We start from the raw sequence: 115,343 nt of genomic DNA on the forward strand, positions 1-115,343 counted from the left end.
TGGACATTCCGAAGCGCGTGTAAGCGCAGCGAACAAAAAGCCCGTGCCGTCGACACAACGGCACGGGCTTTCGTTTTGAGCAGCGCTCTAAACCGTCAGACCGGTCACCCGCTTACACACCGCCCAGCGCCGGATCGCTCATGCTCGGCTTGCCCGTCTCGACGTGACCCGCGAAACGGCGCGTGAACGACGCATCGCTATCGACGGTGATCGTCAGATCGTACCAGCCGTACACGTGACGCAAATCGAGATTCACGGTATCGCTATCGCCGCCGCGCACAGTGTGCGTGAGCGCTTTGCCCGAGTCATACGCATTGACGATCTTGAACTGGCAGCGCGTGTTGCCTTCGTTCTTCAGACGCAACTGCAGATTGCCGTTCGCCACGTCGTAGCCCTCCGCGACTTCCGGGTTAGCGCGATCGTGGCTGTTCCAGAAGTGCTGCGCGACCTGCTTGCCGGCAAAGCGGCGCAGGAAGCCATTCGGCCCATGTACCGTGAAATCGTACGAACCATCTGCGTTCACGGGCAACTGATCGACGAGACGCTTGCCTGCTTCGACCGTGTACGTGCGCGGCGCATCGGCGCTCTGCGCTTCGAACACGAGGAAGTTCGCGCCGGCGTCGCCCGTGTTGACGAAACGCATCGAGAGCTTGCCGCTGCTGTTGTCGTTGACACGCACGAACAGTTCGTACGGCACCGCGCGAGCCGGGCGCACGCCAGGCTCCTGTTTCGGCACGGAGCCGACAGCGGGCGGCAACGGCACGTAATCGGGGTGACGGTTCTGATCCTGCGGCTTGTACGCTGCGGTGGACGGCAGCCTCGGGAACGCATCGTTCGGGTTCTTGAAGTTGAACGCCGACGTCAGATCGCCGCACACCGTCCGACGCCACGGTGTGATGTTCGGCTCCGACAGCTTGTGGCCATGACCGAAGCGCGCTTCGATGAACTGGATCACCGACGTGTGATCGAACACCTCCGAGCACACAAAGCCGCCCTTCGACCACGGCGACACGACCAGCATCGGCACACGCGGCCCGAGGCCATACGGACCGGGCGCGTATTTGCCGTTGTTGCCGCCGGGATAGATTTCATTGGTGGTGTCGACGGTCGACAGGCCATTCGCACTCGACGACGGCGCAAACGGCGGCGACACGTGATCGAAGAAACCGTCGTTCTCGTCATAGTTGATCAACAGCGCCGTCTTGCTCCACACCTCGGGATTCGACGTGAGAATCTGCAGCACCTGATCGACGTACCACGCGCCGTAGTTCGCGGGCCAGTTCGGATGCTCGGAGTAGGCTTCCGGCGCGACGATCCACGACACCTGCGGCAACTGGTTATTCTGCACGTCCTTGCGCAGAACGTCGAAGTACGTGTCGCCCGCCGACACGTTCGTGCCCGTGCGTGCCTTGTCGTACAGCGGATTGCCCGGCTGCGCGTTGCGATACTGGTTGAAGTAGAGCAGCGAGTTGTCGCCGTAGTTGCCGATGTACGGATTGTTTGTCCAGCCCCACGATCCATTGGCATCCAGGCCCGTGCCGATGTCCTGATAGATCTTCCACGAAATACCCGCGGTTTCCAGTACCTCGGGATACGTCGACCAGCCGTAACCCAGTTCCGAATTGTCGACGACGGGGCCGCCGCCCGAACCGTCGTTGCCGACCCAGCCCGTCCACATGTAGTAGCGGTTCGGATCGGTCGCGCCCATCAGCGAGCAGTGGTACGCGTCGCAGATCGTGAACGAATCGGCCAGCTGATAGTGGAACGGGATGTCGTCGCGCGTGAGGTACGCCATCGTCGTCGTGCCCTTGTTCGGCACCCACTGGTCGTTGCGACCGCCGTTCCATGCGCCGTGGGTCGTCGGCCAGTCGTGCGGCAAGTCTTGCAGGAATTGCAGACCGAGATTCGGCGCCGTCGGACGGAACGGCAGCACTTCACCGACGCCGCCCGCCAGCGGTTGATGCCACACCGGTTTCCCATTTGGCAGGTTGATCGCGCGCGTGTCGCCGAAGCCGCGCACGCCTCGCAGCGTGCCGAAGTAATGATCGAACGAGCGGTTCTCCTGCATCAGCACGACGATGTGTTCGATATCGCGGATGCTGCCTGTCTTGTTGTTCGCGGGAATCGCGAGCGCATTGCGGATGCCGAGGGGGAGCATCGTCAATGCGGTGGCGGAGCCGGCTGCCTGGGCGGCTGCTCGCAGAAAATCACGGCGGTTTTTTGAGGTCATGTTGCCTTTGATCGTGAGGGAAGAAACGGTAAGGGAGGGCATCCATGCGGGGGCAGGGAGCCTGACTGGGCAGAACTCAATCGACGGTGTGAATGACGGGTGGTGCGAGAACGACGGAATCGGCTGCGCTGGCGCCGCTGGGGGATGCGGTTTGTGCCTGCGCGGAAGGGGACTGCGGTGTTTGCAGCGTGTTGCCGGCTGCTGAAGTGGATTGCGTCGGTGCGGCGTTGAATGTCGTCGCGAGTGCAGGCTGTTGTTCGCGTTGTGCCTGTTGCTGCTGCTGTTTCTGTTACTGCGACGCCTGCATCGAGGTGTCGTCGCTGCATGCCGTGGCGACGATCGATAACGCGACGACGGCGAGCATCCAGTGCAATCGCTTGGGTTGCGGGCTACGTGCAGTTTTATGCAGAGCGGGCATCGTCATCCTCCGGCACCATGCTTGAGAGACGCGTAACGATAGCTATCGTGTGTGTAGCTATTGTGAAGCGTGAGGCGACGAAAGAAATGAGGAACGAGCGCGGAAGAAAATGCAGAAAGATGCGTGTAATGCATCGTGGCGATGCGCATATGCATCGACGTGCAGCAGAGTGCGCTGCATCCGATGCGCTGCGCATTACCTGTGACCGTTCAATGACTTGAGTGTGTTATTGGCGTGTTGTCCACAAGGTTGATCACGGAAAATGTGGACAACCTTGCGACGTGTCCGCGCGAAGAAGATGCGCGCGCGACTGACGCGGGGTGGAGGCAGCGCGTGCAATCTGAATTGCGTCAATGACTTGCGCTGGTCTTGCGCAGGTTACCCACAGGCTTGTGCACGGTTTCTGTGGAGAACTGCAGTGCAATGCATCACTGCGCGCTGGAGCCGGCTTGTTTCGCTTGCCGATTCAGGCCGACGCGCTGCCGTCGTGCTTCTTGATGAAGTCCACGATCACATCGTTGAGCGCTTGCGGCGCGTCGCGATGAGGCGAATGCCCGCAGTTGTCGAGCTTCGCCAGTCGGGTGTGTGAAGCGCGCTGCGCAATCGTGTCGATCTGCGCCATCGTGCCGTAATGATCGTCGTATCCCTGCACCGCGAGCAGCGGGCATCGAATGTATTCGAGTTCGTCGACGATGCTCCATGATCGGAACGCATCGCTTAGCCAGATGTCGTTCCAGCCATAGAAGGCCGAATCGACGTCGTCGTGGTGTCGCGCCAGCTTGCTGCGCAAATCGGATTGCTCGTACGCCGTCTTCGCCTCGGCGATGCTCGCGACGGAAATGTCCTCGACGAAGACATGCGGCGCAATCGCGACGGCGCCGGCGAGTGCATCAGGAAAAGCGGCAGCATAAAGCAGCGTGATCGATCCGCCGTCGCTGTGGCCGATCACCCACATGCGTTTTCTTTCTTCTGCGCTGACATCGAGTGCATCGAGCAAGGCGGGAAGAATGTCACGCGCCTGCACCGACATGAAATCGACGGGCAATTTGACGTGATGCGGACGCGGCGTCGAGCGTCCATAACCCGGGCGCGAATACACCAGGCCGCGCATGCCGAGCCTGTCGCACACGCTCTGCGGCCAGTCCTTCCACATCGCGACGGAGCCGAGTCCCTCGTGCAGGAACACGGCCAGCGGCGCATCGGTCAGATGCGTGTTGAGCCAGCGGTATTCGATATCCAGCGCGCCGCGTTGCGCGGTCGCAGGCAACGCGACGGTCGCACTCCGCGCGTCGTCGCCCAAGGTCGTGACAGGTTCGGCCATTCCGTTCATCAGCTGTTGAGCTGTTCCCGCAGTTTGAAGCGTTGAATCTTACCTGTTGCCGTCTTCGGCAGATCGTCGACGAAGACGATATCGCGCGGATACTTGTGCGGCGCGAGCTTGTCCTTGACGAACGACTTGAGTTCATCCGCCAGTGCATCGCATGCATCTGCATTGTGTTTCAGCACGACGAATGCACGTGTTTTCACGAGGCCGCCATGATCGACGCCAACCACGGCGGCTTCGAGCACGGCAGTATGTTGCACGAGGACCATTTCCACTTCGACGGGCGACACGTACTGGCCGCTTACCTTCAGCATGTCGTCGCTGCGGCCTGCATATTGGTAGCAGCCGTTCGGCAGGCGGCAGTACTTGTCGCCGCTACGGATCCACTCGCCCAGAAAGGTCGCGCGCGATTTCTCGCGGTTGCTCCAGTACATCAGTGCGGCGCTCGGCCCCTTGATGAACAGATCGCCGACTTCACCGTCGGGCACGGAATGACCCGCTTCGTCGCGTAACTCCACTTCATATCCCGGCACGGGACGGCCCGTTGTTCCGTACTCGACTGCACCTGGGCGATTCGACAGAAAGATGTGCAGCATCTCCGTCGAACCGATGCCGTCGAGAATCTCGCAGCCGAAGTGCGCAGTAAACCGCTCGCCGATCTCGCGCGGCAAGGCCTCACCCGCCGATGCGCAGACGCGCATCGCGACCTGCTCGCGCGGCGGCAGATTCGGCGACACGAGCATGCTCGCGTACAGCGTCGGCACGCCGTAGAAAATCGTCGGCCGATGCTCGACGAGTCGCCTGAAGATCGCGTCGGGTGTTGGACGCTCGGCCATCAGCACGGCCGTTGCACCGACCGACAGGGGGAACGTCAGCGCATTGCCGAGGCCATAGGCGAAGAACAGCTTGGCGGCGGAGAACACGACGTCGCGTTCGCCGATGCCGAGAATCGGCTTTGCATAGAGCTCTGCAGTCCAGTACAGGTTTGCGTGCGTGTGCACCGTGCCTTTCGGTTTGCCGGTCGAACCGGATGAATACAACCAGAATGCGATGTCGTCGCCGCTACATGCATTGGGCTTCATCGACGGCTGGGCGCCGTCGATCAACTGGCCAAGCACATAGGTTGGCGGCGGATCGACCTGCACGGGCTGCGACACGATCAACAGACAGCCGTCGTGTTCCGCCTCGCTCATCGCTTTTTCGACATTCAGCAGCAGCGCGCCCGATGCGATCACGGCCCGTGCGTGGCTATGCGTGAGCATGTACAGATAGTCCGCCGACGTCAGCAGCGTGTTCGCGACCACAGGTACGACGCCCGCATAGAGCGCCCCGAGAAACGCGACGGGCAATTCAGCCGTGTCGAGCATCACGAGCAGGATGCGCTCCTCGGAGTGCACACCGAGCGAACGCAACGCGCCAGCGAAGCGGCGCGCGCGGTCTTCGAGCTGCGCGTAGGTGGTGACGCCGGCGTCGTCGATATAGGCAGGCTTGTCGGGCCGCACGTCGTTGAGCCGAAACAGGTGCGACGCGAAGTTGAACTGCGCGGGCGGCGCGGCGACGTTCGGCGCGGGCTCGCCTGGGTGCGATTCCAGCAAGGCTTGCATGTTTCCTCCGGCGAGTTGAGGCGGAGTGTGTGGGAACGGAAAGGGGACGTGAAAGCGCTGAAGGCGTGTGAATGCGCTTCAGGCGACGCTGGCGTCCCGCGTGAATTCGATTGCACCTTGCGGCAGCAGATACAGCACGAGCGCCTGACCGTGCGCGACCGTCGGCCGATGCGCGCTGCCGGGCCCATATGCGCACCACCCGGCCGGATGGCCGTCGAAGGTCGCGCCGTCGGTGAGCGGCATGATCAGATCGATCTCGCCGTGTGGGTGCACATGATGCGGACCGGCAATGTCCTGCATGTCGACGACGTCGACTGAAAAGCCGTGCGTGTCCGGTGTGGGCTTGATGACGCGGCCGTAGCGGATCCCGCCATGTTCGCGATTGCACAGCCAGCCTTCGGTGACGCCTACGCGGCAGGCATCGGCGAGTTCGTCGTAGGTCGCACTGCCAACGGGCCAGGTCGCGTTGAGCCAGTCGGCCAGCGATGCGTCGAGCGGGCGGCCGTCCAGTTGCGCGGTGACGCCTGCAGTCACGCCCTGAAGCAGACGCTGAAATTCCTGAGGGGACATGCTTGCCTCCTGTCGACCGAACTGGCGTATCGAACGCAGCCGACGCTTTCGCGTTTGCTTTGCCTGCCTTGCTCAGGTCTCACGCAAGATGATTTTGCTGCCGTCGACACGCACCTTAATTCATGTGCTGCGTCGCCGATCGTCTCCGATTTCGCCTATGCCATCCGGCGGAGGGCTGTTGGCGTTGTTATTGCATCGATATGCGGCGAAAATTAACCGTTCACCTTGAGCATGTCAAGCACTATAGTACATATACCTAGTCGATGAGGCTCCGCGACATGAACCAAACTTACTCCGACGCTGCGGCGAACGCTCAGTCGAACCCGCGCGCAGACGACGACGCGCCGAAAGCCGAGCGCGAAGAACGCGATCCGTTCCTGACCGCGATGGGCGAGCGCGTGCGCCTGCTGCGCGCGCGCCGCGGCATGACGCGCAAGACACTGGCCTCGGAAACGGGCTTGTCCGAGCGGCACCTCGCGAATCTCGAGTCGGGCGTCGGCAATGCGTCCGTGCTGGTGTTGCGGCAGATCGCGGCCACGCTGAACTGCCCGCTCGCCGAAGTGATCGGCGACGAGACCACCTCGTCCGCCGAATGGCTGCTGATCCGTGAACTGCTGCAGGGGCGAGACCAGGCGGCGCTACAACGCGCACGCGTCGCGTTGTCGGAGATGTTCGCGCAGGCGCCGCGCGATCCGCATCGCAAGGACCGCATCGCGCTGATCGGGCTGCGTGGGGCGGGCAAGTCGACGCTTGGCCGCATGCTCGCGCAGGAGCGCAAAGTGCCGTTCATCGAGATCACCAAGGTGATCCAGCAGATGGCGGGCTGCCCGCCGGCGGAGATCCATTCGCTGTACGGCGCGAGCGCGTATCGCCGTTACGAGCAGCGTGCGCTCGAGGCGGTGATCGGCGAGCACGAGCGCGCCGTGATCGCTTCGCCGGGTGGGCTGGTGTCGGAGCCCGCCACCTTCAATGCGCTGCTCGCGCACTGTTTCACCGTGTGGCTGCAGGCCACGCCGGAGGAGCATATGCGCCGCGTCGTGGCGCAAGGTGACTTACGGCCGATGTCGGGCAACAAGGAGGCGATGGAGGACCTGAAGCGCATCCTCGCCGGCCGCGGCGAACTGTACGGCCGCGCCGACATGACCTTCGATACCAGCGAGCGCACGCTGGCCGACGCCTATCTGCAACTGCGCGACCGCCTTGCCGCACGGCTCGCGGCTGAACTGAGCGACGAAACGTAATGCAGATGCCGCAGTCGTTCCAGGCACGGCTGCGCCAGGGATAACCCGAAAACATGAAGTAAAGTGCTTTACATGGCTGCGATGGTGCACTATTGTTCGTTCAAACAATCTGCATCCGTCTCAGGAGACGCCCCATGTCCGCAGCCATGTTCCCGGCAGAGACCGCCGCCGTGCGAGTCGACTACCGCACCGATCCCTCGCAGTACAAGCACTGGAAGCTCGCGTTCAATGGTCCGGTGGCGACGCTCGGTATCGACATCGCCGAAGACGGCGGCATCCGCGACGGTTACAAGCTGAAGTTGAATTCATACGACCTGGGTGTCGATATCGAACTGCACGATGCACTCCAACGCATCCGCTTCGAGCATCCCGAAGTGCGGACGGTCGTCCTCACGAGCCTGAAGGACCGTGTGTTCTGCTCGGGTGCAAACATCTTCATGCTCGGCCTGTCGTCGCATGCATGGAAGGTCAACTTCTGCAAATTTACGAATGAAACCCGCAACGGCATCGAGGACTCGTCGCGTCACTCGGGCCTGAAGTTTCTTGCTGCCGTCAACGGTGCCTGTGCAGGCGGCGGATATGAACTGGCACTCGCATGCGATGAGATCTATCTGATCGACGACCGTTCGTCGTCGGTGGCGCTGCCGGAAGTGCCGCTGCTCGGCGTGCTGCCGGGAACGGGCGGCCTCACGCGCGTCACCGACAAACGCAAGGTGCGGCACGATCGCGCCGACATTTTCTGCACGGTGGTCGAAGGCATTCGCGGCGCGCGCGCGAAAGAGTGGCGTCTGGTCGACGAAGTCGTGAAGCCGAACCAGTTCGAGCAGGCGATCGCGGCGCGTGCATTGGAACTCGCGCAGCAAAGCGATCGTCCTGCCGACGCACGAGGCGTGGCGTTGACGCGCATCGAACGCACGGATCGCGAAGACGGCCTCACGTATGCGACGCTCGACGTCAGCATCGACCGGGCCAAACGCACGGCCACTTTCACGGCCAAAGCGCCCGCTACCGGGCAGCCTACGGAGATCGATGCCATCGTCGCGAAGGGCGCGAACTGGTGGCCGCTGCAGTTCGCCCGCGAACTCGACGACGCGATCCTGTCGATGCGCACGAACGAACTCGATATCGGCACGTGGATTCTGAAGACGGAAGGCGATGCGCGTGCAGTGCTCGCCGTCGACGCTACGCTGCTGCAACACAAGGACCACTGGTTGGTGCGCGAAACGATCGGCCTGTTGCGCCGCACGCTTGCGCGCATCGACGTGTCGTCGCGTTCGCTGTTTGCTCTGATCGAGCCGGGTTCGTGCTTCGCAGGCACGTTTGCTGAGTTCGCATTCGCTGCCGATCGAACCTACATGGCCGCGCTGCCCGCGAACGAAGATGAAGAGCCCGCGATCACGCTGTCGGAAGCCAACTTCGGCCTGTATCCGATGGTCACGCATCAGTCGCGGCTGGCGCGGCGCTTTTACGAAGAGACGGAACCGCTCGATGCCGTGCGCGCGAAGATCGGCCAGCCCGTGAAAGCGGTGGAAGCCGAACGCCTCGGTCTGGTCACGGCATCGCCGGATGACATCGACTGGGCCGACGAAATCCGCATTGCGCTCGAAGAGCGCGCGGCGATGTCGCCGGATGCGCTGACGGGCATGGAAGCGAATCTGCGTTTCAACGGCCGCGAGACGATGGAGACGCGCATCTTCGGCCGTCTGACGGCGTGGCAGAACTGGATTTTCAACCGGCCGAACGCGGTGGGCGAGAAGGGCGCGCTCAAGGTGTACGGCAAGGGCAGCAAGGCGCAATTCGACGTCTCGCGCGTGTAAGGGCGCGCCACGCTGACATAACGACATCGCGTCGATACGAACCCTCTCGCAGACGAACGCACCGCGCACAAGGAACCGACATGTCCACGATCAATTACACCGACAAGATCCCGAACAACGTCAACCTCGCCGACGACCGCGCGCTGCAACGCGCGCTCGAACAATGGCAGCCGAACTTCCTGTCATGGTGGGGCGACATGGGCCCCGACGGCTCGCATGATTTCGACGTCTATCTGCGCACGGCAACGAGCGTCGATCCGGGCGGTTGGGCACATTTCGATTACGTGAAGATGCCCGACTACCGCTGGGGCATCTTCCTCGCGCCCGGCGATCAGGATCGCAAGATCAACTTCGGCGAGCACAAGGGCGAAGCGGCGTGGCAGGACGTGCCGGGCGAGCATCGCGCGAACCTGCGCCGCATCATCGTCACGCAGGGCGATACGGAGCCGGCGTCTGTCGAGCAACAACGTCACCTCGGCCTCACGGCGCCGTCGATGTACGACCTGCGCAACCTCTTTCAGGTGAACGTCGAAGAAGGCCGCCACCTGTGGGCGATGGTGTATCTGCTGCATCGTCATTTCGGCCGCGACGGGCGCGAAGAAGCGGAGGCGCTGCTCGGCCGCCGTTCGGGCGACGACGACAACCCGCGGATTCTCGGCGCGTTCAACGAGAAAACGCCCGACTGGCTCGCGTTCTACATGTTCACGTACTTCACGGACCGCGATGGCAAGTTTCAGTTGAGCGCGCTCGCCGAATCGGGTTTCGATCCGCTTGCGCGCACCACGAAATTCATGCTGACGGAAGAAGCGCATCACATGTTCGTCGGCGAATCGGGCGTGTCGCGTGTCGTGCAGCGTACCGCGCAAGTGATGAACGAACTGAAAACGGACGACGCGAACCGCATTCGCGCAGCAGGCGTGATCGATCTCGCCACCATCCAGCGCTATCTGAACTTCCACTACTCGGTGACGATCGACCTGTTCGGCGCGGATCATTCGTCGAATGCGGCAACGTTTTACAGCTCGGGCCTCAAGGGCCGCTATGAGGAAACGAAGCGCGACGACGATCATCAGCTGAACGGACAGAGCTACAAGCTGCTCGATGTCGCAGACGGCAAGCTGGTCGAACGCGAAGTGCCGATGCTCAACGCGATGAACGAAGTGCTGCGCGACGACTACATCAAGGATTCCGTCGCGGGGGTTGGGCGCTGGAACAAGGTGCTGGAGAAGGCCGGTATCGAGTTTCGCCTGACTGTGCCGCACAAGGCATTCAACCGCCAGATTGGCACGTTTGCGAGCACGCGCGTATCGCCCGATGGCCGCGTGATCAGCGAGACAGAATGGGCGGCGAACGAAGCGAAATGGCTGCCGACGCCCGAGGATCGCGCGTTCGTCGCGTCGCTGATGGGACGCGTCGTCGAGCCGGGCAAGTTCGCGAACTGGATCGCGCCACCCGCGATGGGTATCAACCGCCAGCCCGTCGATTTCGAATACGTGCGCTTCAACTGAACGCAACGTAAAGCAAAGCCAAAGGCAGAACCATCATGAACGCGCCTGTACCGGTCGATATTCTCAAGCAGCACCTGATCGATCCGGAGATCTGCATTCGCTGCAATACCTGCGAAGAGACCTGTCCGATCGATGCGATCACGCATGACGGCACGAATTACGTCGTGATGCCGGACGTGTGCAACGGCTGCATGGCGTGCGTGCCGCCGTGTCCGACGGGCGCGATCGACAACTGGCGCTCGGTGCTCAAGGCCGACGCGTACAGCATCGATGAGCAGTACACGTGGGACGTCTTGCCGGAGCAGGGCACGATGGCGCTGCCGCCGTCAACTGAGGCACCGGCGCAAGAAAGCGTCACGAGCACCGACAGCACCAGCGAAGCGCTGGGCATCGACGTCGATACGGTGCGCGGCGCAGTCGTGCCGCCGTGGTCCGCCGCGCGTCCGTATGTGAATCTCTACACGCACAAGAATCCGACGACGGCCACTGTCGTCGGCAACTACCGGTTGACGGACGAGACGACGCAAAGCGATATCCATCACATCGTGCTCGATTTTGGTTCGATGCCGTTCCCTGTGCTCGAAGGGCAGTCGATCGGCATTCTGCCGCCTGGGAGCGCCGCCGATGGACGCGCCCATCATGCGCGCCAGTACTCGATTGCCAGTCCGCGCGACGGCGAGCGGCCCGGCTACAACAACGTTTCGCTGACCGTGAAGCGTGTCACCCAGGACTATCAGGGCGACGCGGCGATCGGCGTGTGCTCGAACTATCTGTGCGACCTGAAGAAGGGCGACGTGGTCAACGTGATCGGCCCGTTCGGCAGCACGTTCCTGATGCCTAATCATCCGAATTCGCATCTGTTGATGATCTGCACGGGCACGGGCTCCGCACCGATGCGCGCGATGACCGAGTACCGGCGCCGGCGCAGGCTGAAGGGCGCAACGGGCAAGCTGATGCTGTTCTTCGGCGCGCGTACGAAAGAGGAGTTGCCTTACTTCGGACCGTTGACGAATCTGCCGAAAGACTTCATCGACACGAACCTCGCGTTTTCACGTACGCCGGGCGAGCCGAAGCGCTACGTGCAGGACGCAATGCGCGAGCGTGCCGTCGACGTCGCGCAGTTGCTGCGCGACGAGAACACCCACATCTACGTGTGCGGGCTGAAAGGGATGGAAGATGGCGTGCTGCAGTCGCTGAAGGACATCGCGGATCAGCATGGACTCGAATGGGACGCGCTATGGCAGCGGCTCAAGCGCGAAGGGCGCCTGCATCTGGAAACATACTGAGCGAGCGCAGGCGTCAACGCTTCGATGACGGAGACTTCGCTCCGCACGCGCGAATCACGAGTTGCACCACCTGCTCCGTCGTTGCGTCGAAGGCCTTTTGCGAGAACGCGCGCTTGCCGCCCAGCGCGCGTATCTGTGCGTCGAAATCCGCATAGTGCTGCGTCGTGGCCCAGATCATGTACAACAGCGTTTGCGCATCCACGTCTGCGAGCAGGCCGCGCGCGATCCAGTCGTCGATGACCGTCACGCGCGTATCGAGCCACGGCTTCACGCGCTGCTCGAGAATGTCGAGCATGTGGTCCGCGCCATGAATGATCTCGTTCGCCCACACCTTCGATCCGAGCGGCCGTCGCCGTGACAACGCCATCTTCGCGCGCACATAGCCGCCGATCGCTTCGACGGGATCGTCGCTGCCTTCGAACGTATTCGCCGCGCGATGCCAGTCTTCGAACAGGTCTTCGAGCACGCGCCGGTAGAGCGCGAGCTTGGTCGGAAAGTAGTAGTGGACGTTGGCTTTCGGTAAGCCAGCGCGCTCCGCGATCATCGCCGTGCTCGCGCCTTCGAAGCCGCGCTCCGCAAAAACGGCTTCCGCACAGGCCAGCAGATGCGCTTCATTGCTCTCGCGAATGTGAGCCTTGCGCCGCCGCAAAGGGGCGGGCGCTTCGTCGTTGCCGGTCTCGCTCACTATCGTGTCGTCGTGTCTCATCGTTAGCCTTTGTGCCGCGTCGCGCTTCATTCTAGCCGCTCGCGTCGCGATCCACATCAACGCATCCATCGTTTCGTTGCACGTGCCGAAAGTCATGCTGCGTTGCAATGGCATGGTTCTCGCTCTCGTGTTCATCTGTTCCTGTCTGCACAAAAGACATTGATTTGATGTTTTTAATCGGCTACAACCTGTCCAATCGGACAGGATTCGCAGAGCGGCCGATGGCCAGGGTTTACCGCTAATACGAAGGCTTGGGAGCCGTGCACGCCGACTGTGCACGCATGCCCCAAAGCGAATTCGAACGCGCCGCGATGCACCAGTTTCACATCGTCGCGAGAGGACGCAAAGCCGCTCGCGGTTGAACTGCACAGCGTGTTGATCCAGAGGAGCAACGAATGAATGCGGTATCCGAAGCGTTGAAACAAGGACTCGATACGTCGATCACCGTCAACGGCAAACGTCTGTGGGACAGCCTGATGACGATGGCGAAGATCGGCGCGACGCAAAAGGGCGGCGTCTGCCGCCTCGCGCTGACCGACCTCGACAAGGAGGGGCGCGACCTGATCGTCAGTTGGGCGAAAGAGGCGGGCTGCACGGTCAGCGTCGATCAGATGGGCAACGTGTTCATGCGGCGTGCGGGTGTGAACCCGAATGCGCTGCCCGTGATGACCGGCTCGCATGCGGACTCGCAACCGACAGGCGGCCGCTTCGACGGCATCTACGGCGTGCTCGGCGGTCTTGAAGTGATCCGCAGCCTCAATGATCGCGGCATCGAGACCGAGCATCCGATCGAAGTCGTGATCTGGACCAACGAAGAAGGCTCGCGTTTTGCGCCCGCAATGGTGGCGTCCGGTGTGTTCGCGGGTGTCTTCACGCTCGACTACGGTTTGTCGCGCAAGGATGTCGACGGCAAGACGATCGGTGAAGAACTTAAACGCATCGGCTATGCGGGTGACGTGCCGTGCGGCGGCCGCCCGCTTCACGCAGCGTTCGAACTGCACATCGAACAGGGACCGATTCTCGAAGCGGAGCAGAAGACGATTGGCGTCGTCACCGATGCGCAAGGCCAACGCTGGTACGAAATCACGCTGACGGGGCAGGAAGCGCACGCGGGCCCGACGCCGATGCCGCGTCGCAAGGATGCGTTGCTCGGTGCGGCGCGCGTAGTCGATCTCGTGAACCGTATCGGTCTCGATCATGCGCCGCTCGCCTGCGCGACGGTCGGCATGATGCAGGTGCATCCGAACTCGCGCAACGTGATTCCCGGCCGCGTGTTTTTCACGGTCGATTTCCGCCATCCCGACGATGCCGTGCTCGCGAAAATGGACGCCGCGCTACGCGAAGGCGTCGCGAAGATCGCGGGCGGCATCGGCCTCGAAACGCAACTCGAACAGATCTTTTATTACGAGCCCGTCAAGTTCGACGCGGCCTGCGTGAAGTCCGTGCGCGCCGCTGCCGAGCGTTTCGGCTATCCGCATCGCGACATGGTGTCGGGCGCGGGTCACGACGCCTGCTATCTGTCGCAGGTGGCGCCGACATCGATGGTGTTCGTGCCGTGCGTAGACGGCATCAGTCACAACGAAATCGAAGACGCAACGCCCGAATGGATCGAGGCGGGCGCGAACGTGTTGCTGCACGCGATGCTGGAGCGCGCTTGCGAGCCTGCATCGTAAAAGTCTGATCACGCTGTAACGCTGCACCCATGAAACACGCCGTCCCGGCTTCGTTCAGGCGAAACCGGCAGGCACGGCTACGTCCTCACTTTGACGAAGGAAGAGTTATGGCTATCAGGCAAACGGGCGATATCGCGGTGCAGCGCTTGTCGTCCGAACAGCTTTCCTGCGAATTCGCCGACATTGCGCCGCTGCTCGATCCCACGGCAGCCGCCGCAGCCGCAAGCCGCTGTCACTACTGCTACGACGCACCGTGCGTGCAGGCGTGTCCCACGCAGATCGACATCCCGAGCTTCATTCGCAAGATCGGCAACGGCAATCTGAAGGGCGCCGCGACCGATATTCTTTCGGCGAATCCATTGGGCGGGATGTGCTCGCGTGTATGTCCAACCGAGATTCTTTGCGAAGGCGCATGCGTGCGCAATCACCAGGACGCGAAGCCCGTCGCGATTGGCGCATTGCAGCGTCATGCAACCGATTGGGCGATGGCGCGCGATGCCGTGAAATTCACGCGCGCGCCCGATAGCGGGCGGCATGTGGCCGTCGTCGGCGCGGGGCCGGCGGGACTGGCGTGCGCGCATCGGCTGGCCGTTGCGGGTCATCGCGTGACGATTTATGACGCGCACGACAAGGGCGGTGGCCTCAACGAATACGGCATCGCCGCCTATAAAACGGTCGATGACTTCGCGCAGCGTGAAGTGCAGTGGTTGCTGTCGGTAGGCGGTATCGAATTGAAGACGGGTGTGAAGCTGGGAGATGACGTGTCGCTCGATTCGCTGCGTCAACAACACGACGCCGTGTTTCTGTCAGTCGGCCTTGCTGGCGTGCGCGCGCTCGCACTCGAAGGCGAAGCGCTGAACGGTGTGATGGATGCCGTCGATTTCATCGAGCAGGTGCGTCAGGCGAGCGATCTCGGCACGGTGCCGGTCGGCCGCCGCGTGATCGTGATCGGCGGCGGCAATACGGCCGTCGATGCCGCCGTGCAAAGCCGCAAGCTCGGCGCAACGAGCGTGACGATGGTGTATCGCCGCGGCGTCGAATCGATGAGCGCAACGTGGGCCGAGCGCGATTTTGCGCAGACGCAGAGCGTGACGCTCATCACGCATGCAAAACCCGTGCGATTGATCGGCAGCGACGGTGTGGTGACGGGCGTCGAATTCGAACGCACGGCGAGCGACGGCAGCGCTGAGCGCTTCACGCTCGAAGCCGACATGGTGCTCAAGGCAATCGGCCAGACGCTCGTGAGCGTCGGCCTCGATCACGGACTGTTGACACTCGATCAAAGCCGCATCGCAGTCGGCGCCGACATGCGCACGTCACTGGACAAGGTGTGGGCGGGCGGCGATTGCGCGGCATCGGGCGGCGTCGATCTGACCGTGCAGGCGGTGCAGGACGGCAAGCTCGCGGCGGCATCGATCGATGCCGCGTTCTCGCTCGCCGCTGTCAAGGCAGCCTGAGACGCGAACGCACAACGCACACTCGCAGCACGCAACGTAAAGACAAAACCGAATCCCCACGGAGCCGAACATGGCTGATCTTCGCTGCACGATTGCCGGCATCACTTCGCCGAATCCTTTCTGGCTCGCGTCCGCGCCTCCAACGGACAAAGCCTATAACGTGAACCGCGCGTTCGAAGCGGGCTGGGGCGGCGTCGTATGGAAGACGCTCGGGCTCGACCCGCATGTGGTCAACGTCAGTTCGCGTTACGGCGCGGTGCAATGGAACGGCCAGCGCATGGCGGGCCTGAACAATATCGAACTGATCACCGACCGGCCGCTCGATGTCAATCTGCGCGAGATCAGAGAGGTCAAGCGCGACTGGCCCGACCGCGCGATGATCGTCTCGCTGATGGTGCCGTGTAACGAGCGCGACTGGAAATGGATTCTGCCGCTCGTCGAAGACACGGGCGCCGACGCCGTCGAACTCAACTTCGGCTGCCCACACGGGATGAGCGAGCGCGGCATGGGCTCGGCTGTCGGTCAGGTGCCCGAGTACATCGAGATGGTCACGCGCTGGGTGAAGGAAGGCACGAAGCTGCCTTGCCTCGTGAAGCTCACGCCGAACATCAGCGATATCCGCATGGGCTCGCGCGCCGCATACAAGGGCGGCGCGGATGGCGTGTCGCTGATCAACACGATCAACTCGATCGTTGCCGTCGATCTCGACCAGATGGCGCCGATGCCGACCGTCGATGGCAAGGGCACGCACGGCGGCTACTGCGGCCCGGCCGTGAAGCCGATCGCATTGAACATGGTCGCCGAGATCGCGCGCGATCCTGAAACGCCGAATCTGCCGATCTCCGGCATCGGCGGCATTTCGTCGTGGCGCGACGCGGCCGAGTTCATGGTGCTCGGCGCGGGTAGCGTGCAGGTGTGTACGGCCGCCATGCATTACGGCTTTCGCATCGTCTCCGATCTCGCGGACGGCCTGTCGAACTGGATGGACGAAAAGGGCTACGCGACGCTCGACGACATTCGCGGCCGCGCGGTGCCGAACGTCACCGACTGGAAGTACCTGAACATGAAGTACGACATCAAGGCGCGCATCGATCAGGACAAGTGCATTCAGTGCGGCCTCTGTCATATCGCGTGCGAAGACACGTCGCACCAGGCCATCACGCGCGAGAAGGACGGCAAGCGCCATTTCGAAGTGGTCGATGCGGAATGCGTCGGGTGCAATCTTTGCATGCATGTGTGCCCGGTCGAGCAATGCATCACGATGGAGCGCGTCGATAGCGGCGAATACGCGAACTGGACCACGCATCCGAACAATCCGGCACGGGTCGTTGCGGATGCAGCTGAAACAACGCACACACAACAACACGCGGCAAAAGCGGCCTGAACGACAACAGTCAACGAGAGATCAAGTGGAGATCCATCGATGAAGCAGACAGCGCAAACGGCCGATGCGACGCACGCCGGCAGCAGCCTCTATAACGAAGACCTCGCGCCGACGGGCCCCGCGCAGCGCACGTGGAAGTGGTATCACTTTGCCGCGCTGTGGGTCGGCATGGTGATGAACATCGCCTCTTACATGCTCGCGGCCGGCTTGACGGAAGAGGGCATGTCACCGTGGCAGGCGGTGCTGACGGTATTGCTCGGCAACCTGATCGTGCTGGTGCCGATGCTGCTGATCGGCCACGCTGGCGCGAAGCACGGCATTCCGTACGCAGTGCTGGTGCGTTCGTCATTCGGCACGCAGGGCGCGAAACTGCCCGCGATGCTGCGCGCGATCGTCGCGTGTGGCTGGTATGGCATCCAGACGTGGCTCGGCGGCAGCGCGATCTACACGCTGCTCAACATCCTGACGGGCAACGCACTGCACGGCGCGGCGCTGCCGTTTCTCGACATTTCGATCGGACAGCTTGCGTGCTTTCTCGCGTTCTGGGCATTGCAGATCTACTTCATCGTGCACGGCACCGACTCGATCCGCTGGCTTGAAAGCTGGTCGGCGCCCATCAAGGTCGTGATGTGCATCGCGCTCGTATGGTGGGCAACGTCGAAGGCGGGCGGCGTCGGTTCGATGTTGTCTGCGCCTTCGCAATTCGCGCCGGGCGGCAAGAAAGAAGGGCTGTTCTGGGTCACGTTCTGGCCCGGCCTTACGGCAATGGTCGGCTTCTGGGCGACGCTCGCCCTCAACATTCCCGACTTCACGCGCTTTGCGAAGACGCAGCGCGATCAGATCATCGGCCAGTCGATTGGCCTGCCCGTGCCGATGGCGCTGCTGTCGGTGATTTCGGTGGTCGTCACGTCGGCGACGGTCGTGATCTACGGCAAGGCGATCTGGGACCCAATCGATCTGACCAGCCGCATGACGGGCATCGGCGTCGGCGTCGCGCTCATCATCCTCACGCTCGATACGATGTGCTGCAATCTCGCGGCGAACCTGGTCGGGCCCGCGTACGACTTTTCGAGCCTGTGGCCAAAGGGCATTTCGTATCGCGCCGGCGGGATGATTACCGCGACCATCGCGATCGTGATGATGCCGTGGAAGATTCTCGCGACCACGCAGGGCTACATCTTCACGTGGCTCGTAGGTTATTCGGCATTGCTCGGCCCTGTCGCGGGCATCCTGATGGTCGACTACTTTTTCATTCGCGGCACACGGCTTGATCAGCGCGAACTGTTCGACGAGAACGGCGAATACAGCTACACGGGCGGCTGGAACATCGCTGCTGTCGTCGCGCTGGTAATCGGCGTGCTGCCGAATCTGCCGGGCTTTTTGCATACCGCGTTTCCCGCGTCGTTTCCGAATGTGCCCGCGTTCTTCAACACGCTTTATACGTATGCGTGGTTCGTGGGACTGGCGCTCGCATCCATCGTGTACGGCACATGGATGAAGATGCGCCGCAGTCCCGGCGCGAGCATGGCGAGCGCCTGAATCGCGGTTCTAGTGAATTCATAGAGGAGGCACCCGATGACAACCCTGATTCGCGGCGGCACGGTAATCGATTCGGACCGCACGCACAGAGCCGATGTGCTGATCGCGGACCCGCAGGATGGCGGCACGATCCTGCAGATCGAACGCACGATCGATCCGCCCGCGGGCGCGAACATCGTCGATGCGCACGATCAGTACGTGATGCCGGGCGGCATCGATCCGCACACGCATATGGAACTGCCCTTCATGGGCACGACGGCCAGCGACGACTTCTATACGGGCACGGCGGCGGGCCTGTCGGGCGGCACGACGAGCATCATCGACTTCGTCATTCCCAGCCCGAAGCAGCCGCTGATGGACGCATTCAAGGAGTGGCGCGGCTGGGCAGAGAAAGCATCCGCCGATTACGGCTTTCATGTGGCCGTGACATGGTGGGACGATTCCGTGTATCGCGACATGGGCACGCTCGTGCACGAGCATGGCGTGTCGAGCTTCAAGCACTTCATGGCCTACAAGAACGCGATCATGGCCGACGACGAAGTGCTCGTGAACAGCTTCTCGCGTTCGCTCGAACTCGGCGCGCTGCCGACCGTGCACGCGGAAAACGGCGAACTCGTGTTCCAGTTGCAGAAGCAGTTGCTCGCGAAGGGCTTCAAGGGGCCGGAGGCGCATCCGTTGTCGCGTCCGCCCGAGGTCGAGGGCGAGGCAGCGAACCGTGCGATCCGCATTGCGCAGGTGCTCGGCGTGCCCGTGTACATCGTGCATGTGTCATCGAAGGAAGCCGTCGAAGCGATTTCGCGTGCGCGCAACGAAGGGCAGCGGGTGTTCGGCGAAGTGCTGCCGGGGCATCTGGTGATCGACGAATCGGTGTATCGCGATCCCGACTGGACGCGCGCCGCCGCGCACGTGATGAGCCCGCCGTTCCGCACGAGCGAGCATCGCGAGGCGTTGTGGCGCGGGCTGCAGGCGGGCCAGTTGCATACCACGGCCACCGACCACTGCGTGTTCTGCGCGTCGCAGAAGGCGATGGGCCGCGAGGACTTCACGAAGATTCCGAACGGCTGCGGCGGTGTCGAAGACCGGATGTCGGTGTTGTGGCATGAGGGCGTGAACCAGGGGCGCATCACGCCGAACGAGTTCGTGCGCATCACGTCGGCGAACGCCGCGCAGATTTTCAACCTGTACCCGCGCAAGGGCGCGGTGCAGGTCGGCGCGGACGCAGATCTCGTCATCTGGGACCCGACCGCGACGAAGACGATCTCGGTGAAGACGCATCATCAGAAGGTCGACTTCAATGTCTTCGAAGGGATGACGGTGCAGGGCGTCGCGATGCACACGTTCACGCGCGGCGCGCATGCGTGGGCCGACGGCGATCTGCGTGCGCAACGCGGCGCGGGTCAATATCTGAAGCGTCCGCCGAACGCCGCCTATTACGACGCCGTGCGGGTCGCGAACAAGTTGAAGGAGCCGCACCCCGTCGAGCGCTGACGGCGTTGCCGCACCCGCTTCGTCGCGGTGCAGCACGCGCGGCCGCCCCCGCATTTTCGAGCGGGAGCGGCCGTTTTCGTTTTCGGGTATGCTTTCGCGCCTCGTTGCAGGCAACATGCCGGCAACAGCAAGGCCCCATGGCCTGCAGGGGTTTGGCCTGCCACCGTATACTCCCGCATTGCGCAAACCCGCTATATCGGTCTAGTTTATTCCGCCTCGGCATATGAATAAGCCTTCAAATGCGTTGTGGAAATAAGGACCGTTTGCTACAGTCCGCCCACGCTGCCGGACGGGTGTTCCTGCAGACAAAACGCAAAACCGGACAAAACGAACCTCGGAGCACACTCTATGAAGTCGATTCGATCCCTTCTGCTGATCGGCCTGCTGCAAGTCGCTACCGCGACGGCCGCGTTCGCCGCTGACGACCTCGCGAAGATCAAGTCCGCCGGCGCCTTCAAGGTCGGCACGGAAGGCACGTATGCGCCGTTCACGTACCACGACGCGTCGAACCAGTTGACGGGCTTCGACGTCGATATCGCCCGTGCTATCGCGGCGAAACTGGGCGTGAAAGCGGAGTTCATCGAGGGCAAGTGGGACGGCCTGATCGCCGGTCTCGACGCGAACCGCTATGACGCGGTGATCAACGAAGTGGCCGTCACCGACGCGCGCAAGCAGAAGTACGACTTCTCGGACCCGTACATCGTGTCGCACGCCGCGCTGATCGTGGCCTCGAACAACAGCACGATCAAGAACTTCGACGACCTGAAGGGCAAGAAGTCGGCCAACACGCTGACCAGCAACTTCGGCAAGATCGCCGCCGCGCACGGCGCGGAAGTGATCCCCGTGCAGGGCTTCAACGAATCGATCGATCTGCTGACGTCGGGCCGCGTCGACGCGACGGTCAACGACTCGCTGTCGTTCCTCGACTTCAAGAAGCACAAGCCGGATGCGAAGGTGAAGATCGCCGCCATCGATACCTCTTCGGACAGCTCAGACCATTCGGCCGTCCTGATCCGCAAAGGCAATCCTGAACTGCAGGCAGCGATCAACAAGGCGCTCGCCGAGATCAAGGCGGACGGCACGTACGCGAAGATCTCCGAAAAGTACTTCGGCAAAGACGTTTCCAAGTAAGCGACAAGGCGAGTCTGAATCATGCCTGCATGGTTGCACCTGATGGGTGAATCACTGTGGCCGCTGCTGTATGCGGGCCTCGTGTTCACCGTGCCGTTGACCCTCGTGTCGTTTGCGATCGGGATCGCGCTTGCGTTCATCGTGGCGCTGGTCCGGCTGTTTGGGCCCGGGTGGTCGGTGGCGATCGTGCGTTTCTACGTGTGGCTGTTTCGTGGCTCGCCGCTGCTGGTCCAGCTGTTCGTCATCTTCTATGGCTTGCCGAACGTGGGGATCGTGCTCGATCCGCTGACGGCCGCCATCATCGGCTTCTCGCTGAACGTCGGCGCGTATAACTCGGAAGTGATACGCGGCGTGATCGAGTCGATCCCGAAAGGGCAGTGGGAAGCCGCGTACTCGATGGGCATGACGCGCGGCCAGGCACTGCGCCGCGCGATCCTGCCGCAGGCGGCACGCGTCGCGCTGCCGCCGCTGTCGAATTCATTCATCGCGCTCGTGAAGGACACGTCGCTCGCCGCCGTGCTTACCGTGCCGGAAATTTTCCAGGCCGCACAGCGCATCGCGTCGGTGACGTACGAGCCGCTGATTCTCTATACGGAAGCCGCGCTGATCTATCTGGTGTTCAGCTCGGTGCTGTCGTCCGCGCAGGTGCGCCTCGAACGCCGCTTCGGCCGTCACGCGCTTTTCACGTCGGGTAACTGAACGATGATCCGCCTCGAAAAAATCGAAAAGTATTTCGGCGATCATCGCGTGCTGAACAGCGTCGATCTTGCGCTCGCGCAAGGCAATGTGACCGCGCTGATCGGGCCGTCGGGCAGCGGCAAAAGTACGCTGCTGCGCTGCGTGAACCTGCTCGAAATCCCCGAAGCCGGTTCGCTCGAACTCGGCGACCAGCGCATCCAGTTCAGCCGCACGGAAAAGCCGTCGAAGGAAGCCGTGCTCGCGATTCGCCGCCGCACGGGCATGGTGTTCCAGAACTTCCAGCTGTTCCCGCATCGCACGGTGATCGAGAACGTGATGGAAGGGCTTCTCACCGTGCAGAAGTGGGACCGCGAACGCGCGCGGGTGCGCGCGCTCGAATTGCTGGAGAAGGTCGGCATCGCGCACAAGGCCGATGCGTGGCCCGTCACGCTGTCGGGCGGTCAGCAGCAGCGCGTCGCGATTGCGCGGGCGCTGGCGCCTTCGCCCGAAGTGCTGCTGTGCGACGAGCCGACCTCCGCGCTCGATCCGGGCCTTGCCGCCGAAGTGGTCGAAGTGCTGCGCCAGCTCGCAAAAGAAGGCATGACAATGCTGATGGCGACGCACGATCTGCGGCTCGCGGCATCGATCGCGCGCAACGTGGTGTTTCTGAGCAACGGCTCGATCGTCGAGCAAGGCCATTCGCGCGATATCTTCACGCGGCCTCAGCAGCCGGAAACCGCGAGCTTCGTGTCGACGCTGACGCAGAGCCTGCCGGACAGCTGGGAAGACTGAACGCTGTCTGTCGATGCATTTGAGAGGGCGCCTGCGGGCGCCCTTGTTTCTTTCCGGGCTCCCCGCTCCATGCTCGCGGCGGACAGCTACGCTACAATGGCCGTCGCCCTGAACGATGGAAGATCGATGAAGACCCGCACTCCTGTTATCGCCTGCTGCATGGTTGCCGCCGCTTTGTCCGCGGGCTGCGCGGCCGTGTACAAGAACACGAGCGCATGCGAGCAGACGATGCGGCAGTCGGCGAGCGAGCTTTCCGGCAGGGACACGCTGAAGGTGACGCACGCGGGTTCGGGCATTCACGGCAGCCGGGTGGTCGTCGAAGGCACGCTCGAGCACCCGCAGACGGCGTCGGAAGCCGCTGTCGCGAAGCCGCCCAACACCAATATCATCGAAGCCGGGCTGCTCGCGCCCCTCATGGCCGCGATCGAAAAGACCAAGCCGCCGACGACCGCCGTGCCTGCCGCAGCCGAGTGCACGTATGACGCGAACGGCCAGCAGAGCGCGTTCCGCTGGCTGGCGCCGGCGCGCCTCGCGAAAGACACGTCGCCGGACGACGAAACGCACACCGACGAGTGACGCGGGCGGTGTCCACGCCGCGCTTCCGCCATGCTGCAACGCACGCAATCCCGCCATGCTAGGATTTCCGCGTGCAACGCAGATGTCAGGAGGACAGCATGGACGGCTTCGTCAGACATCAGATTGAAGGCGCATCCGTCGATATCGACGTCGTGCCCGTCACGCCGCGCGGCTACTGCGCGCGCTTTCGCATCTTCCGCGACGCCGCCGACAAACCCGAATGGCATCAGGTCCATGTGTCGGGCAGCGTGTTCGATACGCCTGAAGAAGCCGAGGAAGCTGCGCGTTCAATGGCGCTCGAACAGGTGCTGGCGGGCGGCGGCTCGTAGCGCGGCCCGGTTTTGTTGCCATCCGGGCGCGTAGCCCGAATTCCTTCTCGCCGGTTCTTGTCCGGCTCGTTCGCGCATTGTCGTCGCGCGCTTTCCCTTGCTTATCGTCCCGTTCGTTTCGTGCGGCTTGCGTGGCCTTCTGACGCGCCTCGCGTCCGCGGATCGAAGAATTCCGACTTTGGGAGTTTTCTTGTATTGACGGGTGAACCGTCTCCGTAGGATTTGCCTGTCGTAACCGACATCGAAGAAGTGACGGTACGTAGGAGGCATTCTTGCGGAGGCGTAGGTGCAATCGTCAATCAGATACTGTGCCCATTTTGGTTCGGTATACGAAGCGAATGATCCGCGCGCCGTTCGATGTCATGTTTTTGGGGAGAGAGGTCATTACCTGTACCAAGGTTTTGGATGAGCAATTTGCAAAGCGTAATAGCTGTTGGACGTAAGTCGGCTGCTTCGCCGGTTCGCCGCGCGGACGGGCGTTTAGGTCGACGCGGGTATGCCGGCATGGCCGTCGCGATCAGTGTGGGGACGATGACAGCGGCGCCGCACGCGGCGCGTGCTGCTCCCGTCACCGATTACATCGCGGTAAGCAACAACGTGAACCCCGGTGCGCCCACCACGGCGTCGAACAACCTGAACACGATGGCCATCGGGCCATCTGCGACGGCATGGGGCGACGATGCGTTGGCCGTTGGAGGAGGGGCGGGCGCGGCTCGCACGGGATCGACCGCGATTGGCTCGCGCTCGGCTGCATTGGCGATGAACTCGCTGGTGATCGGCTTAGGCGCGTCGACAGGCTTCAATGCCGACAGAGCCGTGTCGATCGGCTATATGGCAGGGTCGGACGGGATCGATGCACTCGGGTTCGGTTCGTTTTCAATGGCGTCCGGGCAGCGGTCGCTCGCCTTCGGCGTCAACGCATTCACCGGTACTAACGCCCCAGATAGCGTGGCGCTAGGGCCGAACAGTCTGGTCCTGGCGCCCGGCGCTGTCGCGTTGGGCGCGAACGCAAAGGCCGACCGCGCGAACACGGTGTCCGTGGGCAATACGACGCTGCAACGTCAGATCGTCAACCTCGCAGCGGGCACGGCGGACACGGACGCGGTCAACGTCAGTCAGTTGCGCGGCGCTGTGTCGTCAGGTCTGGCGGATGCCGTCATGTACGACTCGTCCGCGCATGACTCCGTCACGCTGGGCGGCGTGACAGCAAGCGTGCCCGTGCGGCTCGGCAACGTGGCCAACGGCGCCGTCGATGCGGCCAGCCGCGATGCGATCAACGGCAGTCAACTGTACGGGCTGAGCGCAAGTGTCGCGTCGGCGCTAGGCGGCGGCGCGTCGGTGTCGCCCGACGGAACGGTCGCGGCACCGACCTATCGCGTGGGCGGCAGCGTGTTTCGCAATGTCGGCGACGCGCTCGGCAATCTCGATACCCGAGTCACGAGCAACACCAGCGCGATCAACGATCTCAACATCGCACTCGGCAACGTGATCAACAGCGGCGTCGAGCCGCGCTACTTCCACGCCAGCTCGACACTTGCCGACTCGCTGGCAACCGGCGTCGAGTCCGTCGCGATTGGCGGCGGCGCACAGGCCGCGTATTCGAATTCGGTCGCGCTCGGCTCCAACGCGGTGGCCGATCGCGCAAATTCGGTGTCGGTGGGATCGGCGGGCAACGAGCGGCAGATCACGCATGTCGCTGCCGGTACGGCCGACACCGACGCGGTCAACGTCGCTCAGTTGAAGCAGGCGGGGCTGGTTGACGGCAACGGCCATATGGCGAGCGCAGTGGTCTACGACAACGCGGGCGGCCAGGTCGACTACGCGAACGTCACCCTCGGGCAAGGCGTGGCGGGTGGCACTGCCATTCACAATCTGGCCAACGGTGTACTGGCTAGCGACGCCATCAATCTCGGTCAGTTGAACGACGCAATGAACCGGGTCGTCAACGTGCAGACGGCGTCTATGCCGTTCGTCAGCGCGAATGGCGACGCGACCACGGAAGCCGCGTCCGCGACGGGTACGCATGCTACGGCCGTCGGCGCAGCCGCGGTCGCGAATGGCGATCAGGCCACGGCGATCGGCGGCGGCGCGCAGTCCAACGCGACCGCAGCGACGGCCGTCGGCGCACAGGCCGTCGTCACTGGCGCAAACGCTTCGGCCGTCGGCGCGGGCAGCCAGGCCAGTGCGGGCAATGCGGTTGCGCTGGGCGCGGGATCGGTGGCGGATCGGGCGAATACCGTGTCGGTCGGTCAGGCGGGCAGCGAACGGCAGATCGTCAACGTCGCGCCCGGCACGCATGGTACGGACGCTGTCAACCTGAACCAGTTGAACGCGGCTGTCGACCAGACGTATCAGTCGATCAACGATCTCGACCGAAGCACACGCAAAGGCATCGCATCCGCTTCTGCGTTGCAGATCGTGACGCCCTATCTGCCCGGACGCACCACGCTCAACGCCGGGGTTGCCGGCTATCGCGGCCAGGCGGCGTTTGGGCTGGGCGTGTCGCGCTGGAACGAGAAGGGGACGATCAATCTCAATGCGGGCGTCGCGTCGTCGGGCAGTAACAGTACGATTGTGCGCGCGGGTATCGGCATCGTGCTCGGCAACTGACTGCGACGAGCTGGCGCGGGTGTCCGTTTCATCGACACCCGTGCCAGACGTCGCGTTACGACGGTTCATCAACCGCGCATGAGCGGCAGGTTCAAAACGCGTAGAACGGGCCCTTGCCGGCGGAAGTCAGGCGCGATTCGATCGCGGTGTAGACGCGCCGTCCGAAGAAGAACGGCAGCCCCCAGTCGAATGCGTTCGAGGGACCGCCCAGGTTGTTGAACGCATAGTTCTGGGTGGCGAACAGCGTTTGCGCGTTGGCAATTGAAAACGCCGGCGAAGCCGATGCGCCATTGGTGCCCGTCACCGTCGCCGTCAGCGATTGCGTCGACGCGGGGCACCACCAGAACCCACAACGCGTGAGCGTGGTACTCGGGAAGAACAGGCCGTTCGAACCGCTGTCGAAAAAGCTTTGTGAATAGGGTTGTCCGTCGAGCGAGGTCGTCACATAGCCACTCGTCGTGTTGGCCTTCAGGACAGTCGCACTGCCGAGCGTATTGTTGGCCTGCGTGCCGATGCCGAAGATCATCGATCCATTCAAGGTCGCGGCGCCGTTCGGACCCACGGCGGGCAGATCGATCACGATGCCGTTGTTGTCGAGCGCAAACTGGCTGATGGGATTGGACACCTGTTGAGCAAGCGGCTGCCTGGTCGATATGCACGCGCCCGCCGGGTCGCACGCGTAATACCAGCGAGGCAAGGCCGACGCGATACAGCCGCCGCCGCAATCGGCCGAAAACAGGCCGACGCCGAGGATGCCGTTCACCCGCAGCGTGCTGGGCGTCATCATCGGCAGGCCTGAAGCGGCGCAGTCGGACGGCACGGTCGGAACGGAGGGGTCGGCGATCACCTGGATCGCGATGCCGGGCGCGAGCTGGCCGGCCATGCGGACATCGGCGGTGCGCACGGCGCCCCAGGTGAAGCCCGTGCCGAACACGCTGCATTCCCCGTTGAGCGTGTTGGCCGTGCCCGCAGCCGGTGTGGCGGGCACGGCGGGCAGCATGAGGCTCGCTGGCAATTGCGAGGCGAGCACACGCAGGCCCTGCGAACCCGTATCGACCTGCACGTTATCGATCGTCGCGCAGTTCGACGTGCCAGGTACGCATACCGTCACGCTCGTCGTGAGCATGTTGCGGGTCTGCGTGGGCGTCGACGTGACGACCACGGGGTGAACGTTAGGGATCGTCGATTGCGGCACGGTCGCGACGGGCGAACTGGCAGGCGCGGCAGCGCTGGCCGATGGCGCGCCACTGGCCGTTACGCCTGGCGACGCGGGAGTTGACTGGGGCGAATTGCCGGCGGTGTTCGTCGTGCCGGAACTGCCGCCGCCGCATCCGGCTAACGTGATGAGTGCGGCGAGTGTGACGATCGTGGCCTGCGCAAAGCGAACTGCACCTTTCCGTACGTTGTTCATCGCAAGTCCCGTCAGCGCAGATCGACGAGTGAAACGTCGGCTGGAAGGGCCGCCGGCAACCACGCGCGACCGACATAACTGCGCATCTGTCCACCCGCTTCGATGATGACGTCCGGTTGCTCGACGCGCGACGCATGAAGATGCCCCGTCGCGTTGAACTGTGCCGCAGCATTCGCGCGATAACGCTCCGCATAGGGGCCTAGGATGCGCGTCAGGTCCGGCATGGTCGGGCCTTGCCACGCGCAGGCGAAGATCAAACCGTCGCGGGTGGCGTACTCGTTGATGGTCGTGCCACCTGCGTCAATGGTCGAACGCACCCGGACCGCGCTGCCCGGCAACACGCGCTGTGTCGAGTTGTCGTTGACCTGGGACGCGGCCATCGTGCCGCCGAGTTGGGCAAGCGCGTCGCCGGCGGCGAGCGCGTTCGCGCACAGCGCAATCACGACGGATGTGGCGATGGTGATCGCCGGATGAGTCTGGATGAATGACATGTTGCAACTCCCTCGGGCCCTCGGATTATTTTTAAGATCGTTAATTCAAGATAGCACCGAGGTTTTGAGATTAAATTTGCGACCGCAGAAACGTCAGGGGTGCGTCTCAAAATAAAGCGCGCCGGATACGCACATTTAATCCATCGAAATCAATGACATAGGACAAGGGCGTGGGTCGTTCTCGCCGCCCCAAACACTGTGTCGGAATGTTAAATATCGGGCCGTCAACCGGTCGGAAATGCGGACTTCCCGATTCATTGTGAGATGATGCGTGCGGTTTTTTTGCGCCGCGGGGCGGCCTGCACGAAAGTTCGCAATTCGAACACGCGCCGCGACAGGCGGGACGGCGTAATCGGGCCTCGGCCGTAAGCAAAATGACGCGCGGTAAGCCGCGCTTTTTGCACTTCGCGTCGCCGGGCCGGTAAAATGATGGGTTAGTCCACGGACTTGCCGTGGCTTCCGTGGCTTATAGGAAGGATTCCTGGAACATGACTGAACTTCGTCTCACCAAGCGGTTTGCAGCATTGCTGATGGCAGGCGGTCTGGTCGCCGGCTGCGGCACGTCGTCGCCGACCAAGATCGACTACAAGAGCGACTCGAAATCGAAGGAAGTGTCACTCGCTGTTCCGCCGAACATGCTCGAGGAAACCGCAGACCAGCGCTCGCTGCCGCCGCAAAGCGGTCAGACGTCGCTGTCCACGCTGCAGCAGGTGCAAAGCGATGCGCCGACCACGGCAGTCGTGGCACCGAACGTCAGTGGCATGCATATCCAGCGCGACGGCACGGAAAGCTGGCTCGTGCTCGACAACCAGACCCCGGACAAGGCGTGGCCGCAAATCCGCCGTTTCTGGCAGGAACAGGGCTTTCTGCTCGTCGTCGACCAGCGCGACAAGGGCGTGATGGAGACGGACTGGAACGAAACGCATCCGTCCATCAATGACGGGCTGATCCGCAGCACGCTGTCGAAGGCGATGGGCAACTCGTACGTGACGGCCGAGCGCAACAAGTACCGCACGCGTCTCGAAGCGGCGCCGAACGGCGGCACCTATGTGTTCATCAGCCAGAAGGGCTTGCGCGAAGCGCTCAGCGGCACGAACAACGACACCAGCAAGTGGGAGCCGAAGCCGAACGATCCCGGGCTGGAAACCGAATACCTGAAACGCCTGATGGCAGCGCTCGCCAAGAACGACACGGGCACGCGGACCGCGAACGCGACGGCAGATGTGTCGCCGGCCGGCTCGCAAACGCCGCCGAACGCAGCGGCGGGCGGCGCGAAATCCGCGGCGGCCGCAACGGCTGCGCAGAACGTCGCGCTGGCCGGACAAACGCCGATGCGGGATCCTTCGTCGGCGGATACGTCCGCGCAGTTCTCGTCGACGGAACTGACGCTTGGCGAGCCGTATGATCGCGCGTGGCTGCGCGTCGGTCTCGCGCTCGACCGCAGCAATTTCACGGTCGACGACCGCGATCTCACGCGCGGCCTGTACTTTGTCCGCTATGTCGATCCGAAGGATATGACGTCGGCCGAGCAGGGCTTCTGGAGCCAGGTGTTCCACGGCCGCAAGGAAAAGGTTGCCAAGCAATATCGCGTGAACGTTCGCGCAGTGACGCCGAACCAGACGCGTGTCGCTGTCGTCGACGACAAGGGCGACGTCGATTCGTCGCCGCAAGCCAAGCAGATCATGTCGCTGATGGTCGATCAGTTGCATTGACGCTGGAGGCCGCGCGCCTCGCGCGGCCTCGCAAAGAAGCCCGCCTGACGGAGATCGTCACGCGGGCTTTTTTATTGCCGCCGGGCTCCGCGTCGGCAACTTCCTCTAGTCCAGGTGACACGCACGTGCATGCGTTTTGCTCAGAGGTTGATCAGGCCAATCATCAAAAGGAGACCGGCCATGTTCGACGTCGTACCGTACTGGATGTGGGTAGTGAGCCTGATCGTGCTCGCCGTGATGTGCGGCGTGGCGCCGTCGTTCGAACCGCCGAAGGCTCGCGTGGCACTGCGTGACCGGCGCGGACTTCCCGGGCTCCGCAAGGTCCGTTGATCGTGATCATCGCGTGGGCCGGGCTTGAGCGCCGCGGCCCGCGCGTAACGTGACGTTACGCCGTAACGCACGCCCCACACGGCGACCCGCAACACCGTCTCTTTCGATTCTCCACACCAAATCAGGCACTTGCGCGAGACGAGGCAGTCCGTGCGTGTTTGGCACGCTAGCTGCTTTTAACTGTCCCGAGATTGACGTAGTGGGCCGCAAAGCCTGATGCAGTCTGGATTAGCGGGATGTCGACTGTGAACGCGCCCAGGCTCGAAAACCGCTGCGGACCGATGTGGTTAACGCTGGATTTGGACGGGCGTCTGCCAGCGCCTGTCTCGGTGGCCCCGTCGCCTATCCTCGTAGGGCGGCGGTTTCGCCCGCGCTCCATGGTTGGAGCGCGGGCCATTTTTTTGTTGCGACCACCGTCCCCGTTACGGGAAGGCGCGACGACGACCCTGCAAGCGAATCAGCAGCGCTCGCTCACGCGCCGTCCGCCGAAGCCAGGAATACGCTTGATCACGCCCGTCGCGAGCGCGGTGCCGATGAGAATCACCGCGCAGCCCTCGAGCATGCCCATCGACACGCGTTCGCCAAGAAACAGCGCGCCCCACAGGATGCCGAAGATGGGGATCACGAACGTCACGGTGATCGCGCGAGCAGGGCCGGCGACGGCGATCAGATGGAAGAACAGCATATAGGCGATGCCCGTGCACGCGACGCCCATCGCGATCACCGAGCCCCATGCCTTCGCGGACGGCGCGACGGCTGGCCATGACGACACGGCGAGCGGCAACAGCACGATCGTTGCGCCGATCATCGTGCCCGTCGCAACGGTGAGCGCGTCGACGCCCGTCAGATGCTTTTTCGTGTAGCTGGCGGCGATCCCATACAACAGCGTTGCGCCGAGTGCGGCGGCGGCCGCGAGCGCCGTCGTCGTGGGCGAGATGTTGGTGCCGGCTGGCGTCGCGATCTGATCCCACACGAGGATCAGCACGCCCGCGAAACCGATCGCAAGACCGATCGTACGTAGCGCGCTCAGACGGTCCTTGAGCCACAGGAAGGCAACCAGCGCGCCCCACAGCGGCGTCGTTGCGTTGATCACCGAGGTAACGCCGGCCGACAGCGTGATCTCGGCATACGCGAACAGACAGAACGGCGCGGCCGAATTGAGAATGCCGACGATGAGCAACGGCAGCGCGCGCGTGCGCAACGTCGCCGCCGACTCGCGCAACGGACGCCGCGCGACGAGCACGACCAGCAGAAACAGCGCGCCGATACCGACGCGCAGCGCCATCAGCGGTGCGACTCCGAAGTCGCTCACGCCAACGCGAATGAACAGGAAGGACGCGCCCCAGAGCGCGGCGAGGATAAGGAGCTGGAAGATGTTGACTGGATTCATCGTGAAGGTATCGCGCGCAGTTGAGTCGCGATGCGTACGCATGCTAACACCCAGATTACGCGCGTCGTTTCACGTTGAGATGAAACAGCAAGAATCGACAATCCGTCGCCGGGGATCGGCGCTATCACGCGGGCGCGAAGCGTGTCGCGCCCGCTATGCCATCGGCAGACGTCAATGCGGAATCATCCATTGCAGCACGTTCTGCTGCAGCCATACGAGAATGCCGAGCAGCACGGTCAGCAGGATCGAATGCTTGAAGGTCTTCGCGAACACATAGCCTTCCTTGCCTTTGAGATCGGTCGTCGCGACGCCCGTGGCGATGTTCTGCGGCGAGATCATCTTGCCCATCACACCGCCCGACGAGTTGGTCGCGGCCATCAGCACCGGGTTCAGGTTCAGCTGATTCGCAGCGACCACCTGCAGATTGCCGAACAGCGCGTTGCCCGACGTGTCGCTGCCGGACAGGAACACCGCGACCCAGCCAAGGAACGCCGACACCAGCGGGAAGAACGCGCCCACGGACGCCACGCCGAGACCGAGCGTGTAGTTCATGCCCGAGTAGTTCATCAGGTACGCGAGACCGACGATAGTCGCCACCGTCAGGATGGCGATGCGCGTCTGCACCCACGTATCGACGATTGCGCGGCCGAAGTCACTGGGTTTCAGCTTGACGACGAATGCCGTGATGAGCGCCGCGACGAGAATCGCGGTGCCTGTCGCGAGCGGCTGGAAGTCCCAGATCGCGCCATACGGCGCGTTGTACAGCGTGATGTAGACAGCCTTGTCGAGACCCGGCCACGGCACTTTCACGTCGCCGATCATGAAAATCTTCGCGATCGTCCAGATGATCACGACAGCCGACACGATCAGCCACGGATACCAGCCTTGTGTGCCCGTGATCTTGCCACGCGTCTCGTTCACCCGATCGACGTTGATGGCGAACGCGGGATCGGCGGCGGGGCGCCAGACGCGCAGGAAGGCAATTGTCAGGATCAGCGAGACCAGTGAGGACAGCACGTCCGTCAGGCTGTAGTTGATGAAGTTCGACGTGACGAACTGCGTCAGCGCGAAGCTGCCGCCCGACACCAGCAGCACGGGCCATACGCGAAGCATGTTGCGAAAGCCCGCGTACACGCCGATCACGTAGAACGGCAGCGCCAACGCGAAGAACGGCAACTGGCGGCCGACCATTTTGGCGAGGGAATCGACAGGCAGGTGCGTGACTGCGCCGAGCACGGTGATGGGCACGCCGAGCGCGCCGAACGCGACGGGTGCCGTGTTGAAGATCAGCGTGAAAGTCAGCGCTTCGAGCGGCGGGAAGCCGAGCAGGATCAGCAGCGAACTGGTGATCGCAATCGGCGTGCCGAAGCCCGAGATGCCTTCGAACAGCGCGCCGAACGAAAAGCCGATGACGACGAGCACGATGCGCCGGTCGTTCGGCAGATTGTCGATCATCCACATGCGGAAGGCGGCGAAGCGTCCCGAGTACTGCGCGATGTTGTAGAGCAGGATCGCGGTGACGACGATCCACATCACGGGCCAGCAGGCGAACACGGCGCCCGCCGCGACGGAATCGAGCGCGAGGCCGACGGGAAAGTGCCAGCCGATGATCGCAATCAGCAACCCGACGACGAGACCGGCAAGCGACGCCTGCCACGCCGGGCGGCGCGCCCAGCCGAGCAGCACGAGCACGACGAGAATGGGCAATGCGGCAACGAGGAACGATGGCAATAGCGAATTGCCGATGGGAGTCAGAAACTGGTGGAACATCACGTCTCCATCATTGTTGTTCGATTCGACGCGAAGACTGCACCTACGCGGCGAAGCGGCAGGGCTGGACGGATGAAAGCGGCGTAGCGCGCGGAGTGGGGAAAGCTGGAGAGCGCGCGACGTCGGATCACGCAATTAAACAGATGTTGCACAGGCAACCGCCAGCATAGAGCGCTGGCGATTCCAGTCAAGCAGGGAAAACGAAGAAGGTTGTTGCGGGAATAGAAGTGGGCGCTGAATCGTAGCGCGGGCATTCGCCGGCGTTCGCGGAACGGAACCGACGTTTCGACGGGTGCCGCATCTGGTACTGCTCAGTGCGAGCGCCCGTGGCCGCCCCCTGCCCAGGTATGGCCGCCACCGCCGCCCCAGCCGCCGCCACCACCCCATCCGCCATGACCGCCGCCCCAGTTGCCGTGTCCGCCGCCGCCCCAGTAGCCATGGCCGCCCCAATAGCCGTGATGTCCCCAGTAGCCGTAGTGGCCATAGTGGCCGCCGCCGCAGCACCCGCCCCAGTAGCCGAAGCTCAGCGAGATGGACGGTCCCCACCAGCCGGGCCAGCCGTAGTACGGATAACCGTATGGATAGACGGGGTACGCGACGGGGTAGTACGCGGGCGCGGCGTAAGCGGGTGCGACGTCGTAGGCTTGCGCGGTCGGATAGGACGCGCTGTCGCCCGGCATCGTGAACTGCGCCTGCGCGGAAGTTTGTGAGGGATCGCCTGCCGGATAGCCGGGCCCGACGGGCATTTCCTGTTGCGTCGCCGCCGTCGGCACAGTGGGATAAGCGGGGTAGTACCCGTAGCCGGGGTAGTAGCCGTACGGCGCATAGTAGTAGCAGCCGGACAGCACGCCCGACAGTGCCAGCGCTGCAACGGCGCTGGCGGCGCGCAACGTTGCATCGAGCGGTTTCATGACGTGCTCCTCGTGATCTCGCAGCGCCCATTTCGCGCGCTTTATCTAAAGAGCTTACGTCAGCATTTCAATGCGCACGTCACAAAGTGGTAACGGCTTATTTCATGCACGATCAGTGAACAGGACAGGTCCGGCGCGTACGTGCGCGCCGGACTTTGCCCATCTCCCTTCGGCTTTGAATTTCCGCGCCGCAACTGCACCGGTGTGGAATTCGAAGCCGTTTGCCTGCATCGCCTTCGACGGCGATTTGTCGTATCTCGTGTTGCGCGCGAATCGCTTTGAATCGATTGATGCGGGCGCTCGCGCTTCAGTCAATGGCTCGATGCGTTACTTGCCGACCTGGTTGCCAATCACGCCGCCGACAGCCGCGCCGCCCAACGTCGACAGTGCGTTACCGCCGATCGCCGCGCCCGCCGCGCCGCCCACGCCCGCGCCGATTGCCGTATCGCGCTGCCGCGTGGTCATGCCGTCGCATGCGGATAGACTTGCCACCACGGCGACGACCGTAGCCAGCGCACCGATTCGATGGAAGGTTTTCATGATTGCGTCTCCCTGTTGTTCCTGTCGACGGGATTTGCAAATCGCGATCCCGATCTGGTGATTCGATGGTATCGCTGCGTGCCGTTTCTGTTTGTATGGGCTTGTCAGGAAAGTGTCGGTTTCGTAATCAAATGTTTCGGGGATCGGTTTTGCTTTTGTTTTTTTGTTTTTGCTTTCGCTTTGCGCTGGCATCCGCGTGATGTTACTGGTTCGCAAGCGTCGCCCCTGTGCGGGGCGGCACCTACTTTTCTTTGCCGCCGCAAAGAAAAGTAGGCAAAAGAAAGCGGCTCACACCGCCAGCCCGTGTTCCTATCCACGGGCCCCCAACGTCCCCACATGTCACACGGTAACGCGTTGTTCGTTGCCCGTTGCCAGCGCTTCGAATGAACGCCTCACCCGCTTCGAATACCCGTACACGGGCCAGAGGCAGCGAATGGTATGTGCCGCCGAGGTGGCAAACGGTGTGTAGGTTGTCGCGTCGTATAGCGTGGCGCTCTTACAGCGTGGAGCGCGTGCGCTATCGGTCCGGAGTGAGGCGTGTGAGGCACTACGGCCGACACACAGTTTGCCACCTGGGCGGCGGGGGACTATCTGGTAGTGCGTGCCGCGACGCGGGCACATGAAGCGGGTGAGGCGCACTGCGAGAGCGTTGGCAACGAACGTGGGTCACGTGGTTACCGTTTGAAGCGTAAGAACCTGTGGGGGCCCTCAGGCAGGAACAAGGATTGGCGGTGTTAGCCGCTTTCTTTTGCCTACTTTTCTTTGCGGCGGCAAAGAAAAGTAGGTGCCGCCCCGCACAGGGGCGACGTTTGAAGCACGTAGGCATATCGCGGATGCCGGCACAGCACAGTACAGCACAGCACACCAACACCCACGCGCACCATTGCGCGTTCACTGCCGTTGATAAATCTCCGCGCCGCTCTTGATGAACTCGACGGCCTTCACTTCCATGCCTTTCTTCAGCGCGTCGGTATCGCTCATCCCTTCCTTCGCCGCGTAGTCGCGCACATCCTGCGTGATCTTCATCGAGCAGAAGTGCGGGCCGCACATCGAACAGAAATGCGCGACCTTCGCGGAATCCTTCGGCAAGGTTTCGTCGTGGAATTCGCGCGCCTTGTCGGGATCGAGGCCGATGTTGAACTGGTCTTCCCAACGGAACTCGAAGCGTGCCTTCGACAACGCGTTATCGCGCACCTGCGCGCCCGGATGGCCCTTCGCCAGATCGGCGGCGTGCGCGGCGAGCTTGTACGTGATGATGCCCGTCTTCACGTCGTCCTTGTTCGGCAGGCCCAGGTGCTCCTTCGGCGTCACGTAGCAAAGCATCGCCGTGCCGAACCAGCCGATCATCGCCGCGCCGATACCCGACGTGATGTGGTCGTAGCCGGGCGCGATGTCCGTCGTCAGCGGCCCGAGCGTGTAGAAGGGCGCTTCGTCGCACCATTCCAGCTGCAGGTCCATGTTCTCCTTGATGAGCTGCATCGGCACATGGCCCGGACCTTCGATCATCACCTGCACGTCGTGCTTCCACGCGATCTGCGTCAGTTCGCCGAGCGTCTTCAGCTCGCCGAGCTGCGCTTCGTCGTTCGCGTCGTAGATTGAGCCGGGGCGCAGACCGTCGCCGAGCGAGAAGCTCACGTCGTACGCCTTCATGATTTCGCAGATGTCTTCGAAGTGCTCGTACAGGAAGCTTTCCTTGTGATGCGCGAGACACCACTTCGCCATGATCGAGCCGCCGCGCGACACGATGCCCGTCATCCGGTTGGCGGTGAGCGGCACGTACTGCAGACGCACGCCCGCATGGATCGTGAAGTAGTCGACGCCCTGTTCGGCCTGTTCAATCAGCGTGTCGCGGAAGATTTCCCACGTCAGGTCCTCGGCCTTGCCGTTGACCTTTTCGAGCGCCTGATAGATCGGCACCGTGCCGATCGGTACGGGCGAATTGCGGATGATCCATTCACGCGTCTCATGAATGTGCTTGCCCGTCGACAGATCCATGACCGTGTCGCCGCCCCAGCGGATCGCCCACGTCATCTTGTCGACTTCTTCGCCGATCGACGACGTCACGGCCGAATTGCCGATGTTCGCGTTGATCTTCACGAGGAAGTTGCGGCCGATGATCATCGGTTCGCTTTCCGGGTGATTGATGTTCGCCGGGATGATCGCGCGGCCGCGCGCGACTTCCTCGCGCACGAACTCAGGCGTGATCTCCGTCAAGCCGTTCGGGCCGAATGCGCTCGCGCCGAATGCCTGGCCGGGATGCTGGCGGCCCATCATCGCGGCGAGCTTCGCGCCCGTCGGGCCGCTCGTCTTCAGGCTCTCCAGATACTCGGCGCGGCGCTGGTTCTCGCGAATCGCGATGTATTCCATTTCCGGCGTGATGATGCCTTGCTTCGCGTAGTGCATCTGCGACACGTTCTTGCCAGGCTGCGCGCGGCGCGGCGTGCGATGCAGGCCGGGAAAGCGCAGCTGCGCGGTGGCGGGATCGGCGGCGCGCTCGCGGCCGTAATCGCTCGACAGACCGTCCAGCGACTCCGTGTCGCCGCGTGCTTCGATCCAGCCTTGACGCAGCGCGGAAAGGCCCGCGCGAATGTCGATTTTCGCGTCCGGATCGGTGTACGGGCCCGACGTGTCGTACACGTAGATGGGCGGATTCTTTTCGCCGCCGAAGCCCGTTGGCGTATCCGATTGCGTGATTTCACGCATCGGCACGCGGATATCGGGCTGCGAGCCGGTCACGTAGACCTTGCGCGAGTTCGGCAGCGGCGCGACGGCGGCTTCGTCGACGTGGGCGTTCGCGGAAATGAATTTCGGGTTGGCGTTCATGCGTCTCTCCATGCAAATGTGGGGCGTTACAGCTACGCAGGAGAACGAGACGGAGGGGAAGTAGACCGGGTTCGCGCGAGGAGGTGAAACGGTACGGCAGGTGAAGCGGCGAGCCCGAACGCTTCCCTGCGCTGGCATTATCCAGATCAGGTTCAAAGGGTATTTCTCACCCACGCCATGCGGTGCCCGTTGTCTTTCAGGCGACGCACAACGCAGGACCCCCGCGTTAGCAGCGCACACGATAACCTGGCCGGGCCGGGTTTGGCAACTTGTCTTGAAATTGGCGGAATGCGCGGACCCTTCGCGCATGACGACCGACGGACAAGCCGCGCTGCGCCTCGCTTTCATTGCATTTACACGGGTCGCGCACGCCGCGCGTCCGATTCAGACCGTAATCTCAATAATGCAGGGAAAGACCTCATCCCCTGACCGACTTCGATCAACCTTATTCAAGATTGCCCGAAGAGAGCCGATATACCCAATCAAGGCGGATAATTAATCAGTCAGCCTAATCAAAATCGTTTCAATCGGAGAGTGCAATGAAGTCAGCAAACGGGTCGATAGCTGCGATGACTGCATGTGTCGTTGCGGCAGGCGTATGGCTGCCGTCGGCGGTTGACGCAGCGCAATTTCAGACGGGTGGGACGATTACCTTTACGGGCGCCATTGTCGCGCCGTCATACGGCATCTCGACTCACGTTTCAGGAAGTTATCAAGGATTCCATACGGAAAAAACTGGAGGCGAGAATGCATCGACGGTCGATGTCACGTTTGCGCCTGCGCTGAACACGTCGCTGGCCGCGCACGTTTCGCTGCTGGTCAACACGGACGCAGGCGTGGTCACACCGCATACGCTAAAGACGCGCTTCACCGACAACGCGAAGCACGTCGCCCAGTCGGCGGACGCAGCGTACAGCGTGGGCCGCGCCGGCGGCACGCTGTCGATCGTGGGCGGCGCGCAAACGGAGAGGGCGGTGACGGTGCTGGTGAGCTACGACTGACCCCGGCGAATCCGGGCGGGCGGCGCGATGGTCGCCCGCGTCCGTCGTTTCATCTCGCTTACAACGAAAGTTACGATTCTCTTGCCGGAGGAATGTCCAGATATTGCATAATGCTCGGCGGCGCGAGCGATTCGCGCCCGTTGGCTGCTTTTGTTGCATTCTGCATCGCGTAGGCCATCAATTCGCACCATTGACCTGGTGCTTCCCTTGCCGTTCGACATCCGCTCTACTGCCATGCCCGCCCGCTTTGCCCTTTCTGCCGCGTCGCCGATGCGGCGCCTGCCGTCCCGTTCATGGGTGTTCAGCGGGGCCGCGGCGCAATCGCCGGCACGGGCGGGCTGAACGTGGCGCTGAATATTCCTGACCGTTTCCCGTTCCGCCTGCCGCAATCCCACGGTGGACAGATCGCGCTCGCGCTGGGCGTCGTTTATATCGTGTGGGGCTCGACGTATCTTGCCGTGCACGTTGCGCTTGGATCGTTTCCGCCGCTGCTGCTGTCGGGGCTGCGCAACTTCTTCGCGGGCGTCGGACTGTTCATCTTCGCGATGCGCCGCAAGCCCGTGTGGCCGCCGCTCACGGAAATCCGCAATGCGGGGCTGGTGGGCACGATGCTCGTCGGCCTGTCGAGCGGGATGCTCGCGTACGGGATGCGCACCGTCGGCACGGGCACGGCGGCCGTGATGGTCGCGACCGTGCCGCTGTTCGCCACCGTCATCGCGGCGATCGCCGGGCGCAAGATCGGCCGGGGCGAATGGTTCGCGATCGGGCTGGGGCTCGTCGGCATCGCGATTCTCAGTCATGGCGACCAGAGCTCGGGCTCGGCGGGCGGCAGTCTCGCCATTCTCTGCGGCGCGCTGTTCTGGGCGGGCGGCGCGCATCTGGCGTCGCGCCTCAAGCTGCCGTCGGACCTGTTTCTGTCGACGTCGCTGCAAATCGGCCTGGGCGGCGCGATGTCGACGCTGGTCGCGTGGCTCTCGGGCGAGCGGATGATGGACATTCACTTTCTGCCCGTCGTCGCGTTCCTGTATCTGATGCTGATCGGCACGATGGCCGCTTACGTCGCGTACGGCTTCCTGATCCGGCACACGAGCCCGATCATCGCGAGCAGCTGCATGTACGTGAACCCGGTGGTCGCGGTGGCGCTGGGCGCGCTGCTGCTAGGCGAGCCGGTGACGCGCGCGACCGTCGTCGCGACGTGCGTGATTCTGGCGAGTGTCGGGCTGTCGTTCTGGTTCGACTATCGGCGGCGCGGCACGGCTTGAGAGCCGCCAGCGCGACAGTCGATACCGCGTCTACAACCGTGCGGCAAGCTCCGCGCCTTCACGGATCGCGCGTTTCGCGTCGAGTTCCGTCGCCACCGAGGCTCCGCCGATCAAATGAAAGCGCGGCCCATCCACAGCGGGTGAGCTGGACGTAGCGGGGTAGAGGTCGCGCAACGACTCCTGCCCCGCGCACACCACGATCGTATCGACGTCGAGCCATTGCTCGCTGCCCGCGCGTTCGATCAACAGCCCGCGCTCCGTGATCTGCCGGTACGTGACGCCATCGAGCATCTTCACCTGGTTGCGCACGAGCGCCGCGCGGTGCACCCACCCCGACGTCTTGCCGAGGCCCGCGCCGAGCTTGCCGGCCTTGCGCTGCAATAGCCAGAGTTCGCGCATGGGGACGCAGGCGCGTGGCGTTCTCAGGCCGCCGCGCCCGCTCACGGACAGATCGACACCCCATTCGTCCGTCCAGCTTTCGCGCGACAGCGGCAGCGGCTCGTCCGCGGGATGCAGCAGGAATTCGCTGACGTCGAAGCCGATGCCGCCCGCGCCGATCACGGCGACGCGCTGTCCGACCTGCGCGCCGCGCAGCACGTCGACATACGACAGCACATTCGGCCCGTCGATGCCGTCGATCGCGGGACGGCGCGGCACGATGCCTGTGGCGACGATCACGTCGTCGAACGCGGAAGCCGCGAGCAGTGCAGGATCGACGCGCGTGCCCAGGCGCACGTCGACGCCGTGCCTCGTCAACTGGCTGCCGAAATAACGGATCGTCTCGCTGAACTCCTCCTTGCCGGGCACGCACATCGCCAGATTGAACTGGCCGCCGATGGTTGCAGCCGCATCGAACAGCGTCACGCGATGGCCGCGCGCGGCCGCCACGGTCGCCGCCGACAAACCCGCCGGTCCCGCGCCGATCACGGCCACGGGCGCGCGGCGGCTGATGCGAAGCGAGCGGCCGATACACGAGTTCCGTCTCGCGGCCAGCGCGCGGATTGACGAGACACGTTGCACGTTTGTTCTGAAACGTGTGATCGAGACATGCCTGATTGCACGCGATGCAGGTGTTGATTTCATCCGCGCGTCCTTCGGCTGCTTTGACGACGAACTCGGGGTCGGCGAGCAGCGGCCGCGCCATCGACACCAGATCGCCCGCGCCTTGTGCAAGCAGGTCTTCGGCGACCTCCGGCGTATTGATCCGGTTCGACACGATCACGGGCACGCCCACGGCCGCCTTCAGGCGCACCGCCAACGGCGCGAACGCGGCGCGCGGCACGGACGTGACGATGGTCGGCACGCGCGCCTCATGCCAGCCGATACCCGTGTTGAAGATCGTGACACCCGCCGCTTCGAGCGCCTTCGCGATCTGCACGGTTTCATCCCACGTATTGCCACCTTCGACGAGATCGATCAGCGACAGCCGGTACACGACGATGAAGCGCTCGCCGCACGCGGCGCGCACGGCCTGCACGACTTCGCGCGCGATGCGCATCCGGTTCTCGAGACTGCCGCCGTAGGCATCGTCGCGCCGGTTCGTGCGCGGACACAGAAACTGGTTCAGCAGATAGCCTTCGCTGCCCATGATCTCCACGCCGTCGTAGCCGGCGCGCTGCGCGAGCCGCGCACAGCGGGCGTACGCACGCACGGTTCGCGCTATGCCGGCCAGCGTCAACGCGCGCGGCTTGAACATCGAGATAGGCGACTTCAGCGCCGACGCCGACACGACCAGCGGCTGATAACCGTAGCGCCCCGCATGCAGGATCTGCAGCGCGATCTTGCCGCCTTCTTCGTGGACCGCTCGCGTCAGCTTGCGGTGATTGTGCAGATCGAAGACCGAGTTCAGCGTGCCGCCGAATGGCAGCAGCCAGCCTTCGCGATTCGGCGAGATGCCGCCCGTGATGATGAGGCCCGCGCCGCCTTTGGCGCGCTCGCGAAAGTAGGCGGCGAGCTTCGGATAGTTCCAGAAGCGGTCCTCCATGCCCGTATGCATCGAACCCATCACCACGCGGTTGCGCAGGCGCGTGAAGCCCAGATCGAGTTCGGACAAGAGCCGTGGGTAAGACATGCAAGGCACCATGTAAAGTTGGGACCGCTCGAACGATACACGCGCGTTCGCGCAAAACCTCCGAGGGAAAATTCTAATCGCCTCCCGACCCCGGATTCTGAAAGCCGCTTTTATTCGTCTGTCGTGGGTAATGACCACCGCGGCACGGCGATTGCTGTCCGCAATCGTCCAATCGATGCGGGCAAGTCGATCCTCAAAGCGCTGGCCGACCTCGTGGACATATGAAAGGCGCGTCGCCATGACGGACGCGCAGTTGAGGCCCTACGGCGGATAACGACACATAACGTCGACCAAAGAAACGGACCCGACTGCGCAGGCGGCAAGCCGCAGATCAACGGGCTCAAGCCCAATCAGGGAGAGGTGGCAAATGAAGGTTATCAGGACCATGGCGGCGCTCATCGGAGCGGCCGCGCTCGTGTCGGCGTGCGGTGGAAGCTCGAACGACGTCGGCAAGGAACTCGGGTTGCAAAATCCGTTGATCCATTTCGTGCACGCTATTCCAGGCGGCCCTGCCGTCGACTTTCTCGTCAACGGCGGCGCGTTGCAGAAGAACATCTCGTACAAGAACGTGACGAACTTCGCGAACATCAACACGGGGCAGACATCCGTGGCGTATGCGGCGACGGGGACCACGACCGCGCTCGCGAGCGGCACCTTCTCCGATGTCGCGAAGGGTCACGAGTATACGGTGATCGCGGTGCCGGGTTCGACGGGCGCTGATATCGGTCTGATCGACGATCCGTTCGACAAGGGCCTGCTGTCGAACAGCGCGCGCGTGCGGGGCTTCAATGCATCGCTGAACGCGTCGAACCTCGACCTGTATCTGGTTCCCGCGAGCAACACCAGCATCACGAGCGCCAGTCCGACGCTGGCAGGCGTGTCCTTCAAGAACGCGGTGCCTGCGAGCGGCCAGGACTCGGTCTACGTGTCGGGCGGCACGTATGTGCTGATCGCGACGACGGCGGGTAGCAAGACGCCGATCTTCCAGTCGAGTTCGTTCGATCTCGCGAACAACGCGGACTGGCTCGTGACGTCGGTGCCGATCGGCGGCGTGCTCAGCCAGTTGCTGCCGAACCAGATCCACCTGCTCGTCGCGCAGGGCGGCAACACGAGCCAACCGGCGCTTGAATTGACTAACACGTTGAACGGCCAATAAAACAACGACGGCATGGCCTGATGACGATGCAGTAGCAGGGGGGACGGCACGGCGGCTCATGCAAATGGGCCGCCGTTCTGTTTTGGGCGCCTGATTCGTACACCAGAAGCGCAGGCGCAAAAAAACCGCCGCGAAATACGCGGCGGTGAGGGTAATGGGTGAATCGGATCGACCGGTGGCTGCGATATCAGTCGGAGTGCTTCTCAGCCGAATTGGTGATGGCGTTGCCGCCCTTGGAGATGTCCTGGCCGGCGCCGGCCATCGTGTTGCAGGCGGCTAGCAGCGTCGTGCCCGCGAGCAGCAGAAGTGCGATGAGTCGTGTCATGAGTTTTCTCCCTATCTGGAATAGTCAGGAATCTTCGACGGTTGCTTCGATCGATTCGCGCGCGCCGGTCTGGTCAGGTATTGCATTCGACATCGCCCGGCGTGCGCGCCCTGTCGTCCGACCGGGGCGTCGCGCCAGCCGATCCGGTCTGATTCCATGGTAAGAGACGCGTTGCCGCGATGCTGTCAGAGGCGCCACGATTTTCGTGTCGGCGCAATCCTACGTGGACATCAAAGGCGTTCGGCGGGCGCGTGGCCCTGGGTGCTTGTGCTGTCCGGAACGGTACCCGGTGCTTCCTCAACGATCCGATCGACGCCCAGACTGTCTTCCTTCGTCCCGCGAACGGTCGGCACGGGCAGCACGACGTGTATGTCGGTGCCGTGCAGCTCGCCACGCCGGATGTCGAAGCGTCCGCCGCGCGCGGCCACGCGCTGGCGCATGCCCATCAGTCCATGCGTATGCGTGCGCGTCAGATCGGCGGGCATGATACCGACGCCGTTGTCGGCGATATGCAGCGACACCTCGCCGTGGCCGGTGCTCAAGGTGATCGTGACCTGCGTCGCGCGCGCGTACTTCGCTGCGTTGGTCAGCGACTCCTGCGCGACACGAAAAAGCGCGATCTCGGTCTGCTCGTCGAGTTGCAGTTCGTCGCTGGGCAGATGCAGGTCGAGCGCCCAGCCATTGCGTTGCGCGGCTTCGTCGGCGAGCGTGCGCAGCGCGGTCACGAGGCCGAAGTTCGCGAGCACGGTCGGCCGCATGTCCTCGATGATGCGTCGCTTGAGCGCGATGCCCTGATCGAGCGTCTCGAGCGCACGCGTCAGTTTCTCCGCGATTGCCGGGTCGGTGTCCTGGAGTTTGCGCCGCGCCCACGCGACATCCATCTTGCTCGCCGTGAGAATCGCGCCGAGTTCGTCGTGGAGTTCGCGCGCCAACTGGGTCTTCTCGTTTTCGCTGACGGCCTGCAAGTGCCAGCCAAGCGCTTCGAGTTGCCGCGTGCGCTCGTTGACGAGTTGATCGAGTTCTTCCTGCTGCGTGATCAACTGTTTTTGCGCGCGCGCCTGGCTGTCGAGCTGAATGCCGAGATTGCGGAACAGCAGAATGAACAACACGATATTGAGCGCGGACAGGCCCGCCGCGACGAAGGTGGAGACACGCTGGTCGGCGCGGCTCGCGTCGAGCGCGCGCTGCGCGCGGCGCTCTTCGTTGTCGCGCAGTAAAGAGAGCGTGCTGGTCACGAGCGATGCATCGACGCTGCTGTTTGCCGCTGCGCCGCCGCAAGCGACCAGATCGAGCGGATGGGACGCCGCCTGCTGTAACGCATGTGCGCCGCTGCCGATGCGCGCGCCGATCAGCGCGGCGATCTGCGTGAAGCTGGACAGTTCCGCGCTGTCGGCGGCGCGTTTGAAGTATGCGTCGAGCGAACGGATGCTGCGGCGGATATCGGCGGCGCGTGCGCAATAGCTGCGCGCGTCGGCATCGTCCCTCGTCAGCAGAAAGCGGCTTTCATGCGATTGCAACAACGCGAGTTGTCCGGCGAGGTCGCTGAGCTGCACGCTCGCGTTGCGGGCTTCGAGCGCCGTTTCGTATTCCGACGCGATGCGTTGCCGCGCCGTTTCCAGAATGACGAGACCGCCGCACGTGATGACGATCGCGACCGTCATCGCGATGGCCCAGCTGCGCTGATGCATCCAGTCCGCAAGCCTGGTGGTGAATCCCGCTTCCGCGCCCTCTGACACTGCACTCTCCATGCGATGAAGTCATCGACAGTGTAGCGTCGCGCGGCGCGTTTGAGTCGTGCGAGCGTCCCGAACGGGCCGCCAGACGCCTCGCCGAAAGCGGATGTCGGCGGATTCCCACACGAAAAACAGCGCGCGCCCGAATGCGGGTACGCAACGTGCTCCGTACGATGAGTGCTAGGAATCCATAGCGACCATTCAGCCACATTAGCCAAGGGAGGTTGCCATCATGCTCAAGTGGGCGTTGTTCTTCGCCGTGATCGCCGTGATCGCGGGGCTGCTCGGATTCACAGGCGTTGCTGCAGGTGCGGCGGCGATCGCGAAGTTCCTGTTCGTGGTGTTCCTGATCCTGTGCGTCGTGTTCCTCGTGCTCGGCTTCGTCATCACGAAGAAGATCGTCGATTAGCGAAGCCCGGAGGCAACTCAGGATCAAGCGCGGGCCGCTCGAACGGGGTCTGCTGCCAGTCATCGCTTAAACAGGAAGGAGCGTTGTCATGCTGCATTACGCACTCGTGTTCTTCGTGATCGCGATCATCGCCGCTGTGTTCGGCTTCACCGGCATTGCCGCCGGCGCCGCCGAAATAGCCAAGATTCTGTTCTACATCTTCCTGGTGGTGTTCGTCGTCACGCTGCTGCTTGGCGTGTTCCGAACCTAGCGCAAGCAATACGCCCGCATCGCGCACGCTGTGCCGCCACACATGACAGACGGTGGCCGCGTGTGCGTTTCCCACAATACCGGAACAAGGAGTCAGTCAATGTCGAACGCAACCAAAGGCGAATTCGTGATGGACCTCGAACGCATTCGCCAGCAGGCACGCAAGGATATGGACGATGGTCCCGTCACGCAGACCTATGGCGCGGATCGCAAGACCGTGCTGAAGCTGCTCAACGGCTCGCTCGCGACGGAACTCGTCTGCGTGCTGCGCTACAAGCGCCACTATTTCATGGCGAAGGGCATCAATTCAGAAGCGGTCGCGCAGGAGTTCCTCGAACACGCGAACGAAGAGCAGGGCCATGCGGACACGCTCGCGGCGCGCATCGTGCAACTCGGGGGCGAGCCGGACTTTGCGCCGGACAGTCTGTCGAAGCGCTCGCACTCGGAATACAAGGAAGGCTCGAACCTGACCGACATGATCCGCGAGAACCTGATCGCGGAGCGCATTGCGATCGATACCTATCGCGAGATCATCCGTTATCTCGGCGACACCGACGTCACGACGCGCCGGATCTTCGAAGAGATTCTCGCCGTCGAGGAAGAGCACGCGGACGATATGGCCGATCTGCTGTCGGGTCGCGAGTGAGGGGAAAGGGCGGCTGGGCGCGAAGGCAACGGGCGGCGTGCGGTTCGCGCCGCGCCCGTCTTCGCAACCTTCGCAATCCTGTAGAGCACATGCATTTGCACTGCGATAAACCACATCCATGATTCGAGTGCTGATAGCGGACGACCACGCGATCGTTCGGGGCGGGTTCAGACAGTTCGTCGCTGACGAGCCGGACATGTGCGTCGCGGCGGAAGCATCGACGGGCGACGAAACGATCCGCCTCGTGCGCGAGCAGCTAACGGGCGAGCCTTTCGACGTCGTGTTGCTCGATATCGCGATGCCCGACAAGAACGGCATCGACACGTTGCGCGTGATCCGCCAGATGCGACCCGAGCAGGGCGTGCTGATCCTGTCGGGCTATCCGGAGAGCCAGTACGCAATCAACCTGTTGCGCGCGGGCGCGAACGGCTATCTGAACAAGGACTGCGAGCCCGACGAGATCGTGCGTGCCATCCGTTCGGTCGCGCGCGGGCATCGCTATCTGTCGGAGGCCGTTGCCGATACGCTCGCGAACAGTCTCGACAAGCCTGCTGCGACGAACCCGCATGAACAGCTATCGGAACGCGAGTTCCAGATCTTCTGCAAGCTCGCATCAGGTCAGATTCCGACCGATATCGCCGGTGAGTTGCATCTGTCGGTGAAAACGGTCAGCACGTATCGCGCGCGCGTGCTCGAAAAGATGCACATGACGAACAACGCGGACATGACCTACTACGCGATCAAGAACGGCCTGATCGAATGAACGAATGAACCCGTGACGACCCGCGAGCATGGAACGCAACCGATGAACGCCGACTCCCTCACTGCACACACCGATTCCGGCCGCGCGCCGTTGCGTGTGCTGCTGATCGAGGATTCGCCGCTGATCCGGCGCAGCATCGTCGAAGCGATCGATGCGTCGGGCGTGATGCAGGTGGCCGCGCAGGCCGAATCCGCCGACGAGGCGATCGCGCTGCTGGATGGCGAAGCGTTCGACGCCGTAATCGTCGATCTGCAACTGAAGGGCGGATCGAGCGTGCCGGTGCTGGCGTATATGCAAAGAGAAGGATTGATCGAGTCGACGTTTGCCGCCGTGCTGACCAACCATGCGTTGCCCGCGTACCGCGAGCGCTGCCAGCAATATGGCGTGCGGCATTTCTACGACAAGTCGTTCGAGTTCGATCGCGTGATCGACGCGCTGCACGAATATGCGCAGGCGCGTCTGGAAGCGCGATAGCGGGTTTCGCGCAGCGAAATCAGATCGACATCACTCCGTCGCGCCCGAAGCCGCCAGCGGCTCGGGACGCCCGCGCAGATGATTGAGCCCGGCAACCGCGGTAAACAGCAGACCGGCGATACTCACGCCCACCCAACCGAACAGCGGCCACACGAACGCGCCGACGCCCGACCCGATCGCGCCACCGATGAAATAGCAGACCATGAACACCGTGTTCACGCGGCTGCGCGCTTCGGGTTTCAGCGCGTAGATGCGCGACTGGTTGGAGATCTGCGCGCCTTGCACGCCGACATCGAGCACGATCACACCGATCACGAGGCCAATCAGGCTCGAACCCGACAGCGCGAACACGACGAACGACAGGGCCGCCAGCGCAATCGACAGCGAAACGATCGCACGCGGCCCGCGCCGGTCGGCGAACTTGCCCGCGAGCGGTGCGGCCATTGCGCCCGCCGCGCCGACGATACCGAACAGACCCGCCACCTGCGGCCCGTAGTGAAACGGCGCGCCTGCCAGCAGCAGCGCGAGCGTCGACCAGAACAGGCTGAACGCGGCGAACAGCGCGGCGCCCGTCATCGACGCTTCGCGCAGGCCGCGCAGTTCGACGGCGAGATGCCACATCGAGCCGAGCAGCTTGCCGTAGGCAAGCGTCGACGTGGGCTTGCTGCGCGGCAGCCTCGCGATGATGACGGCGGCGAGCACCAGCAACGCGATGATCGATGCGCCGAACACCGCGCGCCAGCCGAGGTACTGGCCGACGAAGCCGGCCGCCGTGCGCGCGAGCAGAATGCCGAGCAGCAATCCGCTCATGACGGTGCCGACGGCGTGGCCGCGTCGCGACGGCGGCGCGAGTTCGGCGGCGAACGGCACGGCCTGTTGCGCGATTGTCGCGAGGATGCCGATCGCGAGACTCGCGACCACGAGCACCGACAGATTCGGCGCGGCAGCCGCGAACAGCAGCGCGACACACAGCGCGGCAATCTGCAGCAGGATCAGCTCGCGGCGGTCGAAGCGGTCGCCGAGGGGCGCGAGCAGCAGCATGCCTGCCGCGTAGCCGAGCTGGGTCATCGTCGGCACCACGCCGATCCACGACGCGCTTTGCGGAAACGACAGACGGAAGTCGTCCAGCAGCGGCTGGTTGTAGTAGATGTTTGCGACGGAGACGCCCGCGATCGTCGCAAGCAGTAGCAGAAGGCTGTTCAGCGATCGGTCAGTTGCGGTGTGGTCGGAGGCGGGCGTGGACATGATGCAGCGGCCGGCGCGACGCCGGCGGGAGAGAGTGGAGCGTGCCGATGATACCGGAGCGGGGCGGATCGTGCTCGACGCGGCACGAGCGCGTGCACCGTCGCGGCACGCCCGGCGCGCTCAGTCGATCAGCGATCCTTCCGGTTCATAGAACGGATACGGGCCGTCGGCTGCATCGACATAGGCGTGATGTGTGATGAGACCGTTCAGGCTGTCGTAGCGGTGTAGCGCGAACGCGGGCGGTTCCATCATGAAGGCGGATGGCGCGTCGTCGCGCAGATCGAGCGCTACCTGATGTGCGGGCGCGGGCACTGCCGATGCGATTGTGCCGCCGAAGCGGACGAACATCGGGCGATGCACATGGCCGCAGATCACACGTTCGACGTTCGGATGACGGGCGATGAGCGCCGCGAGCTTTTGTGCCGAGGTCGGATCGAGCCGCAGCGCGTCCATATGGCCGATGCCCGACACGAATGGCGGATGATGCAGCGCGACGATCACGGGCTTGTTGTGGGCCGCGTTTAGTTTTTCTTCAAGCCAGGCGAGGCGCTTGTCGCAGAGCAGGCCGGCGCTTTGGCCTGGGACCATCGAGTCGAGTGCGATCAGGTGGAGCGGGCCGATGTCGACGGAGTATTGGATGAACTCGTCGTTGGTGTGGAGTTCTTTGCGGTCGGCGAAGGAGGCGCGCAACGCGGCGCGGTCGTCGTGGTTGCCTACCAGCAGGTAGTAGGGGGCTTTTAGCGGCGCTAGCAGTGACTTCAGATGTTCGTATTGCTCCGGCTCGCCCTGGTCGACGAGGTCGCCGGTGATGATGATAGCGTCTGGGGTTGGAACGAGCGCGTTCAGGCGTTCGACGCAACGCGTCAGGTACGGTGCCGTGTCTACGCGGCGGTAAGCCAGCGCGCCTGGGCGTTTGATGTGGAGATCGCTGATCTGGGCTATTAACATGGGGTCCTCTTTGCTATGTGTGTCTGCGACGCTTTTCTTTGGGTTTGATTTGGGTTTTTTTGCTGGCATCCGCGTGATGTTATTGGTTTGCAAGCGTTGCCCCTGTGCGGGGCGGCACCTACTTTTCTTTGCCGCCGCAAAGAAAAGTAGGCAAAAGAAAGCGGCTCACACCGCCAGTTCTTGTATTCGCCTGAGGGCCCCCACAGGGTCTTACGCTTCACACGGCAATCACGTGACCCACGTGCGTTGCCAACGTTCTCCCTGTAGGCCTCACCCGCTTCACGCGCCCGCGTCACAGCCCGCCATGCCAGACAGTCCGCTGCCGCCCAGGTGGCAAACGGTGTGTAGGCTTTCGCGCCATACTCGCACCGCTCCGGACTGCGTAGCAAGTTTGGTGTTTCTGGTAAGAGCACTAACCTGCGCGGTACGACAACCTACACACCGTTTGCCACCTGGGCGGCACTTACCATTCGCTGCCGCTGGCACTTGTACGGGCGTTTGGAGCGGATGAGGCCTTTATTCGAAGCGTTGGCAACGCACGTTGAATTGAAACGCCGCCGTGTGAAGCATAAGACCGGCTGGGGGCCCTCAGGCAAGCATACGAGCTGGCGGTATTAGCCGCTTTCTTTTGCCTACTTTTCTTTGCGGCGGCAAAGAAAAGTAGGTGCCGCCCCGCACAGGGGCGACGCGTGAAGCACGTAGGCATATCGCGGATGCCAGCAAAAACCCAAACCAAACCAAAACCAAAACCAAAACCAAAACCAAAACCAAAACCAAAACCAAAACCAAAACCAAAACCAAAACCAAAACCAAAACCAAAAAACCTACGCCAACGCAATCAACCCCTCCCTGGCAACAGAAACCCCAACAACCGTGCCACGAGCAAGCTCAACCCTGCCAGGAACATCAACGACCAGCAAATCAGGCGCCGCATCACGAATAGTAAGCCTTGTCCGCTCACCCAAAAACGCAGCCCCCTCAACAACCCCTCTCAACTGCGCAGCAGAAAGCTCAGAAATCCACGCATCCTCAGGCCGAAAAAACACCTCATCGCCGTGAGGCATAACCCGGGTAGCATGCGTCGGCGGCAAAGGAATGGCACCGCCCGTCGTGGCAAGCACGCCATCCCGAGCCTGCCCCGCCACGCGATTGATCGTCCCGACAAACTGTGCGACGTTCCGGTTCGCCGGCCGATAGTAGATATCCCGCGGCGTCCCGATCTGCTCGATGCGCCCCGCGCTCATCACGACGATGCGATCGCCCAGTTCCATCGCCTCAGCCTGATCGTGCGTCACATAAACGGTCGTAATCCCAAGCTCGCGCAACAGCGCATTCATCTCCCCACGCAACGTGTCGCGCAGACGCGCATCGAGCGCCGTCAGCGGCTCGTCGAGCAACAACACCCGCGGTTGCGGCGCGAGAGCCCGCGCCAATGCGACGCGCTGACGCTGTCCGCCGGACAGTTGATCGATCGGTTTCTCAGCGTGATCGGTGAGACGCATCATCGAGAGCAACTCGTCCACGCGCTGCCGCGCCACGTCCGCATCCACGCGCTTGATCTTCAGACCATAGCTGATGTTGCCGCGCACGGTCAGATTCGGAAACAACGCGTAACTCTGAAACACCATGCCGACCTGGCGTTTCTCGATCGGCAGCGCCGTGACGTCCTCGTCGCCAAATGCAACGCGCCCGCCCGCGTCCGGCTGCTCGAGGCCCGCGATCATGCGCAGCGTCGTGGTCTTGCCGCAGCCCGACGGCCCGAGCAGCACCAGCGTTTCGCCCGCGCCAATCGACAGATCGAGCGGTTCGAGCACGCGCGTGCCGCGAAACGTTTTCGCGCAGCGCGTCAGCGTGATGGGAATGGAAGCGAGTTTCATGACTGGTTTTCTGCGGATGATGTCGTATCGATGACGCGCGTCTTCTTCTGCCGCGTGTTGCGCTGACCCGTCGCATCGACGCCGAGCCATTGCATCGCGACGAGCAGCGGCATCGTCATGATGAAAAAGAGAATGGTGTAAGCGCTGCCTATCTCGATGCGCAGCGAAGCATAGGTATCGGCGAGACCGACGGGCAGCGTCTTCGTTTCAGGCGTGTGCAGCATCCACGTGAGATTGAACTCGCCGATCGACAGCGTGACGACGGCCAGCGCGCCCGCGACGATGCCAGGCCGCACGTTCGGCAGCACGATCGTGATGAAGCGCTGAAAGAAGCTCGCGCCAAGACTCGCGGCGCCTTCTTCGAGCGTGCGCAGTCCCGAACTCGCACACACGGCGGCGACGGCGCGCACCATGAACGGCAGCGTGAACACCACATGCCCGACGACGATGAACGCAACGCTCGTGCGGAACATCGTGAAGCCGCCATATACGACGAGCAACGCGAGCGCGGACGCGAGTCCAGGCAAGGCGATCGGCAGCACGAGAAATTCCTCGATGATGCGCGAGGCCCGCGACTCGCTACGCGCAAGCACGTAGCCCGCCGGCACGCCTGTCAGCAACGTGATGACGAGCGTCGCGAGCGCGATTTCGAGCGACAGGAACACAGACGCGTGATACTGCGTCCACACTTCGCCCAGCCAGCGCAGCGTGAGCCCGCTCGCGACGCCCTGGAAGTAATTGACCGTGAGCCCCGCGAGTATCGACATCACGACGGGCACGATCAGAAACGCACACAACAGCAGCGTGACGAGCCATTGACCCGCCGCGAGCCATGCGCGCAACGAGGGCAGGGCGAACGCGCGCTTGTGCTGCATTTGAGGCGGGTTCGTGGTGTGAGCAACGGAATTCATGCGAGTGTCTTCATTCGACATGGAAAAGAATCGGCCCAATCAGGCCGTCGCCGCCACGGCCGAGCCGCTGACGCTGCGCGCGACATACAGCACGATCCACGTGACGATCCCGAGCACGATCGACAGTCCCGCCGCCGTCACCATGTTCGCGTTGAGCGTGAACTCGGTGTAGATGGTCATCGGCAGCACGTCGATATCGGTGGCGAGCGTGAACGCGGTGCCGAACGCGCCCATTGCCGTCGCGAAGCACACGGCGCCCGCCGCAATCAGGCCCGGCGACAGCGCGGGCAGCACGATGTCGCGCATGATCCGCCAAGGCGATGCGCCGAGCGAGCGCGCGGCTTCTTCGAGCGACGCATCGAGCTTGGTCGCCGATGCCATCACCGTCACGATCACGCGCGGAATCGAGAAATACAGATAGCCGACAAAGAGGCCCGTCATCGAATACGCGAACACCCACTTGTCGCCCGTGAGCTTGAGCGACAGCGCGCCGATCAAACCCTGGCGGCCCGCCAGCATGATCACCATGAAGCCGACCACCACGCCCGGAAATGCGAGCGGAAACGTCAGTAGCGCGAGCAGCGTGCGCTTGCCGGGAAACTCGCGGCGCGCGAGCAGCAGGCCGGAGATCACGGAGAGCGCGAGCGTCGTCGCCGTCACGGCTGCCGACAGCACGACGGTCGCGAACAGGCTCTTCATATAGCGCGTGTTCGCGAGCATCGCGCCGTACGTCTGCAGCAGATGACCGTCGGCGCTCACCTGCACGAGCGCTGTCATCGGCAGCAGCCAGAATGCGATGAAGACGGCGAGCGCGGGCGCGATCAACGCGATGCGCCAGCGCAGCGGAAACGTGATGTCGTTCAATGCATCACCTGCAGATACTGCTCGCCGAACGCCTGCTGCTTCTCGGCCATCTTCGCGAAGTCGACGGCGCGGGCGCGCGCATAGTCGCTCGCGGGCAGGAACTTCGAAGCGGCATCGGCCGTCATCGCGTTGGCGCGCACGGGGCGGAGATACGCGTTGGCCCACAGCTTCTGGCCTTCGTCCGACAGCACGAAATCGAGCACCTTCTTGCCGTTTGCATCGTGCGGCGCGCCCTTCACGAGGCTCATCACGTACGGCACTTCGATCGTGCCTTCCTTCGGAATCACGAACTCGACGTTGGCGTGATCCTTGTACTTCGCGCGGTACGCATCGAAGTCGTAGTCGAGCAGGATCGGAATCTCACCCGACAGCACGCGCGCATAGGCCGTCTGCTTCGGCACGATCGGCTGGTTGGCCTTCAGCTTCGCAAACCAGTCGAGGCCCGGCTTGAAGTTGTCGAAGCTGCCGCCCAGTGCCTGATTCACGGCAACCGCGCCCGCATAGCCGACGAACGCGCTCGACGGATCGAGGTAGCCGATCATTCCCTTGTACTCGGGCTTCAGCAGGTCGGCCCACGAACGCGGCACCGGCTTGCCTTCGAGCGCGTCCTTGTTGACGAAAAAGCCCAGCGTGCCCGAGTGGATCGCGAACCAGTAGCCTTGCGGGTCCTTCAGGTTCGCGGGAATGTCGTTCCAGTGGGCGGGCTTGTACGGCGCGATCACGCCCTTGTCCTTCGCCTGAAACGCCGACGACACGCCCAGATACACGACGTCCGCCACGGGGCTTTTCTGCTCGGCCATCAGCTGCGCAATCGACTGGCCGGAGTTCTTGTTGTCGAACGGCACACGGACACCCGTCTTTTGCTGGATGGCGTTGATCTGACTTGCCCAGTCGGCCCATTCGGGCGGGCAGTTGTAGCAGATCGCGGTTTCTTCGGCGTGCGCGAGTTGCGGTGCAGCCAGCGTCAGCACGAACGACGAAGCAACTAGCGCGGCGCGCGCGACGCGCAACGCTGCAATACCGATGGAGGAACGGCGGTTCACGACAGGTCTCCCGGAGGTTGAAAAAGGGTGTTTTTAAAGTCGATTACGCGGGCGAGCGGACGATGCGGCTCGACATGGCGCCCGACGCGTCGGAGATAGCCGCGACCGTTGCGCCTTCGCGCAGCGTGTGCGGCAAGGTCAACGACAGCGACGGCGCGTGCAGCGCGTCCTCGAAGCCCGTCGGCTGCGAGCCGTCGACGCGCGCGATCAGCCGCCGCCACGCCGCGCAGCCGATCTCGCGGTTCGGCGCACAGACGCTCGCGAGCGGCGGCGACAGCAGTTCGCCCATCGCGAGGCCGTCGAAGCCGAGAATCGACATGTCGTCGGGCATCTGCAGGCGCGCGCGGCGCAGACCGCGCATCACGACCATCGCGAGCAGATCGTTCGAGCAGAAGAGGGCCGTCGGGCGATTCGCGCCCGTCGTCAGATGGTTGAGCACGGCGGGCGCGAGTTCGTCCGCGTTGAAATCGATTTCGAGCGCGGGGGCGGGCGTGAGCCCCGCCTGCTGCATGGCCTGCGTGTAGCCCAGATGGCGCAGCCGCGCGCGGTCGGACGCGGCGAGCGTGCCCGCCAGCATCAGGATGCGCCGATGGCCGTGCGCGATCAGCATGCGCACGCCGTCATAGGCGGCTTGCCGGTTGTCGACGGACACGGACGGGCGGCGCACGGTGTCGTTGTGCATCAGCACGTACAGCATGCCGTCGCGGTCGAGTTCGTCGAGCAGCGGGTGCGTGTCGGCGTCCGCCACCGTCAGGATCAGGCCTTCGACGCGCTGTTCACGCAGCGTTTCGATCGCGTGGCGCTCGCGGTCGGCGTCGTATTGCGTGGTCATCAGCATCAGCCGGTAGCCTTGCGCGGACGCCAGCTCGTCGATGCCTTGCAGGCATTCGGCGAACACGGGGTTGGCGAGGGTCGGCAGCACCACGCCGATCAGGCGCGAGCGCTCGCCGCGTAGCTGGCGGCCGAGCGGGCTCGGGCGGAAGTTGAGGGCGTCGATCGACTGACGCACTTTTTCGAGGGTCACGGGGTTGACCGTATGCGGCGCGTTGATCGCGCGCGAGACCGTCGCGATCGAAAAGCCCGCGTGCGCGGCGACATCCTTGATCGTGGGCGTCATCGTTGGGTTCCCGTCAGCCTGTGCCGCGCGCCGCGTCGAGGGGCGTGCGTCGTTGTAAACGTTTTCGTGGGGCGGATTATCGGGAACGTTTGTGACGGGTCGATGAATGCGCGCTGGGTCGCGCATGGGCGAAACTGGGGTTCGCGCCGGTTTGGTCAGGCTGCGGCGCGATGGTAGAATCGCGTCCGCCCTGCCGGGGTGATGAAATTGGTAAACATAGCGGACTTAAAGCATTGAGTGCCCAGCCGGAAACGGCCGGTGCAGAACCCTTCAAATTCGGCGAAACCCCTGAATGCGCGCGATTCACGCGGTGCAACGAGGCAACGCCGAGCCAAGCCCGTTTTCTTTCCTGCCGATGCGGGACGGAAGGCGCGGAAGGTGTAGAGACTAGACGGGGGGCGCCTTAGGCGATGGGTGTGCAATACGCGCATCGCGATGGCGAAGGCATAGTCCAGCGCACGAACGTTTGCTGTCAGGTCGTAGCAGACGGCGTCGAAAGACGTAGTGTGACGAAAATCCGCCGCTTAACAGCTTGCCGGTTCGAGTCCGGTCCCCGGCACCAGGACACCCCTCACGCTCATATCAGTTGAGCGACGCGTCGCGATGCGTTTTCGGACGCGGACGCTTCGTCAAACCTCCCCCAACAAATACTCCCGCGCCATCACCCTCGCGCGATGCAAGCGGCTCTTCGTCGCTGCCGCCGTCATCCCCAGCCTGGCGGCGATTTCGCCGATCGTCAGCTCTTCGAAATCGCGCAGCAAGATCACATCGCGATAATCCGCGGGCAGCGATTCCAGCGCCGCCACCAGTTCCAGCCGCAACGTGTCGCTACTGTGGATAGCCAGCCAGCGGTCGACGCGTTCCTCGTCGTAAGGATCGAAGTCGAACGCGCGGCGCCCGAGCCGCCGGCATTCGCGCCGCACGACGGCGAACAGCCACCCTGAGAACGCGGCCAGCGCCCGCACCGATCCAATCTTGCGCGACACGATCCACAGCACCTCCTGCACCGCATCGTCGACATCGGAAATCATGCAGTGGCGCTGCGCGTAGCGGCGGATATCCGGTTGGTAAAGGCGCAGCAGCCGTTCGAGCGCGGCGGGGTCGCCCGAGCGCGCGGCCGTCACGGTGTCGAGGCGCTCGTCCGGCGCGGGAACGCTCGCGTGCACGTCAGCCCTTCGCCTGCGCGCGGATTTGCGCCTTCTGCAGGCGCCGCCCGACCAGCGCACATGCCGGGCAAAACCCCACCAGACCCGACACGACGATGCCCAGCGCCGCGATCGCGACGATGATCCCGACGGCGCCCGTCCAGAACGCAATCGACAGCACGGCGACCGCGATTCCCACGATCACGCGTGCAATCCTTTCCCAGACGGGTACATTCTTCACATAAAACATCGTTGGCTCCTAAGCTCGTTCGAGGACGTCCCTCGGCAGCTAAGAGGCGGCAGATTCGCAAACGGATTCGCGGGATCGAAAATTTTCTCGTGCTTTCCTTCCGGCAAAGCGCGTCGAGCGGCTCGCCCAGTGTAAGAGCCCGATAGGCGGCCTGCAGCGCACAGCCATCGCCATCCCACGCCCATTCGTCTACAGTATCCCGCTGACACCAAACCCAACGGGAGAAAGCAGCATGCAACTGATCGGCATGATGGATTCGCCTTACGTCCGGCGCGTCGCCATTTCGCTCGCCGTGCTCGGCCTGCCGTTCGAGCACCAGAGCGTATCGGTGTTCCGGCACTTCGACGCGTTCGCGAAGATCAATCCCGTGGTCAAGGCCCCGACCTTCATCGCCGACGACGGCACGCTGCTGATCGATTCGTCGCTGATCCTCGATTATCTCGACCATCTGAGCGCGCCCGACCAGCGCCTGATACCCGCGGACCCAGCCGGGCGCCTGAAGGCGCTGAGCCTGATCGGCTTCGCGCTCGCGGCCTGCGAAAAGACCATGCAGAACGTCTACGAGTTGAATCTGCGTCCCGCCGAGCGCCAGCATCAACCGTGGATCGAGCGCGTCCAGACGCAACTGTTCGCTGCGTACGACCATCTGGAGACGGCCATCGCGGGCCGCGAAGGAAACGGCTGGCTGTTGGGCGACCGTCTGATGCGGCCGGACATCACGCTGGCCGTCACGTGGCGATTCCAGCAGTTCATGCTGCCCGATCTCGTCGATCCCGCGCGTTACCCCGCGCTGGCTGCATTCTCGAAGCGGGCCGAAGCGCTGCAGGAATTCATCGCCGCGCCGCTCGAATGACCGTTCTTTTATGGCCCGCCAATGGCCCGCGCAACCGGCTGCAGCGGGCCCATAACCATACGGCGCAAGGCGTTGCGGGATTGTTCTGCTCCGTCGACAACTATCTTCGCGATTAGCTCATTTATCCCTAACACTTCGCTCTCTACAATCCACCCATCGAAACTTTTTATGCAGATCGACGTCGTGCCCGATACGCGGCGTCATTGATGGGAGTAGCCATGAGAGCGATCATCGAACGACAGCTTTATCACCCGGCCGTAGTGCTGCCGATGGTGTCGCTCATCCAGATCATGGTGCAGGTCGACTTCAATCTGAGCCAGGCGGGTTTCGTCGTCGCGACGAACGGCGCGCGCGCCGCGCTGCAACGCTCGCGCGAACTGATCTGCTCGCTGCATCATTGCGATGCATGATTCGCGCGGCATGATGCGCTGAACGACGTCCGAACGACCCACGTTTCACCCACCGGGACTCACCCCTTCGAGAAACACACGGCTGGCGTAAGATGACCGACTCGCACACGCGATTCGGGAGATCTGCCATGCCACAGCATTTCGACGCCATCGTGATCGGCACGGGACAGGGCGGTTCGCCCCTCGCCGTGCGTCTTGCGGAGAACGGCCGCAAGACGGCCGTCATCGAACGTGACAAGTTTGGCGGGACCTGTGTGAACGTCGGCTGCACGCCGACCAAGGCGTATGTGGCGAGCGCACGCACCGCGCATGTCGCGCGCCGCGCAGCCGATTATGGCGTGCACATTGCGGGTGATGTCAGCGTCGATCTCGCGCAGGTGAAGGCCCGCAAAGACAAGATCATCGGCCAGTCGCGCGACGGCGTCGAAAAGTGGCTGCGCAGTACGGAAAACGTCACCGTCTTCAAAGGCCATGCGCGTCTCACCGGCCCGCATGCGCTCACCGTTACCGATCCCGAAAGCGGCAACGTGCTGGCCGAACTGGAGGCCGACGAAATCTTCATCAACACTGGTACGCGCGCTGTCATTCCGAAGCTCGAAGGACTCGAGCGCATTCGCTATCACACGAATTCGACGCTACTCGATCTGACCGACTTGCCAGAACATCTGGCCATCGTCGGCGGCAGTTATATCGCGCTCGAATTCGCGCAGGTGTTCCGCCGCTTTGGCAGCCGCGTGACGGTGATCGTGCGCGGCGACCGTGTGCTCACGCGCGAGGACGAAGACTTCGCGCGCAACGTGCAGAAAGTGCTCACGCGCGAGGGCATCGAATTCCGCTTCGGCGCCGAGCCCTCACGTGTCGAGCCGTTGCACGAGAGCGGCGATGGCGTGCGTGTGTTCTTCGGCGCTGATCCCGCACCCCTCGAAGCATCGCATCTGCTATTCGCAACAGGCCGACGCCCGAATACCGACGATCTCGGTCTCGACGCGGCCGGCGTCAGTGTCGACAAGCACGGCACGATTCCCGTCGACGGCCAGTTGCGCACGAATGTGCCCGGCGTGTGGGCGATCGGCGATGTGAACGGGCGCGGCGCGTTCACGCATACCTCTTACGACGACTATCAGATCGTCTCGGCGAATCTGTTCGACGGCGGCAAGCGCAGTGTCGACGACCGGATCATGGCGTACGCAGTATTCGTCGATCCGCCGCTTGCGCGTGTCGGCCTGTCCGAGCACGACGTGCGCACGAGCGGCCGCGATGCGCTGATCGCGACAATGCCGATGACGCGCGTCGGCCGCGCGCGCGAGAAGGGCGAGACGGACGGCTTCATGAAGGTGCTCGTCGACAACGCGTCGAAGCAGATCCTCGGCGCGACGATTTACGGTGTCGACGGCGACGAGGCGATTCATACGTTCATCGACATCATGACGGCGCGCGCGCCCTACACGACGCTGCAGTTCGCCATGCATATCCACCCGACGATCAGCGAGCTGGTCCCGACGCTGCTCGACGGCCTCGCGCCGCTGAAGTGAGGTCGCCACACATGCAACTGCAAACGGGCAATCTGTTCAGGGGTGAAGCGAAGCGTGACGGCGAAGAGCGGATCGACGTGCTCGTTACGGGACAGCGCCTGAACGTGGAGCGCATCGTATCGATGGGGCATACGAGTCCCGCCGGCTTCTGGTACGACGACTCGCGCGCCGAATGGGTCGTGCTGCTGTCGGGCGCGGCCGTGCTCGAGTTCGAGGAAGACGCGACGCTGCACGACATGCGTCCCGGCGACTACGTGCTGATCGGGCCGCATTGCAGGCATCGCGTGGCGTGGACGCATGAGACGGAACAGACCGTGTGGCTCGCGATCTATCACGAGCCATGAGACGAGCCCTGTATTTGACCATGATCGACAGCCCGGCCTGTGATCGCGGATAATCGGCAGCGGCGGCGTAGGGCCTCGCCTGCGTCGATTGAACAACCAGATCCGCAACAGGAACCGGGCAGATGGGTAAAGGACGAATCGAAGCCTTCAGCGATGGCGTTATCGCGATCATCATCACGATCATGGTCCTCGAACTCAAAGTACCGGAGGGCTTCGATCTCGAATCGCTGCGCCCCGTGATCCCCGTGTTTCTCGCCTACGTGCTGAGCTTTCTGTACGTCGGCATTTACTGGAACAACCATCATCACATGTTCCATGCCGTGCAGAAGGTGACGGGCGGCGTGTTGTGGGCGAACCTGCATCTGCTGTTCTGGCTGTCGCTGATGCCCGCCATTACGCACTGGATCGGCGAAAGCCATCTGGCCGCCTGGCCGACCGCACTATACGGCCTCGATCTCTTCATGTGCGCGATTGCGTACTTCATCCTCGCGCATGTGCTGATCCGTCATCACGGCCCGGACTCGACGCTGGCGCGTGCACTCGGCCGCGATCGCAAGGGCAAGCTGTCCGTCGTGATGTATCTGTCGGGTGTGGTGTTCGCGTTCATCGCGCCGTGGGTGTCGGTGGCGCTCTATACGTTTTGTGCGTTCATGTGGCTCGTGCCCGACAGCCGCATCGAACAGTTGGTCAAGGAATAGCGGATGCTCGCGCGCGTCCCCCGTTTTCTCGCCGCGCTGACGATGGCGGGGCGCGTGTGAGGACCGACGCTCGGCGTGCTGTCGGCATTCGCATGCGGCGCGGTCGTGTCAGTGCTCGTGCAGGGCGCGACGAAGCGGCGGGTCGCGATGTCGCGCAAGCCACGCGCGCCGCTGGCCGCGCTCGATTGAGATCTTTCAGGAACGCACGATGACGACGCGCCGCACGCAATCTTCACGCATCGGCCTGATTTCGGACACGCACAATCTCGTGCGACCCGAGGCGCTGGCGTGGCTGGCGGGGTGCGACGCGATCGTTCATGCGGGCGACATCTGCAATCAGGCAGTGCTCGATGCGCTGGCACCCATCGCGCCGTTGACGGTCGTGCGCGGCAACAACGACACGGGTTCATGGGCCTCGTCGATTCCAACCCACGCGACGCTCGATGTGCAACAGGTGAGGATCTTCGTCGTTCACGATATCGCCGACGTGCCGCGCAATCTGCATGACGAGGGCGTGCGCGTTGTCGTGACCGGGCACTCGCACAAGCCGCTGATCGTCGAGCGCGACGGCGTGCTGTTCGTCAATCCCGGCAGCGCGGGGCCGCGCCGCTTCAGGCTGCCGATTTCGGCGGGCATCTTGACGATCGACGGCGCGCATGTCGAAGCCACGCTGCATACGCTCACCCCATAAAAAAACGGGTCAGCCGAAGCTGACCCGTTTCAATTCAATGCGTGAACCGATGATGCTTATGCACGCGCCGTCACAGCGGCTGCATACGCTTCGTCGATTTCCTCGGCTTCACGCTCGCCGCGCAGCACGGCATGCGCTTCCGCACGCGTCGCGACGCAGGGACCCGAGCCGAGCAACGGCTTGCGAGCCGTCTCGCGCAGTGCGAGCACCGACACGATACCGATGATCGACGCGCCCATCAGGTAGTACGCCGGCATCATCAGATTGCCGGTGCGGTCCACCAGCCATGCCGTCACCAGCGGCGTCGTACCGCCGAACAGCGACACCGACACGTTGAAGCCGATCGCCAGCGCGCCGTAACGAATCTTCGTCGGGAACAGGGCGGGCAGCGACGACGGCATCACGCCCGTGAACGTCGACAGCAACGCGCCGAGAATCAGCAGGCCGGCGAACACGGGCAGGACCGTGCCCATACGGATCAGCAGCAGCGCCGGGATCGACAGCACGAACAGACCCACGCAACCGAGCAGCATGACGGGCTTGCGGCCGATCTTGTCCGACAGGTGGCCCGCGTAGAGCGTCATCGGCATCATCAGCACCATCACGAGCAGCACGAGGAACAGGCCGTGCGATTCGTTGAAGTGCAGCGTCGCCGACAGATAACTCGGCAGATACGACAACGCCATGTAATCGGTCACGTTGAAGATCAGTACGAGGCCGACGCACAGCAGCAGCGGCTTCCATTGCTGCGCGAGCAGTTCGACGAAGCTCTGCTTCGGACGGGACAATTCGTCCGCTTCACGCGCTTCCGCTTCCTTCTTGAAGGCGGGCGTTTCTTCGAGCTTCATCCGGATATACAGGCCGACCAGACCCAGCGGACCCGCGATGAAGAACGGCACACGCCAGCCCCACGACAGCAGCGCTTCCTGCGACAGCGTCGCCGTCAGCACGGCAACCGTGCCGGCGCCGAGGATATAGCCGACCAGCGTGCCGAATTCGAGGAAGCTGCCCGCGAAGCCGCGGCGGCGATCCGTCGCAAACTCGGCGATGAAGGTGGCTGCGCCGCCATATTCACCACCCGTCGAAAAGCCCTGCACCAGACGCGCAACGAGCAGCAGCGCGGGCGCGAGAATGCCGATCGAGCCATAGCTCGGAATCAGACCGATCGCGAAGGTGCCGACGGCCATCATGATCATCGTCATCGCGAGCACGCGCTGACGGCCGATGCGGTCGCCGAGCGGGCCGAACACCATGCCGCCGATGGGGCGCACCAGGAACGCGGCGGCGAACGTGCCGAAGGTCGCGATCAACTGCGCCGACGGACTGCTCGACGGGAAGAACACTTTGCCGAGCGTGACAGCGATATAGCTGTACACGCCGAAATCGAACCATTCCATGGCGTTGCCGAGCGCCATGGCGCCGACGGCACGTTTGAGAAGGGAATTGTCGACGACGGTGATGTCGTCGAGAGTCAGGCTGTTGTCTTTGTTTTTATGTCGCCAGAAACCGTTGCTGGAAGCGGTCAAGGTACAAGCTCCTATGACTGCGGCCGAACGCAAAAAGCGCTCCGCCACGGATTGCTGGAAAGTGCAGTTTCGCGAGCGGTCGATGCGAACAGGCGTAACGCCCCGCACGGACCACGCAAAGGCGTGCTGCGCAGACGTGCATAAGCACTTTGCGCAGAAAAAGTAACGCCCGTGCATCGCGAAGGTCGTCGCGAAATTGCACTTGATAGTTGCTGCTAAACGTTGGTACCCACGTGGCCGTGCAGGGGGGCAGATACCGGAGGACAGTCACGCACGCGGTGCGCTCATGCCGCTTGAAAAGGCTTGAAACGAAAAAGGCCGGCGAGGCGTCGCTCTGGATCGCGCCGATCAGACCGACGCGATTTGCAACGAAACAACCGACAAGCCTTCTTGTATAAAAAACAATTCAATCCGAACCCGGCGCGCTTGGCGGCCACGGTGCAAACTGAACGCGAATGAAGGGTTAATGCTGTTAGAACGAGGCACATGATAGCACGATAAGCGAGGATCGTGCAAACCGCTGGTCCGACGTGGGGCGGGGAAGGGCGCGCAATCCGTTGCCTGGCGGGGGATTGCGGGAATTCGGCGGGGGCTGAAAAGGCGGCTCGGGATTAACGGTTTCGTTCAATTTGCCGGCCGCAGCGGACCGACCCGGCGGACGGAAACCGGCGAAAAAAATCCGCGCACCGGGCGCGGATTTTTTGCCTGTCGCGAGTTGTAGCCGCGAAGATCAGCTTTCCGCGGGCGGCACGTAGCCCGTTGCCTGATCGGCGCCTTCGCCGAAGAAGAACTTTTCCGTCTGCTTCATCAGATACTGACGTGCGCGCGGATCGGCCATGTTCAGGCGGTTTTCGTTGATCAGCATGGTCTGCTGCTTGAGCCATTGCTGCCATGCTTCCTTCGAGACGCTCTCGTAGATCCGTTTGCCGAGTTCGCCCGGCAGCGGCGGGAAATCGAGACCTTCGGCTTCCTTGCCGAGCTTCGTGCATTGAACCATGCGAGTCATGCTGTGCTTCTCCTGTAATCGATGTGGAACGGCGGCGCGTCGTTATTGTGAGCGCTCAGAGCTGTTTCATCAGCACGAGCGACTTACGCTGCCAGTTGTAGAGGCGGCGGCGGTCTTCGGGCAGGTCGTCGACCGTGACCTTCACGAAGCCGCGCTTGAGGAACCAGTGCTCGGTGCGCGTCGTCAGCACGAAGATACGCGTCAGTCCGCGCGCCCGCGCGCGCTGCTCGATGCGCTTCAACAGCCGTTCGCCGTCGCCCGAGCCTTGCGCTTCCGGCGCGACCGTCAGGCACGCCATCTCGCCGATGCGCTCCTGCGGGTACGGATACAGCGCCGCGCAGCCGAACAGCACGCCATCGTGCTCGATCACCGAGAAATGGTCGATGTCGCGTTCGATCTGGTGACGCCCGCGCCGCACCAGCGTACCGTCGGTTTCCAGCGGCTCGATCAGCGTCAGAATGCCGCCGACGTCGTCCGGCGTCGCTTCGCGCAGGCTTTCGAGGTTCTCGTACGAGATCATCGTGCCCACGCCATCGTGCAAGAACAGTTCCAGCAGCAGGCTGCCGTCGAGCGCGTAGGGAATGATGTGCGAACGCGCAACGCCGCCACGGCAAGCGCGGATGGAGTGCTTCAGATAGAAGCCGGCATCGCCCGTCACCGCGCCGCTTTCGTGCAGGCGGTATGCGTCGTCCAGCGACAACTCGCGGATCAGCGCGCTTTCTTCGTCGAGCAGGCCTTCCGTTTCGGTGAGAAACACGATCTTGTCGGCGCGCAGCGCGATCGCGGCAGCCGAGGCGACGTCTTCCATCGCCAGGTTGAACGCTTCGCCCGTCGGCGAAAAGCCGAGCGGCGACAGCAGCACGATCTTGCCGCTCGCGAGCGAATGGCGGATCGACTCGGCATCGATCTTGCGCACCACGCCCGTATGCTGGAAATCGACCCCGTCGAGAATGCCGACCGGACGCGCCGTCACGAAGTTGCCCGACACGACGCTGATGTGCGCGTGCGCCATCGGCGTGTTCGGCAAGCCCTGGCTGATCGCGGCCTCGATGTCGAGACGGACTTCGCCCGCCGCTTCCTTCGCCGATTCGAGCGCGCGCGCATTGGTGATGCGCATGCCGTGCGAAAACTCGGACTCGACGCCGTGCAGGCTCATCTGCTCTTCCACTTGCGGACGCGAGCCGTGTACGAGCACGATCTGGATACCCATCGCCTGCAACAGCGCAATGTCGGATACCAGCGCGTTGAGCAGCCCCTGATGCACGACCTCGCCGCCGAAGCCGACGACAAACGTCTTGTTTCGGAACGCGTGGATATACGGCGCGACCGATCGCATCCAGTCGACGAATTGCGCGTGCTGCAGCAGGGCTTCCGAGTCGCCGGGCGATGCCGGTGAAGGAACGGGCGTGGGGACGAGGTCGGTTTGGGAATTCATGCCCCGGATTATAATGCGCCCCCATGTCGAATGTACCCAAAAGCTCCACTGGAGCCGATACGAAAAACGCGGCTGACGCTGCCGCGAAAGACGCGGCGAGCCCCGCGCCGCGCGGTCATCAGGACGCGACGCGTGACGCGCGCGGCGACGCCACGCGCCGTGACGTTTCCGTGAATGTTGCGAATGCGCCGCGTTCGGGCGCGTCGGCGCACGGCGAGGCGAAGCAACAGCAAGGCGCGAACGCCGGGAAAAGCGGCGCGCGCGAGCAGCAGAACGGCGCGCCGAACCGGCAGCGGGATCAGCAGGGTCAGCGTGGGCCGGATCAGGCAGGTGACGCCCGCCGACAGCAGGCGCCGCGTGCTCGAGGCAACCCGCAAGGTGGCGCGCAAGGCAATAATCCACGCGCCAGCGGCGAGCCGGGCGCCGGGAAACAGCGCAATGCGTCGCGCGAGGCGGGCGGAGAAAACCAGCGCAACGCGCCGCGCGAGCCCCGCAAGCCCGCGCGCGTCGTCGAACCGAATCCCATTCCACCCATCACGTTCCCCGAAGCGCTCCCCGTCTCGGGCCGACGCGAGGAAATCGCGCGCGCGATTGCCGGCCACCAGGTCGTGATCGTCAGCGGCGAGACGGGCTCGGGCAAGACGACCCAGTTGCCGAAAATCTGTCTCGCGCTCGGTCGCGGACTCGGCGCGGGCGGTAGCGGGCTGATCGGCCACACGCAGCCGCGCCGGATCGCGGCTTCGGCGACGGGCCGGCGCATTGCCGAGGAACTCGGCACGCCGTTCGGCGAAGTGGTCGGCTACAAGGTGCGTTTCACCGATAATCTCGCGCCGGGCGCGTCCGTCAAACTGATGACGGACGGCATTCTGCTCGCGGAAACGCAGACCGATCCGCTGCTGAAAGCGTACGACACGCTGATCATCGACGAGGCGCACGAGCGCAGCCTGAACATCGATTTTCTGCTCGGCTATCTGAAAGAGATTTTGCCGAAGCGCCCGGATCTGAAGTTGATCGTGACGTCGGCGACCATCGATGCCGATCGCTTCGCACGTCATTTCGGCTCCGAAGAAAAACCCGCGCCCGTGATCGAGGTGAGCGGCCGGCTGTATCCCGTCGAGGTCCGCTATCGTCCCGTCGCCGAAGATTCGCCGGCGGTGAAGTCGGCGGAAGGGAATGCGGGCCGGGAGCGTGGCGATCGTCCGAAAACGCAGCGGGAGACCGACCGCGATCTGATGGACGCGATCGTCGAAGCCGCCGACGAACTGTGCCGCGAAGGCCCGGGCGATGTGCTCGTATTCCTGCCCGGCGAGCGCGAGATTCGCGACGCGGCGGAAGCGCTGCGCAAGCAGCATCCGCCGCACACGGAGATTTTGCCGCTGTTCGCGCGGCTGTCGGCGGCTGAACAGGAACGCGTGTTCCGTCCGTCGAACGCGCGGCGCATCGTGCTCGCCACCAACGTCGCCGAGACCTCGCTGACGGTGCCGGGCATCCGCTATGTGGTCGACACGGGCCTCGCCCGCGTGAAGCGCTACTCGTACCGCAACAAGGTCGAGCAGCTGCAGGTCGAGTCGATTTCGCAGGCGGCGGCTAACCAGCGGGCAGGGCGCTGCGGACGGGTCGCGGACGGCATCTGCATCCGTCTCTACGACGAAGCCGATTTCCAGTCGCGCGTGCGCTTCACCGACCCGGAAATTCTGCGGTCGTCGCTGGCGTCCGTCATTCTGCGGATGAAGTCGCTGCATCTGACGGCCATCGAAACCTTCCCGTTCATCGAACCGCCGCCCGGGCGCGCGATTGCCGACGGCTATCAACTGCTGAACGAACTCGGCGCCGTCGACGACGACAACGCGCTGACGCCGCTCGGCCGTGAACTCGCGCGCCTGCCGCTCGATCCGCGCGTCGGCCGGATGATTCTCGGCGCGCGCGACCAGCAGGCGCTGCGCGAAGTGCTGATCATCGCGAGTGCGCTGTCCGTGCAGGACCCGCGCGACCGTCCCATCGACGCGCAGGAGCAGGCAGACCAGGCGCATCGCAAGTTCGCCGACGAGCGCTCAGAGTTTCTGCAGTGGCTGAAGATCTGGGCGTGGTTCGAAGAGGCCATCGCGCACAAGAAGTCGAACAGGCAGCTGACCGATGCATGCAAGCAGAACTTCCTGTCGCATCTGCGTTTGCGCGAATGGCGCGACGTGCATTCGCAACTGCTCACGGTGGTGCGCGAGCACGGCTGGCGCGTGAATGACAGCGAAGCGACCTTCGAGCAGATTCATCTGGCGCTGCTGACGGGCCTACTCGGCAATATCGGTCTGAAGGCCGACGACGAGCCCTACTATCTCGGCGCGCGCAGCATCAAGTTTTATCTGTGGCCCGGCTCGGCGCTCGTGAAGAAGGCAGGCAAGTGGGTGATGGCGGCGGAACTCGTCGAAACGAGCCGGCTGTACGCCCGCTGCATCGCGAAGATCGAGCCGGAATGGATCGAGCGCGTCGGCGCGCATCTGTTGAAGAAGTCGCTCTCCGAGCCGCACTGGGAAAAGCGCGCGGCGCAGGTGTCGGCATTCGAGCGCGCGATGCTGTACGGCTTGCCCATTTATCACCGGCGGCGCGTCAGTTTCGGCAAGCAGGACCCGGCGCGCGCGCGGGAGCTGTTCATCCGCGGCGCGCTGGTTGAAGGCGAGTTCGACACGAAGCTCGCGTTTTTTGCGCACAACCGCAAGCTGCTCGCCGATATCGAACAGCTCGAACACAAGTCGCGCCGCCAGGACGTACTGGTCGACGACGAACTGATCTACGCGTTCTACGATCAGGCTGTGCCGAACGGCATCCATACGGGGGCCGCGTTCGAGCGCTGGTATCGCGACGAAGTGAAGAAGAGCGGGCAGCAGGAAGACAAGCTGCGCCTGCTGTATCTGTCACGCGACGATCTGATGCGCCACGAGGCGGCCGGCGTCACGACCGACCTGTTCCCGAAGCGGATGACGATGGCGGGCGTCGACATGGCGCTCACCTATCACTTCGAGCCGGGCTCGCCGCGCGACGGCGTGACGCTCGCCGTGCCGCTGTATGCGCTGAATCAGGTGGATGCGCGGCGCGTCGAGTGGCTCGTGCCGGGCATGCTGAAGGAAAAGACGCAACTGCTGCTCAAGTCCTTGCCGCAGAAGCTGCGCCGCCACGTCGTGCCGTTGCCGGAGTACGCGGCGGGCTTCGTCGAGCGGCACAGCGGGCCGAAATTCGGCGCGGGCGGCCTGCTCGACACGGTGATCGCCGATATTCGCGAGCAGACGCAGATCGCGACGAAGCAGTCGGACTTCAAGCTCGAAACGCTCGCGCCGCACCTGTTCATGAACTTCAAGGTGATCGACGAGCACGGCCGGCAGCTCGCGATGGGCCGCAATCTCGCGCAACTGCGCGCGGAGCTGGGCGGCCAGGCGCAACAGCAGTTCCAGAAAATCGCGTCGAGCGCGGCGGGTGCGGCGCTCGCGAATGCGGGCTCGGGCGGCGGCGATGCTCCCGCGCGTGAAGCGACGGGCGGTAGGAATGGTGGAGGCGCGCGTGGCGCCTCAGCTGTGCCGCACACGCCCGCTGCCGGCGAAGCAGCGGCTGCTCCCGCAACCGCCCTCTACGAAAACCTGACGACGTGGAACTTCGGCAAGCTCCCCGAGCTGCTCGAAATCCGGCGCGGCGGGCACACGCTGTTCGGCTATCCGGCGCTCGTCGATCGCGGCACGCATTGCGACGTCGAAGTGTTCGATTCGCCGGACGAGGCCGCGCGCATCCATCGCGCGGGTCTGCGGCGACTGTTCGCGCTGCAGTTGCGCGAGCCGATCAAATACCTCGAAAAAAACCTGCCGGGCTTGCGCGAAATGGCGATGCAGTTCATGCCGCGCGGCACGCAGGAAGAACTGCGCGATCAACTGATCGACACGGCGCTCGACCGCGCGTGCCTGCAGGACCCGCTGCCCGACGACGACGCGAGCTTCCACGCGCGCAAGGACGAAGGCCGCAGCCGGCTGACGTTGCTCGCGCAGGAGATTGCCCGCCTTGGCGGACAGATTCTTGGCGAGTATGCGGCCGTCGTGAAGAAACTCGCGCAGGCGAAGCCGTTCGCCGCGGCTTTTGCCGACATGCAGAACCAGTTGGAAGCGCTGATCGGCAAACGCTTTATCGTCGATACGCCGTACCCGCAGTTGACGCATTTCCCGCGCTATCTGAAGGGCATCGCGCTGCGCATCGACAAACTGAAAGCGGACTCGGCACGCGACGCGCGCCAGTTCGCAGAGTTTCAGCCGCTCGCGCAGAACTACCAGCGAGCGCTCGCGCAGCGCGGCGGCGTGCCGGATGCCCGGCTCGTCGAGTTCCGCTGGCTGCTGGAGGAACTGCGCGTGTCGCTGTTCGCGCAGGAACTGCGTACGCCGATGCCCGTTTCCGTCAAGCGTCTCTATAAGGTGTGGGAGTCGATGCAGCGTTGAGCGACGCGGGCGCGCTTTCTGGGCGCGCCCGGGTGTGCCGTTATGGGCAAAGCGCGCCGAACCGCCGCAAACCACAGATCGCGCGCCTGCGCGCCGTCCGTCCGGCGCGCCCTGCGTCACCGCGCCGCAACGCTCGCCTTTTCCCCGATCGAGGTCAACCGAAGCGTCACGCAAACGTTCTACAATGGCGATTACCCCCTGATGTGAGTTTTCATGCGCAAATTTTCCCTTCCCGGCCTGTCCAGCACGTTTGCAGCAGGCGCGGCGCTCGTCGCGGCAGCAAGCTTCTTCTCCCCGCCAGTCCTCGCCAACAACGTGATCGTGCTCAATTCCGGCGAAGCCACGCTGAGCCTGATCGACGAGAACACGCGTCAGGTAATCGACACGGTGCCGACCGGCAAGGAGCCGCATCACCTGATGCCGACGCCGGACAATTCGTCGCTGATCGTCGCGAATTCGGTGTCGAACAACCTGATGTTCGTCGATCCGAAAACGGGTAAGCCGCAGCGTTGGGTCGAGAACATCGAAGACCCGTATCAGATCGGTTTTTCGCCGGATCGCAAGTGGCTCGTGACGACGGGCCTGCGCCTCGATCGCCTCGACATCTATCACTACGACGGCCACAACATGACGCTCGCGAGCCGCCTGCCGCTCGCCGTGATGCCGAGCCACATGGCGTTCACGAACGACAGCAAGACGGTGTTCGTCACGCTGCAGGTGTCGGGTGAACTGGCGGCCGTCGATCTCGCCACGCAGCAGGTCAAGTGGAAGATGAAAGTCGGCAAGGTGCCGGCCGGCCTGTGGATGACGCCGGGCGACAAATATCTGCTGATCGGCATGACGGGGGCGGACTATGTCGCCGTCGTCGACTGGCGCAACCAGAAGATCGTCAAGACGATCACGACGGGCAAGGGCGCGCACAACTTCCGCTCGCTCGCGGACGGCAAGCATGTGGCCGTGTCGAACCGCGTGGCCAGCACCATCAGCATCCTCGACGAGGACACGCTCACCAATGTCGGCGACATCACGGGATTGATGCCGGGACCTGACGACATGGAACTTTCCGCCGACAAACGCTATCTGTGGGTTACGTTCCGCTTTGCGAAGCACGTCGGCGTGATCGACCTGACGACGCACAAGCTGATCCAGACGATCGCTGTCGGCCGTTCGCCGCACGGCATCTATTTCTTCAACCGCGCACCTGTCACCGCGCCGAACGGGGCGTGATCGCGGGGACGGCGCGCCTTGCCGGCGCGCCGTCCATTGCACGACGAGATTGACATTGAAACGCGCAGTGAAGCCGCACGAGCAAGCCGCACAGTGAAGCAGAACCGCGACGCATAAAGAGCACCATGTTCCAGCTGATCGCCTCCAGTCTCGATAGCTTCGTTTCATCGATCCAGACGCTGCTGTACGTCGACGTCGTGCAGCCGCTGCTGTTCCATTTCAACCTGATGGACTATGACGAGGACACCTACGACAGCCTTTACTGGGTGATCGTCGGCGTGCTGGAAGTGCTGGCCATGTACGCGCTGCTGCGCCCGCTCGAAGCGCTGCGGCCCGTCGAGCAGTGGAAGGACCGCAAGGCGGTGCGCGTCGACGTGCTCTACACGTGGATCGCGAAGCTCGGCATTCTCAATCTGTTCTTCTTCTTCGCGCTGCAGCCGTTCTTCGATTCGGTGCAGGGCTGGCTGCGTCTGCAGGGCATCGCGAATATCGAACTCGACAATCTGTGGCCCGGCGTGACGACGCAGCCTTTCGTGACGTTCATCATGTATCTGCTGGTGCTCGACTTCGCGGGCTACTGGTATCACCGTGGGCAGCACAAGATCGGCGTCTGGTGGGAATTGCACGCGGTGCATCACAGCCAGCAGCAGATGTCGCTGTGGGCCGACGACCGCAACCATCTGCTCGACGATCTGCTGCAGGCGTGTTTCTTCGCCGTGATCGCGCTGTTCATCGGCGTGCCGCCGTCGCAGTTCGTCGTGCTCGTCGCGATCACGAACCTCGCGCAGAGCGTGCAGCACGCGAACATCCGTCTGCATTTCGGCTGGCTCGGCGAACGCCTGCTCGTCAGTCCGACCTTCCATCGCCGGCATCATGCGATCGGCTACGGTCACGAAGGGCTCAAGTACGGCTGCAACTTCGGCGTGCTCTTTCCGTGGTGGGACATGCTGTTCGGCAGCGCGTCGTGGAGCCGCGAAATGGAGCCGACGGGCATTCGCGACCAGCTCAGCGGCCGTCATTACGGCGAAGGCTTCTGGGCGCAGCACTGGCTCGCGTTCGTGCGGATTGCGCAGCGGATCGGCGGCAAGAAGCAGCGGGGCGCGGCGTAAGCGCGTCGTCTTTCACTGTCGACACGTCTTTCTGTCGCCCACGCGCGCGTCTTCAGGTCGCGCAGCAAAATTGCACGGCAACGCTTGCGCACCCACGCGTGAGCGCGCGCTTTCACTTTCGGCGCTGACGCCCGACGTGGTTTATCCTGTCCACGTTTCCTTCCTTTTCCCGCATTCCCATCACTTCATCGACTACGCATGAATGATCTCTTGCGCTCGTTCGGGCGCGCGCTGTCTTCCGTGTTCCATCCGCGCATGCTGTGGCTGACGTTCATGCCGTTCGCGGCGGCCACGATCGTCTGGGGCGTGGTGCTGTGGTTTTCCTGGCAGGCACTGATCGGTGCAACGCGCGGCTGGCTCGAAAGCTGGCCGCTCACGACGACGCTCTACGGGCTATTCGACTGGCTCGGTTTTTCGTCGCTGCATGCGGCCGTGGCGCCTTTCATTGTGATTGCCGTGGCGATTCCGCTGATCGTCGTCACCGTGCTGCTGCTGATCGCGACGCTGTCGATGCCCGCCGTGATCAAGCATCTGTCGAAGCGGCAGTTCGCCGCGCTGGAAATGCGGCGTGGCGGCACGTTCGCCGGCAGTCTCGTGCATTCCGTGTGGACGACGCTCGTGTGCCTGCTGGTGCTGGTGATCACGCTGCCGCTGTGGCTGATTCCGCCGTTCTTCGCGCTGATCCCGCCGCTGCTGTGGGGCTGGCTCACCTATCGCGTGATGACCTACGACGCGCTGTCGCTGCACGCCAGCAGCGAGGAGCGGCGCGCGCTGGTGCGCCAGCATCGCCTGCCGCTGTTGCTGATCGGCGTGGCGAGCGGGCTGCTCGGCTCGCTGCCCACCTTGATCTGGGCGTCGTCCGTGTGGCTGATCGTGCTGTTCCCTGTGATGACTGCCGTGACGATCTGGATTTATGCTTTTATCCTCGTGTTCACGGCGCTCTGGTTCGGCTACTACTGCCTGCGCGCGCTGCAGCGGATGCGCGCCGGCGAGCATGGCGGGAACGGCCACCATGGTCCCCACGGCGCGCGCGGCACAGCGCCTGTCTCCTACTGATTGAAGAGGCTTCAATGGCATTTGGCGTCATCATCATCGGCGATGAAATCCTGTCGGGCAGACGCGTCGACAAGCATCTGCCGAAAGTCATCCAGCTTCTGAGCGCGCGCGGCCTGTCGCTGTCGTGGGCCGAATATATCGGCGACGATCCGGAGCGCATCACGGCGACCTTGCGCCGCACGTTCGCGTCGGGCGATATCGTGTTTTCGACGGGCGGCATCGGCGCGACGCCGGACGATCACACCCGCCAGTGCGCGGCCGCCGCGCTTGCCGTGCCGCTCGAACTGCACCCTGAGGCAAAGGTGCTGATCCAGGAACGCATCCGCGAGATGCATCCCGCCAGTTCGTCCACGCCCGTCGATTTCGACTCGCCGGAGAATCTGCATCGTCTGAACATGGGCACGTATCCGCGCGGCGCGTCGATCATTCCGAACGGGTACAACAAGATTCCTGGTTTTTCCGTCGGCGACCATCATTTCGTGCCGGGCTTTCCGGTGATGGCCTGGCCGATGATCGAATGGGTGCTGGATACGAAGTATCAGCATCTGCATCATTCGACGCCGCATGCGGAAAAGTCTCTGCTCGTGTTCGAGTTGCCCGAATCGACGCTGACGCCGCTGATGGAAAAGATCGAACATGATTTTCCTGGCGTGCGCGTGTTCAGCCTGCCGAGCGTCGGTGATGCGGAGCGCGGCGGCATCTATGCGCGCCGGCATATCGATCTGGGCGTGAAGGGCGAGCCCGAAGCCGTCGCGGCAGCGTTCGTGAAGCTGCGCGAAGGCGTGCATCTGCTGGGGGGCGATATCGTCGAACCGGAAGTGGCAGCGAAGGCTCAGCCACGTAACTGAGCAAATCGGAGCGAGGCGTGCAACGCGTCCCCGTCCCAGGAACATCATCCGCCTGTCACATCGCGCGCGGACGATTCCAAAAGAAAACGGCGCATGGGATTCTCCATGCGCCGCGTAACTCAGAAGCGTCAACTGCGCTTCTTATGTTTGTGTGAGATTCATCAAGCGCCAATCCACGGCAGTCCGCGGAAACACCACCCCGATACCGTCTTCCGATGCCCCTGGCCATCCTTGTCGCCTTCGAAGCCTTCCAGCAGATCCAGCGCCTTCGTGAAGCCGGCCTGCGTCGCGGCGATGGCGGCCAGCTTCGAGCGCGCGGCGCTGCGGCACAGCAGCAGCACGGGCGTGTCGGGTGTCGCGACCTGACGCAGCTGATCGATGAATTCGGCATTCGGCACGCCGCCCGGATAGCGCGTCCATTCGACATGCGCATACTGACCGTCGCCGACGACGGGGCGGCCGACCCAATCCAGTTCGGCGCGCGTGCGCACATCGACGAGACGGGTGCGCGGGTCGAGTTGCAGAAGCTCGAATGCCTCGGCAGGCGTGACGGCGCCCGCGTACGGGAGTTGGTTGTCGACACGGCGCTTTTCAGCCTGGCTGTACAACTGTTCGAGCGTACTCATGACAGCAAATCTCCTTGGGCCAAAAAAACATTCTAGCAAGCTGTCGAAGTCGCGCGCGCCGCGGCGCTGCGCGCAGCGCAAATTCGAGGATCAACGGGAGTGCTTGGTTTTGGTGCAAAATGGTCTCAATGCACCAAAATGGAATGTTAAGCGGGCGCAGACTATGAGCGCGCACGATCATGGTGCAGACGCATCACGCTGCCTCAGGGGATTCCCGCAAACGGTGTACGCAAATTCCCTGCGAAGGCGCGTCGGCATTGGGGCTGCAACGCGTTGGCGCACCCGGAACGAAAACATGGCATGGAAGCTGCTTTATTGGTGCCGATCAGATTGGCCCGATGCCAGCAGCAGATTTCCGCGGCTGCCGCTATCCCAGGGGTGGACGCATCGAGGCTGGTCAGCTAGATTGGGCGGCGGCTGAACCCGCCGAATTCGTTAATCAGGAGATAGGTTATGAGTAAATCCGTGGCCGACGTCATGCAGCTCGTCAAGGACGAGGACGTCAAGTTTGTCGACTTCCGTTTCACCGACACGCGCGGCAAGGAGCAACACGTTTCGGTGCCGGTGTCGGCATTCGACGAAGACAAATTCGAAAGCGGCCATGCGTTTGACGGTTCCTCGATTGCTGGCTGGAAGGGCATCGAAGCGTCGGACATGCTGCTCGTGCCGGACGCCGACACTGCCTTCATCGACCCGTTCTACGAAGAGTCGACCCTGGTTCTGACCTGCGACGTCGTCGAACCGGCTGACGGCAAGGGCTATGAACGCGATCCGCGCTCGCTGGCAAAGCGCGCCGAAGCATACCTGAAGAGCACGGGTCTGGGCGACACGGCCTTCTTCGGTCCGGAACCCGAATTCTTCATTTTCGACTCGGTCCAGTGGAGCGCCGACCAGTCGGGCTGCTTCGTCAAGATCGGCTCGGAAGAAGCACCGTGGTCGTCGGGCAAGGAATTCGAAGGCGGCAACACGGGTCACCGTCCGGGCACGAAGGGCGGCTACTTCCCGGTCGCACCGGTCGACACGTTCCAGGACATCCGCTCGGAAATGTGTCTGCTGCTCGAACAGATCGGCATCCCCGTTGAAGTTCACCACCACGAAGTGGCAGGTCAAGGCCAGAACGAAATCGGCACGAAGTTCTCGACGCTGGTTCAACGCGCTGACTGGACGCAACAGCTGAAGTACATCGTTCACAACGTCGCGCACACGTACGGCAAGACGGCGACGTTCATGCCGAAGCCTGTCGTCGGCGACAACGGTTCGGGCATGCACGTTCACCAGTCGATCTGGAAGGACGGCCAGAACATGTTCGCGGGCAACGGCTACGCTGGCCTGTCGGAATTCGCACTGTTCTACATCGGCGGCATCATCAAGCACGCTCGCGCGCTGAACGCGATCACGAACCCGGGTACGAACTCGTACAAGCGTCTCGTGCCGCACTTCGAAGCGCCTGTGAAGCTGGCTTACTCGGCACGTAACCGTTCGGCATCGATCCGTATTCCGCACGTTGCAAACCCGAAGGGCCGTCGTATCGAAACGCGCTTCCCGGATCCGCTCGCGAATCCGTACCTGTGCTTCTCGGCACTGATGATGGCGGGTCTGGACGGCGTGCAGAACAAGATCCATCCGGGCGAAGCTGCCGACAAGAACCTGTACGACCTGCCGCCGGAAGAGGATGCAAAGATCCCGACCGTGTGTGCCGGCCTCGACCAGGCGCTGGAAGCACTCGACGCAGACCGTGAGTTCCTGACGCGCGGTGGTGTGTTCACCGACGGCATGATCGACGCGTACCTCGAACTGAAGGAAACCGAGCTGCAACGCGTGCGTATGACCACGCACCCGGTCGAATTCGAACTGTACTACTCGCTGTAATCGCTCCAGGTGGCGCTGCGCTTCGTTCGCGAGATGCGGCGAAGCGTACGCCCCGACGCTGCGATCGGTCACGAAGGGACGGCGGCGCCGTCCCTTTTTCGTTGGATCGAAAGCCGTGACGTTTTTGTTGCAGAACGGCTGCTGCAGCGTGTTGTTGATGTATTGAACCGCGTGCGATGAAGCCCGCCTCACCATCTCCTGTCGACGGAGGTTGGCGCTCTGGCGCTGGCTCCCGTCCCATGCAAGGCTATCGAGACCCGACTGCAAGATGGTATTGAAGAACCTGATCAAGGCCAGAAAAGGGCACACCGACGCATTGTCGGATGATGCGCAACTCGTCGAATCCGGTTTGCTGCCGGGCTTCGAGGCGCTGCCCACCGTCGTGCTCGTGCTCGACAAGCGGACGCTGCGTGTCGCGTTCGCGAATCCGTCGGCCGAGTCGATGCTCGAAATGTCGCGCCGGCAGCTCACGCAAATGGCCTGGCCCGACATCTTTACCAACGGCGAAGAACTGACGGCGACCATCGCCGCGATCGCCGCTCACCGTTTTCACGCGACGCATCTGGATGCTGTGCTCGAACGCGCCGGCCACGAGCCGCTGCACGTGCATGCGATCGTCGGCTTCCTGGAGAGCGCGCAAGACTACGTGCTGCTCGAGCTGTTCGAGAACGAGCGTCATCTGAGGTCGGATCGCGAAGAGCGCATTCACGATCTGACGGCCGTCAACAAGCAGCTGATCCGCAATCTCGCGCATGAGATCAAGAACCCGCTCGGCGGTATTCGCGGCGCGGCGCAACTGCTCGAATTCGAACTCGGCGCGCGCGAACGCGACGAGTTGCGCGAGTACACGCAGGTCGTCATCAAGGAATCGGACCGGCTGCAGACGCTCGTCGACCGCCTGCTCGAACCGCATCGTCATCCGCATATCGTCGGCGACGTGAACATTCACGAAGTCTGCGAGCGTGTGCGTGCAGTGATACTCGCGGAGTTTCCGCGCGGCCTCACCATCGAACGCGACTACGACGTCAGCGTGCCCGATCTGCGCGGCGACAAGGAGCAACTGATCCAGGCGCTGCTGAACATCGTGCGCAATGCGGCCGAAGCGCTGCGCGAACGCATCTCGCAAGGCGATGCGCGTATCGAGTTGCGTACGCGCGTCGCGCGCAAGATCACGATCGCGAAACGACTTTGCAAGCTGGCACTGGACTTGCATATCGTCGACAACGGGCCCGGCATTCCCGAAGACATACGCGACCGCATCTTCTATCCGCTCGTATCGGGAAGGGAAGACGGCAGCGGTCTTGGCCTGACGCTCGCGCAGACTTTCGTGCAACAGCACGAAGGGATGATCGAAGTGGAGAGCCGTCCGGGTCACACCGAGTTTCAGATCCTGCTGCCGCTCGACTGCTGATACTCGATTGGTCACACCACACGCAAGACAAGACTTCTGACGGACCTATATGAAGCCGATCTGGATAGTAGACGACGATCAATCGATCCGTTGGGTGCTCGAAAAAGCACTCGCACGCGAGAACTTCGCGACGCGCAGTTTCGCCAATGTGCGCGAAGCCGCGGGCGCACTGGAACACGACAGCCCGCAAGTGCTCGTCTCCGACATCAGGATGCCTGGCGGCTCCGGCCTCGAGCTGCTGCAGACCGTGCGCGACCGCGTGCCCGGTTTGCCCGTCATCATCATGACGGCGTTCTCGGATCTCGATAGCGCCGTGGCCGCGTTTCAGGGCGGCGCGTTTGAATACCTCGCCAAACCATTCGACGTCGACAAGGCCGTCGAACTGATTCGTCGCGCCGTCGACGAAAGCATGCGCGGCGAGCACACGTGGGACGACCGCGTAGCCGAAGCACCCGAGATGCTCGGTCAGGCGCCCGCGATGCAGGACATGTTCCGCGCGATCGGCCGTCTGTCGCATTCGGCCGCGACCGTGCTCATTACGGGCGAATCAGGCACCGGTAAGGAACTTGTAGCCCGCGCCTTGCACCGACATAGCCCACGCGCGAACGGTCCGTTCATCGCGTTGAACACGGCGGCGATTCCGAAAGATCTGCTGGAATCCGAACTGTTTGGTCACGAGCGCGGCGCGTTCACGGGCGCGCAGGCGATGCGCCAGGGCCGTTTCGAGCAGGCTGAGAACGGCACGCTGTTTCTCGATGAAATCGGCGATATGCCGTTCGACTTGCAGACGCGTCTGTTGCGTGTGTTGTCGGATGGTCAGTTCTATCGTGTCGGCGGACATAACCCGCTGCGCGCGAATGTGCGCGTGATCGCCGCGACACATCAGAATCTCGAATCGCGCGTGCGGCAAGGGCTGTTCCGCGAGGACTTGTATCACCGGCTGAATGTGATCCGTCTGCGCTTGCCGGCGCTGCGTGAACGTAGCGAGGACATTCCGCTGCTGACGCGCCACTTCCTGCAGAAGAGCGCGCGTGATCTCGGCGTCGAGCCGAAGCGCGTGTCGGAAGAGGCGCTTGCGTATATGACGTCGCTGCCGTTTCCTGGCAACGTGCGCCAGCTAGAAAACCTCGCGAACTGGCTGACCGTGATGGCGCCTGCGCAGACGATCGAGATCAAGGATTTGCCGCCCGATCTCGTATCGACACAACAGGCCGGCGCGGAATTCACGAGCGCAGCTGGCTCGCTGCCGATCGACGGCGTCGCGGCCAACGGCGGCGTCGCGAACGGCGTGGCGCCGATCACGGGTGCGCCGGTCGCGGCAGGCGGCGTGGCGATTCCGTCGCCTGTCGCCGCGTGGGAGAGCGGGCTGCGCACGGAAGTCGCGAAGCTGCTGCGCGAGAATGCCGCTGATGTGATGGACGAACTGTCGCGCCGTTTCGAAGCGGCCGTGATTCGCGAAGCACTCGACTTCACGCGCGGACGCAAGGTCGAAGCGGCCGAGCGGCTCGGCATTGGTCGCAATACGATCACGCGCAAGATTCAGGAGTTGAATCTCGAACCCTAAGCGTCGACGCCTATAGGCGTTGCGCTGGTTCAAATGGAGCAACTGCGCGCGGTAAAACAAAAGCGGCTCGAAGGCGAATGCGCCATCGAGCCGCTTTTTCTTTTGCGAACGCGCCTGTGCTGACGCAGCGAGTTACTCGGTAAGCGCGACGACAGGCGCGTGATCCGAAGGCTGATCCCACTTGCGCGGTGTCTTGTCGACGTCGCAATGTGTGCAACTCGCGGCGAGCGGCTTCGACAGCAGGATATGGTCGATGCGCAAGCCTGCATTGCGACGAAACGCGAGCATCCGATAGTCCCACCACGTGAAGGTCTTCTCGGGCTGATCGAAGAGCCGGAACGAATCGACGAGACCGAGTTCGACGAGGCGATTGAACTGTGCGCGCTCTTCGGGCGACACGAGGTTCTGTCCTTCCCACGCCTTCGGATCATGCACGTCGCGGTCTTCGGGCGCGATGTTGTAGTCGCCGAGCAGGGCAAGCTTGGGATGCTGCGCGAGTTCGCTGGCAACCCAGTCGTGCAGCGCGTCGAGCCAGCGCAGCTTGTAGGCGAACTTGTCGGTGCCGGGCGCCTGGCCGTTCGGGAAGTAGGCGGAGATCACGCGCACGCCTTCGATGGTGGCTGCGATGACGCGCTGCTGCGGGTCTTCGAAACCCGGAATGTTGCGCATGATGCTGCCTTCGTCGACGCTCATGCCGTCGCGCACGAGAATGCCGACGCCGTTATAGGTCTTCTGACCGGCGAACCAGCTGCGATAACCCTTTTCCTCGAGTTCGGCGCGCGGAAATTTTTCGTCGGGCAGTTTCAGTTCCTGAAGACACAGCACATCGGTCTGACTGAGTTCGAGCCAGTCGATCACATGCTGCTGACGAACCTTCAGTGAGTTCACATTCCACGTGGCTAATTTCATCGCTCGTTCTCGTTGTATCAGGTGCTGGATGGAATCTTACCGCGATCGGGCAGCGCCGCTCAGTACGCTTTCCTGCATAGGCAAAAAACACAGGAGAGACAAAAGCAAAAAGCCCGCAACGCTTGTGGCGAGGCGGGCTTGATAGCTTGCGGCCGTGTGGAGCAGGACACGCGCCTTTGAAACTGGTTGCGGGGACAGGATTTGAACCTGTGACCTTCGGGTTATGAGCCCGACGAGCTGCCAGACTGCTCCACCCCGCGTCAGAGAGGCGAATTGTACGGACACCTTCGTCACGCGTCAAACATTTGATCGAAGTTTTTTAATCTTCTTTTACCAGGCGTTGGCGACGCGCTGTGTCATCGCGTCAACTGACGGCTTCGATCGCCCAGTCGACAGCGTGTTGCACATGCAGGGCGGTCGTATCGAACACGGGCAGAACGGAGTCTTCCTGCCGGATCAACAGCGTGATCTCCGTGCAGCCGAGAATGACGGCCTGTGCGCCACGCGCCTTCAGGTCTTCGATCACGTTTTGATAGATTTGCCGCGATGGCGACTCGATGATCCCGTGACACAGCTCGTCGTAGATGATCCGATGTACTTGCGCGCGGCCCTCGTCATCGGGGATCAGCGTATCGAGACCGAAGCGATCGCGTAGCCGTCCCGCGTAGAAGCTTTGCTCCATCGTATAGCGTGTGCCGAGCAAGCCGACTCGCTCGATGCCCGCCGCGCGTAGCGCTTCGCCCGTCGGATCGGCGATATGCAGAAAGGGCACGGCGATCGCCGCTTCGATCGCTTCGTACACGCGGTGCATCGTGTTCGTCGCGAGCAGCACGATGTCGGCGCCGCCGCGCTCCAGTTGCTGCGCGGCATCCGCCATCTGCACGCCGAGCGCGTGCCAGTCGCCTGCGCGCTGGTTTGCTTCGACGGGCGCGAAGTCGACGGTCACCATCAGGCTGGGCGCATTGTGATGTCCGCCGCGACGCGCCTTCGCATAGCGGTTCAGCAGCCGGTAATACTCGGCCGACGATTCCCAACTCATCCCGCCGATCACACCTATCGTTTTCATTTCACTTCTTTGTCCGTGGTGCCGAAACGGTCGAGTATAGGCTGTGGCGTATGGCGGCGAACGGTACGGATCGCGCGCGGCCGGCCAGTACGGTACGGTCTTTTGTCCTATGCCATCAGGATGCTCCCCACACATTCTTTCCGCCGATAGAATCGTAGTCATGCAAAGGAGCCGCCCATGGATCTGATCATCCGCAATGCCGTATTGCCGCGCAGTGCCCCGAAACAGAATGGCCCCGTCGATATCGGCATCGAAGGCGGGCGCATCGTCGCTGTCGAGCCGAAGCTGGCTGCCAGTGCACGTGAAGAGATCGACGCGCAAGGTGCGCTCGTCACGCCTCCGTTCATCGACGCGCACTTTCACATGGACGCGACGCTGTCGTATGGCCTGCCGCGCGTGAATGCGTCGGGCACCTTGCTCGAAGGCATTGCGCTGTGGGGCGAGCTGAAGCCGCATCTGACGCAGGAAGCGCTCGTCGAGCGCGCGCTGCAGTATTGCGATTGGGCCGTCGCGCGAGGTCTGCTCGCCATCCGCACGCATGTCGACGTATGCGACGAGCGGTTGCTCGCGGTGGAAGCGTTGCTCGAAGTGAAGCGCCGCGTCGCGCCTTATATGGACCTGCAGCTGGTGGCGTTTCCGCAAGACGGGTTGCTGCGCAGCGCGGGCGCGTTCGACAATCTCAAGCGCGCCATTGCGATGGGTGTCGATGTGGTCGGCGGCATTCCGCATTTCGAACGGACGATGGCGGACGGTGCGGAGTCGGTACGGCTGCTATGCGAGTTCGCGGCAGAGAAGGGCTTGCGCGTCGACATGCATTGCGACGAATCGGATGATCCACTGTCGCGTCACATCGAAACGCTCGCAGCTCATACGCATCGGCTCGGCTTGCATGGACGCGTGACGGGCTCGCATCTGACATCGATGCATTCGATGGACAACTACTACGTCAGCAAGCTGCTGCCGCTGATGCGCGAATCGGGCGTGGCGGCCATCGCGAATCCGCTGATCAACATCACGTTGCAAGGGCGCTCGGACACGTATCCGAAGCGGCGCGGCATGACGCGCGTGCCGGAGATGCTCGCGGCAGGGATCAACGTCGCGTTTGGGCACGACTGCGTGATGGACCCGTGGTATAGCCTCGGTTCCGGCGACATGCTCGAAGTCGCGCACATGGGACTGCATGTCGCGCAGATGACGGGCATCGACGCGATGCATGCGTGCTTCGATGCTGTCACGGTTAATCCGTCGCGTATTTTTGGGCTCGAACGTTACGGTATCGAACCGGGATGTGACGCGAATCTCGTCGTGCTCGACGCTCGTGATGCAGTCGAGGCGATACGTTTGCGCGCGGCGCGGCTGGCTGTCGTGAGTCGAGGGAAAGTGGTGAGCCGGGCGCCGTCGGCGCGGGCCATGTTGTCGCTGGAAGGGCGGCCTACCGAAGTGGACTTCAAGTTGCATCGCGGGTGAGTGGGTTTTGTCTGCGACGCTGGATGGTTTGCTTGTGTTTTCGCTGGCATCCGCGATTTGTTAGCGTGCTTCACGCATCGCCCCTGTGCGGGGCGGCACCTACTTTTCTTTGCCGCCGCAAAGAAAAGTAGGCAAAAGAAAGCGGCTCACACCGCCAATCCTTGTTGCTGCCTGAGGGCCCCCACAGGTTCTTACGCTTCACACGGCAACCACGTGACCCACGTCCGTTGCCAGCGCTCTTGCAGTGCGCCTCACCCGCTTCACGCTCCCGCGGTCCAGCATGCCGTGCCAGATAGTCCACGGCCGCCCAGGTGGCAAACTGTGTGTAGGTTGCCGCGTCGTATAGCTTGGCGCTCTTACAGAGTGGGCCCGAGCGCTAACGGTCCGGAGTGAGGCGTGGAAAGTACTGCGGCCTACACACAGTGTGCCACCTGGGCCGCAGATGCCATTTGCTGCCGCTGGCCGTTGTACGGGTGCCTGAAGCGGGTGCGGCTTCCGTTTGAAGCGTTGGCAACGAGCACGGATCAGGGCACTGCCATGTGAAGGATGGGGACGTTGGGGGCCCGTGGATAAACACACGGGCTGGCGGTGTGAGCCGCTTTCTTTTGCCTACTTTTCTTTGCGGCGGCAAAGAAAAGTAGGTGCCGCCCCGCACAGGGGCAACGCCTGAAGCACGTAGGCAAATCGCGGATGCCAGCGGTAAACCAGGCGGACCCTCCAGCGTCGCAGACAACCAGAAGTAGGTGCCGCCCCGCACAGGGGCGACGCGTGAAGCACGTAGGCAAATCGCGGATGCCAGCGGTAAACCAGGCGAACCCTCCAGCATCGCAGACAACCAGAAGTAGGCGCGCCCCGCACAGCGGCAACGCTAGCAAACCAGAAGCACACCGCGGATGCCATCGAAAGAGCCACAAAAAAAGCGGGCCCGGCAACCCCGAACCCGCTCTCTAAGTTAGCTCCACAACACCGCAGAGCAACGAATCACAGACCAAACAAACCCGCGCTCCGCGGAATCAAAACCATCAATGCGCCGCACCCGGCACCGCATCCGGCGCCATGCCATTGTGACGCAACAGCGCATCGATATTCGGCTCGCGGCCGCGGAACGCCTTGAACGATTCCATCGCAGGACGGCTGCCGCCCACTTCCAGAATCTCCTTGCGATAACGCGTGCCCGTTGCCGCATCGAGCACGCTGCCTTTACCCGCTTGCGCCGCTTCTTCGAACGCGGCGTAAGCATCGGCGGACAGCACTTCGGCCCACTTGTAGCTGTAGTAGCCCGCCGCGTAGCCACCCGCGAAAATGTGGCTGAACGTACTCGGCCAGCGCGAGAACGACGCCTGCGGAATCACGTGGAAGCGTTCGTTGATCTCGCGCGCCAGGTCGTTTGCGCTCTTCGCGCCAGACGTATCGAAGTCGACGTGCAACTTCATGTCGAACATCGAGAACACGATCTGACGCAGCGTGCCCAGACCGCTCTGGAAATTCTTCGCGGCGAGCATCTTGTCGAACAGGTCGCGCGGCAGCGGCTTGGCCGTATCGACATGCGACGTCATGTCGCTCAGCACGTCCCACTCCCAGCAGAAGTTCTCCATGAACTGCGACGGCAGTTCGACGGCATCCCATTCGACGCCGTTGATGCCCGACACGCCGAGTTCGTCGACGCGCGTCAGCATATGATGCAGGCCGTGACCGAACTCGTGGAACAGCGTGATCACTTCATCGTGCGTGAAGCACGCCGGCTTGCCGCCGACGGGCGCCGAGAAGTTGCAGGTCAGATACGCGACGGGCGTCTGCACCGCGCCGTTGACGGGTTTGCGGCGCGAGCGGGCGTCGTCCATCCACGCGCCGCCACGCTTGCCTTCTCGCGCGTACAGGTCCAGATAGAACTGCGCGACGAGACCGCCGTCCTGATTCTCGACGCGGAAGAAGCGCACGTCCGGGTACCACGTCGCCGCTTCGTCGCGGCGGATCTTCACGCCGAACAATGTCTCCGTGACCTTGAACAGCCCCTTGAGCACCGTGTCTTCCGGGAAGTACTGCTTGACCTCGTTCTCAGAGAACGAATAGCGCTTCTGACGCAGACGCTCGGCGGCAAACGTGACATCCCACGGCTGCATGTCGCTCATGCCGAGCTCGGTCGCAGCAAACTCGCGCAGTTCTTTCCAGTCGTGCTCGGCGTGCGGACGTGCGCGCGTCGCGAGGTCTTCGAGGAACGCCATCACCTGCTCCGGCGACTCGGCCATCTTCGGCGCGAGCGACACCTCGGCGAAGTTCTTGAATCCAAGCATGTGCGCTTCTTCTTCGCGCAGCTTCAGAGCGTCGGCGACGATTCCCGTGTTGTCCCAGTCGGTGATGCCCTTGCCGTATTGCGGTCCGAGTTCCGACGCGCGCGTGACATAGGCGCGATACATCGTCTCGCGCATCGCGCGGTTTTCCGAGTACTGCATGACGGGGAAGTACGACGGGAAATGCAGCGTGAACTTCCAGCCGCTCTTGCCTTCGCGCTCGGCCGCTTCGCGAGCGGCTTCGATCACGTCTTCGGGCAGGCCCGCCAGTTCGTCCTTGCTTTCTGCAATGAAGGCGTATGCATTCGTCGCATCGAGCACATGATCGGAGAATGCTTTCGACAGCGCGGCCTGGCGTTCCTGCAGTTCCGCGAAACGCGGCTTCTGATCTTCAGGCAGTTCGGCGCCCGACAGTCTGAAGTCACGCAGCGAGTTGTTCAGGATCTTCTTGCGTTCGCCCGTCAGCGATTCGAAATCATCGGCGGCGGCAATCGTCTTGTACTTTTCGTACAGCGCGAGATTCTGCCCGACGCTCGACCAGAACTCGGTGACGCGCGGCAGGTTCTCGCCGTACACGGCGCGCAGTTCGGGCGTATCGGCAACGGCGTTCAGGTGGCCGATCACGCCCCACGCGCGCGACAGCGGCTCCGTCGCGCGTTCGACGGGCTCGACGACGTCGGCCCACGACGCCGGCGTCGACGGCTCGGCCGCGCGCTCGACGGCCGCGCTCGCGTTCGCGAGCAGCACATCGAGGGCAGGGGTCACATGTTCGGGGCGGATCTCGCCAAAGCGCGGCAGATCGGAGAAATCGAGGAGCGGATTGTCGGATGTCGATTGAGATGTGGACATGATGCTTCCTGTCTGACGCGGTAAATGAACGCCCGGACGACGCGCATCCGGGCCTGAAACGTAAGCGGCGCGCATGACGCGCGCAGCACGCGACGCGTGCGCGCGGGTCGACGGGCGCCTTGCAACAGGCATATTGGGGCGCCGTTCGCCGTTTCCAACTGACTTCAGCTGATATCAGCCAATTTCCAGCCGGTTGCAGCACAAATTATCAGAACTGCCGCTCACGCGCAGTGGTAGCGGGCTCAGACGTATTTGTACCAGAACAGGAGGGTGGGCAAGCGCACGGTCGCAGCGCGCGTTCTCGCGCATCGTTGAAGCATTCGCGCGCAGGCCGGCATCGCGCGTGGTTTCCGTATCCTTCAGTGGTCGTTCGCGTTCGCGCGGCGGCCCGCCAGCATCAGGTGGCCTCGCGATGACTCCACATCCCCAAACCCTGTCGGACGCACTTGCACGCGATGCGAACAACTTCGATCTCGTGCGACTCGTCGCTGCGTGCGCCGTCGTCTATTGCAATGCGTACGTGATCCAGCAGACGGATGCCGGCGATGGCATCGCGGCGGCGCTGGGCTTCGGCGGCGCGGGATATCTCGGCGTGTATGCATTCTTTCTGATGAGCGGGCTGCTGGTGAGCGCGAGCTTCGAGCGGCAGCGCTCGGTGCCGCGCTTCGTCGCGCTGCGGCTCGCGCGTTTGCTGCCCGCTGTGATTGGTGCGTCGCTGGTGGCGATCTTCGTCGTCGGGCCGATCTTCACGACGCTCGCACTGCATGACTATTTCATGTCGGGCGCCACATGGCGAAATCTCGATTATTTTTCGACGCTCGTGATGAAACGCGGCTGGACATTGCCGGGTGTGTTCGAGCACAACCGTTTCGTGCGCGACATCTGCGCGCCGCTGTGGACGCTGCCGCTGCAGGTGCATTGCTATCTGCTGGTGCTCGTCATGGGCATGTTCGGCTTGCTGTCGACGCGTTGGCGCAGCGTGGTCGCCGTGTTGATCGCGGTGACCGTGTTTTCGGTGCGTCTGCGTCTGCCCGATCTGCAGATCGGCTGGCGCGATTTCACGGACAAGACGGGCGGCTATGCGTTCTTCCCTGAGCCGTTCTTCTTCCTCGGCATGCTGCTGTACGGATGGCGCGAGCGCATCACCCTCAGCGGTCTGATGGCGTGCGGTCTGCTGCTGGTGTTTCTCGTGTTTCGCGACACGGCGGGCGCGCAGGCGCTGTTCTACATCGCGTTCGTCTATGGGCTGCTATGGGTGAGCGTGACGCCGATGCTGCGTCGCTGGGTACCGCGTCACGACTACTCGTACGCGATCTATCTCTACGGCTTCATGGTTCAGCAATGCGTGGCGGCGCTCGCGCCGCGCATGCCGCCGATGCTGTCGATCGTCGTCAGCGCGCCGTTTATTTTTGTACTGGCGGCGTTTTCGTCGCGCTGGATCGAGCAGCCGGTGATGAGCTGGTGCCGCAGGCGTGTCGCGCGTAGCGAAGCGCGTCAGCACGAACGCAGGAACGCGCCCGAAGCCCCGCCGATGCGCGCCGCCGACCTCGCGGTCCGCTGGCCGCCGCTTTGATGACCCGATGAGCCTGGTGTTTCCGCGACTGCGGATGGCGTGCGCCCGGCTCGTGTGACGAGCGGGGCGGCCGTTGATGACGCGCCCTGCGGCGCGTCGTTGCTCAGGCGTTGCCTGCGGCGCGCTCGGCCGCTTCGATCGTATTGACGAGCAGCATCGTAATGGTCATCGGACCGACGCCGCCCGGGACGGGCGTGATATGGCCGGCCACTTCCTTGACGTTCGCGAAATCGACGTCGCCGCACAGCTTGCCGTTCTCGTCGCGATTCATGCCGACGTCGATCACCGTCGCGCCGGGCTTCACCATGTCGGCCGTCAGCGTGTTGCGCAGGCCCGTCGCGACCACGACGACATCCGCGTCGCGCGTGAACGCCGCGATGTCACGGGTCTTGCTGTGACAGATCGTGACCGTCGCGTTCGCTTCGAGCAGCAGCAGCGCCATCGGCTTGCCGACGATGTTCGAGCGGCCGATCACGACGGCATTGGCGCCCTTCAGGTCGATGCCGTAAGCCTCGAACATCTTCATCACACCATACGGCGTGCACGGGCGGAACAGCGGCTTGCCCGTCATCAGCGCGCCAGCGTTCGCAACGTGAAAGCCGTCCACGTCTTTCTCGGGCGCGATCGCTTCGATCACCTTGTGGCTGTCGATGTGCTTCGGCAGCGGCAGTTGCACGAGAATGCCGTGGATGTTCGGATCGCGGTTGAGCGCGTCGATGCGCGCGAGCAGATCGGCTTCCGTCATCGTCGCGGGATAGCGGTCGTACGACGAGAACAGGCCGTTGTCCTCGCATGCTTTCACCTTGTTGCGGACGTAGACCTCGCTCGCCGGATTGTCGCCGACGAGCACGACGGCGAGACCCGGCTGGTGTCCACGGGCGGTGAGGGCGGCGGCGCGCGTGGCGACGTCGGCGCGCAAGGTCTTGGAAAGGGCGGTGCCGTCGATCAGTTTGGCTGTCATGGTCGGTCGAGAATGGGCGTTTCGGAATGCGGGCGGGGCAGGCAGGCGCGGGGCGTGTGATCACGTTGCCGCGCATGCCGCGCGTCGTGCTGCTGCGCATGCGCTCGCGGCGCGCGCCGTGACGGACGCCGCGAATCGCACGGATGGCGCTCGAAGGCAGGAACGGGTCGCATGCCGGAAAGCGCACGGCGCGAAAACCGCGCCGCAGCGAAGTTCGACATTATACCGTTGAGGCAACGCAACGGATGGCCAAGGGTGACGCCGAGCGAAACCGGCCAACGGCGGCGCCGTCGAGTTGACAGACGCCGCCGCAAGCCACTCTGCGCAGGTTCAGCGCGCGCTCAAGGCTGTGTCGCTTGCCAGGAAGCGTCGGGATTGAACGACGTGATCGTGGACGCGGCGCGCGGCGTCTGCGGCCCGAGATTCTTCTCGTACACCTGGCCGTTCTGGTTGACGATGAAGCTCATCACGCCTGTCTTGCCGTATTCGGCCGGCCACGCGACGAGGCCGAAGCCCTTCGACAGCACGCCGTCCTGCACGTAGTTCTGCGCGCCGCCGTCGGCCTTCGCGCCTTGCGACGTGAGAATACGGTAGTGATAGCCGTAGTACGCTTCGCCCGGCGCGATCTGGTGCGGCATCGTCGCGGCGAGCGGTCCGAGCGGGCTTTCGGGCTCGCCGGGTGTCGTCGGCCAGTACAGGCCATCCTGCTTGCTGGGCGAGCTGATGAACTTCTGCGCGTAGTGCTGCGTCTGCTTGCGGTAATCGTTTTGCGCGTCGACATACGCAAGCGACGTGAGAATCGCCGCGCGTTCGTTGCGGCCGATGCGGCGCGTGAGCATTTCATCCGTGGCGGCGGGCGTGTTGAACTGCCAGCCGCGCGCGGTCTGCACGATGGGAATCGGCAGCGTCCAGCCGTCGTCGCCGACAGCGAGATGCACGCTCTTGCGGCCCGCGTGCGGCGCCGGGTCATCGACGATCCGATGGCCTTTCGCCCATTGCCCGAGGAACGCGTAGATGTCGTCCTCGCCGATAGTGGTGGTCGGGATGTAGCGCCCGAAGTTTTTACCGAGCACCTTTTCCATCGCGGGATGATCGCTGGTCGCGAGCGCGTTGGCGAACGCACTGGCGGCGGCATCGGGCGTCGGGTAGACGGCCTGCGCGGCGGCAGGCTGGGCAGCCGCGAACATCGCTACGGCGGCCACTGCGGCGAGCGCGTGCGAAAGCGCCGCGCGCGGCGCGCTGCCGATGGCTGCGCGAATCGAATGGCGGGTGGGTACGGAGGTTGATTTGCCGGTCATGACTGACTCCTGTCGACCAGAGCTGGCGCTCGAGCGGTGGCTTCTGGTCCGATCCAAGATGGTTGCTGTCGATGGTTCGTCTAGCGGCGATGGAATCCACCGCCGCCGTGGCCGCCGCCGAAGCCTCCGCCCCCGCCGCCACGCTGGAAGCCTCCGCCTCCACCGCCGCCGCCCCCATGGCCTCCGCCGAAGCCTCCGCCACCACCACCGCCGCCGGAACGTCCGGCACCGTTGAACTGCTGTCCGCCGCCGCCCCCGCCGAGCCGGTTGTTCGCGCCACCGTTGTTCGCCAGCGACTGTCGGCTCGCCTGGCCGCGCTGCAGCTCCTGCCGCGAGCCGGCGGCGTCGCCCGAGCCGCGCAACGCGTTGTCGCGGTTCAGGTTTTGCGCGCTGTTGCGGACATTGCCCGCGTTAGCGCCGCCCTGATGGATGTTCTGCACGCGCTGGCTTGCGTTACCGCTGAGGTTCTGGCCGGTGCGGTTCTGCAAGGTCTGCTCTGCCTGCGCGCGCGACGCGTCGCGCCCGCGGTACTGGTTGCGCTGAGCGGCGAGGTTGCTGTTGTTGAAATTGGCGTTGTTGCGATTGAAATTCGCGTTGTTGCGGTTGATGTTCGCGTTGCGATTCCAGTTCGCGGTCGACGTATTCGAGTTGATCCGGTTGTTGACGTTGATGTTGTTGTAGCGATTGACGTTGATGTTGACGTCGTGGTTGTTCCAGTTGAAGCCGCCCCACAGCGAATTGGCGACGGCCACGCCCGCGCCGAACGCGAGTCCTGTCGCGAAGCCCGTCGCGATCGCGTAGCCGGGAGGCGGCGGCACATAGACGGGCGGATAGGCCGGGTAGGGCCAGGTGCCGTAGACGACGGTCGGGTTGTAGGTCGGCACGTAGACCACCTGCGGATTCGCGGGCACGATCTGGATCGTGCTCTGTTCGACGATCACCTTCTGCTGCTCGCTCGATTTCAGATTGCCCGCCGACTGCGCCTGCTTGCGCAAGCGCTGTACCGAGTCCATCACGTCATTGGGCTGGGCCAGGAACGCGTTGCCGAGCTGCTGCACCCAATCGGGCTTCGAGGCCATCGTCTCCAGCACCTGCGGGAACGCGACCAGCGATTGCACGCTCGGGTCCCACGGTTCCGATGCGACGGCCTTCACGGCGTCGTCGCCCTTGTATTGCGAGTTCGCCTTCGACCATGCGGCGGCCGCTGTCACGTCCTGCGGGAACGTGGACGCCATCAGCACCTGGGCGAGCAGCGCATCGGGGTAGAGCGCGATGGGCGCGGTCAGCGAATCGAGTTGCTGGTTCGAGACTTTTGCCGGCGTCTGCGCGACGGCATCAGTGGGCGCGACGAAGCCTGTGGCGAGCGGCATGCCTGCCAGCGCCGCGCAGACGAGCCACGCGCGCGGCCTGTAGGGTCCGTAACCTTTCACGATGAGAACCTCCTTGCTGCGTTGTGAGCGCCACGGCTGCCGGGCCGAAGCCGGCGTGCCGCCACGCGGTCTTGTGGCAATGGAGCGACAAGCGGACGACGGTGTATCGCGACTGATAATGGAAGTGGACGGGACGCGCAAGGGCAATCTGACGCCGCGGCGTGGTTCGTGGCGAGGGCGCTGCATGCGACGCGCATCGTGGCCAGCGATACACGCGTCGCGCCCGCATTGCACGTTTCGGGCATGGGTCGCTTTTTGGGTTGGTCTGGTATGTAAATTAGAAAGCGGAGCCGCGACTGTCAATGCGCGATGTCAAACGCGAACGCGGACGCGCGAACGGGGCGCGCTCGCGATGCGAGACCGCCCGATCGTACGCAATGCGAATCGATTGGGATCGCTAAATGAAATGAGGGCGTCGCGCGCGACTATGATCGTGCGGGGAGAGGGAGAGTCGGCGCCAAAGACAGCGCCGCATGACGGCCCCGGCGGGCGTCAACGTTGCTTCATGCGCCTGCGCAACGAAGCGCAGGCGAAGATCGCCGCCATCGCGCGATGACAAACGCGATGGGCAGTGCTTGCGGTATTACTGCGCCTGTTGAGGCTTGTTAGACAACGCGAGACGCAGCAGATCGGCGACCGTGTTCACGTTGAGCTTTTCCATGATGTTCGCGCGGTGCGCTTCGACCGTCTTGATGCTGATGCCGAGGTCGTCGGCAATCTGCTTGTTCAGGCGGCCCGCGATGATGCGCTCGAGCACCTGATGCTCGCGCGCGGTCAGCTTGCCGAGGCGCTCGGCCGCGGCGCGCTGCTGCTGCACGCTGCTGCTTTCGCTGCGCGCCTTGTCGAGCATGCGCTCCACCAGCTTGCGCAACTCGGCTTCGTCGAACGGCTTTTCGATGAAGTCCATCGCGCCTTTCTTCATGGTCGACACGGCCATCGGCACGTCGCCGTGACCCGTCACGAAGATGATCGGGAGCAGCGTGTTGTCGGCGATCAGGCGTTCCTGCAGTTCGAGGCCGCTCATGCCCGACATCCGTACGTCGAGAATCAGGCACGCGATCTGGCCGGGATGCTGATGCGGCTGCCATGCGTCGATGAACTGCTCGGCGCTGGAGAAGCACTGAACGCGGTAGCCGTTCGCCTCCAGCAGCCAGCGCAGCGAATCTCGCACCGCCTCATCGTCGTCGACGACAAACACGGTTTCCTGTGTGGTAACTGGGGTGTTCATAGCTCTCCCGTAACGGTTTGTGGTGTCGGCGCCTCGGACCCGCCGTTGCTCGGGCCATCAGGCTCTCCAATAGGCAGACTGCAATGGAATGTGGCGCCCGTGATGTGACCGTCGGATTCGACGTTGTTGACCACCCACAGGCGTCCGCGATGCGATTCGATGATCGAACGGCAAATGTTCAGCCCCATGCCCATGCCATCGGACTTGGTGCTGTAAAACGGTTCGAAGAGGCGTTCGGCCGTGGCCTCGTCGACGCCCGGCCCCTGGTCGACGACACTGAGGCACACGAAGCCGGAATCGAGTTTGACGACGAGGCGGATGACGGGATCGACGGCATTGGGCCGCGCGTCGTGCATGGCTTCCGCGGCGTTCTTCAGCAGGTTCACGAGCACCTGCTCGATCAGAACCGGGTCGACGTAGATGACGGGCAAACGCTGGCGCATGTCTGTCACGATACGGATGCGGCGCTTGCGTGCTTCGATCTCGGCAAGGCCGACGGCATCGGCGACGATGTCGGCGACACGGGTGGCCTGGCGTTTCGGTTCGCTGCGTTTCACGAATTCGCGGATCCGCTTGATGATCATGCCGGCCCGCACAGCCTGCTGCGCCGTCTTTTCGAGGACTGGTAACAGGTTGTCGGGAGTTGTCCGACCAGATTTAACCAGCGCTACGGCTCCAGAGCAATAGTTATTGATGGCCGCGAGAGGCTGGTTTAATTCGTGTGCGAGCGACGAGGCCATTTCGCCCATCGTCATCAGGCGGCTGGTGAACTGGAGTTTCTCGTCCTGCTGGCGCGCGAGTTCCTGCGCCTGCTTGCGCGTGGTGATGTCGGTCGCGATCTGCATCTGCGCGAGATGACCGTCCACCCACTGGATGTACTGGCGGCGCACTTCGAACCACTTCTGGATGCCTTGCACGTAGACTTCCTGCGCGTCGGCGGAGCCTTCCGTGAGCGCCGCGGCGGGCAGGCCGGCGAAGGCGTCGACCATGTCGATCGAATCCGACGACGCCGCGGAACTGTCGAATCCGCCGCCGCCCGCCAGCTCCAGATGGCCGTCCGGGCGGATGCCGAACAGGTGCCGGTAATAGCGGTTCGCGAACAGCAGCTCGGCTTCGTCGGCGGCGAGCACGGACACGGCGGCATCGAGGCTTTCGAGAACGGTCGTGAAGCGCTCATGTGCGGCGGCAAGTTCTTCGCGCGCGCGCTTCGGCTCGGTGATGTCCGTCATCGACGACATCCAGCCCGTCTGCCGTCCCGAGCTGTCGATCAGCGGGGATACATATAGGCGCGCGTGGAACAGCGAGCCGTCCTTGCGGCGCACACGTAGTTCGAACCCGGAAGAGGGCGCCTTGCCGCGCAAGGTCATGTCGAGCTGGCGTTGCATCTCCGGGTACGAATCGCGTGGCCAGTATGGGAACGGCGCATTCTTGCCGACCAGATCGCTTTCGTCCCAGCCCGTCATCCGGCAGAACGCGGGGTTCACGTGGGTGATGCGCCCATGCATGTCGAGCACGCGCATGCCGATCAGCACGGAGTTTTCCATCGCGCGGCGGAAGAACGCTTCGGCGTACAGCGCCTGCTGCGCCTCGAAGCGCTGGCGCGTGTGCTTCCACAGGCTCCACAAGCTCCACAACACGAAGCACGACAGACCTGCGACCAGCCACACGAGCGTGTTGTTCGTGAAGTTGGTCATCTGCGGATACGCGTACACGCGCACCGACACGCCCTGGCCGGGCGGATCGAGGGGCAGGTCGTAGTACGCGTCGCGCGGCAGGCGCGGGCGCGTCGACGTGGTCGCCAGCTCGCGGTTGTTGATGTCGATGATCGAGATCTTGTACTTCGCCGACAGTTCCGGCGGGATGTCTCGCTTCAATATCCCTTCGACCGAGAACACGGCGGCGACCGTGCCGAGAAAGTCGCGGTCGCGATAAACGGGGGTTTGCAGCGTGATGTAGCCGTTGCCGACGTCGTCGTACATTAGCGGCGAATAGACCTGGCGGCGCGTATTCTTCGCTTCCGTGAAGGCGGCCTTGACGGCCTCGTCCATCTGCTGGTCGTTGGGCTTGGCGAGGCGCTGGCCCAGCACGGGCAGCGCGTTGTTCGGCCAGCGCGGCTGCTGCGCGCTGGTGTACCAGTTCATGTAGAGGATCTCGGGATGCCCCTGCATGATGTCCGCCGTCGACACCTGGAAAGAATGCGGGTCGGCGCGGCCTGACACGAGATCGCGCGAAAGCGCCTGAAGCTGTTCCTGCGCGCCTGTCATGGACAGGCGGATCTGCTGCTGCGCCCACGCGACGTTGCGGTAGAGCGTGTCTTCCTGCTGCTGCTGTTCGCGCCGGTTCAGGCTCCACAGGATCAGACTCATGACCACGAGGAACACGAGAATGGACAGCAGCGGCGTCAGCAAATAGGAGTTCGACCACCACGGTCCGTGGTGCCAGCGGGACGGCGACGAATCCGCCGACGTTCCGGCAGAGCGCGCCGAGCGTGCGAAAAGCCGATCGGTCAACATGGCAGGCATTGTAGCGCAGCGCCTGACATGCAAATGACGCAAAAAAGAGGGGAAAGTCACGCAATTCGGCGCAAACTAGCCGACGTACCTGCTGATGGGCAGTCAAACCAGGGTGCGCCGCAACAATTTTCCGCATTATGAGAAACACTCTCGTAATCTGAAAATTTCCTTGCGCAGGCGTTGTGGGGCTTATTACAATCGGCCGGAAGCTGCCGCGGCCGATGTTCGTCCTCGACGTTAGTCCGCGTCGCCTGTTCACAGAGCGTTCCCATATCCAGGAGACGAGCATGTCCGCTGTACCTGACGAAGTCCTGAAATACGTCGCCAACGCCAAAGACGACAACGATCCGCAAGAAACAGCCGAATGGCTCGAAGCGCTAGATGGCGTGATTTCTGCTGTTGGACCCGACCGCGCTCACTACCTCATCGAAAAGCAGATCGAATTCGCCCGCGTGCATGGCGAGCATCTGCCTTTCTCCGCCAACACCCCGTACATCAACACGATCCCCGTCGCGAATCAGGCGAAGATTCCGGGCGACCAGGACATCGAGCACCGCATCCGTTCGTACACGCGCTGGAACGCGATGGCGATGGTGCTGCGCGCCGGCAAGGAAACCAACGTCGGCGGCCACATTGCATCGTTCGCATCGGCGGCGACGCTGTACGACGTCGGCTTCAACCACTTCTGGCACGCGCCGTCGAAAGAACACGGCGGCGATCTCGTGTTCGTGCAGGGCCACTCGTCGCCGGGTGTGTACTCGCGCGCGTTCCTGCTCGGCCGCCTGACGCAGAACCAGCTCGACAACTTCCGCCAGGAAGTGGGCGGCGAGGGCATCTCGTCGTATCCGCACCCGTGGCTGATGCCGGACTTCTGGCAATTCCCGACGGTGTCGATGGGTCTCGGCCCGATCATGGCGATCTATCAGGCGCGCTTCATGAAGTACCTGCAGGCGCGCGGCATCGCGAAGACCGACGGCCGCAAGGTCTGGGCGTTCCTCGGCGACGGCGAAACGGATGAGCCGGAATCGCTCGGCGCGATCGGCATGGCCGGCCGCGAGCGTCTGGACAACCTCGTGTTCGTCATCAACTGCAACCTGCAGCGTCTGGACGGCCCGGTGCGCGGCAACGGCAAGATCATCCAGGAACTCGAAAGCGAATTCCGCGGCGCGGGCTGGAACGTCATCAAGGTGATCTGGGGCAGCCGCTGGGACGCCCTGTTTGCACGCGACAAGTCGGGCGCGCTGATGCGCCGGATGATGGAAGTCGTCGACGGCGAATACCAGACGTACAAGTCGGAATCGGGCGCGTTCGTTCGCGAGCACTTCTTCAACACGCCGGAACTGAAGGCGCTGGTCTCCGACTGGTCCGACGACGACGTGTGGAACCTGAACCGCGGCGGGCACGATCCGCACAAGATCTACGCAGCGTTCAAGGAAGCGACGCAGTCGAAGGGCCAGCCGACCGTGATCCTCGCCAAGACGATCAAGGGCTACGGCATGGGCGAAGCCGGTCAGGCGATGAACATCACCCACCAGCAGAAGAAGATGCAGGTGGAGTCGCTCAAGCAGTTCCGCGATCAGTTCCGTCTGCCCATCTCGGACGACGAAATCACGCACGTGCCGTATCTGACCTTCGAGGAAGGCTCGAAGGAACTCGAATACATGCGCGCCCGCCGTCAGGAACTCGGCGGCTATCTGCCGGCGCGCCGCCAGAAGGCGGAATCGCTGCCCGTCCCGGCGCTCGACGCATTCGAACCGCTGCTCAAGGGCACGGGCGAAGGCCGTGAGATTTCGACGACGATGGCGTTCGTCCGTATCCTCAACATCGTGTTGAAGGACAAGGTGATCGGCAAGCGCGTCGTGCCTATCGTGCCGGACGAATCGCGCACCTTCGGTATGGAAGGTCTGTTCCGCCAGATCGGTATCTGGAATCAGGACGGCCAGAAGTACGTGCCGGAAGATTCCGACCAGCTGATGTTCTACAAGGAATCGACGACGGGCCAGATCCTGCAGGAAGGCATCAACGAAGCAGGCGGCATGTCGGACTGGATCGCAGCGGCGACGTCGTACTCGACGCACGGCGAGATCATGATTCCGTTCTACATCTTCTACTCGATGTTCGGCTTCCAGCGCATTGGCGACCTGGCGTGGGCGGCGGGCGACATGCGTTCGCGCGGCTTCCTGCTGGGCGGCACGGCGGGCCGTACGACGCTGAACGGCGAAGGTCTGCAGCACGAAGACGGCCACTCCCTGCTGTGGGCGGCCTCGGTGCCGAACTGCATCAGCTATGACCCGACGTTCGGCTACGAACTCGCCGTCATCATGCAGGACGGTCTGCGCCGCATGGTGCAGGAGCAGGAAGACGTGTTCTATTACGTCACGGTGATGAACGAGAACTACGAGCACCCGGCGATCCCGCAGGGCGAGCATGTGGCGAAGGACATCATCAAGGGCATGTACGCGTTCCGCAAGGGCGCGGCCAATGCGAAGGCGCCGCGCGTGCAGCTGATGGGCGCAGGCACGATCTTCAACGAAGTGATCGCCGCCGCCGACCTGCTGAAGAACGACTGGGGCGTCGAGTCGGATCTGTGGAGCGTGCCGAGCTTCACGGAACTGGCCCGTGAAGGTCACGAAGTGCAGCGTCAGAACCTGCTGAACCCGCTCGCCGAGAAGAAGCTCTCGCACGTCGAGACGCTGCTGAAGGACGCGAAGGGTCCCGTGATCGCCTCGACGGACTACGTCCGCGCGCTGGTCGACCAGATCCGCGCATTCGTGCCGCAACGCTTCGTCGTGCTGGGCACGGACGGCTTCGGCCGCTCGGACACGCGCGAAAAGCTGCGTCACTTCTTCGAAGTCGACCGCTACTGGACCACGGTTGCTGCGCTGAGCGCACTGGCCGATGAGGGTACGATTGAGCGCAAGGTCGTGGCCGACGCGCTGAAGAAGTACAACCTCGATCCGTCCAAACCCAACCCGATGACCGTCTAAGGCATCGACCCGCGAGCCCCAATGTGCACCTCGCCGCCCGAAGCGGGCGGACGAGGCGCGCGCGGCCCTGGAGACAGAAAACAATGAGCCAAGCGATCGAAGTCAAGGTGCCGGACATCGGCGATTACAAGGACATCCCTGTAATCGAGGTGCTGGTGAAGGCGGGTGATACCGTCGAGAAAGAGCAATCCCTCGTCACGCTGGAATCCGACAAGGCGACGATGGATGTGCCGAGCCCCGCGTCGGGCACGGTCAAGGAAGTGAAGGTCAAGCTTGGCGACACGGTGTCGGAAGGCACGCTGATCGTGCTGCTCGACGGCGAAGGCGGCGCGGCTGCTGCGAAGCCTGCGCAGGGCAATGGCGCGGCTGCGCCTGCTGCAACGCCGGCCCCGGCTGCGGCTCCCGCTCCCGCGCCCGCTGCCAAGGGCGGCGGCGTGCAGGAAGTGAAGGTCCCCGATATCGGCGACTACAAAGATGTGCCCGTGATCGAAGTCGGCGTGAAGGTCGGCGACCGCGTCGAGAAGGAACAGTCGCTCGTCACGCTCGAATCGGACAAGGCAACGATGGACGTGCCGAGCCCGGCGGCCGGCATCGTCAAGGAAATCAAGGTCAAGGTCGGCGACAACGTGTCGGAAGGCACGCTGATCGTGCTGCTCGAAGGCGATAGCGGCGCGGCCGCTGCGCCCGCGCCGGCACCCGCTGCCGCGAAGCACGAAGAAAAGCCGTCGGATGCGCCCGCTGCGCCGTCGCCCGCTCCCGCGCAGCCGTCCGCGCTCGCGCAGGCGCCCGTCATTCCCGCAGGCGAAGGCGGCGCGTATCGCGTGAGCCATGCGTCGCCGTCGGTGCGCAAGTTCGCGCGCGAACTGGGCGTCGATGTGTCGCGCGTCTCGGGCACGGGTCCGAAGGGTCGTATTACGCAGGATGACGTCACCGCATTCGTCAAGGGCGTGATGACCGGTCAGCGCGCTGCGCCCGCTGCGGCGGCTGCACCTGCTGCTGCCGGTGGTGGCGAACTCGGTCTGCTGCCGTGGCCGAAGATCGACTTCACGAAGTTCGGTCCGGTCGATCCGAAGCCGCTGTCGCGCATCAAGAAGATTTCCGGCGCGAACCTGCATCGCAACTGGGTCATGATTCCGCACGTCACGAACAACGACGAAGCGGACATCACCGAGCTGGAAGAGCTGCGCGTCAAGCTGAACAAGGAAAACGAGAAGTCAGGCGTCAAGTTCACGATGCTCGCGTTCGTGATCAAGGCGGTCGTCGCGGCGCTCAAGAAATTCCCGACGTTCAATACGAGCCTCGATGGCGATAACCTCGTGTACAAGCAGTACTACAACGTGGGTTTTGCTGCCGATACGCCGAACGGTCTCGTCGTGCCCGTGATCCGCGATGCGGACAAGAAGGGTCTCGTCGACATCGCGAAGGAAATGGCCGAGCTGTCGAAGCTCGCGCGCGAAGGCAAGCTCAAGCCCGACCAGATGCAAGGCGGCTGCTTCTCGATCTCGTCGCTGGGCGGGATTGGCGGGACGAACTTCACGCCGATCATCAATGCGCCTGAAGTCGCGATTCTTGGGCTGTCGCGTGGTGCGATGAAGCCGGTGTGGGATGGCAAGCAGTTCGTGCCGCGTCTCATGCTGCCGATGTCGCTGTCGTATGACCATCGCGTGATCGACGGGGCTGAAGCTGCGCGCTTCAATGCGTATCTTGGGTCGATTCTTGCCGATTTCCGGCGTGTGATTCTTTGATTGTTGGGCTTGGGTCGCTGGCGCTTGATGACTGTGGGTACTTTGGTCATCAAGCGCCTTCGTTGAACCTGCTTTGTCGTCTCGCTTCAAACGTCGCCCCTGTGCGGGGCGGCACCTACTTTTCTTTGTCTTGCAAAGAAAAGTAGGCAAAAGAAAGCCGCGTCCTTGGCGGACGGCATTAAGTCTGCGTTTGGCGTCGCGGGTTTTTCGAGGCGAAGGTTCTTCGCGGCTCATCGTTCAACACGGTCAATAAGAGAAGGGGACACTATGAGTCTCGTCGAAGTGAAGGTGCCGGACATCGGCGATTTCAAGGACGTCGATGTCATCGAAGTCAATATCAAGCCGGGCGATACGATCGAAAAAGAGCAGTCGCTGCTGACGCTCGAAACCGATAAGGCCTCCATGGAAGTGCCGAGCGAAGCGGCCGGTACGGTCAAGGAAGTCCGCGTCAAGGCGGGCGACAAGGTGTCGCAAGGCACTGTCATCGCCACGGTGGAAACGTCGGGCGAAGCGAAGGCCGCTAAAGAACCTGTGAAAGCTGCACCTGCACCTGCACCCGCGCCCACTGCCGCACCGGCAGCAAGCGGCGGCGGCGTGCAGGAAATCAAAGTGCCGGATATCGGCGACTATAAAGATGTGCCCGTGATCGAAGTCGCGGTGAAGGTCGGCGATCGCGTCGAGAAAGAGCAGTCGCTCGTCACGCTCGAATCCGACAAGGCAACCATGGACGTGCCGAGCCCGGCCGCCGGCGTTGTCAAGGAAATCAAGGTCAAGGTCGGCGACAACGTGTCTGAAGGCACGCTGATCGTGCTGCTCGAAGGCGAGGGCGCCGCGGCTGCGCCCGCTCCGAAGGCAGCGCCTGCACCTGCGCCCGCTGCTGCCGCGGCGCCCGCGCCGCAAGCGGGCAGCTATTCGGGTTCCGCCGATATCGAGTGCGACATGCTCGTGATCGGCGCAGGGCCTGGCGGCTACTCGGCGGCATTCCGCTCGGCCGACCTCGGCATGAAGACGGTGCTGGTGGAACGCTACTCGACGCTCGGCGGCGTGTGTCTGAACGTCGGTTGTATTCCGTCGAAGGCGCTGCTGCATACGGCGCTGGTGATCGACGAAGCGGCTGCGCTCGGCTCGCACGGCATTTCGTTCGGCAAGCCGCAGATCGATCTCGACAAACTGCGCGACTTCAAGTCGGGCGTCGTCAAGAAGCTGACGGGCGGTCTCGCTGGCATGGCGAAGGCGCGCAAGGTCGAAGTCGTGACGGGTGTCGGCACGTTCGTCGATCCGCATCACATGGAAGTGCAGGGTGAGGGCGGCAAGAAGGTCGTCAAGTTCAAGCAGGCGATCATCGCGGCTGGCTCGCAGGCCGTGAAGCTGCCGTTCATTCCGGAAGATCCGCGCGTAGTCGATTCGACGGGTGCGCTGGAACTGCGTCAGATTCCGAAGCGCATGCTGGTGATCGGTGGCGGCATCATCGGGCTGGAAATGGCGACGGTGTACGCGACGCTCGGCGCGCAGATCGACGTGGTCGAAATGCTCGACGGCCTGATGGCGGGCGCGGACCGCGATCTCGTGAAGGTCTGGGAGAAGTTCAACAGCAAGCGTTTCACCAACGTGATGCTGAAGACCAAGACGACGGCTGCGGAAGCGAAGCCGGATGGCATCTACGTGTCGTTCGAAGGCGAGAAGGCTCCCGCCGAGCCGCAACGCTACGATCTCGTGCTGGTTGCCGTGGGCCGCAGCCCGAACGGCAAGAAGATCGGCGCGGACAAGGCAGGCGTGGCGGTGACGGATCGCGGCTTCATCGAAGTCGACAAGCAGATGCGCACCAACGTGCCGCACATCTTCGCGATCGGCGATGTCGTCGGTCAGCCGATGCTGGCGCACAAGGCCGTGCACGAAGGCCACGTCGCGGCGGAAGCGGCGCATGGCGAGAAGGCGTACTTCGACGCGCTGCAGATTCCATCGGTGGCTTACACCGATCCGGAAGTGGCATGGGCGGGCAAGACGGAAGACCAGTGCAAGGCCGAAGGCATCAAGTATGGCAAGGCAGTGTTCCCATGGGCTGCCTCAGGTCGTGCGATCGCCAATGGTCGCGATGAGGGCTTTACGAAGCTGATCTTCGATGAGGAGACGCATCGCGTGATCGGCGGCGGGATTGTCGGTCTGAATGCGGGCGATCTGATCAGCGAAGTGTGTCTCGCGGTGGAGATGGGCGCTGACGCGACGGATATCGGGAAGACGATTCATCCGCACCCGACGCTTGGGGAGTCGATTGGGATGGCTGCCGAGTTGTATGAAGGTGTTTGTACGGATCTGCCGCCGCAGAAGAAGAAGTAATTTTTTTGGGGGCAGCGGTTGTGCTGATTCCCTGATGATGGCGTGCCTCTTTTGACGAAGGGGTGCGCCGTTTTTTTTTGTTTGCTTTGGTTTTTGCTGGCATCCGCGAATTGTTAGCGTGCTTCAGGCGTTGCCCCTGTGCGGGGCGGCACCTACTTTTCTTTGCCGCCGTGTACAGACTGGAGACATGGTTGACACATGTACAGGGACATCGCTGACACATGATGGTCAGGGTTTTACTGTCTTCAGGTCAAGTTTTGCGACTCGCTGATGGGCAAACCAGAGCTCGATCACTCCGTCTTCGTTTTCGCTCGGGCGGGCTGCCACCTGCAGCCCCTTGAGCGCAATCGAGAGCTTCACTTTCTCGCCTCGCACGCGCACCACGCCGCTTGCATTGACCTGTAGCACTTCATCGCCGCAACCGTATTCGGGCTCGGGCAGCCGCTCCGGCATCCTGCGCAGGCTGCACGCGTAGCGGGTGACCGGCACCGCCATGTCCAGTGCCTCATGCGGACGCTCGGTGTTGTACACCTGCCGCCAGCGATCCAGTACCTGCTGCACGTGCGCGTGCGTGGTGAACGTGTGCCGCTCCAGCACTTCGGCCTTCAGCGAGCGGTGAAACCGTTCATCCTTGCCATTGGTCTGCGGGTGATACGGGCGGCTATAGCTCACCTGGATGCCCAGCCGGATCAGCCAGACCGCGAGCTCGGTGAGCTGCCCCGGCGCACTGGGCGAGCCCCACGGCGCGCCGTTGTCGGTGTTGATGCGCGATGGCAGCCCGTAGCAGCGAAACGCCCGCTCAAGCTCTGCCTGCACGATCCCGGTGGTGGTGCGCGCGCAGGCGCTCAGCACGATGTTGTAGCGCGAGTGGTCATCGATGACCGTCAGCGGCGCGCAGCGCCCGCTCTCCAGCGTCGGGAAGTCGCCCTTGAAGTCCATCTGCCACAACGAGTTCGGATGCTCGTGCTCGAAGCGTTGCCAGTGCTGGCGCTGGCGGGACGCCTGCTCGTCAATGAGCCCGTGGCGTCGCAGGATCTCGGTGATGGTGGCGGGCGCGGGAACCTCAATCTGGCCCAGATCGCGCAGGCGCCGTGCGATCTTGCGTCCGCCCCAGCCATGCTCGCGGCGCAGGTCCAGCACCAGTGCCTCGATGTGCTCCGGTGAGCGTGTGGGGCTGTGATGCGGGCGCCGGGAGCGGTCGGCCAGCCCCTTGCTACCCTCAGACTTGTGGCGGGCGAGCCACTTGTAGCCGGTCTGGCGGGTGATCTTGAATTTACGGCATAGCTCGCTGAACGGGAGCGCCTGTGTGGCGGCCTCGCAGACGAAGTCTTCGCGACGATTCATGGTGTCTTTTACATCCCAGGGCATGGTTGGAATCCGGGCGTTTGATTACCCGAAAGTGTCAGTCATGTCCCTGTACACCTGTCAGCGATGTCTCCAGTCTGTACACCGCCGCAAAGAAAAGTAGGCAAAAGAAAGCGGCTCACACCGCCAATTCTTGACGTTTGCCCACGGGCCCCCAACGGCCCCACGCTTCACGCGGCGGCGCACTTGTGTTCGTTGGTTGCTAACGCTTTGAATGAATGCTTCATCCGCTTCAAGCACCCGCGCAAGGGCGAAGGGAAGCGAATGGTTTGTGCCGCCCAGGTGGCAAACTGTGTGTAGGTTGTCGCGTCGTAGAGGGTGGCGCTCTTACAGGTTGGACGCGTGTGCTATCGGTCCGAAGTGCGGCGTGTGGAGCACTCGGGCCGACACACAGTTTGCCACCTGGGCGGCTGTGGACTATCTGGCGCGGGATGCTGGAATGCGGGAGCGTGAACCGGGTGAGGCACTCTTTTAGAGCGCTGGCAACGAACGTGGGTCACGTGGTTGCCGTGTGAAGCATAAGAACCTGTGGGGGCCCTCAGGCAAATACAAGAACTGGCGGTGTGAGCCGCTTTCTTTTGCCTACTTTTCTTTGCGGCGGCAAAGAGAAGTAGGTGCCGCCCCGCACAGGGGCAACGCGTGAAGCACGCTAACAATGCGCGGATGCCACCGCAAAAACCGGCGCAAAAAACTGCCGAACGGAGAGAGGCAAAAAAAATCCCGGCCTAGACCGGGGAAACGATACGCTGTTTAACGTATCGGAGCGTCTGACCGCATGGTCACTGAAGTCTCGACCGTGCGGCGCTGTTCAATACCGCCAGTCACTTCGACAGTGTATCTCGCGGCTGCGCGCCGACAGATGATGGGGCATCCGTCAACGCGCAGGTGAAGCCCGATCCGTTGAAGCCGTTACATCGTTATCAGACAGCAGCCTTCTTGGCCGAAGCTGCCGTGCGCGAAGCCTGAGCAGCAGCTTGCGATGCAGCCTTCGATGCAGCCGTAGCAGCCGCATTGAAGTTGCTTTCAGCGATTTCGACAGCCTGCTTCGTTGCCTTGTGAACCGTTTCGTACGTCGTGTTCGCGGCCGTGATGGCCGACTTGATCACGGCGACAGCCGTTTCCGAACCAGCCGGTGCGTTCTTCGCGACGTTCTCGACGAGCGCCTGCACCTTCTTGTTCTGCTCTTCGTATTGCGCTTCAGCAACGCGCGCGAACTCAGCTTGCGTAGCCGATGCGATTTCATACAGGTGACGGCCGTACGACAGAACCTTCTCGGCCACCGGCTGCGTCAGGCTGGCTTGCAGCGCGAGCAGTTCTTGTGCGTCCTTCACCGACAGCGCGCGTTGTGCGTTTTCCTGGCCTTCAGCGATCGTCGACTTGACGACCTGGAGATTCAGCTCGACCAGCTTTTCGACGCCTTCGAATGCCTTCGAAGTCAGGCCGAACAGCGTTTCGAGGTTGGCCTTCTGTGCTGCGGCGAATTGCTCAGGGGTCAGCAGAGTCATGTTTACGCTCCTGGATTACCGGCCCGTCTGGCGCGGACCGAGTTGGGTTAACTGCAGAACTGAATAGGAATCGCTGGTCCGCTGTTAATTGTGCGTCGCAGCAATGGTTCCCATTTTAGGACTACGCCGATAGATGTCAAGGACTTTCTTGTGCAACGCACAATGCATAGAAATTACTAATAAAACAACACGTTATGTAGCGTTTATGACATTGTGGTGAAGCGCGTGCACATTAGGGTTTGCACCGATGTGGTGCGACAAAAAAATGGGTCTCGCAGGCCAGATAAGGGCTCAGGGATACGCCGACGGCGAATTTCTGAGCGAAAAGGTAAAATTCTCAGGTAAACCGAAAACCGTAGCGGAACGTTAAATTCCCATCCCGGTCAAACGCGCGGCGTGCTGTTTCGCAGTAGCCGCTTAAGAGTCGGCGGCGCGCGGCGTCCTGCCTATGTGCTTCGGCGTGGCAGGCATCGTGCTCAGGACGTTTGCGGCTGAATCGTATTGCCATCCGTACGCGACCGTACTTCCCCCGATCAAGTTTGGTTCGAACATGCCGATATGCTGAACGAGTGAGAGTCTTTCAGCGACATTGGCAAGGACGGCTTGCCGGTGCGTCATTGGAATTTTCGATGGTGCATCTGCAACTTATTGCCTTTCCGCAATCGAGCCTGACAACTCGGTTTAAGGACTGTCGATAAGTGCTTAATATTGCTAATTTTTAACTGTTTTACTACACTGGCGAAAACTCTCTCGCCGCTCCAACCAGAACACCAATGAAAACCGACATGTTTTCGTCACTGAAAGTGATGCACGGCGCGGCGCTCAGCACCGCTCTGTCGGTGGCTGCCTCGGTGGTCATCGCAGCGGCTTTTGCCGCGCCGGTGGACGCATTCGCCGCCTCCGCCACGGCGCCTGCCAAGTCCGCGAAAGCCGGCAAGAAGCCTTCGAAGAAGGCCGCTGCCGAGCAAGTCTCCAGCAAGTCGTCGAAGGCCGCCAAGGATGTCAAGGCCGCCGCGAAGGACGACGACGACCAGCCCCGTACCGTTTCGAAGAAGCGCCGCGTCTCGTACACGGTGAACGGCCGCCATCACTCGGTCGTGCGCCGCGTCGCGTTCGAGCCGCGCCAGCCGTCCGTCGGCACGGCCTTCGGCCTGCACGAAACGCCGGACGCGCTGATGCTGCGTTCGAGCGTCGCCTACGTGGTCGACCAGAACACGTCTGAGTCGCTGTTCGACAAGAACTCGCGCGCCGTCGTGCCCATCGCGTCGATCACCAAGCTGATGACGGCGATGGTCGTGCTCGATTCAAAGGCGGCGATGACCGAGCAGGTCGAAGTCACGGACGAAGACCGCGACTACGAGAAGAACACCGGCTCGCGCCTGTCCGTCGGCTCGGTGCTTTCGCGTGAAGACATGCTGCACATCGCGCTGATGGCGTCGGAAAACCGCGCGGCGGCAGCCCTGTCGCGTTACTTCCCGGGTGGCCGTCCCGCTTTCATGGCCGCGATGAACGCGAAGGCGAAGGCGCTCGGCATGACCGACACGCACTTCGAAAACCCGACGGGCCTGACGAGCCAGAACGTATCGAGCGCGCGCGACCTCGTGAAGATGGTCAACGCCGCTTATCAGTACCCGATGATCCGCAAGTTCTCGACCGATCGCAGCTACGAGGTCTACACGGGCAAGCGCACGATCGCGTACAACAGCACCAACGCGCTGGTACGCAACCCGACGTGGGACATCGGCCTGCAGAAGACGGGCTTCATCAACGAAGCGGGCGAGTGCCTCGTGATGCAGGCGACGATCCACGATCGTCCGATGATCATGGTGCTGCTCGATTCGTCGGGCAAGTACTCGCGTTTCGCCGATGCGCAGCGTCTGCGCACGTGGATCGACAACGGCGGCGAACAGCGCATCACCAGCGCGGACGCCAATGGCGCCGGGACCTGAGCGAAAGCCGTAGCCCAACAAAAAGCCCCGCAATGCGGGGCTTTTTTTATGCGCACGCGTTGGCGCGTTACATCGGGTGTGCTGAAGCGCTTGCGTGCTGCACTTGCGGGTGATAGCCGAGCGATTCGGAAATGACCAGCGCAGTCTTGCTCAACTGGCCGAGCCACGAGTCCTGCAGGCGATCAGCCGGTGCCGACAGCGACAGGCCCGCGACGAGCTTGCCCGTATCGTCATAAATGCCGGCTGCGATGCAGCGTACGCCCAGTTCGAGTTCTTCGTTGTCGCGCGCGCATGCCTGCTGGCGCACGTGCGACAGTTCGCGTTCGAGCTTGGTGAGATCGGTGATGCTGTTCTGCGTGTGGCCCGACAGGCCCGTGCGGGTCGCGTAGGCCCGCACGCGGGTCGATTCGTCGGCGGCGAGAAACAGCTTGCCCACCGATGTCAGATGCAGCGGCGCACGGCCGCCGATGGCACGCACCACCTGCATGCCCGAGCGTTCGGAATAGGCGCGCTCGATATAGACGATCTCGTCGCCCTGACGCACCGACAGGTTGACGGTCTGACCCGTCAGCCGGTGCAGTTCTCGCATCGGCATCAGCGCTGCGTCGCGCACCGACAGGCGCGCCTTGACGAGATTGCCCAGTTCCAGCAGCCGCATGCCCAGGCGGTAAGTGCCGGGGTCCGAGCGATCCACCAGCCGGCAGGTCACCATGTCGTTCAGAATGCGATGGGCGGTGGACGGGTGAAGATCAGTGCGTTGCGCAAGTTCCTTCAGGCTGACCGGGTCGCTATGCGCGGCGAGGGCATCCAGCAGGCGCATCATGCGTTCGATCACCTGAATCGACGTCTTGGGGTCCGGGTTCGTATCGCTCATAAGGCTAAACGGTTGACGCGTCAAACAGCGGAAACTGATTGTATCTCGTATTGTGAAAAAAGCGAACGCCATTGGAAATGATCCTCCAATCTCACTATTTGGCGGTTCATTGCGCATTGGGGCGGTTACGCGTTGGTATTGCGCGTCAAACAGCGGATAATCGGGGACGTTTCCCCGGAGGAGCACTCATGCGAGTCGGTTTTTTCGTTACCTGCCTGATCGATCTGATGCGCCCCGAAATCGGCTTCTCCGCGCTCAAGCTGATCGAGCGCGCGGGCTATGAGGTGTTCGTGCCGCCCGCGCAAACCTGCTGCGGACAGCCGGCCTACAACTCCGGCGACCGGCGCATCGCGCGCGATCTCGCGGAAAAGACGCTGCGCGAGTTCGAGCAATACGATTACGTGGTCGTGCCGTCCGGCTCGTGCGGCGGGATGATCCGTGCGCATTACGGCGATCTGTTTGCCGACGATCCCGAACTGATGGGACGCTTCGCGCGGCTTCGCCCAAAGGTCTACGAACTCACCGATTTCCTTGCCACTGTCGCGAAGGTCGAACTGTCGCCGGGCGAATTCCAGGGGCCGGTGACGTATCACGACTCGTGTTCGGGACTGCGCGAACTGGGCGTGAAGCAGCAGCCGCGCGCGTTGCTCGCACAGGCGGGCGTCGCCGTGACCGAGATGAAGGACTGCGAGCACTGCTGCGGCTTCGGCGGTACGTTTGCGGTGAAGTTCGGCGATATCTCGACGGCCATCGTCGACGAGAAGTGCGCGAATATTCACGCGAGCGGCACGCAAGCCGTCGTGCTGGGTGATCTCGGCTGCATGCTGAACATAGAAGGGCGCCTGCGACGTACGGGCGATACGACGACGCGCGTGCTGCACATCGCGCAGGTTCTGGCGGGCGACGCCTGAGCGCGGTTGAACGTCGTTCTTCGCCTGACAAGTGATAGCACGCGGTAGCGCCAACCTGTAACCGATCCCCAAGGCCGCCATGCAAGTTCAAACGATGCAGTTCAAGGCGCGCGCGGGCCAGAAGCTCGCCGACCAGCGCCTTCAGCAGAACCTCACCAAGCTGTCGACGAAATTCGTGTCGGCGCGCGCGTCGGCGATGCTGGCGATCGACTTCCCCGCCACGCGCGCCGCGCTCAAGGAGCGCCGCAACCGCGCGCTGGAGAACCTCGACGTCTGGCTGGAGACCTTCGAGCGCGAGGCGACGCGGCGCGGCGTCACCGTGCTGTTCGCCGAGACGACGCAAGACGCAGCGAAGCTCGTCGCCGATATCGCGCGCAAGCACGATGTGAAGAAGGTGATCAAGACGAAGTCCATGGTGTCCGAGGAAATGCGCCTGAACGAGGTGCTGGGACAGATGGGCGTGCAGTCGATCGAAACCGATCTCGGCGAATACATTCTGCAGATCAACGACAACGAGCCGCCGAGCCACATCATCGCGCCCGTCGTCCACAAGGACAAGGAAGAGATCGCCGACCTGTTCGCGAAGACGCACCAGAAGCCGCGTCTGACGGAAATTCCGGAGATGACGCGCGAGGCCCGCGAGATGCTGCGCCCGCACTTCATGACGGCTGACATGGGCGTGACGGGCGGCAACTTCGTGATCGCGGAGACGGGCTCGGTTGCGCTCGTGACCAACGAAGGCAACGAGGGCATGTGCACGGTGATGCCGCGCGTGCACGTCGCGGTGACGGGCATCGAAAAGGTGCTGCCGACGCTCGAAGATCTCGCGACGGCCATGCGTCTGTTGCCGCGCTCGGCGACGGGGCAGGACGTGTCGAACTATTTCTCCGTGCTGACGGGGCCGCGTCGCGAGGGCGACCAGGACGGGCCGGAGCATATGTACGTGGTGCTCGTCGATGGCGGGCGTACCGGGCTGATCGGCGGCGACTTTCAGGAGATGCTGCGCTGTATCCGCTGCGGCGCGTGCATGAATCACTGCCCGGTGTATCAGAAGGTCGGCGGACACACGTATGGCTGGGTCTATCCGGGGCCGATGGGCTCGGTGCTGACGCCGAGCTATGTCGGCATTGAAAAGGCGCTCGATCTGCCGCAGGCGGCGACGCTATGCGGAGAATGCAACAGCGTATGCCCGGTCGGCATCCCGCTGTCGGATTTGCTGCGCAAGCTGCGCGAGCGGCAAGTGGAGCGGCATCTGCGGCCATGGCAGGAGCGCTATGGGCTCGCCGTCTGGGGCTATCTGGCGATGCATCCGGGGGCGTACCGGCTCCTCACGAAGGTCGCGGTGCGGATTCTCGAGCGGATGGGCGGCAACCGGAAGTCGATTGCAAAGCTGCCGCTAGGCGGTGGCTGGACGAATACCCGCGAGATGCCGGCGCCCGTGGGACGCACGTTCCGCGAGCTCTACGCCGCGAGCAAGACGCATATCGGGTAACGCGGCCCCTTCGGGCGTCGAAATTTAAAGAAAAGAGGCTGCATCGCATGTGCGATGCAGCCTCTTTTTCATTACGCGTCAGCGTGGACTGCTTCAGTGCGGTCTACCGCCCTCGTTGTTCCACGCCTGTCCGCCGCGATTGCCACCTCCGCCACCGCGATTGCCCCCGCCTTGCTGCTGCTGACCTGCGCCCGCCTGCACGGGCGGACGGTTGCCGTGATAGCCGCCGCCCGAGTTGCCGCCAGGATTCTGCGGCGGCGGATTGCCTGCCTGCGGCGGCTGACCACGCGGCGGGCCGCCATTGTTGTTGCCATGGCCGTTCCCGTTCCAGTTGCCGCGGTCGCCGCGATTGTAATTTCCGTGGTCGTAGCCCCGACCGCCCCAATAGCCGCGGTCGTAGTTAGAGCCCGAGTACCCGCCCCCGCCGAAGCCAAGGAACAGGCTCGATTGCACGGGCGGTTCGGCGTATCCGTAAGCGGGTGCCCCGTAGCCGTCGTAATAGCCGTTGTCGTAGCCGTAGCCCGCTGGCGGGCCACCGTACGGATACGCAGCACATCCGCCGAGCGCGGCGACCGCGCAGAGTGCAACGACAGCAGGAGCGAAAGAAGGAATAAGACGTTTCATTTGAGTGTTAAGACAAGCGAGAGGTGCGTGTCTATCCATGTAGCTAGTTGTACCGCCTGCTGAGTATTACCTGTGTGTGCTTTTGTAAGGATATCTTTCGGCGACCGAAAGACTGTCGTCGGCACTTCGCAAATCCGCATCGCGATTCGACTGTTCATCGGGGCGCAACGCAGTGTTCCGTTGGGGCGGGTTTATCCGGATTGCGTCCTCCGCTACCATTTCGACTGGGCAAAGTGCGTCTGTGCACTTCGGCCCGCTTAAAGAGAACGACATCATGAAAAAGAAAATATCGGTGTATTGGCCATTAGCCATCGTTGTGCCGCTTGCGGCTGTTGCTTACCTGCATCTATATAACGGCGCGGCGACGCAGTCCCCGCTGGCTGCCGAGCGTGTATCGGCGGAACTGGCTCGTACTGTTTCGTATGGATTTGTCGGCGGCGAGGCTGCGATGCCGGCCGACGTGCTGCCCGCAACGGCGCGCATGTCCGCGCAGCCGATGTAATCGGCATGGCTGCCGGCGCGCCGCCGGCGTGATTTTGCATGGCTTTGTATAATCGCGGCACTGTTTCACCACATATGACATTCGCGGCTGAGCCGCTCAGCCATTGATGAAAACCGTCGCCATCTGCTTCGTGTGCCTTGGGAACATTTGCCGTTCCCCGACTGCGGAGGGCGTCATGCGGCATCTGCTGGCCGACGCGAAGCTCGCGGATCGCGTGATCGTGGATTCTGCGGGCACGGGCGACTGGCATATCGGCGAAGCGCCGGACGAACGCGCGCAGCGCGCCGCAAAAAATCGCGGTTACGATTTGTCGATATTTCGCGGCCGTCAGATCACCGCGACTGACTTCGAACGCTTCGATCTGATCATTGCGATGGACGACAAAAACGTCGCCGCGCTCAGACAGATCTGTCCGCCTGCACAGCGCGACAAGATTCGTCTGTTGATGGAATTTGCGACGGACGCGGACGCGCCGGTCGCAAGCGGCGCGGAAAAACGCGCGCCAGGTTTCGATGCACGCGAGGTCGTCGATCCGTACTTCGGCGACGGCGAGGGCTTCGAAATCGTGCTGGACCAGTGTGAAGCCGCCTGTCGTGGATTGATCGCGGCGCTGCGGCCCCAATTGACCCCGTAGACAAGTTTTTCGTTAAGTAAATGACCCAAATCGAGATAGGGATACTTGACTAAATCCGTCATGTATTTATACTTGACCAAACTTGTCGAGAATTGCGGTTCCCACCACATATGAGACTCACCACGAAAGGCCGTTTCGCCGTCACGGCGATGATCGACCTGGCATTGCGCCAGGAGCAGGGCCCGGTGACGCTTGCGGGTATCAGCCAGCGCCAACATATCTCCCTGTCCTACCTCGAGCAGCTGTTTGGCAAGCTGCGCCGTCACGAGATCGTCGAATCCGTGCGCGGGCCGGGCGGCGGCTACAACCTCGCGCGCCGCGCGGAGGATGTGACGGTCGCGGACATCATCATCGCCGTCGACGAACCGCTCGATGCCACCCAATGCGGCGGCAAGGGTTCGTGCGAAGGCACGAAGCATCACGACGGCCATTGCATGACGCATGAGCTGTGGTCGACGCTGAACCAGAAGATGGTCGAGTATCTCGACTCCGTTTCCCTGAAAGACCTGGTCGACCAGCAGCGCTCGCGCGAAGGCTCGACGGCGGTGCTGCGCGACCGGCGGACGGAAGCGCCTGCCGTGGAACCGCGCGCGGTGCCGAAAGGGCCGAATTCCGTTTTCAACATGGCCGGCTGACAGAGCGCGCAAAGACGCGAACGCCAGAACCATGAAGCCATAAGCACTGATGTCCCCGGAGCGATTGATGAACAACGACATTCCCCACCTGCCCATTTACATGGACTACAGCGCGACGACACCCGTCGATCCGCGCGTGGTGGACAAGATGATTCCGTACCTGCGCGAGCAGTTCGGTAACCCGGCATCGCGCAGCCACGCATACGGCTGGGACGCGGAACGTGCCGTCGAGGAAGCGCGCGAGAACGTCGCGGCGCTCGTCAACGCCGACCCGCGCGAAATCATCTGGACGTCTGGCGCGACGGAATCGGACAACCTCGCGATCAAGGGTGCTGCGCACTTCTACAAGGGCAAGGGCAAGCACATCATCACCGTGAAGACCGAGCACAAGGCCGTGCTCGACACCACGCGTGAACTGGAGCGCGAAGGCTACGAAGTCACGTATCTGGACGTGAAGGACGACGGCCTGATCGACCTCGACGTGTTCAAGGCCGCGCTGCGCCCGGACACGATCCTGGTTTCGGTGATGCACGTGAACAACGAGATCGGCGTCGTCCAGGACATCGAGACGATCGGCGAAATCTGCCGCGAGAAGGGCATCATTTTCCACGTCGACGCTGCACAGGCTACTGGCAAGGTCGAAATCGATCTGCAGAAGCTGAAGGTCGACCTGATGTCGTTCTCGGCGCACAAGACGTATGGCCCGAAGGGCATCGGCGCGCTGTACGTGCGCCGCAAGCCGCGCGTGCGCATCGAAGCGCAGATGCACGGCGGCGGTCACGAGCGCGGCATGCGTTCGGGCACGCTGGCGACGCACCAGATCGTCGGCATGGGCGAAGCGTTCCGTATCGCGCGTGAAGAAATGGCGACGGAAAACGAACGCATCCGCATGCTGCGCGACAAGCTGCTGCGCGGCCTGCAAGAGATCGAAGAAACGTATGTGAATGGCGACATGGAAAAGCGTGTCCCGCACAACCTGAACATCAGCTTCAACTTCGTCGAAGGCGAATCGCTGATCATGGCGGTGAAGGACGTGGCCGTGTCGTCGGGCTCGGCTTGCACGTCGGCTTCGCTGGAGCCGTCGTACGTGCTGCGCGCGCTCGGCCGCAACGACGAGCTGGCACACAGCTCGATCCGCTTCACGGTCGGCCGCTTTACGACGGAGCAGGACGTCGATTACGTCATCAACCTGCTGAAGAGCAAGATTGCGAAACTGCGCGATCTGTCGCCGCTGTGGGAAATGCACAAGGACGGCATCGATCTGTCGACGATTCAATGGGCCGCGCACTGAGCGCGCTTTGAATCACTCGATAAACGCACGCAGGTTGAATCGAATCAAGGAGTCACAAAATGGCATATAGCGACAAGGTTCTGGATCACTACGAAAACCCGCGCAACGTTGGTTCCTTCTCGAAGGACGACGACGCGGTCGGCACCGGCATGGTCGGCGCGCCCGCTTGCGGCGACGTGATGAAGCTGCAGATTCGCGTTGGCGCGGACGGCGTGATCGAAGACGCGAAGTTCAAGACGTACGGCTGCGGTTCGGCCATCGCGTCGAGCTCGCTCGTGACGGAATGGGTGAAGGGCAAGACGCTGGATCAGGCGCTCACCATCAAGAATACGCAGATCGCCGAAGAACTGGCGCTGCCGCCCGTGAAGATCCACTGTTCGATCCTCGCGGAAGACGCGATCAAGGCAGCCGTTGCCGACTACAAGCAGCGTCACGGCGAAACGGCTGACGCAGCGAAGGCTGAGCAATCGGCTTAACACGCGCGGTTGAGTGCGTTTGAGTGGCACGGTGACGCGTCGGTACTCGCTATCGACGCTCGCCGGAACGATTTGAGAGGCAGGCAGGGTCGCGACACGCGTCGTGAGGAACGACGGCGTGCCGCACAATGAGAAACGCTATGGCAATTACGTTGACCGAAAAGGCAGCACAACACGTGCAGAAATATCTGGTCCGGCGCGGCAAGGGCGTCGGGTTGCGGCTCGGTGTGCGCACGACGGGTTGCTCGGGCCTCGCGTATAAGCTCGAGTACGTCGATGAACTCGCGCCCGAAGACGAAGTGTTCGAATGCAAGGGCGTGAAGATCGTAGTGGACCCGAAGAGCCTCGCTTATATCGACGGCACGGAACTCGACTTCGCGCGCGAAGGGTTGAACGAAGGCTTCAGGTTCAACAACCCGAATGTGAAGGACGAATGCGGCTGCGGCGAATCGTTCCGCGTGTAAGCGCGCGAGTCATGCTGAAAAGGCGGCCTGTGCCGCCTTTTTCAATTTAGCCGCGCACCTGGCGCGCGCTTCGGCGC

Annotated in this window: 95 protein-coding genes, 1 tRNA gene and 2 pseudogenes (1 of these 98 cut by a window edge); 55 read left to right on the forward strand and 43 right to left on the reverse strand. The window is 63.1% G+C overall.

Annotated elements, in window-relative coordinates; all coding sequences use genetic code 11:
* Positions 1 to 23: the end of a glutathione binding-like protein gene (locus tag PPGU16_RS05395; protein WP_180722017.1), read on the forward strand. The gene continues 682 nt to the left of window position 1, outside the view; the window shows 23 of its 705 coding nt (coding positions 683-705); the start codon falls outside the window, past its left edge; it ends in the stop codon at positions 21 to 23.
* 89 nt (positions 24 to 112) lie between these two features.
* Here PPGU16_RS05395 and PPGU16_RS05400 read toward each other — a convergent pair whose 3' ends face one another.
* From PPGU16_RS05400 to PPGU16_RS05420, 5 genes are all read right to left on the reverse strand, one after another.
* Positions 113 to 2,230 carry a phosphocholine-specific phospholipase C gene (locus PPGU16_RS05400; protein ID WP_180722018.1) on the reverse strand — a complete coding sequence of 706 codons (2,118 nt, stop codon included), beginning with the start codon at positions 2,228 to 2,230 and terminating at the stop codon, positions 113 to 115.
* A gap of 289 nt (positions 2,231 to 2,519) precedes the next feature.
* Complete coding sequence (locus PPGU16_RS43035) at positions 2,520 to 2,648, reverse strand: hypothetical protein (RefSeq protein WP_274599974.1); 129 nt, start codon at positions 2,646 to 2,648, stop codon at positions 2,520 to 2,522.
* 466 nt (positions 2,649 to 3,114) lie between these two features.
* On the reverse strand, positions 3,115 to 3,969 hold the full coding sequence (locus PPGU16_RS05410) for an alpha/beta fold hydrolase (RefSeq protein ID WP_180722019.1): 855 nt from the start codon (positions 3,967 to 3,969) through the stop codon (positions 3,115 to 3,117).
* An 8-nt stretch (positions 3,970 to 3,977) separates the two neighbouring features.
* The gene (locus PPGU16_RS05415; protein WP_180722020.1) at positions 3,978 to 5,576 is read right to left on the reverse strand and encodes a benzoate-CoA ligase family protein; all 1,599 of its coding nucleotides are present in this window, start codon (positions 5,574 to 5,576) and stop codon (positions 3,978 to 3,980) included.
* Positions 5,577 to 5,654: 78 nt separating this feature from the next.
* Positions 5,655 to 6,146 carry a DUF4863 family protein gene (locus tag PPGU16_RS05420; protein ID WP_180722021.1) on the reverse strand — a complete coding sequence of 164 codons (492 nt, stop codon included), beginning with the start codon at positions 6,144 to 6,146 and terminating at the stop codon, positions 5,655 to 5,657.
* A gap of 278 nt (positions 6,147 to 6,424) precedes the next feature.
* Between PPGU16_RS05420 and PPGU16_RS05425 the strand changes: the two genes are divergently transcribed.
* The 4 genes from PPGU16_RS05425 (at position 6,425) to boxA (ending at position 11,998) form a co-directional block, all read left to right on the forward strand.
* Positions 6,425 to 7,387, forward strand: coding sequence for a helix-turn-helix transcriptional regulator (locus tag PPGU16_RS05425; RefSeq protein ID WP_180722022.1), 963 nt, complete (start codon positions 6,425 to 6,427; stop codon positions 7,385 to 7,387).
* 146 nt (positions 7,388 to 7,533) lie between these two features.
* Positions 7,534 to 9,204, forward strand: a complete 1,671-nt coding sequence (boxC, locus tag PPGU16_RS05430; protein WP_180722554.1) for a 2,3-epoxybenzoyl-CoA dihydrolase — start codon at positions 7,534 to 7,536, stop codon at positions 9,202 to 9,204.
* A gap of 80 nt (positions 9,205 to 9,284) precedes the next feature.
* On the forward strand, positions 9,285 to 10,712 hold the full coding sequence (boxB, locus tag PPGU16_RS05435) for a benzoyl-CoA 2,3-epoxidase subunit BoxB (protein WP_180722023.1): 1,428 nt from the start codon (positions 9,285 to 9,287) through the stop codon (positions 10,710 to 10,712).
* Between the two features lie 35 nt (positions 10,713 to 10,747).
* Positions 10,748 to 11,998 carry a benzoyl-CoA 2,3-epoxidase subunit BoxA gene (boxA, locus tag PPGU16_RS05440; RefSeq protein WP_180722024.1) on the forward strand — a complete coding sequence of 417 codons (1,251 nt, stop codon included), beginning with the start codon at positions 10,748 to 10,750 and terminating at the stop codon, positions 11,996 to 11,998.
* A 13-nt stretch (positions 11,999 to 12,011) separates the two neighbouring features.
* Here boxA and PPGU16_RS05445 read toward each other — a convergent pair whose 3' ends face one another.
* Positions 12,012 to 12,734, reverse strand: a complete 723-nt coding sequence (locus PPGU16_RS05445) for a TetR/AcrR family transcriptional regulator (RefSeq protein ID WP_180722555.1) — start codon at positions 12,732 to 12,734, stop codon at positions 12,012 to 12,014.
* Positions 12,735 to 13,099: 365 nt separating this feature from the next.
* On the opposite strand from PPGU16_RS05445, the gene PPGU16_RS05450 reads away from it, so the two are divergent.
* From PPGU16_RS05450 to PPGU16_RS05500, 11 genes are all read left to right on the forward strand, one after another.
* Positions 13,100 to 14,377: a Zn-dependent hydrolase gene (locus PPGU16_RS05450; protein WP_042311320.1), complete on the forward strand. Its 1,278-nt coding sequence runs from the start codon at positions 13,100 to 13,102 to the stop codon at positions 14,375 to 14,377.
* 107 nt (positions 14,378 to 14,484) lie between these two features.
* A complete protein-coding gene (locus tag PPGU16_RS05455) occupies positions 14,485 to 15,834 on the forward strand; it encodes an NAD(P)-dependent oxidoreductase (RefSeq protein ID WP_180722025.1) in 1,350 nt (449 codons plus the stop codon).
* 70 nt (positions 15,835 to 15,904) lie between these two features.
* Positions 15,905 to 17,218 carry an NAD-dependent dihydropyrimidine dehydrogenase subunit PreA gene (preA, locus tag PPGU16_RS05460; protein ID WP_180722026.1) on the forward strand — a complete coding sequence of 438 codons (1,314 nt, stop codon included), beginning with the start codon at positions 15,905 to 15,907 and terminating at the stop codon, positions 17,216 to 17,218.
* Between the two features lie 39 nt (positions 17,219 to 17,257).
* Positions 17,258 to 18,757 (forward strand): NCS1 family nucleobase:cation symporter-1, encoded by a 1,500-nt coding sequence (locus PPGU16_RS05465; RefSeq protein WP_180722027.1) that lies wholly within the window; start codon positions 17,258 to 17,260, stop codon positions 18,755 to 18,757.
* Positions 18,758 to 18,793: 36 nt separating this feature from the next.
* Positions 18,794 to 20,245, forward strand: a complete 1,452-nt coding sequence (gene hydA / locus PPGU16_RS05470) for a dihydropyrimidinase (RefSeq protein ID WP_180722028.1) — start codon at positions 18,794 to 18,796, stop codon at positions 20,243 to 20,245.
* Positions 20,246 to 20,593: 348 nt separating this feature from the next.
* Entirely contained in the window at positions 20,594 to 21,376 is a 783-nt protein-coding gene (locus PPGU16_RS05475) for an amino acid ABC transporter substrate-binding protein (protein ID WP_180722029.1), read from the forward strand.
* 21 nt (positions 21,377 to 21,397) lie between these two features.
* Positions 21,398 to 22,075, forward strand: a complete 678-nt coding sequence (locus PPGU16_RS05480; RefSeq protein WP_007585514.1) for an amino acid ABC transporter permease — start codon at positions 21,398 to 21,400, stop codon at positions 22,073 to 22,075.
* Positions 22,076 to 22,078: 3 nt separating this feature from the next.
* A complete protein-coding gene (locus PPGU16_RS05485) occupies positions 22,079 to 22,846 on the forward strand; it encodes an amino acid ABC transporter ATP-binding protein (RefSeq protein WP_180722030.1) in 768 nt (255 codons plus the stop codon).
* A 126-nt stretch (positions 22,847 to 22,972) separates the two neighbouring features.
* Positions 22,973 to 23,422, forward strand: a complete 450-nt coding sequence (locus PPGU16_RS05490) for a hypothetical protein (protein WP_180722031.1) — start codon at positions 22,973 to 22,975, stop codon at positions 23,420 to 23,422.
* Positions 23,423 to 23,520: 98 nt separating this feature from the next.
* On the forward strand, positions 23,521 to 23,751 hold the full coding sequence (locus PPGU16_RS05495) for a hypothetical protein (RefSeq protein ID WP_007585520.1): 231 nt from the start codon (positions 23,521 to 23,523) through the stop codon (positions 23,749 to 23,751).
* A 504-nt stretch (positions 23,752 to 24,255) separates the two neighbouring features.
* Positions 24,256 to 26,361, forward strand: a complete 2,106-nt coding sequence (locus tag PPGU16_RS05500) for a YadA family autotransporter adhesin (protein WP_180722032.1) — start codon at positions 24,256 to 24,258, stop codon at positions 26,359 to 26,361.
* A 91-nt stretch (positions 26,362 to 26,452) separates the two neighbouring features.
* Here the strand turns inward: PPGU16_RS05500 and PPGU16_RS05505 are convergent, their stop codons facing one another.
* The gene (locus PPGU16_RS05505; RefSeq protein WP_180722033.1) at positions 26,453 to 27,772 is read right to left on the reverse strand and encodes a DUF3443 domain-containing protein; all 1,320 of its coding nucleotides are present in this window, start codon (positions 27,770 to 27,772) and stop codon (positions 26,453 to 26,455) included.
* Between the two features lie 11 nt (positions 27,773 to 27,783).
* Positions 27,784 to 28,263, reverse strand: coding sequence for a DUF2844 domain-containing protein (locus PPGU16_RS05510; protein ID WP_180722034.1), 480 nt, complete (start codon positions 28,261 to 28,263; stop codon positions 27,784 to 27,786).
* Between the two features lie 488 nt (positions 28,264 to 28,751).
* Here PPGU16_RS05510 and bamC point away from each other — a divergent pair, with 488 nt between their 5' ends.
* Together bamC and PPGU16_RS05520 are read left to right on the forward strand one after the other, a co-directional pair.
* Complete coding sequence (gene bamC / locus PPGU16_RS05515) at positions 28,752 to 29,975, forward strand: NlpB/DapX family lipoprotein (RefSeq protein ID WP_180722035.1); 1,224 nt, start codon at positions 28,752 to 28,754, stop codon at positions 29,973 to 29,975.
* 180 nt (positions 29,976 to 30,155) lie between these two features.
* Positions 30,156 to 30,305, forward strand: a complete 150-nt coding sequence (locus PPGU16_RS05520) for a hypothetical protein (protein WP_180722036.1) — start codon at positions 30,156 to 30,158, stop codon at positions 30,303 to 30,305.
* A 457-nt stretch (positions 30,306 to 30,762) separates the two neighbouring features.
* Here the strand turns inward: PPGU16_RS05520 and PPGU16_RS05525 are convergent, their stop codons facing one another.
* From PPGU16_RS05525 to thiC, 5 genes are all read right to left on the reverse strand, one after another.
* Positions 30,763 to 31,737, reverse strand: coding sequence for a DMT family transporter (locus tag PPGU16_RS05525; protein ID WP_180722037.1), 975 nt, complete (start codon positions 31,735 to 31,737; stop codon positions 30,763 to 30,765).
* 129 nt (positions 31,738 to 31,866) lie between these two features.
* Complete coding sequence (locus PPGU16_RS05530) at positions 31,867 to 33,465, reverse strand: L-lactate permease (RefSeq protein ID WP_180722038.1); 1,599 nt, start codon at positions 33,463 to 33,465, stop codon at positions 31,867 to 31,869.
* A 311-nt stretch (positions 33,466 to 33,776) separates the two neighbouring features.
* Positions 33,777 to 34,376, reverse strand: coding sequence for a hypothetical protein (locus PPGU16_RS42615; protein WP_180722039.1), 600 nt, complete (start codon positions 34,374 to 34,376; stop codon positions 33,777 to 33,779).
* 327 nt (positions 34,377 to 34,703) lie between these two features.
* Entirely contained in the window at positions 34,704 to 34,916 is a 213-nt protein-coding gene (locus PPGU16_RS05540) for a YMGG-like glycine zipper-containing protein (protein ID WP_007585536.1), read from the reverse strand.
* An 891-nt stretch (positions 34,917 to 35,807) separates the two neighbouring features.
* Positions 35,808 to 37,739, reverse strand: coding sequence for a phosphomethylpyrimidine synthase ThiC (thiC, locus tag PPGU16_RS05545; RefSeq protein ID WP_180722040.1), 1,932 nt, complete (start codon positions 37,737 to 37,739; stop codon positions 35,808 to 35,810).
* Between the two features lie 539 nt (positions 37,740 to 38,278).
* On the opposite strand from thiC, the gene PPGU16_RS05550 reads away from it, so the two are divergent.
* Positions 38,279 to 38,740 (forward strand): hypothetical protein, encoded by a 462-nt coding sequence (locus tag PPGU16_RS05550; RefSeq protein ID WP_180722041.1) that lies wholly within the window; start codon positions 38,279 to 38,281, stop codon positions 38,738 to 38,740.
* A gap of 293 nt (positions 38,741 to 39,033) precedes the next feature.
* On the forward strand, positions 39,034 to 40,002 hold the full coding sequence (locus tag PPGU16_RS05555; protein ID WP_243460572.1) for an EamA family transporter: 969 nt from the start codon (positions 39,034 to 39,036) through the stop codon (positions 40,000 to 40,002).
* 30 nt (positions 40,003 to 40,032) lie between these two features.
* Here PPGU16_RS05555 and PPGU16_RS05560 read toward each other — a convergent pair.
* Positions 40,033 to 42,073 (reverse strand): annotated as a pseudogene (locus tag PPGU16_RS05560) (2,4-dienoyl-CoA reductase FMN-binding domain-containing protein).
* Between the two features lie 367 nt (positions 42,074 to 42,440).
* On the opposite strand from PPGU16_RS05560, the gene PPGU16_RS05565 reads away from it, so the two are divergent.
* Positions 42,441 to 43,229 carry a DUF4397 domain-containing protein gene (locus PPGU16_RS05565; protein ID WP_180722042.1) on the forward strand — a complete coding sequence of 263 codons (789 nt, stop codon included), beginning with the start codon at positions 42,441 to 42,443 and terminating at the stop codon, positions 43,227 to 43,229.
* 187 nt (positions 43,230 to 43,416) lie between these two features.
* Here the strand turns inward: PPGU16_RS05565 and PPGU16_RS05570 are convergent, their stop codons facing one another.
* Together PPGU16_RS05570 and PPGU16_RS05575 are read right to left on the reverse strand one after the other, a co-directional pair.
* On the reverse strand, positions 43,417 to 43,554 hold the full coding sequence (locus tag PPGU16_RS05570) for an entericidin A/B family lipoprotein (protein WP_007585547.1): 138 nt from the start codon (positions 43,552 to 43,554) through the stop codon (positions 43,417 to 43,419).
* Between the two features lie 230 nt (positions 43,555 to 43,784).
* Positions 43,785 to 45,302, reverse strand: a complete 1,518-nt coding sequence (locus PPGU16_RS05575) for a sensor histidine kinase (protein WP_180722043.1) — start codon at positions 45,300 to 45,302, stop codon at positions 43,785 to 43,787.
* A 217-nt stretch (positions 45,303 to 45,519) separates the two neighbouring features.
* Between PPGU16_RS05575 and PPGU16_RS05580 the strand changes: the two genes are divergently transcribed.
* The 5 genes from PPGU16_RS05580 (at position 45,520) to PPGU16_RS05600 (ending at position 47,828) form a co-directional block, all read left to right on the forward strand.
* Positions 45,520 to 45,696: a DUF1328 domain-containing protein gene (locus PPGU16_RS05580; RefSeq protein WP_007585549.1), complete on the forward strand. Its 177-nt coding sequence runs from the start codon at positions 45,520 to 45,522 to the stop codon at positions 45,694 to 45,696.
* Between the two features lie 88 nt (positions 45,697 to 45,784).
* Entirely contained in the window at positions 45,785 to 45,946 is a 162-nt protein-coding gene (locus PPGU16_RS05585) for a DUF1328 domain-containing protein (RefSeq protein WP_012400904.1), read from the forward strand.
* A 99-nt stretch (positions 45,947 to 46,045) separates the two neighbouring features.
* Positions 46,046 to 46,591 (forward strand): ferritin-like domain-containing protein, encoded by a 546-nt coding sequence (locus PPGU16_RS05590; RefSeq protein WP_180722044.1) that lies wholly within the window; start codon positions 46,046 to 46,048, stop codon positions 46,589 to 46,591.
* A 118-nt stretch (positions 46,592 to 46,709) separates the two neighbouring features.
* Positions 46,710 to 47,354 (forward strand): response regulator, encoded by a 645-nt coding sequence (locus PPGU16_RS05595; RefSeq protein ID WP_180722045.1) that lies wholly within the window; start codon positions 46,710 to 46,712, stop codon positions 47,352 to 47,354.
* Between the two features lie 42 nt (positions 47,355 to 47,396).
* The gene (locus PPGU16_RS05600) at positions 47,397 to 47,828 is read left to right on the forward strand and encodes a response regulator (RefSeq protein ID WP_180722046.1); all 432 of its coding nucleotides are present in this window, start codon (positions 47,397 to 47,399) and stop codon (positions 47,826 to 47,828) included.
* Positions 47,829 to 47,858: 30 nt separating this feature from the next.
* Here the strand turns inward: PPGU16_RS05600 and PPGU16_RS05605 are convergent, their stop codons facing one another.
* The 10 genes from PPGU16_RS05605 to PPGU16_RS05650 form a co-directional block, all read right to left on the reverse strand.
* Complete coding sequence (locus tag PPGU16_RS05605; RefSeq protein ID WP_180722047.1) at positions 47,859 to 49,073, reverse strand: MFS transporter; 1,215 nt, start codon at positions 49,071 to 49,073, stop codon at positions 47,859 to 47,861.
* A 120-nt stretch (positions 49,074 to 49,193) separates the two neighbouring features.
* Entirely contained in the window at positions 49,194 to 50,021 is an 828-nt protein-coding gene (locus PPGU16_RS05610; protein ID WP_180722557.1) for a phosphodiesterase, read from the reverse strand.
* Positions 50,022 to 50,484: 463 nt separating this feature from the next.
* Complete coding sequence (locus PPGU16_RS05615) at positions 50,485 to 50,859, reverse strand: hypothetical protein (protein ID WP_180722048.1); 375 nt, start codon at positions 50,857 to 50,859, stop codon at positions 50,485 to 50,487.
* Positions 50,846 to 51,898 carry an ABC transporter ATP-binding protein gene (locus PPGU16_RS05620; protein ID WP_180722049.1) on the reverse strand — a complete coding sequence of 351 codons (1,053 nt, stop codon included), beginning with the start codon at positions 51,896 to 51,898 and terminating at the stop codon, positions 50,846 to 50,848. Before PPGU16_RS05620 ends, PPGU16_RS05615 begins: the two co-directional genes overlap by 14 nt.
* Positions 51,895 to 52,809: an ABC transporter permease gene (locus tag PPGU16_RS05625; protein ID WP_180722050.1), complete on the reverse strand. Its 915-nt coding sequence runs from the start codon at positions 52,807 to 52,809 to the stop codon at positions 51,895 to 51,897. Before PPGU16_RS05625 ends, PPGU16_RS05620 begins: the two co-directional genes overlap by 4 nt.
* Before the next feature lie 39 nt (positions 52,810 to 52,848).
* The gene (locus PPGU16_RS05630; RefSeq protein WP_180722051.1) at positions 52,849 to 53,673 is read right to left on the reverse strand and encodes an ABC transporter permease; all 825 of its coding nucleotides are present in this window, start codon (positions 53,671 to 53,673) and stop codon (positions 52,849 to 52,851) included.
* Complete coding sequence (locus PPGU16_RS05635; protein WP_180722052.1) at positions 53,670 to 54,716, reverse strand: ABC transporter substrate-binding protein; 1,047 nt, start codon at positions 54,714 to 54,716, stop codon at positions 53,670 to 53,672. The genes PPGU16_RS05630 and PPGU16_RS05635 overlap by 4 nt, the downstream gene beginning before the upstream one ends.
* Before the next feature lie 43 nt (positions 54,717 to 54,759).
* Entirely contained in the window at positions 54,760 to 55,833 is a 1,074-nt protein-coding gene (locus PPGU16_RS05640) for a LacI family DNA-binding transcriptional regulator (protein ID WP_180722053.1), read from the reverse strand.
* 629 nt (positions 55,834 to 56,462) lie between these two features.
* The gene (locus PPGU16_RS05645) at positions 56,463 to 56,957 is read right to left on the reverse strand and encodes an RNA polymerase sigma factor (protein WP_238267902.1); all 495 of its coding nucleotides are present in this window, start codon (positions 56,955 to 56,957) and stop codon (positions 56,463 to 56,465) included.
* 43 nt (positions 56,958 to 57,000) lie between these two features.
* Positions 57,001 to 57,228, reverse strand: a complete 228-nt coding sequence (locus PPGU16_RS05650) for a YgaP family membrane protein (RefSeq protein WP_180722055.1) — start codon at positions 57,226 to 57,228, stop codon at positions 57,001 to 57,003.
* A 232-nt stretch (positions 57,229 to 57,460) separates the two neighbouring features.
* On the opposite strand from PPGU16_RS05650, the gene PPGU16_RS05655 reads away from it, so the two are divergent.
* From PPGU16_RS05655 to PPGU16_RS05680, 6 genes are all read left to right on the forward strand, one after another.
* A complete protein-coding gene (locus tag PPGU16_RS05655; protein WP_180722056.1) occupies positions 57,461 to 58,081 on the forward strand; it encodes a glutathione S-transferase family protein in 621 nt (206 codons plus the stop codon).
* A 218-nt stretch (positions 58,082 to 58,299) separates the two neighbouring features.
* Positions 58,300 to 58,491 carry a hypothetical protein gene (locus PPGU16_RS05660; RefSeq protein ID WP_007585578.1) on the forward strand — a complete coding sequence of 64 codons (192 nt, stop codon included), beginning with the start codon at positions 58,300 to 58,302 and terminating at the stop codon, positions 58,489 to 58,491.
* 128 nt (positions 58,492 to 58,619) lie between these two features.
* A complete protein-coding gene (locus PPGU16_RS05665; RefSeq protein WP_180722057.1) occupies positions 58,620 to 60,023 on the forward strand; it encodes an FAD-containing oxidoreductase in 1,404 nt (467 codons plus the stop codon).
* Positions 60,024 to 60,034: 11 nt separating this feature from the next.
* Positions 60,035 to 60,367 (forward strand): cupin domain-containing protein, encoded by a 333-nt coding sequence (locus PPGU16_RS05670; RefSeq protein ID WP_180722058.1) that lies wholly within the window; start codon positions 60,035 to 60,037, stop codon positions 60,365 to 60,367.
* 122 nt (positions 60,368 to 60,489) lie between these two features.
* The gene (locus PPGU16_RS05675) at positions 60,490 to 61,065 is read left to right on the forward strand and encodes a TMEM175 family protein (protein WP_180722059.1); all 576 of its coding nucleotides are present in this window, start codon (positions 60,490 to 60,492) and stop codon (positions 61,063 to 61,065) included.
* A gap of 208 nt (positions 61,066 to 61,273) precedes the next feature.
* Positions 61,274 to 61,756 carry a metallophosphoesterase family protein gene (locus PPGU16_RS05680; RefSeq protein WP_180722060.1) on the forward strand — a complete coding sequence of 161 codons (483 nt, stop codon included), beginning with the start codon at positions 61,274 to 61,276 and terminating at the stop codon, positions 61,754 to 61,756.
* A 56-nt stretch (positions 61,757 to 61,812) separates the two neighbouring features.
* Here PPGU16_RS05680 and proP read toward each other — a convergent pair whose 3' ends face one another.
* The 3 genes from proP to argA all read right to left on the reverse strand — a co-directional run bounded on the left by proP (position 61,813) and on the right by argA (position 65,723).
* Positions 61,813 to 63,282 carry a glycine betaine/L-proline transporter ProP gene (gene proP / locus PPGU16_RS05685; RefSeq protein ID WP_180722061.1) on the reverse strand — a complete coding sequence of 490 codons (1,470 nt, stop codon included), beginning with the start codon at positions 63,280 to 63,282 and terminating at the stop codon, positions 61,813 to 61,815.
* 730 nt (positions 63,283 to 64,012) lie between these two features.
* Complete coding sequence (locus tag PPGU16_RS05690; RefSeq protein WP_180722062.1) at positions 64,013 to 64,288, reverse strand: oxidative damage protection protein; 276 nt, start codon at positions 64,286 to 64,288, stop codon at positions 64,013 to 64,015.
* Positions 64,289 to 64,343: 55 nt separating this feature from the next.
* Positions 64,344 to 65,723 carry an amino-acid N-acetyltransferase gene (gene argA, locus PPGU16_RS05695; RefSeq protein ID WP_180722063.1) on the reverse strand — a complete coding sequence of 460 codons (1,380 nt, stop codon included), beginning with the start codon at positions 65,721 to 65,723 and terminating at the stop codon, positions 64,344 to 64,346.
* A gap of 23 nt (positions 65,724 to 65,746) precedes the next feature.
* On the opposite strand from argA, the gene hrpA reads away from it, so the two are divergent.
* The 5 genes from hrpA to PPGU16_RS05720 all read left to right on the forward strand — a co-directional run bounded on the left by hrpA (position 65,747) and on the right by PPGU16_RS05720 (position 74,426).
* Positions 65,747 to 70,186, forward strand: a complete 4,440-nt coding sequence (hrpA, locus tag PPGU16_RS05700; RefSeq protein ID WP_180722064.1) for an ATP-dependent RNA helicase HrpA — start codon at positions 65,747 to 65,749, stop codon at positions 70,184 to 70,186.
* Between the two features lie 213 nt (positions 70,187 to 70,399).
* The gene (locus tag PPGU16_RS05705) at positions 70,400 to 71,413 is read left to right on the forward strand and encodes a YVTN family beta-propeller repeat protein (protein ID WP_180722065.1); all 1,014 of its coding nucleotides are present in this window, start codon (positions 70,400 to 70,402) and stop codon (positions 71,411 to 71,413) included.
* A gap of 125 nt (positions 71,414 to 71,538) precedes the next feature.
* Positions 71,539 to 72,522: a sterol desaturase family protein gene (locus PPGU16_RS05710; RefSeq protein WP_180722066.1), complete on the forward strand. Its 984-nt coding sequence runs from the start codon at positions 71,539 to 71,541 to the stop codon at positions 72,520 to 72,522.
* 198 nt (positions 72,523 to 72,720) lie between these two features.
* Positions 72,721 to 73,578 (forward strand): EI24 domain-containing protein, encoded by an 858-nt coding sequence (locus PPGU16_RS05715; protein WP_180722067.1) that lies wholly within the window; start codon positions 72,721 to 72,723, stop codon positions 73,576 to 73,578.
* 14 nt (positions 73,579 to 73,592) lie between these two features.
* Positions 73,593 to 74,426, forward strand: coding sequence for a competence/damage-inducible protein A (locus PPGU16_RS05720; RefSeq protein ID WP_180722068.1), 834 nt, complete (start codon positions 73,593 to 73,595; stop codon positions 74,424 to 74,426).
* Between the two features lie 161 nt (positions 74,427 to 74,587).
* Here the strand turns inward: PPGU16_RS05720 and PPGU16_RS05725 are convergent, their stop codons facing one another.
* Positions 74,588 to 75,052 (reverse strand): rhodanese-like domain-containing protein, encoded by a 465-nt coding sequence (locus PPGU16_RS05725; protein ID WP_035990574.1) that lies wholly within the window; start codon positions 75,050 to 75,052, stop codon positions 74,588 to 74,590.
* A gap of 453 nt (positions 75,053 to 75,505) precedes the next feature.
* Between PPGU16_RS05725 and glnA the strand changes: the two genes are divergently transcribed.
* The 3 genes from glnA (at position 75,506) to ntrC (ending at position 79,896) form a co-directional block, all read left to right on the forward strand.
* Positions 75,506 to 76,921 carry a type I glutamate--ammonia ligase gene (gene glnA, locus PPGU16_RS05730; protein WP_054934355.1) on the forward strand — a complete coding sequence of 472 codons (1,416 nt, stop codon included), beginning with the start codon at positions 75,506 to 75,508 and terminating at the stop codon, positions 76,919 to 76,921.
* Positions 76,922 to 77,189: 268 nt separating this feature from the next.
* Positions 77,190 to 78,332, forward strand: coding sequence for a nitrogen regulation protein NR(II) (gene glnL / locus PPGU16_RS05735; protein ID WP_180722069.1), 1,143 nt, complete (start codon positions 77,190 to 77,192; stop codon positions 78,330 to 78,332).
* Positions 78,333 to 78,381: 49 nt separating this feature from the next.
* Entirely contained in the window at positions 78,382 to 79,896 is a 1,515-nt protein-coding gene (ntrC, locus tag PPGU16_RS05740; protein ID WP_180722070.1) for a nitrogen regulation protein NR(I), read from the forward strand.
* Positions 79,897 to 80,028: 132 nt separating this feature from the next.
* Here ntrC and xth read toward each other — a convergent pair whose 3' ends face one another.
* The 3 genes from xth to PPGU16_RS05755 form a co-directional block, all read right to left on the reverse strand.
* Positions 80,029 to 80,805, reverse strand: a complete 777-nt coding sequence (xth, locus tag PPGU16_RS05745) for an exodeoxyribonuclease III (protein ID WP_180722071.1) — start codon at positions 80,803 to 80,805, stop codon at positions 80,029 to 80,031.
* 183 nt (positions 80,806 to 80,988) lie between these two features.
* Positions 80,989 to 81,065 (reverse strand) — tRNA-Met (locus tag PPGU16_RS05750).
* 104 nt (positions 81,066 to 81,169) lie between these two features.
* Complete coding sequence (locus tag PPGU16_RS05755) at positions 81,170 to 81,871, reverse strand: aspartate/glutamate racemase family protein (protein WP_180722072.1); 702 nt, start codon at positions 81,869 to 81,871, stop codon at positions 81,170 to 81,172.
* A gap of 177 nt (positions 81,872 to 82,048) precedes the next feature.
* Here PPGU16_RS05755 and PPGU16_RS05760 point away from each other — a divergent pair, with 177 nt between their 5' ends.
* On the forward strand, positions 82,049 to 83,338 hold the full coding sequence (locus PPGU16_RS05760) for an amidohydrolase family protein (protein ID WP_180722073.1): 1,290 nt from the start codon (positions 82,049 to 82,051) through the stop codon (positions 83,336 to 83,338).
* A gap of 1,022 nt (positions 83,339 to 84,360) precedes the next feature.
* Here the strand turns inward: PPGU16_RS05760 and PPGU16_RS05765 are convergent.
* Positions 84,361 to 86,475 (reverse strand): M3 family metallopeptidase, encoded by a 2,115-nt coding sequence (locus PPGU16_RS05765; RefSeq protein WP_180722074.1) that lies wholly within the window; start codon positions 86,473 to 86,475, stop codon positions 84,361 to 84,363.
* Between the two features lie 412 nt (positions 86,476 to 86,887).
* Here PPGU16_RS05765 and PPGU16_RS05770 point away from each other — a divergent pair, with 412 nt between their 5' ends.
* Positions 86,888 to 88,048, forward strand: coding sequence for an acyltransferase family protein (locus PPGU16_RS05770; protein WP_180722075.1), 1,161 nt, complete (start codon positions 86,888 to 86,890; stop codon positions 88,046 to 88,048).
* A 103-nt stretch (positions 88,049 to 88,151) separates the two neighbouring features.
* Here PPGU16_RS05770 and folD read toward each other — a convergent pair whose 3' ends face one another.
* The 5 genes from folD to fixL all read right to left on the reverse strand — a co-directional run bounded on the left by folD (position 88,152) and on the right by fixL (position 95,478).
* Positions 88,152 to 89,009 carry a bifunctional methylenetetrahydrofolate dehydrogenase/methenyltetrahydrofolate cyclohydrolase FolD gene (gene folD / locus PPGU16_RS05775; protein ID WP_180722076.1) on the reverse strand — a complete coding sequence of 286 codons (858 nt, stop codon included), beginning with the start codon at positions 89,007 to 89,009 and terminating at the stop codon, positions 88,152 to 88,154.
* A gap of 341 nt (positions 89,010 to 89,350) precedes the next feature.
* Positions 89,351 to 90,307: a DUF2950 domain-containing protein gene (locus PPGU16_RS05780; protein ID WP_180722077.1), complete on the reverse strand. Its 957-nt coding sequence runs from the start codon at positions 90,305 to 90,307 to the stop codon at positions 89,351 to 89,353.
* Between the two features lie 80 nt (positions 90,308 to 90,387).
* The gene (locus PPGU16_RS05785) at positions 90,388 to 91,677 is read right to left on the reverse strand and encodes a DUF3300 domain-containing protein (protein WP_180722558.1); all 1,290 of its coding nucleotides are present in this window, start codon (positions 91,675 to 91,677) and stop codon (positions 90,388 to 90,390) included.
* Positions 91,678 to 92,320: 643 nt separating this feature from the next.
* Positions 92,321 to 92,965, reverse strand: a complete 645-nt coding sequence (gene fixJ, locus PPGU16_RS05790; RefSeq protein WP_007586834.1) for an oxygen response regulator transcription factor FixJ — start codon at positions 92,963 to 92,965, stop codon at positions 92,321 to 92,323.
* Entirely contained in the window at positions 92,962 to 95,478 is a 2,517-nt protein-coding gene (gene fixL / locus PPGU16_RS05795; protein WP_207795228.1) for an oxygen sensor histidine kinase FixL, read from the reverse strand. The genes fixJ and fixL overlap by 4 nt, the downstream gene beginning before the upstream one ends.
* A gap of 287 nt (positions 95,479 to 95,765) precedes the next feature.
* On the opposite strand from fixL, the gene aceE reads away from it, so the two are divergent.
* The 4 genes and pseudogenes from aceE (at position 95,766) to lpdA (ending at position 102,544) form a co-directional block, all read left to right on the forward strand.
* On the forward strand, positions 95,766 to 98,465 hold the full coding sequence (aceE, locus tag PPGU16_RS05800; protein ID WP_180722079.1) for a pyruvate dehydrogenase (acetyl-transferring), homodimeric type: 2,700 nt from the start codon (positions 95,766 to 95,768) through the stop codon (positions 98,463 to 98,465).
* Positions 98,466 to 98,548: 83 nt separating this feature from the next.
* Entirely contained in the window at positions 98,549 to 100,210 is a 1,662-nt protein-coding gene (aceF, locus tag PPGU16_RS05805) for a dihydrolipoyllysine-residue acetyltransferase (protein WP_180722080.1), read from the forward strand.
* A 267-nt stretch (positions 100,211 to 100,477) separates the two neighbouring features.
* Positions 100,478 to 100,642 (forward strand): annotated as a pseudogene (locus tag PPGU16_RS43355) (biotin/lipoyl-containing protein); the annotation flags it as partial.
* A gap of 162 nt (positions 100,643 to 100,804) precedes the next feature.
* Positions 100,805 to 102,544, forward strand: a complete 1,740-nt coding sequence (gene lpdA, locus PPGU16_RS05810; RefSeq protein ID WP_434064416.1) for a dihydrolipoyl dehydrogenase — start codon at positions 100,805 to 100,807, stop codon at positions 102,542 to 102,544.
* Between the two features lie 228 nt (positions 102,545 to 102,772).
* On the opposite strand, the gene PPGU16_RS05815 is transcribed toward lpdA, so the two are convergent.
* Entirely contained in the window at positions 102,773 to 103,912 is a 1,140-nt protein-coding gene (locus PPGU16_RS05815) for an IS481 family transposase (protein WP_180720102.1), read from the reverse strand.
* A gap of 917 nt (positions 103,913 to 104,829) precedes the next feature.
* Positions 104,830 to 105,414 (reverse strand): phasin family protein, encoded by a 585-nt coding sequence (locus tag PPGU16_RS05820; RefSeq protein ID WP_035990605.1) that lies wholly within the window; start codon positions 105,412 to 105,414, stop codon positions 104,830 to 104,832.
* Between the two features lie 773 nt (positions 105,415 to 106,187).
* Here PPGU16_RS05820 and pbpG point away from each other — a divergent pair.
* Positions 106,188 to 107,363, forward strand: coding sequence for a D-alanyl-D-alanine endopeptidase (gene pbpG, locus PPGU16_RS05825; protein WP_180722082.1), 1,176 nt, complete (start codon positions 106,188 to 106,190; stop codon positions 107,361 to 107,363).
* Positions 107,364 to 107,430: 67 nt separating this feature from the next.
* Here pbpG and PPGU16_RS05830 read toward each other — a convergent pair whose 3' ends face one another.
* Positions 107,431 to 108,237, reverse strand: coding sequence for an IclR family transcriptional regulator (locus PPGU16_RS05830; protein WP_180722083.1), 807 nt, complete (start codon positions 108,235 to 108,237; stop codon positions 107,431 to 107,433).
* Positions 108,238 to 108,425: 188 nt separating this feature from the next.
* Here PPGU16_RS05830 and PPGU16_RS05835 point away from each other — a divergent pair, with 188 nt between their 5' ends.
* Positions 108,426 to 109,148 (forward strand): (Fe-S)-binding protein, encoded by a 723-nt coding sequence (locus PPGU16_RS05835; RefSeq protein WP_180722084.1) that lies wholly within the window; start codon positions 108,426 to 108,428, stop codon positions 109,146 to 109,148.
* 79 nt (positions 109,149 to 109,227) lie between these two features.
* Positions 109,228 to 110,640, forward strand: a complete 1,413-nt coding sequence (locus tag PPGU16_RS05840; RefSeq protein WP_180722085.1) for a LutB/LldF family L-lactate oxidation iron-sulfur protein — start codon at positions 109,228 to 109,230, stop codon at positions 110,638 to 110,640.
* Between the two features lie 93 nt (positions 110,641 to 110,733).
* On the opposite strand, the gene PPGU16_RS05845 is transcribed toward PPGU16_RS05840, so the two are convergent.
* Positions 110,734 to 111,264, reverse strand: a complete 531-nt coding sequence (locus tag PPGU16_RS05845; RefSeq protein WP_180722086.1) for a hypothetical protein — start codon at positions 111,262 to 111,264, stop codon at positions 110,734 to 110,736.
* A 274-nt stretch (positions 111,265 to 111,538) separates the two neighbouring features.
* Between PPGU16_RS05845 and PPGU16_RS05850 the strand changes: the two genes are divergently transcribed.
* The 6 genes from PPGU16_RS05850 to iscA all read left to right on the forward strand — a co-directional run bounded on the left by PPGU16_RS05850 (position 111,539) and on the right by iscA (position 115,266).
* Positions 111,539 to 111,766 carry a hypothetical protein gene (locus PPGU16_RS05850; protein WP_180722087.1) on the forward strand — a complete coding sequence of 76 codons (228 nt, stop codon included), beginning with the start codon at positions 111,539 to 111,541 and terminating at the stop codon, positions 111,764 to 111,766.
* A 106-nt stretch (positions 111,767 to 111,872) separates the two neighbouring features.
* Positions 111,873 to 112,400, forward strand: coding sequence for a low molecular weight protein-tyrosine-phosphatase (locus PPGU16_RS05855; RefSeq protein WP_180722088.1), 528 nt, complete (start codon positions 111,873 to 111,875; stop codon positions 112,398 to 112,400).
* A 110-nt stretch (positions 112,401 to 112,510) separates the two neighbouring features.
* Positions 112,511 to 113,035 carry a Fe-S cluster assembly transcriptional regulator IscR gene (iscR, locus tag PPGU16_RS05860; RefSeq protein WP_007586816.1) on the forward strand — a complete coding sequence of 175 codons (525 nt, stop codon included), beginning with the start codon at positions 112,511 to 112,513 and terminating at the stop codon, positions 113,033 to 113,035.
* Between the two features lie 67 nt (positions 113,036 to 113,102).
* The gene (locus PPGU16_RS05865) at positions 113,103 to 114,326 is read left to right on the forward strand and encodes an IscS subfamily cysteine desulfurase (RefSeq protein WP_035990621.1); all 1,224 of its coding nucleotides are present in this window, start codon (positions 113,103 to 113,105) and stop codon (positions 114,324 to 114,326) included.
* A gap of 59 nt (positions 114,327 to 114,385) precedes the next feature.
* Entirely contained in the window at positions 114,386 to 114,802 is a 417-nt protein-coding gene (iscU, locus tag PPGU16_RS05870; protein ID WP_180722089.1) for a Fe-S cluster assembly scaffold IscU, read from the forward strand.
* 140 nt (positions 114,803 to 114,942) lie between these two features.
* The gene (iscA, locus tag PPGU16_RS05875; protein ID WP_180722090.1) at positions 114,943 to 115,266 is read left to right on the forward strand and encodes an iron-sulfur cluster assembly protein IscA; all 324 of its coding nucleotides are present in this window, start codon (positions 114,943 to 114,945) and stop codon (positions 115,264 to 115,266) included.
* Positions 115,267 to 115,343 lie beyond the last annotated feature (77 nt).

The sequence above is a fragment of the Paraburkholderia largidicola genome (assembly GCF_013426895.1).
GTDB lineage: Bacteria > Pseudomonadota > Gammaproteobacteria > Burkholderiales > Burkholderiaceae > Paraburkholderia > Paraburkholderia largidicola.

Coding starts and splice junctions, on each gene's coding strand:
- PPGU16_RS05400 (WP_180722018.1), bottom strand. CDS start 2,230: ATGACCTCAAAAAACCGCCGTGATTTTCTGCGAGCAGCCGCCCAGGCA.
- PPGU16_RS43035 (WP_274599974.1), bottom strand. CDS start 2,648: ATGCCCGCTCTGCATAAAACTGCACGTAGCCCGCAACCCAAGCGATTG.
- PPGU16_RS05410 (WP_180722019.1), bottom strand. CDS start 3,969: ATGGCCGAACCTGTCACGACCTTGGGCGACGACGCGCGGAGTGCGACC.
- PPGU16_RS05415 (WP_180722020.1), bottom strand. CDS start 5,576: ATGCAAGCCTTGCTGGAATCGCACCCAGGCGAGCCCGCGCCGAACGTC.
- PPGU16_RS05420 (WP_180722021.1), bottom strand. CDS start 6,146: ATGTCCCCTCAGGAATTTCAGCGTCTGCTTCAGGGCGTGACTGCAGGC.
- PPGU16_RS05425 (WP_180722022.1), top strand. CDS start 6,425: ATGAACCAAACTTACTCCGACGCTGCGGCGAACGCTCAGTCGAACCCG.
- boxC (WP_180722554.1), top strand. CDS start 7,534: ATGTTCCCGGCAGAGACCGCCGCCGTGCGAGTCGACTACCGCACCGAT.
- boxB (WP_180722023.1), top strand. CDS start 9,285: ATGTCCACGATCAATTACACCGACAAGATCCCGAACAACGTCAACCTC.
- boxA (WP_180722024.1), top strand. CDS start 10,748: ATGAACGCGCCTGTACCGGTCGATATTCTCAAGCAGCACCTGATCGAT.
- PPGU16_RS05445 (WP_180722555.1), bottom strand. CDS start 12,734: ATGAAGCGCGACGCGGCACAAAGGCTAACGATGAGACACGACGACACG.
- PPGU16_RS05450 (WP_042311320.1), top strand. CDS start 13,100: ATGAATGCGGTATCCGAAGCGTTGAAACAAGGACTCGATACGTCGATC.
- PPGU16_RS05455 (WP_180722025.1), top strand. CDS start 14,485: ATGGCTATCAGGCAAACGGGCGATATCGCGGTGCAGCGCTTGTCGTCC.
- preA (WP_180722026.1), top strand. CDS start 15,905: ATGGCTGATCTTCGCTGCACGATTGCCGGCATCACTTCGCCGAATCCT.
- PPGU16_RS05465 (WP_180722027.1), top strand. CDS start 17,258: ATGAAGCAGACAGCGCAAACGGCCGATGCGACGCACGCCGGCAGCAGC.
- hydA (WP_180722028.1), top strand. CDS start 18,794: ATGACAACCCTGATTCGCGGCGGCACGGTAATCGATTCGGACCGCACG.
- PPGU16_RS05475 (WP_180722029.1), top strand. CDS start 20,594: ATGAAGTCGATTCGATCCCTTCTGCTGATCGGCCTGCTGCAAGTCGCT.
- PPGU16_RS05480 (WP_007585514.1), top strand. CDS start 21,398: ATGCCTGCATGGTTGCACCTGATGGGTGAATCACTGTGGCCGCTGCTG.
- PPGU16_RS05485 (WP_180722030.1), top strand. CDS start 22,079: ATGATCCGCCTCGAAAAAATCGAAAAGTATTTCGGCGATCATCGCGTG.
- PPGU16_RS05490 (WP_180722031.1), top strand. CDS start 22,973: ATGAAGACCCGCACTCCTGTTATCGCCTGCTGCATGGTTGCCGCCGCT.
- PPGU16_RS05495 (WP_007585520.1), top strand. CDS start 23,521: ATGGACGGCTTCGTCAGACATCAGATTGAAGGCGCATCCGTCGATATC.
- PPGU16_RS05500 (WP_180722032.1), top strand. CDS start 24,256: ATGGCCGTCGCGATCAGTGTGGGGACGATGACAGCGGCGCCGCACGCG.
- PPGU16_RS05505 (WP_180722033.1), bottom strand. CDS start 27,772: ATGAACAACGTACGGAAAGGTGCAGTTCGCTTTGCGCAGGCCACGATC.
- PPGU16_RS05510 (WP_180722034.1), bottom strand. CDS start 28,263: ATGTCATTCATCCAGACTCATCCGGCGATCACCATCGCCACATCCGTC.
- bamC (WP_180722035.1), top strand. CDS start 28,752: ATGACTGAACTTCGTCTCACCAAGCGGTTTGCAGCATTGCTGATGGCA.
- PPGU16_RS05520 (WP_180722036.1), top strand. CDS start 30,156: ATGTTCGACGTCGTACCGTACTGGATGTGGGTAGTGAGCCTGATCGTG.
- PPGU16_RS05525 (WP_180722037.1), bottom strand. CDS start 31,737: ATGCGTACGCATCGCGACTCAACTGCGCGCGATACCTTCACGATGAAT.
- PPGU16_RS05530 (WP_180722038.1), bottom strand. CDS start 33,465: ATGTTCCACCAGTTTCTGACTCCCATCGGCAATTCGCTATTGCCATCG.
- PPGU16_RS42615 (WP_180722039.1), bottom strand. CDS start 34,376: ATGAAACCGCTCGATGCAACGTTGCGCGCCGCCAGCGCCGTTGCAGCG.
- PPGU16_RS05540 (WP_007585536.1), bottom strand. CDS start 34,916: ATGAAAACCTTCCATCGAATCGGTGCGCTGGCTACGGTCGTCGCCGTG.
- thiC (WP_180722040.1), bottom strand. CDS start 37,739: ATGAACGCCAACCCGAAATTCATTTCCGCGAACGCCCACGTCGACGAA.
- PPGU16_RS05550 (WP_180722041.1), top strand. CDS start 38,279: ATGAAGTCAGCAAACGGGTCGATAGCTGCGATGACTGCATGTGTCGTT.
- PPGU16_RS05555 (WP_243460572.1), top strand. CDS start 39,034: ATGGGTGTTCAGCGGGGCCGCGGCGCAATCGCCGGCACGGGCGGGCTG.
- PPGU16_RS05565 (WP_180722042.1), top strand. CDS start 42,441: ATGAAGGTTATCAGGACCATGGCGGCGCTCATCGGAGCGGCCGCGCTC.
- PPGU16_RS05570 (WP_007585547.1), bottom strand. CDS start 43,554: ATGACACGACTCATCGCACTTCTGCTGCTCGCGGGCACGACGCTGCTA.
- PPGU16_RS05575 (WP_180722043.1), bottom strand. CDS start 45,302: ATGGAGAGTGCAGTGTCAGAGGGCGCGGAAGCGGGATTCACCACCAGG.
- PPGU16_RS05580 (WP_007585549.1), top strand. CDS start 45,520: ATGCTCAAGTGGGCGTTGTTCTTCGCCGTGATCGCCGTGATCGCGGGG.
- PPGU16_RS05585 (WP_012400904.1), top strand. CDS start 45,785: ATGCTGCATTACGCACTCGTGTTCTTCGTGATCGCGATCATCGCCGCT.
- PPGU16_RS05590 (WP_180722044.1), top strand. CDS start 46,046: ATGTCGAACGCAACCAAAGGCGAATTCGTGATGGACCTCGAACGCATT.
- PPGU16_RS05595 (WP_180722045.1), top strand. CDS start 46,710: ATGATTCGAGTGCTGATAGCGGACGACCACGCGATCGTTCGGGGCGGG.
- PPGU16_RS05600 (WP_180722046.1), top strand. CDS start 47,397: ATGAACGCCGACTCCCTCACTGCACACACCGATTCCGGCCGCGCGCCG.
- PPGU16_RS05605 (WP_180722047.1), bottom strand. CDS start 49,073: ATGTCCACGCCCGCCTCCGACCACACCGCAACTGACCGATCGCTGAAC.
- PPGU16_RS05610 (WP_180722557.1), bottom strand. CDS start 50,021: ATGTTAATAGCCCAGATCAGCGATCTCCACATCAAACGCCCAGGCGCG.
- PPGU16_RS05620 (WP_180722049.1), bottom strand. CDS start 51,898: ATGAAACTCGCTTCCATTCCCATCACGCTGACGCGCTGCGCGAAAACG.
- PPGU16_RS05625 (WP_180722050.1), bottom strand. CDS start 52,809: ATGAATTCCGTTGCTCACACCACGAACCCGCCTCAAATGCAGCACAAG.
- PPGU16_RS05640 (WP_180722053.1), bottom strand. CDS start 55,833: ATGACGCCCACGATCAAGGATGTCGCCGCGCACGCGGGCTTTTCGATC.
- PPGU16_RS05650 (WP_180722055.1), bottom strand. CDS start 57,228: ATGTTTTATGTGAAGAATGTACCCGTCTGGGAAAGGATTGCACGCGTG.
- PPGU16_RS05655 (WP_180722056.1), top strand. CDS start 57,461: ATGCAACTGATCGGCATGATGGATTCGCCTTACGTCCGGCGCGTCGCC.
- PPGU16_RS05660 (WP_007585578.1), top strand. CDS start 58,300: ATGAGAGCGATCATCGAACGACAGCTTTATCACCCGGCCGTAGTGCTG.
- PPGU16_RS05665 (WP_180722057.1), top strand. CDS start 58,620: ATGCCACAGCATTTCGACGCCATCGTGATCGGCACGGGACAGGGCGGT.
- PPGU16_RS05670 (WP_180722058.1), top strand. CDS start 60,035: ATGCAACTGCAAACGGGCAATCTGTTCAGGGGTGAAGCGAAGCGTGAC.
- PPGU16_RS05675 (WP_180722059.1), top strand. CDS start 60,490: ATGGGTAAAGGACGAATCGAAGCCTTCAGCGATGGCGTTATCGCGATC.
- PPGU16_RS05680 (WP_180722060.1), top strand. CDS start 61,274: ATGACGACGCGCCGCACGCAATCTTCACGCATCGGCCTGATTTCGGAC.
- PPGU16_RS05690 (WP_180722062.1), bottom strand. CDS start 64,288: ATGACTCGCATGGTTCAATGCACGAAGCTCGGCAAGGAAGCCGAAGGT.
- argA (WP_180722063.1), bottom strand. CDS start 65,723: ATGAATTCCCAAACCGACCTCGTCCCCACGCCCGTTCCTTCACCGGCA.
- hrpA (WP_180722064.1), top strand. CDS start 65,747: ATGTCGAATGTACCCAAAAGCTCCACTGGAGCCGATACGAAAAACGCG.
- PPGU16_RS05705 (WP_180722065.1), top strand. CDS start 70,400: ATGCGCAAATTTTCCCTTCCCGGCCTGTCCAGCACGTTTGCAGCAGGC.
- PPGU16_RS05710 (WP_180722066.1), top strand. CDS start 71,539: ATGTTCCAGCTGATCGCCTCCAGTCTCGATAGCTTCGTTTCATCGATC.
- PPGU16_RS05715 (WP_180722067.1), top strand. CDS start 72,721: ATGAATGATCTCTTGCGCTCGTTCGGGCGCGCGCTGTCTTCCGTGTTC.
- PPGU16_RS05720 (WP_180722068.1), top strand. CDS start 73,593: ATGGCATTTGGCGTCATCATCATCGGCGATGAAATCCTGTCGGGCAGA.
- PPGU16_RS05725 (WP_035990574.1), bottom strand. CDS start 75,052: ATGAGTACGCTCGAACAGTTGTACAGCCAGGCTGAAAAGCGCCGTGTC.
- glnA (WP_054934355.1), top strand. CDS start 75,506: ATGAGTAAATCCGTGGCCGACGTCATGCAGCTCGTCAAGGACGAGGAC.
- glnL (WP_180722069.1), top strand. CDS start 77,190: ATGGTATTGAAGAACCTGATCAAGGCCAGAAAAGGGCACACCGACGCA.
- ntrC (WP_180722070.1), top strand. CDS start 78,382: ATGAAGCCGATCTGGATAGTAGACGACGATCAATCGATCCGTTGGGTG.
- xth (WP_180722071.1), bottom strand. CDS start 80,805: ATGAAATTAGCCACGTGGAATGTGAACTCACTGAAGGTTCGTCAGCAG.
- PPGU16_RS05755 (WP_180722072.1), bottom strand. CDS start 81,871: ATGAAAACGATAGGTGTGATCGGCGGGATGAGTTGGGAATCGTCGGCC.
- PPGU16_RS05760 (WP_180722073.1), top strand. CDS start 82,049: ATGGATCTGATCATCCGCAATGCCGTATTGCCGCGCAGTGCCCCGAAA.
- PPGU16_RS05765 (WP_180722074.1), bottom strand. CDS start 86,475: ATGTCCACATCTCAATCGACATCCGACAATCCGCTCCTCGATTTCTCC.
- PPGU16_RS05770 (WP_180722075.1), top strand. CDS start 86,888: ATGACTCCACATCCCCAAACCCTGTCGGACGCACTTGCACGCGATGCG.
- folD (WP_180722076.1), bottom strand. CDS start 89,009: ATGACAGCCAAACTGATCGACGGCACCGCCCTTTCCAAGACCTTGCGC.
- PPGU16_RS05780 (WP_180722077.1), bottom strand. CDS start 90,307: ATGACCGGCAAATCAACCTCCGTACCCACCCGCCATTCGATTCGCGCA.
- PPGU16_RS05785 (WP_180722558.1), bottom strand. CDS start 91,677: ATGCCGCTCGCCACAGGCTTCGTCGCGCCCACTGATGCCGTCGCGCAG.
- fixJ (WP_007586834.1), bottom strand. CDS start 92,965: ATGAACACCCCAGTTACCACACAGGAAACCGTGTTTGTCGTCGACGAC.
- fixL (WP_207795228.1), bottom strand. CDS start 95,478: ATGTTGACCGATCGGCTTTTCGCACGCTCGGCGCGCTCTGCCGGAACG.
- aceE (WP_180722079.1), top strand. CDS start 95,766: ATGTCCGCTGTACCTGACGAAGTCCTGAAATACGTCGCCAACGCCAAA.
- aceF (WP_180722080.1), top strand. CDS start 98,549: ATGAGCCAAGCGATCGAAGTCAAGGTGCCGGACATCGGCGATTACAAG.
- PPGU16_RS05815 (WP_180720102.1), bottom strand. CDS start 103,912: ATGCCCTGGGATGTAAAAGACACCATGAATCGTCGCGAAGACTTCGTC.
- PPGU16_RS05820 (WP_035990605.1), bottom strand. CDS start 105,414: ATGACTCTGCTGACCCCTGAGCAATTCGCCGCAGCACAGAAGGCCAAC.
- pbpG (WP_180722082.1), top strand. CDS start 106,188: ATGAAAACCGACATGTTTTCGTCACTGAAAGTGATGCACGGCGCGGCG.
- PPGU16_RS05830 (WP_180722083.1), bottom strand. CDS start 108,237: ATGAGCGATACGAACCCGGACCCCAAGACGTCGATTCAGGTGATCGAA.
- PPGU16_RS05835 (WP_180722084.1), top strand. CDS start 108,426: ATGCGAGTCGGTTTTTTCGTTACCTGCCTGATCGATCTGATGCGCCCC.
- PPGU16_RS05840 (WP_180722085.1), top strand. CDS start 109,228: ATGCAAGTTCAAACGATGCAGTTCAAGGCGCGCGCGGGCCAGAAGCTC.
- PPGU16_RS05845 (WP_180722086.1), bottom strand. CDS start 111,264: ATGAAACGTCTTATTCCTTCTTTCGCTCCTGCTGTCGTTGCACTCTGC.
- PPGU16_RS05850 (WP_180722087.1), top strand. CDS start 111,539: ATGAAAAAGAAAATATCGGTGTATTGGCCATTAGCCATCGTTGTGCCG.
- PPGU16_RS05855 (WP_180722088.1), top strand. CDS start 111,873: ATGAAAACCGTCGCCATCTGCTTCGTGTGCCTTGGGAACATTTGCCGT.
- iscR (WP_007586816.1), top strand. CDS start 112,511: ATGAGACTCACCACGAAAGGCCGTTTCGCCGTCACGGCGATGATCGAC.
- PPGU16_RS05865 (WP_035990621.1), top strand. CDS start 113,103: ATGAACAACGACATTCCCCACCTGCCCATTTACATGGACTACAGCGCG.
- iscU (WP_180722089.1), top strand. CDS start 114,386: ATGGCATATAGCGACAAGGTTCTGGATCACTACGAAAACCCGCGCAAC.
- iscA (WP_180722090.1), top strand. CDS start 114,943: ATGGCAATTACGTTGACCGAAAAGGCAGCACAACACGTGCAGAAATAT.